Here is a 115,343-nt window from a genome sequence, read left to right on the forward strand (position 1 = left end):
GGGTGGCATAGTAGCCGCCGAGCGAACTGCCCACCAGCAATGGCGCGCCCAGTTCGGCGATGGCAGCTTCAAGCTGGGCGATGGCCTGCCGCGGGTGGTGATGCAAGGCGGGCACACGTAGCTGGGCCGACAGGCCCAGTTGCTGCATCACGGCTTCGAGCTGGCGCGCCTTGGTCGAAAGCGGCGAGCTGTTGAAGCCATGGATATAGAGGATGGAACCCGACATGCTGCCCCCGGAATCTGTGGCTTCGCGCCTGATGATGCGGGCGCAGGGACGCGCAGTGTAGCGCGTTCGCCGGGTTTTGACGCAGTGTCACGGGTTTCGCAACAATTTCTTCAAGAAAGCCGGGGCCGCTGCGCAGCCCATCGCCGGCAAGCCAGCTCCCACAGGTACTGCACATGGCTTGAAACCGATGGGGTCTATGGAAGCTGGCTTGCCGGCTCCCACAGGCACTGCACATGTCTTGAAACCGATGCGGTCTGTATGGGAGCTGGCTTGCCGGCTCTCTCAGATACTCACATGGCTTGAAACCGATGCGGTCGGTGTGGGAGCTGGCTTGCCGGCGATGGGGCGCGCAGCGGCCCCGGATTCTTCAATAACCCGGGCTATCGAAGTCGAGTTTCACCTCAAAGTCCGTGGCCCGCTCCACTCCGGTTTCCAACCGCCCGTCGGCGTGCAGGCGCAACCAGCGGTACCCGGGATGCTCTTCGCTCACCTTGAAGTCTTCGCTGCCGGCCGCGAACTGAATACAGGTCGAGGGCGTAGCCAGCAGGCGCCGGCCATCGCGCAGCTCGTCCCATTCCTGATGCACATGCCCCCACAGCAACGCCCGCACCTGTGGATAAGCCTCGACGATGTCGAACAGGGCCTGGGCATTGCGCAAGCCGATCGGCGCGATCCAGGCGCAGCCGATGTCCACCGGCTGATGGTGGAAACACACCAGGCAATGCCGTTCGCCCGCCTCTTTCAAGGCGGCTTCCAGCACTGCCAGCTGGTCACGCTCCAGCAGACCGTGTGTCGCGCCATGCACCGCCGTGTTGAGCATGACAATACGCCAGGCGCCAACATCGGTGACTGCTTGCACCAGCTCCGGGGCCACTTCGGCCATGACCCGGGCCTCGTCGTGGTTGCCCGGCAACCAGCGGGTGGGCACGGCAAACGGCGCAGTCAGATCCCGGAACGCTTCATAAGAAGCAACGCTGGCGTCCTGGGACAGATCACCCGTGCACAACAGCAAGTCGACAAGCGGTTGCTCGCGCCGCACCTGGGCCACCACATGGCGCAGGCTGTCACGGGTATTGAGGCCCAGCATGCTGCCGGCCGGGTCGGCGAAAAGATGTGCGTCGGTCAGTTGCACCACATGAACAGGGCGCGTGTTGTCTGGGTACATGTCAGCGAACGCTTGCCAGTTCGTGGCCACAAGCCAGGCAGTGGCTCAGCCATTCACCGAGGAACAGGTTGAGCTGGGCCTTTTCGTCCGGCTGGTGCATGGCCTCATTCGGATACGGGTAAATACTGCGCAGGCGCCGGGTATGTTCGGCGCTGACCACTTCGGCCATGCGTGCATCATGGTACACCTGCACTTCCAGGTGCGGCACCGGCAACCACGGCAGGCTGTGCTCCTGGCGTACATGCAGGGTGGTGGTGTACGGGCAGGCCAGCACCACGTCCAGTACCAGCACGCCGAGCATCTGGTCGCCCTGGGTCATGCCGATGCGGCGCGAGCTTTGGGTGGTACGCATGTCGGGCAACAGGCGCATCAGCCGGGCGTAGTTGGCCTCGCAGGCAGCCTGCAGCCCGACCAGGTCGACTCGATAGCGCTCGCGCAGCAGGTTCACTTCCACATACCTCGTACTTCGTCACGGTTCAGCGCCAGCCATTGCAAGCCGATGATAGTCGCCGCGTTGCAGATGCGCCCGTCGCGCACCGCCTGCAAGGCATCCTCGAACGACCACACGCGCACGCGGATGTCTTCGCCCTCTTCTTCCAGGCCATGCAGCCCGCCCGCCCCCTCGCTGCTGCAACGGCCAAGGAACAGGTGAACGTACTCGTCACTGCCGCCCGGCGACGGGAAGTAGCGGGTCATCGGCCACAAGGCGCTGAACGTCAGGCCGGCTTCTTCCTCGGCTTCGCGGTGGGCGACTTCCTCGGGTTGCTCATCCTTGTCGATCAGCCCGGCAACCATCTCGATCAGCCAGGGGTTGGCGACCTTGTCCAGTGCGCCGACGCGGAACTGCTCGATCAGCACCACTTCGTCGCGCAACGGGTCGTAAGGCAGCACACACACCGCATCATGGCGCACAAACAGTTCGCGGCTGATCTCGCGGCCCATACCCCCGGCAAACAGCTCGTGGCGCAGGTGCACCTTGTCGAGCTTGTAGAAGCCCTGGAAGCAGTTGGCCCGCTTGACGATCTCGACCGCCTTGGGCACCGAATTCAACGTGTCTGACATGGAAATCCTCGTTACCTCAATCACCGCATCGCGCCATCCTACTCTGCACGCTTTCGCGTTTCACCCCTTTCCGGCAACCGTTCGCACACTCGGGACAGCGCGTCTTCACTCTGTTAGCTTAGTGGCGAACTGAAGGCCGCGCAGACGGTCAAAGGCCGACTTTTCCCTGTTCTGCAAGGATCATCATGACACTTGTCAAACTGACTTCCGTGGCCGTGCTGGCACTCGCTCTGGGCGCCTGCCAGAGCCTGTTCACGCCCAACTACCGGACCCCGCTCGAGGTCAAGCGCGACGCCTGGGAGCATGTCAAACCCGGCTGCAGCGAAAGCGACTGCCCGCTGGTGAACATCGACATGGTCCACTTCCCGGCCCTGCCCGCGCTCGACGGCATCGTCGAAAAACGCCTGCTGCAACTGACCGAAGACAATGAGCATGGCACCGCGCCAAGCACCTTGCAGGCATACGAACAGCAATACCTGGCCAGTGCCGACAAACGTAACAGCAGTTATCTGCAAGCCAAGGTACGCGAGCAGCATGACGGGCTGGTGATCATCGAGTTGTCCAGCTACCTGGACAGCGGTGGCGCCCACGGCATGCCTGGGCGCGGCTTCATCAACTATTCGCGCAAGCTGGACAAGGTGTTGACCCTGCAGGACATGCTGGTGCCAGGCCAGGAGGACACCTTCTGGAAAACCGTCGAGGAGTCGCACCGCGCCTGGCTGATGAGCGTGGGCATGGACAAGGACGCCGAGTTCGTCAAAACCTGGCCGTTCAAGAAGTCGCCGCACATCGCCCTGACGTACGGCGCAGTAGTGGTCAAGTACGAGGTCTATGCCATCGCGCCCTATTCCATGGGCCACGTGGAACTGAAGATCCCCTACCCACGCCTGAACGGCGTACTCAAGCCTGAACTGTTTCCCGGCCGCGGCTAAGGCTCAGTAACCCATGCAGCACACCTGCCAGCAGCAATGCTGGCAGGGTAGCCCCCAGTTCCGGTGCCTGCGCGGCAATCAGGTGGTAGACCGCCACCCCCGCAAACCAGGCCACCAGCGCCTGCCAGTGCAAGCCGCCGACCTGTGCCGGCAAGCGGCGACGACGAACCACGTAGTGGTCCATCAAGACCACGCCGAACAGCGGCGCGAACACCGAACCGATCAGCAGCAGGAAGTTCTCGTACTGGGCCAGTGGCGCCAGCAGGGCGATCAGGGTGCACAGCACGCCGATGGCCAGCGCCAGGTGCTCGACCTTCACAGGCACCAGCACGCCGGTGGAAACCGCTGCCGAGTGGATGTCGGCGAAGGCCTTTTCCGACTCGTCCAGCAGAATGAGCAGCAACGGAATGCCCATGCCGGCGCCGGCCAGGGCCAGCAGCAGGGCATTGACCTCGCCACTGGCAGCGAAGGCCAGGGTGTAGGCCACGCCCAGGCTCATCAGCCAGGTGTTGCCGATGAAATAGCCGACGACCGTGCCGCCGAACACGTGCTTGCCGTTGCGGGCGAAGCGCGAGTAGTCGGCGATCAGCGGCAGCCAGGACAGCGGCATGGCGATGACGATGTCGAAGCCCACGGCCAGCGACATCGAACCGTCACCGGCGCGGCCCCACAGTTCAGCCAGGTCGGCCTTGGCGAACAGGTTCCAGGTCAGCCACAGGCAAGCCCCCAGCAGCACCCAGATACCCCAGGCGCGCAGCACCTTGCGCACGAAGGCCAGCGGCCCGCTGACGGCCAGCAAGGTGGCCAGGGCACCGAAACACAGGGTCCAGAGCATCGGGCTGTTCCAGACACTGTCTTCGCCGAATGCGCGCGCGCCCAGCAGGCTGGCGGCGTCGCGCATGACAATGATCTCGAATGCGCCCCAACCTACCAGTTGCAGCAGGTTGAGCACAGCCGGCAAGCGCGCACCATGGCTGCCCAGGCTGAGCTTCAGGGTGCCCATGGCCGAAAGACCGGTGTCGCTGCCGATGACACCGGCGGCGCCCAGCAACAGCACACCCACGCCGGTGCCCAGGGCGATGGCCAGCACCGCGCCGGCAAGGCCAAGGCCTGGGGCGAGCATGGCGCCGACTTGCAGCACCATCAGGCCGATGCCAAGGGAGAACCACAACGAGAACAGGTCGCGGGCGCCGAAGATGCGCTGGTGGGTGGGGACCGGGTGGTCGGGGGAGAACTGGCTGGGTGATGTCATGGTTGGCGCTCGCCGGCAATGTTGTTGGTGTTCTTGGCGAGGACTTCGTCCTCGAATCGCGACGCAAGGCCGCTCCCACAAGGGCCGCGCAGGCCTTGAACCTTGGGCGGTCCCTGTGGGAGCGGCCTTGTGTCGCGAAGGGGCCGCACAGCGGCCCCAGCGTTCTTACACTTTCTGGTACAGCTGGCTGCCTTCCTGGCGGAAACGCTCGGCCTGCTCGCGCATGCCTTGCTCGACCGTCACATCCACGGCCTCGATCTTGGCAGCGTACTCACGCACTTCCTGGGTGATTTTCATCGAGCAGAACTTCGGCCCGCACATCGAGCAGAAGTGCGCAACCTTGGCCGACTCCTTCGGCAGGGTCTCGTCGTGGAAGGCACGGGCGGTGTCCGGGTCCAGGCCGAGGTTGAACTGGTCTTCCCAGCGGAACTCGAAGCGTGCCTTGGACAGGGCGTTGTCGCGAATCTGCGCGCCCGGGTGGCCCTTTGCAAGGTCGGCGGCGTGGGCGGCGATCTTGTAGGTGATGATGCCGGTCTTGACGTCGTCCTTGTTCGGCAGGCCCAGGTGTTCCTTGGGCGTGACGTAGCAGAGCATGGCGCAACCGAACCAGCCGATCATCGCCGCACCAATGCCCGAGGTGATGTGGTCGTAGCCCGGTGCAATGTCGGTGGTCAGCGGGCCGAGGGTGTAGAACGGCGCCTCGTCGCAGCACTCCAGCTGCTTGTCCATGTTCTCCTTGATCAACTGCATCGGCACATGGCCCGGGCCTTCGATCATGCACTGCACGTCGTGCTTCCAGGCAATCTTGGTCAGCTCGCCGAGGGTTTCCAGCTCACCGAACTGCGCAGCGTCGTTGGCGTCGGCGATCGAGCCGGGGCGCAGGCCGTCACCCAGCGAGAAGCTGACGTCGTAGGCCTTCATGATTTCGCAGATCTCGTCGAAGTGCGTGTACAGGAAGTTTTCCTTGTGGTGCGCCAGGCACCACTTGGCCATGATCGAGCCACCGCGGCTGACGATGCCGGTGACGCGCTTGGCGGTCAGCGGCACATAGCGCAGCAGCACACCGGCGTGGATGGTGAAGTAGTCCACGCCCTGCTCGGCCTGCTCGATCAGGGTGTCGCGGAAAAGCTCCCAGGTCAGGTCTTCGGCCACGCCGTTGACCTTTTCCAGGGCCTGGTAGATCGGCACGGTGCCAATCGGCACCGGCGAGTTGCGGATGATCCACTCGCGGGTTTCATGAATGTGCTTGCCCGTGGACAGGTCCATGACCGTGTCCGAGCCCCAGCGGATGCCCCAGGTCAGCTTGGCCACTTCTTCCTCGATCGAGGAACCCAGGGCGCTGTTGCCGATGTTGCCGTTGATCTTCACCAGGAAGTTGCGGCCGATGATCATCGGCTCGACTTCAGGGTGGTTGATGTTGGCCGGAATGATCGCGCGGCCACGGGCGATTTCCTGGCGGACGAATTCGGGGGTGATTTCTTTCGGGATGTTGGCACCGAAGCTGTGGCCGGCGTGCTGCTCGTTCAGCAGGCCAGCAGCGCGGGCTTCTTGCAGCTTCATGTTCTCGCGGATGGCGACGTATTCCATCTCGGCGGTGATGATGCCCTGACGGGCATAGTGCATCTGCGAGACGTTGGCGCCAGCCTTGGCACGGCGCGGGTTGCGCACGTGGGCGAAACGCAGCTTGGCCAGTTCGGCGTCGTTCAGGCGCTGCTGGCCGAAGTCGGAGCTGAGCCCGCCCAGGCGCTCGGTGTCACCGCGCGCCTCGATCCACGCCGAACGCACGTCGGCCAGGCCCTTGCGCACATCAATGATCACATCGGGGTCGGTGTACGGGCCGGACGTGTCGTAGACCAGTACCGGCGCGTTGGTCTCGCCGCCGAAATCGGTCGGGGTATCGTCCAGGCTGATTTCACGCATGGGCACGCGGATGTCCGGGCGCGAGCCTTCGACATAGATCTTGCGCGAGCGCGGGAACGGTTGCACAGACTGCTGATCGACTTGTGCCGATTCGCTGAGGTTGATCGCTTTTTCTTGTTTGGTCATCACAGGCTCTCCAGACGGCTTCCTAGCAGTGGAATGTCGGGGAGAACCTGAACAGCGCGGACGCACCCATGGATGAGTGCAGTGCCGGATATGGGGGTGCCTGAAGCTGCATGCAGCTGCGACATTCCCGGACCTGGCACAAGAGGCTCCCCGGGAAGGCGAGCAATCTTGTTCCCTACGCAGGCGCTAACCTGATCAGGTTCAACGGGATCCGCACCTCTGCGATCTCAGCCTTTGCTTCAAGGCACCCCGACAAGAACATGCGCAGTCTAGACTGGAGTGGTCGGCAAAGCCAAGCGGGTAAATGCGCGGTTGATGAAAGGCATACCGGGCGATTGTTGCCAGGGGCGCATGGCACTACACTGGCCCGTCACTCGATACTCAACAGTTCAGTAATTAAATTTCGTACAAGGATTGCCTCTATGCTGCGCAAACTCTCACTGGCGATTGCCGTGTCTTGTGCGTCCAACGGAGTGGCCTGGGCAGTGGACGTGCCCTCGACAGTCAAGACCGACCTGGTCAGCGTTTATCAGGAAGCGGTAGACAACAACGCCGACCTGGCTGCGGCACGCGCCGATTATGGCGCCCGCCGCGAAGTGGTACCGCAGGCCCGCGCCGGGTTGCTGCCAAACCTCTCGGCCGATGCCGAGATGCTGAACACCCGCACCAAGCTGGACGAGCCTTCCATCACCTCCAACCGCAGCGGCAACTCATGGAGCGCGACCTTGGCCCAGCCAATCTTCCGCGCTGATCGCTGGTTCCAGCTGCAGGCGGCCGAAGCAGTCAACGAACAGGCCGCGCTGGAGCTGTCGGCCACTGAACAGAACCTGATCCTGCAAACCGCGCAAAACTACTTCGCCGTGCTGCGCGCGCAGGACAACCTGGCCGCCACCAAGGCCGAGGAATCCGCGTTCAAGCGCCAGCTGGACCAGTCCAACGAACGCTTCGATGTGGGCCTGTCGGACAAGACCGACGTGCTGCAATCCCAGGCCAGCTATGACACGGCCCGCGCCAACCGGATCATCGCCGAGCGCCAGGTACAGGATGCCTTTGAAGCGCTGGTCACCCTGACCAACCGTGAATACACCTCAATTCAAGGCGTGGTGCATACCCTGCCGGTGCAGGTACCTACGCCAAACGACGCCAAGGCCTGGGTCGAAACCGCCGGCCGCCAGAACCTCAACCTGCTGGCCACCAACTATGCGGTTTCCGCCGCCGAAGAGACCCTGCGCCAGCGCAAGGCCGGCCATGCGCCGACCCTGGATGCAGTGGCCAAGTACCAGAAGGGTGACAACGACAACCTGGGCTTTACCAACCCTTCGCAGTTGGGCGTGCGCTACAGCGGCGACGTGGAACAGACCAGTGTTGGCCTGCAGTTGAACATCCCGATCTACAGCGGCGGCCTGACCAGCTCGCAGGTACGCGAGGCCTACCAGCGCCTGAGCCAGAGCGAGCAGCAACGTGAAAGCCTGCGCCGCCAAGTGGTGGAAAACACCCGCAACCTGCACCGCGCGGTGAACACCGATGTGGAACAGGTGCAAGCACGCAAGCAGTCGATCATCTCCAACCAGAGCGCGCTGGAAGCCACCGAAATCGGCTACCAGGTGGGTACCCGCAACATCGTCGACGTGCTCGATGCCCAGCGCCAGCTGTACACCTCGGTGCGCGACTACAACAACAGCCGCTATGACTACATCCTCGACAACCTGAGCCTGAAGCAGGCGGCCGGCACCCTCAGCCCGCAAGACCTGCAGGACCTCAAGCGTTACCTGAAACCGGACTACAACCCGGACAAGGACTTCCTGCCGCCAGACCTGGCTGCAGCAGCGGCCAAGAACTTTGAGCGCCGCCCTTGAGTTAGGTGATGATTTCTTCGCGGGCTCGCCCGCTCCCACAGGGTTTGCACAGCCCTCGAACCCTGCATCAGGCCTGTGGGAGCGGGCGAGCCCGCGAGGAAGCCAGTGCAAAAGTCAGCGGATAAGCGCATCCAGGCCATCGAGCAAGCGCTGCAACGCGCCCTGATTGGCCCGCATCACCGCCCTGCCCGCCTCGCCCATGCGCTGGGCGTCCTGCGGCAGTTCCACCAGACGGCGCACCGCACCGGCCAGCCCGTCAGCATCATCAACCTGCTGCAACCCACCCGCCTCGCGCAGCATCGCGCTGATTTCGAGGAAGTTGAACACATGCGGCCCCATGAGCACCGGCAACGCCAGCGCCGCAGGCTCCAACGGATTGTGCCCACCGGTCGGCACCAGGCTGCCACCGACGAAGGCAATGTCGGCCAGGGCATACAGGAACAGCAGTTCGCCCATGGTGTCGCCCAGCAACACGCGGGTTTGCGCATCGACCGGCGCTGCCGAAGAACGGCGCACAGTGGTGAATTGCTCGCTGCACAGCGCATGCACCGCATTGAAGCGCTCGGGATGGCGCGGCACCAGGATAAGCAAGGCATCGCCATGCACCTGCAACAACTGCCGATGCGCCTGCAAAATCAGCGCATCCTCGCCGTCATGGGTACTGGCGGCAATCCACACCGGGCGCTGTTCGGCCCCCCACTGCTCACGCAATGCCCTGGCACGCGGCAGCAGTTGCTCATCGATCTTCAGGTCGAACTTGATCGAACCGGTGACCTGCACGCACTCAGGGCGCGCGCCCAGGGCACGGAAACGTTGCGCCTCGGTTTCGGTCTGCACGGCGACCAGGTTCATTTCCGCCAGCATCGGCCTTGTCAGCTTGGCAAAGCGCCCGTAGCCGCGTGCCGAGCGCTCGGACAATCGCGCGTTGGCCAGCGCCACCGGAATCCCGCGTTTGGCGCACTGGTGGATGTGGTTGGGCCACAGCTCGGTTTCCATGATGATGCCCAGCTTCGGCTGCACATGGTCGAGAAATCGCCCGGCCGCCCACGGCAGGTCATAGGGCAGGTAGCAATGCTGTACGCGCGGTTCGTCGGCGAACATGGCGCGAATACGCTCGGAACCTGTCGGCGTCATGCAGGTAAGCGTGATTGGCAGCTCGGGGTAGGCCTTGAGCAGGGCACGCACCATCGGCGCTGCCGCAATGCTCTCGCCCACCGACACTGCGTGCACCCAGATGCCACCCTGGCGCACGGCCGGCAGCTTGAAGGCAAAGCGCTCGCCGATACGTTGGCCATAGGCCGGCGCCTTGCGCGCACGCAGGTACAGGCGCAGCGCAACCAACGGCAGGCCCAGGTGAAACAGCAGGGTATAGAGTGTTCTGTTCATGGGTGCGGAGTGTACTAGGCTCTGTACGAAAAGAGATGTCGCAAACACCGCATGGAGCAAGCCAGTGAGACCATGGTGGCATAACTTTTCGCGAGCTTGTCGAAGCGGGTCACGATCCGGCGGTTCTCTTTCAGCCAGCCAAACATGCGCTCGATGATGTTGCGCTGCCGGTATTTGGGCCGGTCAAACAGTCTTGGTAAGCCAGGCTTGGGCTTGCGTTTCATCGAGCGCAAGGGGATGACGGGCTGCATTCGATATTGGTCGCAGTAGCGGCGCAGCGCTTCGGCGTTGTAGCCCTTGTCGGCGAGCAGCCATTTGCAGCGCTTGCGCGGGCGGCCACGTTGGCTCGATGGAATGCTGACCTCGTCCAACAGTGGTTGTGCGTAGCTGATGTCACTGGCTTGACCGCCAGAGAGAAGGAAGCGCAACGGTATCCCGTTGGCGTCGCAGAGCATGTGGATTTTGGTTGTCAGGCCACCGCGACTGCCGCCTAGAGCATGATCGGCAGGCCCCCTTTTTTCCCGGCGCCAGATGAGGCTCGGGTTGCGCGTACTGCGGTAGAGTCGATCATCCAGGTTTGCAGATCGATCAAGCCCTGCTCATTCAGTCGCAGGTGCAGACGTTTGAGCATCTGCTCGAAAGTCCCTTGGTTTCGCCAGCCCCGAAACCGTTGATACACCGTTGACCCTGGGCCGAAGCGCTCTGGCATATCTCGCCATGCAGCACCTGAGCAGAGCACCCACAGCACGCCATCGAGCATCAGCCGGTCGCTCAGTCGGGGCCGGCCTCGGCCATGGGTTTCGATGAAGAGATCGGAGACCACATCCCAGGCCTCGTCCGTGAGTTCGTAGCGCCTTACCATCACAGAATTCCTTTCCGTTAATGGCGCGTGACTCTACAAAATCTCAGCGCTAGAGGAGCGACGATTTGGTTTCTCGGGATTTCGTACAGAGCCTAGCTGACCGAAAACATCTATTTATTCACCCCGCCCTTGGACGCTTGCCTTGCTTCGTCACCCACAACCGTCCGGAGCGGCTCGCCTATCATTTCTGCCAGTGTCCGATTATTGGGGACTATGCTTCAATCTTAACGAGCCACACAATTCTGGTGCATGCCCGTGAGCATAATGACGAACAAAAGTGATCGAGCTATTACTCAAAGCGAGTGCGTTCCGCCCTCAATCCTGACCTACTCGCCCTACGGCCATTCCACTTCCCTTACCCCTTCGGCATTGATTCGCTATAACGCAGAGTATTGGAACCGCGAATTGCAAATTTATCATCTCGGTCTTGGCCATCGCCCGTACAAACCGTCTGTAATGAGATTTATTTCACCTGACCGATTGAGCCCATTTGAAAGAGGGGGGATCAACACCTACAGCTATTGCTCTGGAGACCCTATCAATTATTCTGACCCCAGTGGCAGAGCTAGACTATTCGTTAAAAAGATTCAAACCCCAGTTAGTCATATCGCTGCAGGCCCCAGTAAAATCGGTGAGATCTATAGAGCAAGGCAAAAAAATGAAACACCTATTATCCTTAAGCAACGACCCGCACTAGAAATAATTGCAAGCTACCTAAACGGGTCACAGATAGGGAGCCTCAAAACAGCTTATCCCAGCCTAAGCCGAGATTTATCAGTTTTTTCAAGCACAAAAGCCAAGGCATTAATAACGCATGATGCGGCCATTCTAAAACCTAATCATGTCTCGAATATATCTGACTTAACCGGTTATGACGGTGCAGACCTTGAGGCACTGAATAACTATAGATTTAATCAACTAACCCGGGACCAAGCCTTAGCTCTATTCGACTTGAAAATTCATGAAATCCGGCAAGGTTATCGCTTTGATATTTGGGACAGCCGAGGGTATACCCGCCGTGTGGTTTTCGAAACTCTGGAAAAGACTTCCAGCTCTGGTGAAATACGCACCTAACACGAACCAAGCGGTTGAGCCCAGATGAAACAGATGTCTTTCGCCGATGCCGAGTACGCCGGCAAACGTAAGCAGACCCGCCGCGAGCGCTTCCTGATCGAGATGGATCAGGTGGTGCCCTGGAAGGGTCTGATTGCCTTGACCGAGCCGCATTATCCGAAGGGTGAAGGCGGCCGTCCGGGGTATCCGTTGATGGCCATGTTGCGGGTTCATCTGATGCAGAACTGGTTCGGCTACAGCGATCCGGCGATGGAAGAAGCGCTCTACGATACGACGATTCTGCGCCAGTTTTCGGGGCTGCACCTGGATCGGATCCCCGATGAAACCACGATCCTCAACTTCCGGCGTCTGCTGGAAAAACATGAGTTGGCCGTCGGGATTTTGCAGGTCATCAACGGTTATCTGGGGGATCGGGGGTTGATGTTGCGTCAGGGCACGGTGGTCGATGCGACGATCATTCATGCGCCGAGTTCGACCAAGAACAAGGACGGCAAACGCGACCCCGAAATGCACCAGACGAAGAAAGGAAATATGTATTTCTTCGGGATGAAAGCGCACATCGGTGTCGATGCCGAGTCGGGGCTGGTGCATAGCCTGGTGGGGACGCCGGCGAATGTGGCGGACGTGACACAGGTTGATCGAGTGCGATCCACGAACCCCACATTCCAAGCCAATAGCTGACGACTGATGCTGTGCTCCCGATTCCCATCAGGAGCCCATCACCATGATGCGACCCAACGCCAGCGTTGAAAAAGTGTACCTCTATCCGAAACCTGTCGACTTCGAAAATCCATCAACGGTTTGGCGGCCCTTGTCGAACTGGACATCAAGGTCGCAGTGTTCGACCCCGTGCTTTTTGTTTTTCTAAATCGCCAGCGCAACCGTATCCGCGTGTTGTATCGGGAACGCAACGGTTTCTGTCTTTGGATCAAGCGTCTGGAGTCTGAGCGATGTCGGCTGAGCTGCCGCGCATCGAGGTGATTCACGACCTGCCCGAGCACGAGCTGACCTACGCTTGTGGCTGCCGCAAGCATGTCATTGGCGAAGAAACCAGCGAACAGCTGGACATCGTGCCGATGCAGATCCGCGTGATCAAACATGTGCGCAAGGTCTACGGTTGCCGTGGTTGCGAAACCACCCCCGTCACAGCTGACAAGCCGGCCCAGTTGCCAGTCGTGGATGTGGGTGCAGGCCAGTGGCCCGCCCGATCGACAAGTCGTGCTATTCGACTACACCACCAGCCGTGCGCAGGAAGTACCGCTGCGGCTACTGGAAGGTTATCGCGGCTATGTGATGACCGATGATTACGCCGGTTACAACGCCTTGGCATTACAACCTGGCGTCGAGCGTCTGGCGTGCATGGTGCATGCCCGGCGCACGTTCGTTGAGGCGCAGAAAGTGCAGCCCAAGGGCAAGACCGGACGCGCCGATATTGCACTGGCGATGATCAACAAGCTGTATGGCATCGAACGCGAACTCAAGGATGTCAGCGATGAACAGCGGTTCATCGGCCGCCAGGAAAGAAGCCTGCCGATCCTGGGCCAGTTGAAAAGCTGGCTGGACAAGACGCACGCTCAAGTCACGTCACAAAGTGTGCTGGGCAAGGCGGTGCACTATTTGGCGAACAACTGGAGCCGGTTGGAACGCTACGTCGAGCCCGGCCACTTGCCGATCGACAACAACCTGACGGAGCGTGCGATAAAGCCGTTTGTTATCGGACGTAAAGCCTGGCTGTTCAGTGACACGCCTAATGGCGCCACGGCCAGCGCACAGATCTACAGCTTGGTCGAGACTGCCAAGATCAACGGCCAGGAGCCCTATACGTGGCTGCGCCAAGTACTTGCGCGATTACCCCATGCGCAGTCGGTAGCGGACTACGGAGTGCTGCTGCCGTGGAACTGTTCGCCAGAGATGCCACGGTAACCCGCTCTGCAAGTGCTGGGTAGGTGGGGTTTATGGATCGCACTCGGTTGATCAGTTGTTGCACGGCGAGGAAACTTACGTGTGCGGCGATGCGGGTTACACTGGTGTGGACAAGCGTCCTGAGCATCAGGATCGCCAGATGATCTGGTCGATAGCCGCCCGGCCCAGCAGCTATAAAAAGCACGCGAAACAGAGTTTGATCGGCCGCCTGCGCCGCAAAACCCTGAAATAGCGCGACCCGAGAGAAGAACCATGAATTGAGGGCAAGAAAGGTCTGATTTTCGACCGACTTATGATTTTTTGGGTTTAGCTATGCACCCTATGGATATTTAAGAGACGACCTGCGCCCACTGCTTACTCTTTTCAACGGTGAGATTTTATCACGCCCTCTCCAAGCCTATTTGCTTGGGATGGGCTTCGAGCTTACATCCCGACCCTGATGAGATTTTCTTCACCTGACCGCCTGAGCCCGTTCGACATAGGGGGTATCAATACCTATAGTTACTGCTCGGGTGACCCCATCAATTTTCGCGATCCTAGCGGCCTAACGAAGCTGAGAGTAACTTCAACGGTGTTCGGGGAAATTTCAAGGACACCTGTAAAGCTAAAACGATACAACACACGTGACTCACCACTACAGATTTTTTTTCGACCAGGAAAAAATAGGACAGAAACCACCAAGCATTTGGATCTTGACGAGAGAGCGATTATTGATAATCTTTTCCCGAAATTTTCAGCACACAACTCAAAACAGCGTGCGTACAGACTGGAAAACCCTAAAGTCCCGCACCCACCAGAAACAAGCCGGGATTTCGCCATAACTCAAATCCGATCTATCCTAAAGATTCCACTACCAGACACCATAGCCACATTAAAAAGAAGGGCAGCAGCTACCCTTGCAGGCTACCAGTAGGGTTTCAAGCAATCAGAACTATCAGCTCACCGGACGCTTTCCAGAATGCGTAACGACAAACTTCAAGAGGACAGCTTTGCATTAGCATTCGAGCGCTTATTTTCTCATAGTAGTCGCTGATCAACCGATAGCACGCAGGTGTACTGCAAAGCGCTCGGCCAGCCACTGCGCGGCCGGCCCCAGGGGCGCATCACGGCGCCAGGCCAGTTCCGCCACCAGCGCCGGCGGGCGCCACTCGCTATCGAGCTCGACCATGTGCGCCTGGTAGGTCGGGTACTGCACCACGTGCCGCGGCAACCAGGCCCAGCCCAGGCCGCGCATCAGCAGTTCCGCCATGGCGTAGAAGCTGTCGGCACGCCATACCTGCGGGCTGATCGCCTCGCCGCCTGGGTAACCGCTTTGTTGTGGCGTGATCAGCAACTGCCGGTGGCGCGCCAGTTGCTGGCGGGTGACCCGGCCTTCGCCCGCCAGCGGGTGGCCGACTGCGCAAACCGTGACCATCTCAACACTGCCCAGCGCCCGCCGCTCCAGCGATGCCGGGATGCTTTCGTGGTGAAAGAACAGACCCAGATCGGCGCGCCGCTCCACCAGCTTGCGCGCCACATCGCCCTGGGCACCGCTGGCCAGTTGCACCTCCAGGAACGGGTAGCGGCTGGCCAGCTCGTCCAGGCTGTCGATCACCGGCTGGTAAGGCATGGCTTCGTCCTGGGCAACCCGCAGCAAGGCCTCCTGCCCGCGCATCAGGGCCAGGGCACGACCATCCAGGTGTTCGCATTGACGCAACAGTTCGCGGGCATCTTCCAACAACGCGCTGCCATTTTCGGTCAGCTTCGGTTGCCGGCCGCTGCTGCGCTCGAACAACGTGACACCCAGATCTGCTTCCAGCAGGGCGATGGCATTGCTGATGGCCGATTGAGCCTTGCGTTGTTCGCGGGCAACGGCAGAAAAGGAGCGCAACTCGGCGACGCGCAGAAAAATTCGCAGCTGCTCCAGGTTCCATTGCTCAGCCATCAACCTATCCCCATATCTGATAGGTAATGACTTTACCGCATCTGGGCAAGGTCTAGAATGCCCGACCAGTTACCAGAGGATCCCGCCATGAATGCCTACACCTATCTCGCCATCGCCATCTGCGCCGAAGTTATCGCCACTGCCTCCATGAAAGCAGTGAAAGGCCTGAGCACGCCACTGCCCCTGCTGCTGATGGTGGTTGGCTACGGCATTGCGTTCTGGATGCTGACCCTGGTGGTGCGCAGCATTCCAGTGGGAATCGCCTACGCCATCTGGTCGGGGCTGGGGATTGTGCTGATCAGTGTGGCGGCGCTGGTGATCTACGGGCAGAAGCTGGATGTGCCGGCGATGCTGGGCATGGCCATGATTGTGGGTGGGGTGGTGGTGATTCAGCTGTTTTCCAAGACAGCCGGGCATTGAGACAACCTGTGCGCGCCTCATCGCCGGCAAGCCAGCTCCCACAGGGATAGTGGAAGTTGCAGACTCTGCACTATCCCTTTGGGAGCTGGCTTGCCGGCGATAGGGCCCTCACAGGTATAGCCTGTATACTTGCCAGCTGTCCCAGTCTTCGAGGTACCGCCATGCCATCTGCCATTTCCACTGACGTGCTGATCGTCGGCGCCGGGGTCGCAGGCCTCTGGCTCAATGCCCGCCTGCGCCGCCAGGGCTACTCGACAGTGCTGGTGGAACGCGCCAGCCTTGGCGGTGAGCAGACGATAAAGTCGCAGGGTATTATCCACGGCGGCACCAAGTACGCCCTGCACGGTGCCCTTACCGGCGCCTCGGAAGCCATCGCCGACATGCCGCGCCGCTGGCGTGAGGCCTTGGCTGGCGACGGCGAACTCGACCTCGGCCGTACCCGCCTGCTCTCCGATGCCCACTACCTGTGGTCACCCGGCACCCTGGCCGGCAACCTCACCAGTTTCTTCGCCAGCAAGGCCGTACGCGGCCGGGTCGACCAGGTCAAGGGCGACCAGCTGCCGCCCGCGCTGCAGGACCGCGCCTTCAAGGGTAAGGTCTATCGCTTGGCAGAACTGGTGATTGATGTCCCGAGCCTGCTGGCCAACCTGGCCGAGCTGGCCGGCGACTCCTTGCTTGCAGGTGAGCGCATCGAACCGTTGCGTGAAGGTGATAACTTGGTTGGCCTGCGCGTGGATGACCGGGAAATCCGTGCCCAACGCATCGTGTTGAGCGCCGGTGCCGGCACCGAAGGTTTGCTGCAGGCGCTGGGCCTGGACCAGCCAGCCATGCAAACCCGCCCGCTGCACATGGTCATGGCCAAGGGCCCGAACCTCAAACCTTTGTACGCCCACTGCCTCGGTGGCGGGCCCAAGCCACGGGTGACGGTAACCACCCACCCGGCAGCCGATGGCCAGTGGGTGTGGTACCTCGGCGGCGACCTGGCGGAAGCCGATGGCGTAGCGCGCGAGCCTGCAGCGCAGATTGCTGCGGCACAGAAGGAAATCGCCAACCTGTTGCCATGGGTTGACCAGAGCCTGGTGCGCTGGGCCACCCTGCGCGTCGACCGCGCCGAACCTGCGCAATCCGGCCTGGTACGCCCGGACAACGCCTTCCTTGCCGACCAGCAGCGCCTGCTGGTGGGCTGGCCGACCAAGCTGGCACTGGCACCAGACTTCAGTGACCGGGTCATCGCCCATCTGGAGCGCGACGGCATCCGCCCGCAGGCACAAGCCGACCTGGCCGACCTGCCACGCCCCCCTCTGGGCGTGCCGGCCTGGGAGCAACTGCTGCCATGAGCCTGCCCACCCTGCACGACTTCCAACGCCCGCTGGGCAGCACCGGTTTCCAGGTTTCGCCACTGGGCCTGGGCACGGTCAAGCTGGGCCGCGACCAAGGTGTGAAGTACCCCACCGGTTTCACCATCCCCGACGATGACGAAGCCCGCATGCTACTGGCCCAGGCCCGCCAGCTGGGTATCAACCTGATCGACACCGCCCCCGCCTATGGCCGCAGTGAAGAACGCCTGGGCCCGCTGCTGCGCGGCCAACGCGATGAGTGGGTGATCGTCAGCAAGGTGGGCGAAGAATTCGACAACGGCCAGTCGCACTTCGACTTCAGTGCCACCCACACCCGTCTTTCGGTAGAGCGCAGCCTGCGCCGCCTGGAAACCGACCGCATCGAACTGGTGCTGGTGCATTCCGACGGCAACGACCTGGCGATCCTCGAACAGCAGGAGGTCTACCAGACCCTGGCAGAGCTCAAGCAAGAGGGCAAGATCCTCGGCTTCGGCCTGTCCGGCAAGACCGTGGCCGGTGGCCTGAAAGCACTGGAACAAGGCGACTGCGCCATGGTTACCTACAACCTCAACGAGCAGGCAGAACGCCCGGTGCTGGACTACGCTGCCGAACACGGCAAGGCCATCCTGGTAAAGAAGGCCCTGGCCAGCGGGCACGTCTGCCTGGCCCCGGGCGTTGACCCGGTGCAGGCAAGCTTCGAGCTGCTGTTCGCCCACCCGGGCGTCAGCAGTGCTATCGTCGGCACCATCAATCCGCTGCACCTGGCCCACAACGTGGCCACCGTCGCCCGCATCCTGGGCCAGCACTGAGTTGCCCCTGGCCCAACAAGGGCCAGGAGAATGACCCGACGCAAGGAGGAGCCTCGTGGCGCGAACGCTGATCCGCAAGAACCCGAGCAACTTCAAGACACTGCCACTGCATGTCGAAGCCACGCCCGAAGGCCTGATCTACCAGAGCATCGGCATGCCGCTGAACTTTGCCCAGACCCAACAGCGGCGCAAGGCCATCCAGCTGCCCGACACGCAGCGCTTCGTGGTCGAACTGGCCAACCTGGGTGTGTCGGTGCGCCTTACCCTGCATTGGCAAAACCGAGATTACTGGGTGTTGGTGCGCCAGCGCCGGCAAGACCGTGGCGATGTGGTGCTGAAACTGATTTCTGGGTATGTACCGGCGCAGGAGCTGAACCTGCCGTTGCACACGGCTGTTCAGGAAGTGGCTGAGGAATGCCTGCTGGAAACCCCGGAAGGCTGGTTAGGCGGGCGCTTCAACGATACCTGGCTGCCCGTCCCATACGCCGCTGCCCTGCACTACCGCGAAACACCGCACTTCCTGCTGGCCCCCGAGTCCGGTGCCGCGCGGCCCGTGCACTGCGGCAACCTGATGCTGCTGGAGCGGCCAAGGGCCTATGTGCACTTGCCCACCGCCTCGCTGCAGCTGATCTACGACATGCGCCTGCAGGTGCCTCGTGAAGCCAAGAAACTCAGCCTGTTCCACGTCGATGAGCGGCTGGAGGGCGGCCAACTGGTAGCGCGGCTCAACCGCAAACGGCCAGACCTGTACCTGATGCCGTTGAAGGACGGCCACCCGCTGGCGGAGCTGTATACGCTGAAGAAGGATGAGCTGGTGCCGGCGAGCACACGCGGACTGTACCTGGCTGAGAGTTTTGCCCGGCAGGAAGGCTGGGTAGTGACGGAAGAGCGGGTGCGCTGGAAGGACTGGGTGAAGCAGCAGGGGCTGGTGGAGAGCAAGCCGGCGCGGGCATCGCACATGCAGCGGTTTGGCGACAAGGCCCGGGCATTGCTGGAGCGGGCCCGCACCTCACTTCACAAGTGAATCCCTGGGGCTGCTTCGCAGCCAATCGCCGGCAAACCAGCTCCCACAAGGCCTTTGCAATTCTCAAGGCTTGCGCTGTACCTGTGGGAGCTGGCTTGCCGGCGATTGGGCTGCAAAGCGGCCCCCGGCTGTATCAGTTCTTGCGAATCTTCTCGACAATCGCGGTGGTCGAGCTGTTCTCGACCAGGCCCAGCACCTTCACAGTGCCGCCATACGCCTTGACGATATCAGCGCCCACTACCTGATCAATGCCATAGTCGCCACCCTTGACCAGCACATCCGGCTTGACCTGGCTCAGCAGGTTTTCCGGGGTGCCTTCAGGGAAGCTGATCACCCAGTCCACCGCGCCCAAACCGGCCAGCACGGCCATGCGCCGGTCGACGCTGTTGATCGGCCGGCCCGGCCCTTTCAAACGGCTGACCGAAGCGTCGTCGTTGACCGCGACGATCAGCCGATCACCCTGGGCCCGCGCCTGTTCCAGGTAGGTGACGTGCCCGGCATGCAGGATGTCGAAGCAGCCATTGGTGAAGACGATCTTCTCTTTGTGCGCCCGCGCGTCATCGATGGCCAGCAGCAGTTGCTCCAGGCCCAGCACGCCGCGCTCGGAACCTTCTTCACGCTGGATCGCCCGGCGCAGTTCCGGGGCACTGATCGCCGCCGTACCCAGCTTGCCGACCACGATGCCGGCCGCCAGGTTGGCCAGGGCCACCGCGTGGGGCAGGTCCTCGCCAGCCGCAATGGCCGCCGCGAGGGTGGAAATGACGGTATCACCGGCACCGGTCACATCGAACACTTCACGCGCCCGCGCCGGCAGGTGCAGCGCCGGCTGGCCAACGCGCAGCAGGGTCATGCCGTGCTCGCCACGGGTTACCAGCACGGCGCCCAGGTCCAGCTCCTGCAGCAGCTGCAAGCCTTTGGCCACCAGTTCGGCCTCATCGGCGCAACGGCCAACGATGGTCTCGAACTCGCTGAGGTTCGGTGTGATCAGGCTGGCGCCGCGGTAGATGGAAAAATCCTTGCCCTTGGGGTCGGCCAGCACCGGAATGCCCTTGGCCCGCGCTGCCTGGATCAGGCTTTGGTGATTCTTCAGTGCGCCCTTGCCGTAGTCCGACAAGACCAGCACCTTGACGCCTTCGAGCAGGCTGTCGACTTCGGCACCCAGCGACAGCGGGTCGGTGGCGAACGGCTCTTCGAAATCGATACGCAGCAGCTGCTGGTGACGGCTCATGACCCGCAGCTTGACGATGGTCGGCTGGTGCGCGATGCGCTGGAACACCGAACGCACGCCCGCAGCCTGAAGGCTGTTGGCCAGGCTGTCGGCGGCCTCGTCCTGGCCGGTAACGCCGATCAGCGACGCCGGTGCGCCCAGGGCGGCGATGTTCAAGGCAACGTTGGCCGCGCCGCCGGGGCGATCCTCGATCTGATCGACCTTGACCACCGGCACTGGCGCCTCAGGCGAAATACGCGAAGTACCGCCATGCCAGTAGCGGTCGAGCATGACATCGCCGACCACCAGAACCGGGGCTTGATCGAAACGCGGCATGGACAACTTCATGGGCAACCCATATGGAAATAATGAACAGGGGCAGGATATTAGCACAGGGTAGACGACGGCTTTATGGCCAGATCGTCCCCGGAAAATTCCCGTGACAATCGGGGCCGTTACGGCCCCGATCAGGGAGGACTCAGGTGATATCGGCCTTGGCCGGCTCATCCAGGCCCATGGCGTGCAGGCGGGCATAATGGCCATTGGCCGCGAGCAGTTCGGCATGGGTGCCGCGCTCTACCAGACGGCCCTGGTCCATGACCAGGATCTGGTCGGCCTTCTCGATGGTCGACAGCCGGTGGGCGATCACCAGCGTGGTACGGCCTTGCATCACGTGGTCCAGGGCAGCCTGGATGTGCCGCTCGGATTCGGTATCCAGGGCCGAAGTAGCCTCGTCGAGAATCAGCAGCGGCGCGTTCTTCAGCAGTGCCCGGGCAATGGCCAGGCGCTGGCGCTGGCCGCCAGAGAGCAGCACGCCGTTTTCACCCACCTCGGTGTCGAAGCCCTTCGGCAAGCGGTCGACGAACTCCTTGGCGTAGGCATCGGCCGCAGCGGCTTCGATGTCTGCGCGTGGGGCACCCGCCAGATCGCCATAGGCGATGTTGTTGGCCACGGTGTCGTTGAACAGTGTGACGTGCTGGGTCACCTGCGAAACGTGGCGGCGCAGGTTGCGCAAGCGGTAGTTCTCGATCTCCACGCCATCGAGCAGGATCTGCCCCTGGTCATGGTGATAGAAACGCGGGATCAGCGACGCAAGGGTCGACTTGCCGCTGCCAGAGCGGCCAACCAGAGCGATCATCTGCCCAGGCTCGGCGACAAAGCTGATGTCGCTCAGCACTTCACGTTCGGTACCCGGGTAGGTGAAGCTCAGGTTGCGCACTTCAAGGCGCCCTTCCACGCGGTCTTTCTCGACCGTACCGGTGTCCAGTTCAGGCTCTTCGTCCAGTTGCTCGAAGATGCTTTCTGCACCCGCCAGGCCCTTCTGGATGGTCGAGCTGACTTCCGACAACTGGCGAATCGGCTTGGGCAGCAAGCCGGCAGCGGTAATGTAGGCCACCAGGTCACCGGCGGTAGACTCACCGCGCAGGAACAGCACCAGGAACATCAGCGCGGCCATGGCGCTGTAGATCACCAGCTGCAGCATCGGCGTATACAGCGAGCCGGTCTTGGTCATGCGCAGCTGCTTGTCGGTGTTGCTCTGGCTAGCCCTGCTGAAGCGCTGCTCCTCGTAAGCCTCGCCGCCGAAGCTGCGCACCACGCGGTAACCCTGGATGGTTTCCGAGGCGACGTGAGTGACATCGCCCATGGCAACCTGGATCTTCTTGCTCTGCTTGCGGAATTTCTTGCTGGCAATGCTGACCATCACCGCGATCACCGGCAGGATGGCGACCATGACCAAGGTGAGGTGCCAGTTCATCCACAGCAGGTAGGCAAACAGGAACACCACGGTCAGGCCTTCGCGGATGACCACCTTGATTGCATCGGTGGCAGCACCGGTGACCATGGTCACGTTGAAGGTGATACGTGAAATCAGGTGCCCGGAGTTGTGGTTGTCGAAGTAGCGGTTGGGCAGTACCAGCAGCTTGTTGAACAACTCCACGCGCAGGTCGTGCACCAGGCACAGGGAAACCTTGGCCAGGAAATAGTTGCCAAGGAACGACCCCAGGCCCTGCCACGCGGCGATCAGGATGATCAGCAACGGCACCGCCTGCAGCAATTGCAGGTCGCGCAGGTAGGGGACGTTAGGGAACAACACCGCTTCAGGGTTGCTCAGCCCGTCGACAAAATACTTGAGGATCCCGGCCAGCATCGGCTGGGTCGAGGCAAAGATCACGAAACCGACAATGCTCAGCAGGAAAATGCCGACATAGGGTTTCACATAGCCCAACAGCCGGAAGTAGATCTTCAGGCTGGAGGTGTGCTCCGCCGGACGCGGTGTTTCGGCCATTATCGAGCTCGCTGTTCAGGTTGAACCGGAAATTTTACCACAGGCGTCATTTTCGGCACGCCCCCATGGCAGCATCATGGCAAGGCCGACAGGCAGCCAGCTGATGAACCATTCGGCACGTGGCGTACCGGTGAGGCTGGCGGCATCGAACTGCATGGCCAGGGTCGAATACACCCAGAAGCCCAGCAGGACCTTGCCAAACATCGTGCCGCGCGCGCGAATGATCTCACCCAGGGTGAACAACCACACCATGACCCAGAGCAGCATGCCCGGCAGGCCCATCTCTACGGCAACGTGGGTGAACATGTTGTGGGTGTGGTCAAAGTGTTTGCCCACCGCACTGACGTCGTAGGCAGCCCCCAGGCCCAGGCCGGTCCAGGGGTGGGCGGCAATCATGTCGACCACGGCATGGAAAATTTCCGGCCGGTAGGAGGAGCCGCGCTTGGCGATCAGGTCGTACACCACATAGAAAGCAACGCCGGTAGCAAAGACTGCCAGGATGGAAAACACCCGGCTGTGGCGGTCACGGAACCACAGCGGCGCCATGATGACGGTGAGCACCAGGGCCAAAAGCGCGCCACGGCTCTGGCTGAGCATGGCAAACGCCCCCAGGCAAGCCAGTGCCACAAGCCACAACAGCTGCAGGCCACGCTGCCGAGGCGGCTCGTAAAGCATGAAAAGCACCGCCGCACCGACGACATATGCCCCCAGGATGGGGTGCGATATTTCACCGATACCCTGCAGGCGGGCCCGCCAAGGCATGCCAAGCACGCCATAGAAATGAATGACCGAAACCAGAGCGGCAACAGCCAGCAAGGCACTACCGAGCAGCAACAGCTGGCGAATCCTCGCCAGGCCAAGCTGGGCCAGCAACGGAAACGCCATCAGGAACACCAGAATGTAGACCAGGCGCTTGATCTCACGCCCCGGGTCCTCTGCCGATGACCAGACCAGGCTCAGCCCACTCCAGGCCAACAGCAACAGCAAACTCATCCACAGTGCCGGCTGACGCTTGCAGGCCTGCACCAGCACCTCGCGGGCGGACCATGCCAGCACCAACGTCGGCAGCCACAGGAACAACACCAGCCCTTGCTGATAAATCTTGTTGCTAGGCGCCAAGGCAATCGCCGCCAGGAACCAGACCAGACCCAACCCCAACCAGACCCGTGCCCAGTTTTTTTGATACAACATCCTTTTCCCCCGATGAATCAAAGACACCATCCATGGTGCTACCGCATTATTTTCGGCATTATTGCCGGTCATTTTGCTCGCCAGACGACAAGGCTCTATTCATGCAATGCTCCCGGCTCACCCAGGTCGACTTCGATCAGCTGACACAAGGCGCACAGGTGCTTGAGGCAGACAGCCATGGCGCCAAAGTCTACCTGCTCGCGGATGGTAATTTCCTCAAGGTTTTTCGTAGGAAGCGGCTGATTTCATCTGCACTGCTGCGTCCTTACTCGCAGCGCTTCGTCGATAACGCCGCGCGCCTGGCGCAACTTGGCATCCCCACCCTCGAGGTGATCAGCCAGCACAAGCTCGACCTGCCAGGCCGCACCGCCGTGCTGTATCGCCCGCTACCCGGGCGCACCTTGCTGCAAATGTCGCGCGATGAAGGCTTCAGCTGGGACACTTACCTGCCGGAACTGATCCAGCTGGTCCGCCAGTTGCACCGCAGCGGCGTGTACTTCCGCTCGCTGCACCTGGGCAATGTGGTGGTCACCCCTGAGCAGCAGCTCGGCCTGATCGATGTTGCCGACATGCGTTTCCTGCGCCCGCCGCTGTCGGCACGCATGATTCGGCGCAATGTGCAGCACATGGTGCGCTATATCGAGCGGGAGAACCTGGGTGACCGGTTCCCCCTCGCCGCCTTCGAGGCAGCCCTGCTGGCGCGCTGACGGTCAGTTGCGCAACAGGCTCTGCGAGCCGTTGCAGAAGGCCTGCCAGGCCTGCTCCGGCGCCAGCGCCTGGCGCTGCCTGGCGGCTACCGCCGGGGCACCGAGTGCCGTACAGCGCTCGATCGCCTCAGCCCAGGCGCTTTCGTCGGCAATGGGCAGGTAGCCACCCGTATCGCGCAACTGCTCGCGGAACACCTGAAGGTCACTGCACACCACCGGCACATCGGCCATCACGGCCTCTTGCACCACCAGCCCGAGGCCTTCGGAACGCGAAGGCACCAATAGCCAGTCGAATGCCCGATACAGCTGCTGCAGGTCTTCACGGTGACCGCGCAAGTGAACACGCCCGGCCAGGCCCAGCGCGTCGATACGCGCCTGCAGCACGGCATGCTGCGGCCCCTCACCAATGATCGCCAACTGCAGGCCCGGTTGCCGTGCATTGGCCTTGGCGAATGCCTCGATCAGCATTTCGAAGCCTTTGCTCTCTACCAACCGCCCTACCGCGCCCAGCATCACCCCGTCGGTCTGAGGTAATTGCAGCGCCTGCCTGGCCTGGTCCCGGCTCAGCAACGGCTCGACGAACGCCAGCGGATCAAGCGCCATGCGCAGGGTCTGCACCGGCCGCCCCAGGTCATGCTCCAGCGATTCAGCCAGCGTATGCGACACGGCCGCGATGCTCAGCCGCTCGGCCGGGAGCATACGCAACAGGCGAATATCGCTGCTGTTCAGACGCGTCTTGCCATGGAACAGCACCTTGGCCCGCACCTGGGGAATGTTCTGCAACAGCGGCAGTACCAGCCGCGCGACACCAATACCGTCGAGCAGCACGATTTCTGCCTTGGCCTCGGTCAGCGCCTTGCGCAAACGCATGCGCAACCACGGCCGCAGCAGGCGCCACAGGTGTCGCCCTTTCAGCGCTCGTGGCGGCATGTGCCACTCCCGGGTCGAACCGAGCCCACAGCAGAGCCCGCTACCCAGCAGCAACCAGTTACTGATCCGGGCGTCGGTACCGGCGTGCGACAGCACTTGCCGATGCACCTTGTGGATGGACATGTACGGCGTTCCACCCGCCCACATCATATTGACGATGTTCATGGGCCCTCTCCCGCTCATGTCAGGTGGGACAGCGACTTCATTGAACAAAAAGGGTGATACCCATGCCGATCAAGGCACCTGTCACCAGCGTCAACGCCAGTTTGATCCGATCACGTTGGCGACGCTTGGCCTTGCGCTCCACTTCAATGGGCAAGGTCACGTGATTGCCAAATCCAGTGTGCAATACTGCATCACCCTCCAAGGTGACCGCTGTCAGATTTAACTCAGCGTAGCGCCGGGAAAGCGCCTTCTCTCCAGCATAGGCGGCAAATGGCGCACAGCGCTGGTAATCGCTCAATCGACGCAGGCCGGGGTTGAGCGAAAATGCCTGCCATTCGGCCTTGTCGGACAGCAGCGGGTAGCACGGCACACCGGCGATGATCTGGCGATCGCCCAGGTGGATGTACGGGCTGTGGACGGCCAGGTCATGGGCATGGCTGCGCAGCCACACCTGCAACAGGTTGGGGCTGACATCCAGGATGGCCCGCGAATCTTCGACAAAGCCCTGGCGGTAGAAATGCCAGTCGTCTTCGCAGTGGAAGATATACGGCGTCTTGACGTGGCTGTAGGCCAGGTCAATTGACGGCAACTGGCCGAGTTTGGGCCGGTTCACGAACACCTTGCAGTACGGTTTCCAGTGCTCTGGCACAGCGCCATGCACGGCATCGTCACCGGAATCTTCGGTGATGAACACTTCGCGAATGGGCGCGGTGTTGTAGCGATCGAAACTCTCAAGGGTATCTTTGAGCAGATCGAACCGCCCACAACTGGTCACGACAAGCGTGACGTCACTCTCTTCTGAAAAGCGCACCGGACTCCCTCCGCATTGCGACTATCGGCTTGCGACACCCGCTCCTGGGCGCGAAAGCTCTTGTTTAGATGCCCAGCTTCAGGCGCAGCCGCTGCCACGCAGACAATGGCGGATGGGGCCTGAGCGCCGGGCGCATATGGTCGACGATGCTACGTCCAACTGCGGCGAAACTGAAACGGGAAACCGCCAGATGGCGGCCATTTTCTGCAATCTGCCGAGCCAGCTCAGGGTCTGCACGCAAACGGCGGAGCTTTGCCTGAAGGGTCGGGATGTTGTCATAGAACACCACGTTGTGCATGTCCTGCAGGCCCAATGCGCGGTTTTCTTCCTCGCCCTGGTCGTACGCCAGCAACACGCAACCACAGGCCATGGCTTCGAAGTTCTTGATCATGTATTCGCCCATGCCAACGTCGGCACTGACGAAGAAGCGAATACGGTTCAGCGTGTTGCAATAGTCTTCACCCGACTTGGTACGGGTTACCAGCAGGTTCTCGACCTGCCCCAGCTCGTCCAGCAGCGCCTTGCGCCCGCTGTAGGCCACGCTGTTGACACTACCGACGAAGGCCAGTTCGATGTCGCGCTCACGCCCCTGGTCGGTCAGCAATTGCTCGTCGTAGCCCTTGGGCACGAACACCGCATCGAAACCTTCCTGGCGCAGGCGCTCGCTGACCATGTAGCCAGAGCTGATCACCCGTGCCCATGGCAATTGGCGGTAATGAGCGCTGAATTTGCCGGTGTACTTGCACGGAATGTAGTTCTGGTAGGCGTCGTGCTCGAGGATGACCAGGTTCGGTACGGTGCGGATGAAGGCCACTTGGCGGATTTCCTGCTTGAAGCGCAGGAAGAACACGATGCGGTCATAGCGCTCGATCTGCACTTCGCGCTTGAAATAGCGGCGCAGGTTGCGCTGGTCTTCGCTGGTCAGCCAACGCAGGTCGCACTCGCAGTTGGCCGCGACGCCATCGTACAGGCGGTCGAGAATCGCCCGCTGTTCCTTCTGCACCAGAAATAGGACTTTCATTGCTTTCCTTGGGCGCTCTGCGCCATCGCGGTCAACCATGGGGCGTGCTTACAGCTCGCGCCGCCAGAACAGCTCGTGTCGGCGCACGGCCTTGCGGAAGAACTCGTTCTCCCCGTAAGGCGAGGGCCGCCGCCCGGCCAGCCAGCGTTGCAGCAAGCGGCGCAGGCGGCGCTTGAACGGCGCGGGCGGCTGCAGGTCGTGCATCATGCCCAGGGCCATGGCCTTGTCATGCTGGGTAGCCAGGTCCAGCACCAGGCTGCAAGGTGCCCAGGCCTGCGCAGCACTCAACTGCGGAGGCAAGGCCACCCCATCGCCGCTGTCACCCATGGGCCAGCGGTCGTTGTCATGCAGGTGGTTGGCGTAGCACAGCAGGGTTTGTGGCTGCCAGGCCAGGCCTTGCAAGGCTTCAAGCACTGCTGCTTGTGCACAGATGTGATCAGGGTGCGGGTCGAGCTGCGGGTGCGGCATCACCAGGACTTCTGGCTTGGCCATTTCCAACAGGGCACGCAGGTCGGCCAGCAGGTTGTGCCAAGTTGGCGCGCCATCGCGATCGGCCGGCAGCGGGAACGGGTTGAACTGGCGGAACACGCGGATATCGGCGAGGTCGGCCTCACGGGAGGCTGCCGGCTGGTCGGGCGCTGCCTGCATGGCAGGCAGTTGCAGGCAGAAGTAACCCAGTTGCACGCAACGCGACTCCGGCACACCGGCCCAGCGCGGCACCGCGATGCTGTCCCAGGCGCGCAGGCGACCCTTCAGGCGCGCTGCCTCGGCCTTGTCCAGGCCCATCTGCTGGTAGTGCTCGGCCTCGATTTCACCGGCGGTCAGCGTCACTACCCAGGTTTCATCCGCCTGGCTGTAAAGGCCATAGGCAGCCAGCTCGGCGTCGTCGGCATGCGGTGCAATCACCATCACCCGGCGCCGCTGGAGTTCGACCGCCGGGGTTATCCACAGACGCGGCTCGCCCAGCAGCCGGCAATGACGACCACGCAGGCGCAACGTGCCGGCTTGCAGTGGCGCAGCCAGGCCGGTCAGGTTGAGGAATCGCACGCCATCGACGCCACGCTCGAAGGTTTGCCGGTCGGCCTGCTCAGCCGCCACCAGCACAACCTGCGGGTCGAAGAACCGCCCCAGCCAGCTGCCTTTTACCCGCAGCTCCAGCACAAGGGTTTCATCGCCCTGCAATGCGCAGTCAGCCTTGAGCAGCCCATCGTGCAGGCTGACAGGAACTGCCCGCGCCTGTTCACCGAAATCGTAGGTGTAGTCCTCGCCTGGCGCATAGAACAGGTGGTCGGCAAACCAGGCCTCGTGGGCGGCCCAGAGCAGCGGCAACAGCAACAGCGGCAGCCACCACCAGGCCAATACCCCGAGGGCGATCAGCGCTACCAGGCCGGTCAGCAAGCCCAGGCGCTTGTTGCGCCGATGGCGCTTGAGCAACTGCTGCTTGCGGCTCACGCCTGATACACCGGCACAGGGTTGCACCAACGGTCCTTGTATTCGCGGTCGGCACGGCCAAACGAGAAGCGCAATGGCTTGTTGCGCGCCCGGGCATCTTCCCAGGCGGCCTGGGTATTGAGGAAGCTCAATACGCTGCCTGGGCTGAAGGCCTTGGTTTCCGGGTCTACACCGCCATTGATGTACTCGACACTGACCCATCCCGGCGCTTCGACGCGGTACACCAGCTGAATGGCAATCGGCTTGCCGTCCAGCATCAGCACCGAGCCGATCAGCAGCTCGCGCAGGCGCTCCAGCACCTCGGCCATGCGCTCGGCACCGGTGGCCGGGAAGCCCCAGCGGCGCTGGAACAGGTCGCAGTACATGCTGGCGATTTCCTGCGCACTGAAGTCGCTTATCGGGCGTACCATGCCACCCGCCTCTTCCAGCAGGCGCAACTCGCGGCGCTGGTTGTAGCGGAATTTCTTCGACAGGTCTTCGTGCGCCCGCGCCATCGCCAGCTGTTCCTTCTGCGCCTTGAGGCCGCTGAAACGGCCCTGGCACAGTTCGGACAGGTAGCGTGCGGTATGGCGCAACGGTGCGGCGGCATCAGCCGCCGCTGGCAGGATGATTTCGGCATTGCCCAGGTCGAACAGGGCTTTTTTGCCGGCACGTTTGAGCACGTCCTTGGCCAGCGCCAGGTGGCGCCCCCAGGTCGGGATGGCGGCTTTCAGTTCGCCGGCCTGGTACCAGCCCAGGTAACGCACCGGGATCTGCGCCAGGTCAGCCAGTTGCTCGACCACCAGCGGATGGGTGGCGACACTGCCGCCAAAACGCGCCCACGCCTCGGCATAGGCCTGGGCGTCGATGGTTTGCCAACCGCGCTCGCGGAAGGCCTGGATACGATTGAGCATCAGGCCTGCCCCACCAGCGCACGTACTTGCGGCAGCTGCCAGAAGGCCTCGCGTACCGCTTGATCGGAGAAGCGTTCATGCAGGCGCTGCAGCATGTGCCCGGCACAGGCCTGACGCTGCTCAGCGTCCAGCGTGGCCATATGCTTCAGCCCGTGGGCCAACTGTGCGGCATCGCCTAGCGGGAACAGCACCCCCACACCCTCGACCACTTCGCGGGCCCCGCCACAGGCCGTGGCCAGCACCGGCACGCCGGCAACCATGGCTTCGAGCAGGACCATGCCGAACGGCTCATGGTCGGAGCTCAGGGCGAACACGTCGAAGGCCTGGAAGTAGCGGCGTGCATCCGGCACCTGGCCCAGGAAATCCACCTGCCCGGCAATGCCCAGCTCGGCGGCCAGGGCCTTGAGTTCCGCTTCCAGCCGGCCTTTGCCGAGGATCGCCAGACGCGCACCGGCCGGCAGCGCGGGCAGCGCCTGTGCAAAACCACGCAACAGCGTGGCCTGGTCCTTGTCCGGGTGCAGGCGCCCGACGTTGCCGACGACCCACGCCTGGGCATCCAGGCCCAGGGCCTGGCGTGCCTCGACGCGCGGCACCAGGGCTGTTTGCAGGGCGTCAATGTCGATGCGGTTGTACAGGGTCTGGATGCGCTCGGCCGGCCACTGCGGCAGGCAGCGGCGCATGTCGTCACGCACCGCGTCCGACACGCCCAGCAGGCTCAGGCGCTTGCTGAACAGGTTGGCGAACAGCCGACGGCCTTTGCGCTCATAGTCGCCAAAGGCATGGTGCACGCCAATGACCGGCAGGCCGGTACCCAGCAAGGCCACGTAGATGGGCTTGAAGCGGTGGGCAATGCAGAAGGCGAAGTTGCGCTCGGCCGCGATGCGCCGCAAGGCACGGATTGCACCGAGCTTCAGGCCACGCACAGCCTTGGAGCTGAACTCCAGAAACAGCACCTCGTCCGATGCGCAGCCGGCCGCTACCTGCGGGTCGGCTGCACCGGTGAGGAACACCGTGGTGACCTGGTAGCCACGCCCCTGGAACAGGCTGGCGTACTGACGGGCACAGTCGAGGAACGGCCCGTCATAGCCATGGCAGAACTGCAGGATGCGCGGTTCAGAGCGGCTGGTCATACGCGGCCGCGCCGTCCTTCACAACCAGGATGTCTTCCATGATGAGGTACTGCAGGTCCGAGCCGAAGAACATGTTCAGGGCGTCGGTCGGCGAGCAGATCATCGGTTCACCGCGGCGGTTCAGCGAGGTGTTCAGCGACACGCCATTGCCGGTCAGGTCTTCCAGCGCCTTCATCATGTCGTAGTAGCGCGGGTTGTACTCGCGCTTGAGTACCTGGGCACGCGAAGTACCGTCCTCGTGCACCACTTCCGGTACGCGGGTCTTCCACTCTTCAGCCACTTCGAAGGTGAAGGTCATGAACGGTGCCGGGTGGTCGACCTTGATCATCTGCGGGGCAACGGTGTCGAGCATCGACGGGCAGAAAGGTCTCCAGCGCTCGCGGAACTTGATCTGGTGGTTGATGCGGTCAGCCACGCCTTCGACGCTTGGGCAGCCAATGATCGAGCGGCCACCCAGGGCACGCGGGCCGAACTCCATGCGGCCCTGGAACCAGGCCACCGGGTTGCCATCGACCATGATCTGGGCGATCTGCTGCGGCATGTTGTCGAGCTTGCGCCACTTCGGCTGGTCCGGGTGACGGGCGCAGGCGGCGATGACGTCTTCGTTGGAGTACGACGGGCCGAGGTAGACGTGTTCCATTTTCTCGACCGGTACGCCACGGGCGTGGGAAACATAGGCGGCCGCGCCGACAGCAGTACCGGCGTCGCCAGAGGCCGGCTGCACAAACAGTTCTTTCACGTCCGGGCGGGCGATGATCTTCTGGTTGAGCTTGACGTTCAGCGCACAGCCGCCGGCGAAGGCCAGCTTGCCGGTTTCACGCAGGGTGTCGCCCAGGTAGTGGTCGATCATCTGCAGCGCCAGCTTTTCGAACAGCGCCTGCATGCTGGCCGCGTAGTGAATGTAAGGCTCGTCGGCGATATCGCCTTCGCGCTTGGGGCCCAGCCATTCGATCAGCTTTGGCGAGAAGTAGAACCCCTTGCCCTTCTCTTTATAGCGGCGCAGGCCGATGACGTTGGCATACTCGGTGTTGATCACCAGCTCGCCGTTTTCGAAGCTGGCCAGGCGCGAGAAGTCGTACTTGCTGGCGTCGCCATACGGCGCCATGCCCATGACCTTGAACTCGCCGTCAAGCATCTCGAAGCCGAGGAACTCGGTGATTGCGCCATACAAGCCGCCCAGGGAGTCCGGGTCGAAGAATTCCTTGATCTTGTGGATCTTGCCGTTTTCGCCGTAGCCAAAGAAGGTGGTGGCGTATTCGCCTTTACCGTCAATGCCGAGGATCGCGGTTTTTTCCTTGAAGCCCGAGCAGTGGTAGGCACTGGAGGCGTGGGCCAAGTGGTGCTCGACTGGCTCGATCTTGACTTTTTTCGGGTCGAAGCCCAGCTGCTCCAGGCACCAGACGATCTTCTTGCGGTAGCGCTTGTAGCGACGGTTGCCCATCAGGATGGCGTCGAGGGCGCGATCCGGGGCGTACCAGTAACGCTTGGCATAGTGCCAGCGCGCCTTGCCGAACAGGCTGATCGGGGCGAACGGGATGGCTACCACGTCGACGTCGGACGGCTTGATGCCTGCCTGCTCCAGGCAGAACTTCGCCGACTCGTAGGGCATGCGGTTCTTCGCATGCTTGTCACGCACGAAGCGCTCTTCTTCGGCGGCGGCAATCAGCTTGCCGTCAATGTACAGGGCCGCGGAAGGGTCATGGCTAAGGGCGCCGGACAGGCCAAGAATCGTCAATGCCAAGGGATTAGCCTCTTCATTCGGTAAAAATGCGCCAGCGGCCTCTTGGGCGGGTGGCGGCTAAAGGGCGGGATTATAACGCAAACATGCGCGCAACGCGGCAACCTGTACTGGCCTCATAGCCGGCAAGCCAGCTCCCACAAGTACTGCATCTCCCTTGAGGGCAGTGGTGTTCCTGTGGGAGCTGGCTTGCCGGCGATGAGGCCAGTACAGGCAAGCAATACTATTCGGCGATGAGCCAGTCCATGCGGTAGCTACCGTCCGTCTGGGCCAGCTCTTTGGCGAGCCACGGCAGCAGCTCCTTGAGCTCTTCCTCCAGGCCCCACGGCGGGTTGGCGATGGCCAGGCCCGAACCATTGAGGCCCTGCGGGCTATCCTGATGGTGCACATACAGCTCGACCCGCAGCAGCTTCGGCGCCCCGGTGCTGGTCAGGTCCTGGTAGTAACGCGTCAGCGAGCGCTGGTCCTTGATCGGGTACCAGATGGCCGCGACAGTCTGGCGCATGCGGCTGATCGCCTCTTTCATGGAATTGGTGCAGCGCTTGAGCTCATCGGCCTGCTCGAACGGCGGGTCGATCAGCATGATCGCGCGCTTTTCCTGCACCGGCAGCAGGGCCCTGGGCACATGCCAGCCTTCGCCCAGGTGCACGACCACACGCGGGTCTTTTTTCATGTTCTCTTTGAGCAGCGGCCCGTCTTCAGGGTGCTTCTCGTTGAGCAGCGCACGGTCTTGCTGGCGCATCAGGCGGCGAGCCAGTTCGGGCGAACCGGGGTAGTAACGCAGCTCACCGTCGGCGTTCAGGCGCTTGATGACACGCAGGTAATCGGCAGCCATGGCCGGCACATCATCGCGGCCCCACAGGCGGGCGACGCCTTCCAGGTACTCGCCGGTGCGGGTTGCCTGGTCGCCTTGCAGGTCGTACAGACCGAGCCCTGCGTGGGTATCGATGTAGGCGAACGGCTGCTCCTTGCGCGACATCAAGGCGATGAGGCGGGTCAGCACGATGTGTTTGAGGACGTCGGCGTGGTTGCCGGCGTGGAAGGCGTGACGATAGTTCATGGCAACTCCTGCGAAGGCGGCAAGTTTACCTTGCCTTGCAGGCGGAGTCAGGCCTGGCTGCTGATCGGCGGCGCCTGCTTGGCGGGTAAACCCGCACCACAGGGCCTGCACAGTTCTCAGAACCCTGCGCAGTACCTGTGGGAGCGGGCAAGCCCGCGAAGAAGGCAACGCCGATTCAACGGGTATTACTTGTCAGCGTGATACGCCGCATCAGCAGTCTCGAAGCGCTGCACCATCGCTTTCGACGGGCTGCCCAGCTTGCTCACCAGAACAATGGCGATGCTCGCCAGCAGGAAGCCCGGGATGATTTCGTACAGGCCCCAGGTATCGATCTGCTTCCACAGGATCACGGTCAGTGCACCAACCACGATACCGGCCAGCGCGCCGTTACGGGTCATGCCTTTCCACAGCACCGAAATCAGCACCACCGGACCGAAGGCCGCACCGAAGCCGGCCCAGGCATAAGCCACCAGGCCCAGCACGCGGTTTTCCGGGTTGGCAGCCATGGCGATGGCAATCAGTGCCACGGCCAGTACCATCAGGCGACCGACCCACACCAGCTCGACCTGCGAAGCGTTCTTGCGCAGGAAGGCCTTGTAGAAGTCTTCGGTCAATGCACTGGAACACACCAGCAGCTGGCAGCTCAGGGTGCTCATCACCGCCGCAAGAATGGCCGACAGCAGCACACCGGCGACCCATGGGTTGAACAGGATCTTGGCCAGCTCGATGAAGACACGCTCATGGTTCTCGGTGACCGGGCCTGCCAGGTCAGGGTTGGCCGAGAAGTAGGCGATGCCGAAGAAGCCCACGGCGCAGGTACCAGCCAGGCACAGGATCATCCAGGTCATGGAGATACGGCGAGCCTTGGCGATGGATTTCACCGAATCGGCGGCCATGAAGCGCGCCAGGATGTGCGGCTGGCCGAAGTAGCCCAGGCCCCAACCCATCAGCGAGATGATGCCGATAAAGGTGGCACCTTTGAACATGTCGAAGTTGGCCGGGTTCACCGCCTCGATGGCAGCAAAGGTGGTGTCGAAGCCGCCCGTGGAAATCAGCACGATCACCGGGGTCAGGATCAGCGCGAAGATCATCAGCGAAGCCTGCACCGTATCGGTCCAGCTCACCGCCAGGAAGCCACCCACGAAGGTGTAGGCGATGGTAGCCGCGGCGCCAGCCCACAGGGCAGTCTCGTACGGCATGCCAAAGGTGCTCTCGAACAGACGGGCACCGGCAACGATGCCAGAGGCACAGTAGATGGTGAAGAACACCAGGATGACGATCGCCGAAATGATACGCAGCAGGCCGCTATTGTCTTCGAAACGGCTGGCGAAGTAGTCCGGCAGGGTCAGCGCATCACCGTTGTGCTCGGTCTGCACGCGCAGCCGGCCGGCCACGAACAGCCAGTTGAGGTAAGCACCAACGGTCAGGCCGATGGCGATCCAGGCCTCGGACAGGCCCGAGAAGTAGATGGCGCCCGGTAGGCCCATCAGCAGCCAGCCGCTCATGTCGGATGCGCCGGCAGACAGCGCGGTGACCACGCTACCCAGGCTGCGACCGCCCAGAATGTAATCGGAAAGGTTGTTGGTGGCGCGATAGGCGGCGAAGCCGATCAGCACCATTGCTGCGATGTAGATCACGAAGGTGATCGTTAGTGGATTGCCCATGCGTGTGCCCTGGCGTTTGTTTTTATCATGCGCAACCACAGCGATGGCGGTTGCACCCAGGCGGCGAATGCTATGCAACAACGCAAAGAAGGTGCAACCATTTTTCTTTTGCAAGTTGCACCCGCTGGAGCATTTTTTGTAAAAGCCAATTTTTTGCTCCTTTTTGGCGCATCAAGCCAATTTTTCAGATCAAAACGAACCGGAAACGCCCCTTTTCAGGGTGTGGAAATGTCTGTCAGACGAGTTGCACCTTTTACACAAAAAATTCGGGTTGCACCTGGTTGCACCCGAATTGTCCTACAGCTACTCTTGGCGCCAGCTTAGGCCACAGCCGTGGCAATAACGAGGATAAGAAATGGCGACGACCACCCTTGGGGTCAAACTCGATGACCCAACCCGTGAGCGACTCAAGGCAGCTGCGCAGTCGATTGACCGCACGCCGCACTGGTTGATCAAGCAAGCGATCTTCAATTACCTGGAGAAGCTCGAGGGTGGTGCCACCCTGACCGAACTCAACGGCCACGCCACCAGCCTGGCTGATGATGCCGGTGATGTTCAGGCCGACCACAGCCACCAGTGCTTCCTCGAATTTGCCGAAAGCATCCTGCCACAGTCGGTACTACGTTCGGCGATCACCGCCGCCTACCGCCGCCCCGAGCAGGAAGTGGTACCAATGCTGCTGGAGCAGGCGCGCCTGAGCGCACCGCTGGCCGAGGCCACCAACAAGCTGGCCGCTGGCATCGCCGAAAAACTGCGCAACCAGAAGAGCGCTGGCGGTCGTGCCGGCATCGTCCAGGGCCTGCTGCAGGAGTTCTCGCTGTCGTCCCAGGAAGGCGTGGCGCTGATGTGCCTGGCCGAAGCCCTGCTGCGCATCCCCGACAAGGGCACTCGCGATGCGCTGATCCGCGACAAGATCAGCACCGGCAACTGGCAGCCGCACCTGGGCAACAGCCCCTCGCTGTTCGTCAACGCCGCCACCTGGGGCCTGCTGCTGACCGGCAAGCTGGTCAGCACCCACAATGAATCCGGCCTTACCTCCTCGCTCACGCGCATCATCGGCAAGAGCGGCGAGCCGATGATCCGCAAGGGCGTCGACATGGCCATGCGCCTGATGGGCGAGCAGTTCGTCACTGGCGAGACCATCGCCGAAGCACTGGCCAATGCCAGCCGCTTTGAGGCCAAGGGTTTCCGCTATTCCTACGACATGCTCGGCGAAGCCGCGCTTACCGAGCACGATGCGCAGAAGTACCTGGCGTCCTACGAGCAGGCCATCCACTCGATTGGCAAGGCCTCCCATGGCCGCGGCATCTATGAAGGCCCGGGCATCTCGATCAAGCTGTCGGCACTGCACCCGCGCTACAGCCGCGCCCAGTACGAACGCGTGATGGAAGAGCTGTACCCGCGCCTGCTGTCGCTGACCCTGCTGGCCAAGCAGTACGACATCGGCCTGAACATCGACGCCGAAGAAGCCGACCGGCTGGAGCTGTCGCTCGACCTGCTGGAGCGCCTGTGCTTCGAGCCGTCGCTGGCGGGCTGGAACGGGATCGGCTTTGTCATCCAGGCCTACCAGAAGCGCTGCCCGTACGTGATCGACTACGTCATCGACCTGGCCAAGCGCAGCCGCCACCGCCTGATGATCCGCCTGGTGAAAGGCGCCTACTGGGACAGCGAGATCAAGCGCGCCCAGGTCGAGGGCCTGGAAGGCTACCCGGTCTACACCCGCAAGGTGTACACCGACGTGTCCTACGTCGCCTGCGCCCGCAAGCTGCTGGCCGTGCCAGAAGCCATCTACCCGCAGTTCGCCACCCACAACGCCCACACCCTCTCGGCCATCTACCACATTGCCGGGCAGAACTACTACCCGGGCCAGTACGAGTTCCAGTGCCTGCACGGCATGGGCGAGCCGCTGTACGAGCAAGTGGTCGGCAAGATTGCCGATGGCAAGCTGAACCGTCCGTGCCGCGTCTATGCACCGGTCGGCACCCACGAAACGCTGCTGGCCTACCTGGTGCGTCGCCTGCTGGAAAACGGCGCCAACACCTCGTTCGTCAACCGCATCGCCGACCACTCGATTTCCATCCAGGAACTGGTCGCCGACCCGGTCGCCAGCATCGAGCGCATGGGCACCCAGGAAGGCAACATCGGCCTGCCACACCCGCGTATCCCGCTGCCGCGCGACCTGTATGGCACCGAGCGGGCCAACTCGGCCGGCATCGACATGGCCAACGAACACCGCCTGGCGTCGCTGTCCTGCGCCATGCTGGCCACCGCTCACAACGACTGGAAGGCCGCCCCGCTGCTGGCCTGCGCCGCCAGTGAAAGCACTGCCGCGCCGGTACTGAACCCGGCAGATCATCGCGACGTGGTCGGCCATGTGCAGGAAGCCACCGTTGCCGACGTCGACAACGCCATCCAGTGCGCACTGAACGCCGCGCCGATCTGGCAGGCAACCCCGCCCGCCGAGCGTGCTGCCATTCTGGAACGCACTGCCGACCTGATGGAGGCCGAAATCCAGCCGTTGATGGGCCTGCTCATCCGCGAGGCCGGCAAGACCTTCGCCAACGCCATCGCCGAAGTGCGTGAAGCCGTGGACTTCCTGCGCTACTACGCCGTGCAGGCACGCAACGACTTCAGCAACGACGCCCACCGCCCACTGGGCCCGGTGGTGTGCATCAGCCCGTGGAACTTCCCGCTGGCGATCTTCACCGGCCAGGTAGCTGCCGCCCTGGCTGCCGGCAACCCGGTGCTGGCCAAGCCAGCCGAGCAAACCCCGCTGATCGCTGCCCAGGCCGTGCGCCTGCTGCTGGAAGCCGGCATCCCAGAGGGCGTGCTGCAACTGCTGCCAGGCCGCGGCGAAACCGTCGGTGCCGGCCTGGTCGGTGACGAACGCGTCAAAGGCGTGATGTTCACCGGCTCCACCGAGGTTGCCCGCCTGCTGCAGCGCAACGTTGCCGGTCGCCTGGACAACCAGGGCCGCCCGATCCCGCTGATCGCCGAAACCGGTGGCCAGAACGCGATGATCGTCGACTCCTCGGCACTGACCGAGCAGGTGGTGATCGACGTGGTTTCCTCGGCCTTCGACAGTGCCGGCCAGCGTTGCTCGGCCCTGCGCGTGCTGTGCCTGCAGGAAGACTCCGCCGACCGCGTCATCGAAATGCTCAAGGGCGCCATGGCCGAAAGCCGCCTGGGCTGCCCGGACCGCCTGGCCGTGGACATTGGCCCGGTGATCGACGCCGAAGCCAAAGCCGGCATCGAGAAGCACATCCAGGGCATGCGTGAGAAAGGCCGTTCGGTCTATCAGGTCGCCATTGCCGATGCTGCCGAGGTCAAGCGCGGCACCTTCGTGATGCCGACCCTGATCGAGCTGGACAGCTTCGACGAACTGAAGCGCGAAATCTTCGGCCCGGTGCTGCACGTGGTGCGATACAACCGCCGCAACCTGGACCAGCTGATCGAGCAGATCAACGCCTCCGGCTACGGCCTGACCCTCGGCGTGCACACCCGCATCGACGAGACCATCGCCAAGGTGGTGGAAAACGCCAACGCCGGCAACATGTACGTCAACCGCAACATCGTCGGTGCAGTGGTAGGCGTGCAGCCGTTCGGTGGTGAAGGCCTGTCTGGCACCGGCCCGAAAGCCGGCGGCCCGCTGTACCTGTACCGCCTGCTGTCGACCCGCCCGGCCGACGCGATTGGCCGCCACTTCCAGCAGCAGGATGGCGAAGGCAAGCCAGACCGCACCCTGCACGAACAGCTGGTCAAGCCACTGCACGGCCTGAAGGCCTGGGCCGAGAACAACCAGCTGGCCGACCTGGCCGCGCTGTGCAGCCAGTTCGCCAGCCAGTCGCAGAGCGGCATCGCCCGCCTGCTGCCTGGCCCGACCGGCGAGCGCAACAGCTACACCATCCTGCCGCGTGAGCACGTGCTGTGCCTGGCCGACAACGAGGCTGACCTGCTGGCGCAACTGGCTGCAGTACTGGCCGTTGGTAGCTCGGCGGTGTGGGCTGACAGCGAACCGGGCAAGGCCCTGCGGGCCCGCCTGCCGCGTGAGCTGCAGGCCAAGGTCAAGCTGGTGGCGGACTGGAACAAGGATGACGTGGCGTTCGACGCCGTGATTCACCATGGCGACTCGGACCAGCTGCGCAGCGTGTGCCAGCAGGTGGCCAAGCGTGCTGGTGCGATCGTCGGTGTGCACGGGCTGTCCAGCGGGGATCACCAGATTGCGCTGGAGCGGTTGGTGATTGAGCGGGCGGTGAGTGTGAACACTGCGGCGGCGGGGGGGAATGCCAGCTTGATGACCATTGGCTGAGGCTGAGGGTTGTTGAAAGGAAAGGGAGAGCTTTGGCTCTCCCTTTTTTATGGGTGCTCGGCTTGAGATTGGGTTTTGGCTGGTAGGCGCTCGCCACAACATTTTTTGCGCCTGTGAGATCGAGCGCCGGGCGGGCGGCGCTCGATCTCACAGGCGCTGAAACTGCTGCGGCGAATACATTGGGGCCTTCATGCAGCCTGAAGCCAGGCCGTCACTGCTTCATCCCCAACTCAGCATCATCCATCAGTGCCTTGGCCATCGCACTCAAATAATGCGCAGCCCAGAGCATCATCGGTTTCTCATCCATCAACCCGGTAATGGTCAGTTCGCGCACATAGCCCATCAACTCCGAAGACTGCTCTCGGGCATCCCTGCACGGGATACCCGGCTCGATGCGAAACAGTGGATGTGTGCCATTCTCGCCCTGGTAGAACGTGGTCTTGCCGACGGTGAACTGGGTGTCTTCTGTTGTCATTGTTCAATCCCCTGATAATTCTCGACTGCCTGGCCTGGCCCTTTCGCGGGTGAACCCGCTCCCACAGGTTCATCACAAGCCCCAAGGCTTGCACAGTACCTGTGGGAGCGGGTTTACCCGCGAAGAGGCCAGCCCAGGCAACACATTACGCAGCCTCAATGCACAGGCCTGGCCTCAGCGGGCATCTGCACCTGAACCAATGCAGACTCAAGCAAAGCCCGCAGCGCCTCCAGTTCATGCATCGTGGTCATCATCAGGATCGAAGCCGGCGACCTGGGCTGCAGCTGTATGGCGTGGTGCACCACGGTTGCGGCACACAGCGCGTGATCCGTGGCCTGGATCAGGGTGTCTTCAAGGGAATGGGCGTTAAGGGGTGGATCGGGGACTATCTTCAGCATCATGGTTCACCTAGTGATAAAGGCCACTACACACCTGCTGTCAAACAAGAGGGTGGCAGCTGTACATGGGTTGACAGACCGGTAGGCAAACCAAAACCCGGCGCACACGAAGTGCCCCATGCACAGCTGCCATAAAGGCAAAGCGATGCGGTTTGACCTAAGCGGCCTGTCAAAGCCGGTCACTGATTTGGCAGCGACCACCCGAGACTAGGGCCCGATCCAGAGCACCGCAATGGCTTGAAGGGGGTTGGGAGTATGTTTGGGAAATGGACTACATGGAATAGGTGAAAACCTAAAATGATCTGCCGAAACCGGCCGGAATGCGGTGAGGCTGGAAGGTGTTCGCCTCACCTTTTGCAGCGCCTGTGAAATCGAGCGCCGCGCGGGCGGCGCTCGGTCTTGCAGGCGCAGAAAATGTTGTGACTAACACCTGGCCGCCTTCACGCAACCGGAAGGCAAGCCCTCACTGTCTTCTGTTGTTATTGTTCGATCCCCTGAAATTTCTGTAATCCCTGGGCCGGCCCTTTCGCGGGCACGCCCGCTCCCACAGGATCACCACAGGCTTCAAGACTTGCATAGTACCTGTGGGAGCGGGCGTGCCCGCGAAAGGGCCGGCACTCACAACACGTCAATCGACCTCGGCGCACACTGCGCGTAATCCCCGGCCTGGATAAAGGTGTCTTCGAGGGAAGGGGTGTTAGGAGGTGGATCGGGAACTATCTTCAGCACTGGATTTTCTCTCGTTAAGAACCACCACCATCTGCTGTCAAAAGACAAGCACCTTTATGCCTTAAGTCCTTCACGGGCGACTTCGCCAGAGCCACCAAAGACTCCAGACTTTAGCCCCTTCAGAGGCAACGACAAGGGTCAACCAAATCCACGTGCTGGTATCAGGCAATAGCAAAATCAAGGAAAACGATGGAATGATAAAGAAAATGCGAAAAGGGAATTGAACACTAGCCAAGTAGACTCCGGAGACCTTCCCCAAGCAAAGCAATATACTGCTGGCGACAAGGGATAACTGGACGGCCAGGGCCATCCAAATCATGAACTCGAGACCTCCGCCCCACTGTTCCATATTTGCAAGGGCCGAATTGAAGTCACTCACAAAGGGCGTCACACCTCTGTTCAAGCTATTGAATACCACGAAAGAAATGTAAAAAGCATCCATACCACCCCAAAGCAAACCGACCAACCGCGTTGACTTTGTCAAATCCATGCTCCAAGTCATTTTTGTTTTAGCTCATACTCTTCGTTTGCGATTACTGGCCGCCAATGCCATGAAGCCCCCGATACATCCCAGGCATCATCAGCCTCCACGTAAATTTGCGTGACTTTCCGCTCCATACCATATCTATAGTTTGCTGAAGACGATGCAACGTTGCGATCCTCAGTGCCCAGCGGCACCCACTCCTGAGTTACCGTTCGCGTCGTATTCGCAAAATCTTTCCCTGACGACAAAAAGCCTCGACCTTCATCGCCTCTCGATACCAGGAAATTCGCAACAAAGGCAACACTCGATGCAATTTTATTAACGCGCATAGACGTGATCTTCCATTTGCCGGGACCACTTACGTCAGAGACAGTGTTAATCAAAAAATCGCCGTCATTTTTCCTACTACAAATTCTCGCATTCCAATTCTCTTCGATACTTATTGGCTTGAATGGTTCATCTTTAATCAGCATCCACTCGCCTGACGCAACCGGCGTGAGCGCTTTATCAATTTGATCGCTCACAAGGCTAACCGAGCTCTAATAGAGACCACACTCCTTCAAGAGCTCGGTTACACCACATACCTCCCGAACATAACCTCGACTTTTCAAGTTATCTCTAATTATCGAGACCGCAAAGAATGGATCTTCGACCTTGCACAGATCCTCCTTCCTGACGTCCGTCCAGCGAGTGAGCTTTTCCATTGCCAATCCTCTATGCCAAAGACTGACATTTACATGGTTTAACTCAAGAAAGCCGCATGGCAACGTCCGAAAATGTTGTGGGAAATTTCTCTGCTTTGCATGGAAAACAAGATTTCAACGGATGCCAGACCGCTAGGTCTCATTGCACTTTCTAAACCCATATCACCCAAACCTATTAACCTCCCCCCACCCCACCCGATTCCCTACACTCGCAGCATCCCGCCTCAGGACCGCCACCATGCCCGAGACCCTGCTCAGCCCCCGCAACCTGGCCTTCGAACTCTACGAAGTCCTCGACGCCCAAGCCCTCACCCAGCGCCCGCGCTTCGCCGAGCACAGCCGCGAAACCTTCGACGCGGCACTGACTACCGCCCGCACCATCGCCAAAAAGTACTTCGCCCCGCACAACCGCAAGGCCGACGAAAACGAGCCGCGCTACGTGGACGGCCGCGCTGAACTGATCCCCGAGGTCAAGCCTGCCGTCGATGCCTTCCTCAAGGCCGGCTTCCTCAACGCCAACCGGGACTTCGAGGTCGGCGGCATGCAGCTGCCCAGCCTGGTTTCGCAGGCCTGCTTCGCACACTTCCAGGCTGCCAACGCCGGCACCACGGCCTACCCGTTCCTGACCATGGGCGCAGCCAACCTGATCGAGAATTTCGGCACAGAGGAACAGAAACGCCTGTTCCTCCAGCCCATGATTGATGGCCGCTTCTTCGGCACCATGGCACTGACCGAGCCCCACGCCGGCTCGTCTCTGGCCGACATCCGCACCCGTGCCGAACCTGCGGGCGATGGCAGCTACCGGCTCAAGGGCCACAAGATCTTCATCTCCGGGGGCGACCACGAACTGTCGGAAAACATCGTGCACATGGTGCTGGCCAAGCTGCCGGACGCACCGCCCGGGGTGAAAGGCATCTCGCTGTTCATCGTGCCCAAGTACCACGTAAACCCCGACGGCAGCCGTGGCCCGCGCAACGATGTACTGCTGGCCGGGCTGTTCCACAAGATGGGCTGGCGCGGCACTACCTCCACTGCGCTGAACTTCGGCGACAACGGCCAGTGCGTCGGGTACCTGGTCGGCCAGCCGCACCAGGGCCTGGCCTGCATGTTCCAGATGATGAACGAGGCACGCATCGGCGTTGGGATGGGCGCGGTGATGCTCGGATACGCCGGCTACCTGTATTCGCTGGAATATGCCCGCCAACGGCCGCAAGGCCGGCTGCCGGACAACAAAGACCCACTCAGCCCGGCGGTGCCGATCATCGCGCACACCGATGTGAAACGTATGCTGCTTACACAGAAGGCGTACGTGGAAGGCGCCTTCGACCTGGGCCTTTACGCCGCGCGCCTGTTCGACGATACCCACACCGCCGATGACGAAACGTCCCGCACACAAGCGCAGGCGCTGCTCGACCTGCTGACCCCGATCGTCAAATCCTGGCCCTCGACGTTCTGCCTCAAGGCCAACGAACTGGCGATCCAGATTCTCGGTGGCCACGGCTATACTCGCGAATACCCGGTGGAACAGTACTACCGCGACAATCGCCTGAACCCGATCCACGAGGGCACCGAAGGCATCCAGTCACTCGACTTGCTCGGCCGCAAGCTGGCACAGAACCATGGTGCCGGGCTCAAGCAACTGATCCGCCTGATCGCCACCACTGGCGAACGTGCAAGCCACCACCCCAAACTCGACCCACTGCGCCAGCCACTGGAGCAACTGGTCAACCGCCTGCAGGCCGTGACCCTGGCCCTGCTCGGCGACATGGCCCAAGGCGAAGTCGCTGGTGCCCTGGCAAACTCGGCCTTGTACCTAAAGGCCTTCGGCCATTGCGTGATCGGCTGGCGCTGGCTGGAACAGGCCATTCACGCCGAGCTTGGCCTGCAGAAAGGTCACCCTGCCGATCGCGACTTCTATCAGGGCAAGCTGCAGGCCGCGCGTTATTTCCTGACCTGGGAAGTACCGGGCTGCCATAATGAGCTGGCATTGCTAGAGGCGCGCGACGACACTTGCCTCACCATGCAGGACGAGTGGTTCTAAGGGGGAGCCACCGTGTACACGGAGGCTTTTGCATGTTCGATTCCAGCGCCCTGCTGCGCCAGCGCTTTGCCGCGCTGCGCAGTACGGCCGAGTTGTTTTCCCTGCGCCATGTGAAACAGTCGCACCAGGCGCTGTCGGTTCGCCGCAATGTCGCCGAGCCACCTTTCTTCAGCCAGGACGAAGGCGCCATGCTCACCGTGCGGGTCAATGGCGTGGAGGCCTATGCGGCCACCGCCGACCTCTCCCAGGCTGGCCTGCAACGCGCATTGGAACAAGCCGAGGCGCTGGCCCGGCAGATTGCCCGACACAGCCTGCTGGACCTGCGCAACCAGCCGGTGACCAGCGCACGCCACGACCATATCTCGCCCAACTTCGACCAGCCCGTCCCCTCCCTCGCCGACTGCCTTGGCCTGCTCGCCGCCGAATCGGCCAGCGTGCCCAAGGACAGCCGCCTGGTGGACTGGCAGGCCAGTCTGGGCCTGAGCCTGGTGGAGCAAACCTACCTGAACTCCGCGGGCGCCGAACTGCGGCACGCACAGCGTTTCCTGTTCCCGGGGCTGGGCGTAACCGCCAGCGATGGCCAGGACAGCCAGAGCCGCAGCCTGGGCCGCGACAACTTCGGCCAGCAGGGCGGTTTCGAGATCATCGAGCGCTGCGGGCTGGTCGGCGCCGCCCGGCAGGTGGCCGACGAGGCACTGCAACTGCTGCTGGCCCCCAACACCCCCAGCGGCCCGCGCGACCTGCTGCTGATGCCCGACCAGATGATGCTGCAGATCCACGAGTCCATCGGCCACCCGCTGGAGATGGACCGCATCCTCGGCGACGAGCGCAACTACGCGGGCACCAGCTTCGTCAAAGCCAGCGACTTCGGCCACCTGCAGTACGGCTCCAGCCTGTTGAACGTGACCTTCGACCCGACCATCGGCGAAGAACTGGCCAGCTACAGCTTTGATGATGACGGCACCCCGGCCAGCAAGCAGTTCCTGATCCGCGACGGCCTGCTGCTGCGCCCACTGGGCGGCGCGCTGTCGCAGTTCCGTTCTGGCCTGGACGGCGTGGCCAACAGCCGCGCCTGTGGCTGGAACCGTGCACCGATCGACCGCATGGCCAACCTCAACATCGAACCGGGTGATCAGAGCCTGGAGCAACTGGTGCAAGGCATCGAGCACGGCATCCTGATGCGTACCAACCGCTCGTGGTCCATCGATGATGCGCGCAACAAGTTCCAGTTCGGCTGTGAATATGGCCAGTTGATTGAAAACGGCGAGCTCAAGGGCATCGTCAAGAACCCCAACTACCGCGGCATCTCCGCGCAGTTCTGGCGCAACCTGTCGGCCGTCGGCGACCGCAGTACCTTCCAGGTACTGGGCACGCCCAACTGTGGCAAAGGCGAACCTAACCAGGTGGTGCGGGTCGGCCATGCCTCGCCGGCCTGCGTATTCCGCCAGATCGATGTATTCGGAGGAGACGCCTGATGAAGCACGCTTTCGAAACGCTTGTCGGGGATGTACGCGCTGCCCTGCAAGCAGGCGAGCAGTTCACCCTCGGCTACAGCGCAGAACAGTCGCAGTTCGTGCGGTTCAACCACGCCAAGGTGCGCCAGGCCGGTGAAGTGAGCCAGGCAAGCGCGCAACTGCGGCTGGTGCGCGATGGCCGCCAGGCGGAACAGCAAGTGACCTTGAGTGGCGACGTGCAACTGGACCGCCAGCGCCTGAGCGATGCCCTTGAGCAACTGCGCCACACCTTGCCGTTGCTGGCCCTCGACCCGTATCTGCGCCTGGACGAAAGCGCTTGGCACAGCCACAGCCTGCTGGACCATCCCCTGCCCGCACTGGACGAGGTACTGGCCCTGCTCGACCGTGAAGCTGGCGACCTGGACCTGGTCGGCATCTACGCCGCCGGCCCGATCTGCCGGGGCTTTGCCAGTTCGTTCGGGGCCTTTGGCTGGCACCAGGCCAACAGCTTCAACTTTGACTGGAGCCTGTTCCACGAAAACGGCCAGGCGGTGAAGGCCAACTATGCCGGCCAGCAGTGGAGCGCCGACGACTTCACCGAGCGCCTGCGCCAGGCACGTGAACAACTGGGCTTCCTCGGCCGCCCGGCAGTTACCCTCAAGCCTGGCAGCTACCGGGCCTACCTGGCGCCTGCGGCCATGGACGAAATCGCCGGCATGCTGTGCTGGGGCGGTTTTTCCGCACAGGCCCTCGCCACCGGCAACAGCGCCTTGCAGCGCCTGTACAACGGCGATGCACGGTTAAGCCCGCTGGTGAGCTTCACCGAGCAGGTCAGCGGCTCGCTGAGCCCGGCGTTTTCCGATGAAGGGGCGCCACGCCTTGATGTGCCGTTGATCCAGCAAGGCGCGGCGCAGCAACGCTTGATCTGCGCACGCAGCGCGGTCGAGTTCGAGCTGCTGGCCAATGGCGCCGACAGCTACGAGTCGCCCTGCGCGCTCAGCCTGGCGCCAGGCAACCTGGCCAATGAGCAGGTCCTTGAGCGGCTTGGCACCGGGCTGTACATCAGCAACCTGTGGTACCTGAACTACTCTGACCTGCCGGCAGCACGCATGACCGGGCTTACCCGCTTCGCCACCTTCTGGGTGGAAAACGGGCAGATCCAGGGGCCGGTAAGCACCATGCGCTTCGATGACAGCCTGTACAGTTTGCTGGGCAATCAGCTGGAGGACCTGACCCAGGAGCGCGAGATGATCTTGTCGACCAGTACCTATGGGCAGCGCAGTACCGGGTCGAGCCATTTGCCCGGGGCACTGGTCAAAGGCCTGACCCTGACATTGTGACTGGACTTGCCGGCCCTTTCGCGGCTTAAGCCGCTCCCACAGGATTTCCACTGCCCTCAAATGTAGTGATATCCCTGTGGGAGCGGCTTTAGCCGCGAAAGGGCCGGCACTGACAAACGAGGAAGTCATGCCTGAGCGCACCCCGCTGGACCCCGTCACCGCCCGCTGGATCCCCTGGGTGGTGGCCATCGCTTTCTTCATGCAGTCCCTGGACGGCACCATCCTCAACACCGCGCTGCCGGCCATGGCCCGCTCGCTGTCCGAAGACCCGCTGCGTATGCAAGGCGTGATCATCGCCTACATGCTCACCGTGGCCCTGCTGATCCCGGCTTCGGGCTGGATCGCCGACCGTTTTGGCACCAAGCGCATCTTCTTCAGCGCCATCCTGCTGTTCAGCTTCGGCTCGCTGCTGTGCGCCGCAGCCAACAGCCTCGGCTTCCTGATCTTCGCCCGCGTCGTCCAGGGCCTGGGCGGTGCACTGATGCTGCCGGTCGGGCGGCTGGTGGTGCTGCGCGCCTACCCGCGCAGCGAGCTGGTGCGGATCATGAGCTTCATCACCATCCCTGGCCTGCTCGGACCACTGCTGGGGCCAACCGTCGGCGGCTGGCTGGTGGAAATCCTCAGCTGGCACTGGATCTTCCTGCTCAACCTGCCAGTCGGCCTGATCGGCTGCATTGCCGTCTGGAAGTTCATCCCGGACCTGCGCGGTGCCGAACGAACCTCGTTCGACGGCCCGGGGTTCCTGTTGTTTGGCGCAGCGATGGTATTGATCACCATCGCCATGGAAGGCCTGGGCGAGTTGCACCTGCCGCACCTGCGGGTGATGTTGCTGCTGTTCGCCGGCATGGCCTGCCTGGCCGCCTACTGGCTGCGCGCGGGGCGCGACCCGGAGCCGCTGTTCTCGCCCAGCCTGTTCCGCGTGCGTACCTTCGCCATCGGCATCCTCGGCAACCTGTTCGCGCGCCTGGGCAGCGGCGCACTGCCGTTCCTGGTGCCGTTGCTGCTGCAGGTGGCACTGGGCTACTCACCCGCCCAGGCCGGTATGAGCATGATCCCGCTGGCGGCAGCGGCCATGCTGGCCAAGTCTGTCGCAAGGCCGCTGATCGAGCGCTTCGGCTACCGCATCATCCTCACCGGCAACACCTTGTTGCTGGGCCTGCTGCTGGCCAGCCTCGGCCTGGTCGATGAGCAGACACCCTACGCAGTGCTGCTGATCCAGCTGGGCCTGCTGGGCGCGGTCAACTCCATGCAGTTCACGGCCATGAACACGGTAACCCTGATCGACCTCGATGACGCCAGCGCCAGCAGCGGCAACAGCCTGCTGTCGGTGGTCGCACAATTGGCGCTGAGCCTGGGCGTGGCCTGTGCCGGCGCCTTGCTTGGAGGCTTTACCGCCGCCGGTAGCGCCGAGGGTGTGGAAAGCACCCTGGGCGCCTTCCAGTTGACGTTTGTCACCATCGGCGTGATGGCCATGCTGGCGGCAGCGATCTTCCTGCAACTGGCGCCGACGGACGGAAGGCGTGCCCGTCGTCCGGAACAACACATGGAACCGTAGGGCTAATGGCCACGAGGCTGGTAGACTGTGCGGCATTTTTTCGCTTCGCAACGCAGGCCCGCCTCGTGACCACCGAATCCACCGCCTTTGCCACTTTGCCGTTGTCCGCCGCCATGCTGGCGAACCTGGACGCCCTCGGCTATGCCTCGATGACGCCGATCCAGGCCCAGAGCCTGCCCGTCATCCTCAAGGGTCAGGACCTGATCGCCCAGGCCAAGACCGGCAGCGGCAAGACCGCCGCCTTCGGCATCGGCCTGCTGAACCCGATCAACCCGCGCTACTTCGGCTGCCAGGCGCTGGTGCTGTGCCCTACCCGCGAGCTCGCCGACCAGGTGGCCAAAGAGCTGCGCCGCCTGGCCCGCGCCGAGGACAACATCAAGATCCTCACCCTGTGCGGTGGCGTTTCGCTGGGCCCGCAGATCGCTTCGCTGGAGCACGGTGCGCACATCATCGTCGGTACCCCGGGGCGCATCCAGCAGCACCTGGACAAAGGCACCCTGGTGCTCGACGGCCTGAACACGCTGGTGCTGGACGAAGCCGACCGCATGCTCGACATGGGTTTCTTCGACGCCATCGCCAGCATCATCGGCAAGACCCCATCGCGCCGCCAGACCCTGCTGTTCTCGGCCACCTACCCGTCCGGCATCAAGCAGCTGGCCGCCGACTTCATGCGCAACCCGCAGCAGGTCAAGGTCGAGAGCCTTCACACCGACAACCAGATCGAACAGAGCTTCATCGAGATCGACCCACAGCACCGCCTTGAAGCCGTCACCCGTGTGCTCGGCCACTACCGCCCGCAATCCTGCGTGGCGTTCTGCTTCACCAAGCAGCAGTGCGAGGACGTGGTTGCCCACCTGACGGCCAAGGGCATCGTCGCCCAGGCCCTGCACGGTGACCTGGAGCAACGCGACCGTGACCAGGTACTGGCCATGTTCGCCAACCGCAGCAGCTCGGTGCTGGTGGCCACCGACGTGGCCGCGCGCGGCCTGGATATCGATGGCCTGGACATGGTCATCAACGTGGAGCTGGCGCGTGATGCGGAAATCCACGTGCACCGCGTGGGCCGTACCGGCCGTGCTGGCGAGAAAGGTGTGGCGGTAAGCCTGGTGGCACCGGCAGAAGGCCACCGCGCCCAGGCCATCGAAGACCTGCAGAAAAGCCCGCTGCGCTGGGACTCGCTGGACAGCTTGAAGAGCAAGGGCGGTGAACCGCTGCTGCCGGTGATGACCACGCTGTGCATTGCCGCAGGCCGCAAGGACAAACTGCGCCCTGGTGACATCCTGGGGGCACTGACCGGTGATGCCGGTATCCCCGGCAAGCAGGTGGGCAAGATCGCCATCTTCGACTTCCAGGCGTTTGTTGCGGTGGAGCGCGCGCTCGCCAAGCAGGCCATGCAGCGGCTGAACAGCGGCAAGATCAAGGGCCGCGCCCTGAAAGTCCGCATTCTCTGACATTTTTTGGGGCTGCTCTGCAGCCCATCGCCGGCAAGCCAGCTCCCACAGGATCACCACAGGCCTCAGGCTTGTGCACGGCCTGTGGGAGCTGGCTTGCCGGCGATGGGCCGCACAGCGGCCCCAAACTACCCATGAGGTAACACCGTGCACTCCACCGACGTGATCATCCTCGGCGCCGGCGCCGCCGGCCTGATGTGCGCCCAGCTCAGCGCCCGCCGTGGCCGCCGGGTGCTGCTGCTCGACCACGCCAACAAGCCGGGCAAGAAAATCCTCATGTCCGGCGGCGGGCGCTGCAACTTCACCAACATGTACACCGAGCCCGCCAACTTCCTGTCGCACAATGCGCACTTCTGCAAGTCGGCCCTGGCCCGCTATACCCAGTGGGACTTCATCGAGCTGGTGTGCAAGCACGGCGTGGCGTACCACGAGAAGAAGCTCGGCCAGCTGTTCTGCGACAACAAGGCCAGCGACATCCTCGACATGCTGCTGGCCGAATGCGACGAGGCCGGCGCCGAGATCCGCATGCACACCAGCATCGAACACATCGAGAAGACCGAAAGCGGCTACCTGCTGCAGACCAGCGGCGGCCAGTTCGCCTGCCAGTCGCTGGTGATCGCCACCGGCGGCCTGTCGATCCCGACCCTGGGCGCCACCGGCTTCGGCTACCAGGTGGCGCGCCAGTTTGGCCACACCCTGCTGCCAACCCGCGCCGGGCTGGTGCCGTTCACCATCACCGAGCCCCAGCTCAAGGCACTGTGCACCGAGTTGTCCGGTACCTCGCTGGACTGCACCGCCAGCTGCAACGGCACCAGCTTCCGCGAGAACCTGCTGTTCACCCACCGCGGGCTGAGCGGCCCGGCGATCCTGCAGATTTCGTCGTTCTGGGAAGCCGGTGACACGGTCGAAATCAACCTGCTGCCGGACCGCGATGCGCTCACCTGGCTGCAACAGATGCAGGCCGAACGTGCCAACGCCGAACTGAAGACCGTGCTGGGCGAGGTATTCACCCGCAAGCTGGCCAACCTGCTGGCCGAGCAATGGTTCGAGTCCAGGCCGATGAAGCAGTACACCCCGGCGGAACTGGCGCAAATCGCCGAAAAACTGGCGAACTGGCAAGTGGTGCCGGCCGGCACCGAAGGCTACCGCACCGCCGAAGTGACCTTGGGCGGCGTGGATACCCGCGAAGTGTCGTCCAAGACCATGGAATCGCTGAAAAGCCCCGGGCTGTACTTCATCGGGGAAGTGCTGGATGTCACTGGCCACCTGGGCGGTTTCAACTTCCAGTGGGCCTGGGCATCAGCCAACGCCGCGGCGCAGTTCGTGTAGAGTAGAATCCATTCAGCAGCACGGAACGCTTCTTGCTGGCCCGTGCTGCAATGCATTCTTCGCTCACTGCCTAGCAGGCCATCATGTCATCGAGCTCGTTCCGTCAGTCACTGCGTCGCCTGTGGGGCCAAGACAAGTTCAGCTACAGCATCCGGGTCACCATCGCCCTCACCGGCAGCCTGGCCCTGTGCTGGTACCAGAACGAGATGGCCCTGCTGATTCCGCTGTTCCTCGGCATCATCGCCAGCGCCCTGGCCGAAACCGACGACAGCTGGCAGGGCCGCCTCAGCGCCCTCGCCGTTACCTTGGTATGTTTCGCCATCGCTGCACTGGCGGTCGAGTTACTGTTCCCCTACCCCTGGATATTCGCCATCGCCCTGGCTTTGGCGGCGTTCGGCCTGACCATGCTCGGCGCCTTGGGCGAGCGCTATGGTGCGATTGCCTCGGCGACACTGATCACGGCGGTTTACACCATGATCGGTGTGGACCAGCGCGGTGGCCAAGTGACGGACTTCTGGCACGAGCCCCTGTTACTGGTGGCCGGTGCGGCCTGGTACGGGCTGCTTTCGGTACTGTGGCAGGCGCTGTTTTCCAACCAGCCGGTGCAACAGAGCCTGGCCAAGCTGTTCTTCGAACTGGGCAGCTACCTCAAGCTCAAGGCCAGCCTGTTCGAGCCCATCCGCACCCTCGACGTCGAGGCCCGGCGCCTGGAGTTGGCCCAGCAGAACGGCAAGGTGGTGGCAGCGCTCAACGCAGCCAAGGAGATCATCCTGCACCGGGTAGGCAACAGCCAGCCCAATTCCAAGGTCAGCCGCTACCTCAAACTGTACTTCCTGGCCCAGGACATTCACGAGCGGGTCAGTGCCTCGCACTACCCCTACAACGGCCTGACCGAAGCGTTTTTCCACAGCGACGTGATGTTCCGCTGCCAGCGCCTGCTGCGTAAACAAGGCTCGTCGTGCCAGGAGCTGGCCCGCTCGATCCGTCTGCGCCAGCCGTTTGTGCTGGCCAGTGGTTACCCAGAAGCCCTCGAAGACCTGAACGCCTCGCTGGAGCACCTGCGCCTCCAGAACAACCCGGCCTGGCGCAGCCTGTTGCGCTCGCTGCGGGCACTGGCCGCCAACCTGGCAACGCTGGACCGCCTGCTAAGCGCCGCCAGCAACCCGGACAGCCTGGCCGATACCAGCGACAGCAGCTTGCTCGACCGCTCGCCACGCTCGCTGAAGGACGTGTGGAAGCGCCTGCGCACCCAGCTCACACCGACTTCGCTGTTGTTCCGTCACGCCCTGCGCCTGCCGCTGGCGCTGTCGATCGGCTACGGCATGGTGCACCTGATCCACCCGACCCAGGGCTACTGGATCATCCTCACCACGCTGTTCGTGTGCCAGCCCAACTACGGTGCAACCCGGCGCAAGCTGGTGCAGCGAATCTTCGGCACCGCCGTCGGCCTGACAGTGGGCTGGGCATTGTTCGACCTGTTCCCCAACCCGGTCATCCAGTCGCTGTTCGCCGTGGTTGCCGGGGTAGTGTTCTTCGTCAACCGCACCACCCGCTACACCCTGGCCACGGCCGCGATCACCCTGATGGTGCTGTTCTGCTTCAACCAGATCGGCGATGGCTACGGCCTGTTCCTGCCGCGCCTGTTCGATACCCTGGTGGGCAGCCTGATCGCCATCCTGGCGGTGTTCCTGTTCCTGCCGGACTGGCAAGGGCGACGGCTGAACAAGGCGCTGGCCAATACCCTGGCCTGCGCCAGCGTGTACCTGCGCCAGATCATGCAGCAGTATGCCCACGGCAAGCGCGACGACCTGGCCTACCGCCTGGCCCGGCGCAACGCCCATAACGCCGACGCCGCGCTGTCCACGACCTTGGCCAACATGCTGATGGAGCCTGGGCACTTCCGTAAGGAAGCCGACGTCGGCTTCCGCTTCCTGGTGCTGTCGCACACCTTGCTCAGCTACCTCTCGGGGCTGGGCGCGCACCGTGACACGGCCTTGCCGGCAGAGGTGCAGGAGCAGTTGATCGAGGGCGCCGGGCAAAGCCTGGCCAGCAGCCTGGACGAGATTGCCAACGGCCTGGCCGCTCGGCTACCGGTGGCGATTCACAGCGATGCCGAAGAGGCGCTGGCCAATGCGCTGGAGCAGATGCCGGAAGAGCTGGATGAACATCAGCGGTTGGTGCAGACACAGTTGGCGTTGATTTGCCGACAGTTGGGGCCGTTGCGGACCTTGGCGGCACACCTGATCAAGGAAGGTGCCCCGGCCTGATTGCCTTGTTGCCTGTGCTGGCCTCTTCGCGGGCTCGCCCGCCCCCACAGAGACCCCACAGAACCTGAGGTGTATGGGGTACCTGTGGGAGCGGGCGAGCCCGCGAAGCGGCCGGCACAGGCGATACAGATCAGAAGCCATGCTGGCGCATCAGCCGGTCATAGCTGCCATCGGCCTTCATCGCCGCAATGGCCTGCTCGAAGCGCTCAACGATGCGCTTATGCTCCGGGTGCTTCAGGCTCACAAGGATATGCAGGGTGTTCTCCCCCAGCGGCGGCTCCACCAGCATTACCCCGTCACGCACCTCCTGCGGCTCACGCTGCAGGTTGTAGCGGGCCACATACTCGTCCTCCACCGCCAGGTTCACCCGCCCTGCCGCCAGCATGCGTACCGCCGACGAAAAGTTGCGCACCGGCACCTTGTGCAGGCGGGTATCAGCGTCGAATTCCGGTGAATAGGCGTAATCACGTACCACGGCGATGGTGTAGGGGTACAGATCCGACTGGCCTTTGTAGTGGAACGCCTCGCCCGTGCGTTGCAGCAGGCGAATGCGGTTAGTCAGGTAGGCGTTGGAAAATTGCCCGATGTTGGTGCGCGAGTCGTTGTACCAGGCATTGATCAGTATGTCGTAGCGCCCTTCACCTACCCCCAGCAGCGCCCGCGCCCAGGGCGCTTCTTCATAGCTGCTGCTGTAGCCGGCACGGGCCAGCGCCGTGGTGACGATGCTGGTCGCCAGGCCGCCGCCCGGCATGTTGGCATCCGTGAACGGTGGCCAGTTGTCAGCCACCAGGCGTAGCTTGTCGTGACCCGGGGCGGCCGTGGCCACCAGCATTGCCAGTAATCCCAGAACACAAAGCAGTGGCCGCATGCTCAAGTCCTTTCGCAATGGTGGGCACACACTGCCGAAGAGATTACACAAAGCTGTTACCAAGGGCAGCGGCCAATAGTGTCATTTAGCCTCTATTTTGGCCGAAGGCCATACACCATGCGATGATCGAAGACCCACTCAAGGAGTTCGCGCCAATGTCCGTCGACTGGATCTGCAAGCACCACACCGATCTCGGCAAGGACCAGCTCTACGCAATTCTGCAATTGCGCATGCAAGTGCTGGTGGTCGAGCAGCGCTACGCCTATCAGGACGTCGATGGCCAGGATCTGACTGACGATACCCTGCACCTCATGGCCTGGCAGGATGACCAGCTGGTGGCCTACCTGCGCCTGCTCGATCCGCAGTCCCAAGGCGGGGACGTGGTAATCGGGCGGATGGTGACATCACCTGAAGCGCGCGAATTGGCGCTTGAAGAACACTTGCTGCTCAAGGGGCTTGAGGCAGCGGAGCACTGCTGGCCGGGAGTACCGGTTTACCTGTCGGCGCAGGCGCATTTGCAGGGGTTTTATGCCCGCCATGGGTTTGCGGTGGTGGGCGAGGAACATCTTGAAGATGACATCCCGCACATCGGGATGCGCAAAGGCTGACATTGCCGGGGTGCTTTGCACCCCTTTCGCCGGCAAGCCAGCTCCCACAGGTTACGCACAGGCCTGAGCCCCAAATGCTTCAGGGGTAACCCAGCACTTCGCGGATCTGCCGCAGATGGCGGATGATCCACTGCTTGTCGATCGCCCCCCAGTCATGAATGCGGTAATGCCCGGCGTGGTTGCGTGCGCCTTCCTGCTGTTCGAACTCGCAGACGATGTCCAGGTCGGCCAGGGCGGCGATGGTGTCCTGGGCCGTGCGCCGCGGCATGCCGGTGGCCTCCATCAGGGCGGGCACGCTGGTCGCGGTCTGGCTGTCGATCAGCCACGCGACATACAGGCGACGGTAGAAGCTGCTCTTGGTCTTGCTCACTTCCATGCTGCGTAGTCCTTAACAGTTGCCCGGCAGCTCCCGATAGGTCAGGTAGACGCGCAGGTCGAATTCCAGTTGGTGGTAGTCCGGCTCCATATGCTGGCAGAGCTGGTAGAACGCCTTGTTATGGTCGCGCTCGCGCAGGTGCGCCAGTTCGTGCACCACGATCATGCGCAAGAACTGCGGCGCAGCCTCCTTGAACAGCGAGGCAATGCGGATTTCCTTCTTCGCCTTGAGCTTGCCGCCCTGCACCCGCGACACCGCCGTGTTCAGGCCCAGGGCCCGATGGGTCAGGTCGAGACGGTTGTCGAACAGCACCTTGTCCAGGTTCGGCGCACTGCGCAGGTATTGCTGGCGCAGGTCCTGGGCATAGCTGTACAGCGCCTTGTCGCTTTGCACGTCATGGCGGTCGGGGTAGCGGCGCTGCAGGTATTCGCCCAGGCGGTCGCTGTCGATCATCTGCCGCACCTGCTGTTGCAGGTGCGGGGGGTAGGCTTGCAAGTAACGTAATACGGTCATGGCGCTGCATTCGGCGTGACGAATGCCGATTCTAGCCAATCATGGCCCAGGCCAGGAGAAAATCGCCGGGAAGCCGCTGGCATCCGCCGCGGTCATCGGGTACGCCACCAGGAAGCCCTGCACGTATTCGCAACCATTGGCCTTCAGCCAAGCCGCCTGGGCCGGGGTTTCCACACCCTCGGCGATCACTGTGATGCCGTAGTCGGCGCACAGGCCGATGACACTGCGGACCAGGGCAGCATCTACTGCCGAATCGGGCAAGCGCGCCACCAGGTGGCGGTCGAGCTTCAAGGTGTCGATCGGCAAGTCACGCAGCATGCGCAACGAGCAGTCGCCGGCGCCAAAATCGTCCAGGGCCACCCGCACCCCCAGCTCGCGCAAGCGGTGTATCTGTTTGACCGCCGCATCGATGTTGTACATCAGCGAAGTTTCCGCGACTTCCACCTCCAGCTGCGCCGGGTCCAGCTGGTAAAGCTGGATCACCCGCTGCAACTCCTCGACCAGGCCGGGCATGACAAACTGCGCGCGGCTCAGGCTGATGCCAAGCACAAGGTCGGCGGGAAACCGGTCGTACCAAGCCTGGCGCTGGGCGGCCCCCTGGCGGTAGATCCAGCTGGCCAGGCGGTTGATCAGGCGGGCTTCTTCCAGCAATGGAATGAACAGCCCCGGCGGCACGTCGCCGACGCTGGGGTGCTGCCAGCGCAACAAGGCCTCGAAGCCACGCAGTCGGCCATCAATGAAGGACACCTGCGGCTGGTACACCAAGGTGAAGTCCTGCTGCTCGATGGCGGCGCGCACACTGTCTTCCAGCATCAGCCGCGAACGCGCCCGGCCGTTGAGCTCCTGGTCGTAGAAACGGTACTGCTGGCGCCCGGCCTGCTTGGCGGCGTACATCGCCGCATCGGCTGCGCGCAACAGGCCTTCCACATTGGCCCCGCAGTCCGGGTAGGTGGCGATGCCGATGCTGACCCCTAGGCATACATCAAGCCCTTCGATCTGGTGGCTGATCGAAATACGCTCAAGCAACTGCTCGGCATAGCGCCCGGCCTGTTCGGGATACGGCAGGCTGTCGAAAAGCGCTGTGAATTCGTCACCGCCCATGCGTGCCAGCAAGGCCTCGCTGCCCAGGCAATCCTTGAGTTGCTCGCCCACCCAGCGCAGTACACGGTCACCGGTGTCGTGCCCCAACGAGTCGTTGATGCGCTTGAAGCCATCCAGGTCCATGTATATCAATGCCTGCGCCTTGTCCGAGCGCTCGTTGCGCAGCAGCGCACCTTCGGCAGCCTGGTAGAAACCGCGGCGGTTGAGCAGGCCGGTGAGCGGGTCGGTTACAGCCTGGTATTCCAGCTGCTGGTGCAGGTTGCGCACCACCGACATGTCCAGCACGGTGACCACCATGGCCTGTTGGTCAGCCGGCAGCGGGGCGCTGGACAACGCCACCGGCACCAGTTCGCCGCCGGGGGTACGCAGCTGGGCATCATGCACCCGGAAGATACGCCGCCCCAGGTAGGCCTGGTAGAAGTCAGAATCACCCCACAGGCTGGCACTGGCCAGTTGCACAAGGTCGAGCAGGTGCACGCCCTGCAGTTGCTGCATCGGGGCAGACAGCAAGCGTGAAATGGCCGGGTTGGCAAAACTGATGATGCCCTGGGCATCCACCACCAGGATGCCTTCGGCGGCATTCTCCAGGATCGACGCATTGAACGCCCTGGCCGCTTCCAGCTCGCGCGTAAGGCGCTGCAGCATGCGCCGGTTGCGTTGCTGGTCGAGCAAGGCCTGGACCTTGGGCTTGAGAATCTGCGGGTCGAACGGTTTGAACATGTAGTCCACAGCGCCGCTGGCGTACCCTTTGAGCACGGCGGCTTCGGACTGTTCGTTGGCGGTAAGGAATATGATCGGTGTCAGCCGGGTGCGCTGGCTGCCACGCATCAGCCGGGCGACTTCGAAACCATCCATCTCCGGCATCTGTACATCCAGCAAGACCAGGTCGACATCGTGTTCGAGCAACGCACTCAAGGCTTCCGTCCCCGAGCTTGCCGTCAACACTTGCCAATCCTGCCGGGCCAGCAACGCCCGCATGCTGATGAGGTTCTCCGGGTAGTCATCTACCACCAGTAGAACCGAGCTGCCATCCAGTGGCTGTGGTTGAACTTGAGCTTGAGCGCCATCCATGCTGCTTCTCGATTATGTGACCGACTTCAAAATACGGTTGGATCCATTAGTACTCTAGACCTGAGGTGGTAACACGCAATGCAATCAGAACGCTATCAGCGGTTCAACTGTACGGTAGCCGACTAACGGTCGGTCTGCCGGATTTATGCTCCGGCTTTTTGTCGCCCATAAAAAAACCCGCATCACTGCGGGTTTTTTACGGCTGCCGGTCGATCAGTTGACCTTGGCGGCCAGCTCACCTTTCAGGTAGCGCTGGTACATGCCTTCCAGGGAGATCGGCTTGATCTTCGAGGCATTACCGGCAGTGCCGAAGGCTTCGTAACGGGCGATGCACACGTCACGCATGGCTTTGACGGTTTCACCGAAGAACTTGCGTGGGTCGAACTCGCTCGGGTTCTGCGCCATCAAGCGACGCATTGCACCGGTGGAAGCCAGACGCAGGTCGGTGTCGATGTTGACCTTGCGCACGCCGTGCTTGATGCCTTCAACGATCTCTTCGACCGGTACACCGTAGGTTTCCTTGATGTCGCCGCCGTACTGGTTGATGATCGCCAGCCATTCTTGCGGTACCGAGGAAGAACCGTGCATCACCAGGTGGGTGTTGGGGATGCGCTTGTGGATTTCCTTGATGCGGTCGATGGCCAGCACGTCACCGGTAGGTGGCTTGGTGAACTTGTAGGCACCGTGGCTGGTACCGATGGCGATCGCCAGGGCGTCGACCTGGGTCTTCTTGACGAAGTCGGCCGCTTCTTCCGGATCGGTCAGCATCTGGCTGTGGTCCAGCACGCCTTCAGCGCCGATGCCGTCTTCTTCACCGGCCATGCCGGTTTCCAGCGAACCCAGGCAGCCCAGCTCGCCTTCTACCGAAACGCCGCAGGCGTGCGCCATGGCAACGGTCTGCTGAGTAACGCGGACGTTGTACTCGTAGTCGGTCGGGGTCTTGCCGTCTTCGCCCAGCGAACCGTCCATCATCACCGAGCTGAAGCCCAGCTGGATGGAGCGCTGGCAGACGTCAGGGCTGGTGCCGTGGTCCTGGTGCATGCACACCGGGATGTGCGGGAATTCCTCGATCGCAGCCAGGATCAGGTGACGCAGGAACGGGGCACCGGCGTATTTGCGGGCGCCGGCCGAGGCCTGGACGATCACCGGGGAGTCGGTCTTGTCAGCCGCTTCCATGATGGCGCGCATCTGCTCAAGGTTGTTGACGTTGAAAGCTGGTACGCCGTAACCGAACTCGGCGGCGTGGTCCAGCATCTGGCGCATGCTAATGAGTGCCATTGTGTATCTCTCTCCCGACAAGCGTCGTTTGTTTCGTGCAAGCCTGCCGCAGGGGCGGTTGCTGTTCAAGTAGTGTGGGCCATTCACGCGGCCCGGCCAGTCACGGTGCCTTGCAGCCCCGCCCAATCAGGTCGTTGGTTGCCACCCAGTACACCAGGCCTTCTTCGCCCTTGGTGTGGAAGGCCAGCATGCCATCGCTGTACAGCGCACCCGAAGCACCCGGCTCGGACTTGAGCCGGTAGACCTGGTCACCGCCGCCAAGGCGTACGTCGACCTGCTCGCGTTGTGCATCGGCGAAGCGCCACAGCACTTCGGCCTGGGTGTCGCAGACCCAACGGGTCCAGTTGTCTGCCGGGGCGGGTTGCGCCGGCTGCAGCAGTGAGCATCCTGCCAGTGTCGCCAGGGCCGTTACGGCCAAAAGCGCTTTCATTCAGTTTCCTCGATTTGGGGCTGCCGTGCAGCCCTTCGCGGGCTTGCCCGCTCCCACAGAGACCGCACTGTACCTGTGGGAGCGGGCAAGCCCGCGAAGGGCCGCACAGCGGCCCCTTCTTCAAGACCACAAATCAACCTTCAGGTTGCCTATCACCCGATCAAGGGCAACCCGGCGCCTTGCGCTGGTGGTCTTCGTCGTACTTTTCCAGGCCTTCCGGGCCCACGCGCTTGCTGATGACCGGCACGGTTTCGGCCTGCCACTCGGACTGGTAGCAACCACCCTTGGGCGGATGCGCCGGGTCGCCATCCGAGGCCGGGCTGCCAGAGCAGGCGCTCAGCAGGCCAGCCAGCATCATCACAGGCAATTGCTTGACCATCAGGCCACTCCCTTTGCCAAGCGCCGACGTCATCAGGCCTTGGCCCGCTCTTCCAGGATTGCCACCGCTGGCAGGACCTTGCCCTCGACGAACTCGAGGAAAGCACCACCACCGGTAGAAATGTAGGAGATTTGCTCGCTGACGCCATATTTGTCGATGGCTGCCAGGGTGTCACCGCCACCGGCGATGGAGAACGCTGCGCTCTCGGCAATGGCTTTTGCCAGCACCTTGGTGCCGTTGCCGAACTGGTCGAACTCGAACACGCCGACCGGGCCGTTCCACAGGATAGTCTTCGACGACTTCAGCAGCTCGGCGAAGTTGGCTGCAGTTTGCGGGCCGATATCCAGGATCATGTCGTCGGCAGCAACGTCGGCGATGGCCTTGACGGTAGCTTCGGCGCTCTCGGCAAACTCCTTGGCAACCACCACGTCGACGGGCAGCGGCACGCTGACCTTGGCAGCGATGGCCTTGGCGGTGTCAACCAGGTCAGGCTCGTACAGGGACTTGCCAACCGGGTGACCAGCAGCGGCCAGGAAGGTGTTGGCAATGCCGCCACCAACGATCAGTTGGTCGCAGACCGAGCTCAGGCTGTTCAGTACGTCCAGCTTGGTCGATACCTTGGAACCGGCAACGATGGCTGCCATTGGCTTGGCCGGGGCCTTCAGGGCCTTGCCCAGAGCGTCCAGTTCAGCAGCCAGCAGCGGGCCTGCAGCAGCGACTTTGGCAAACTTGGCTACACCGTGAGTGGAACCTTCGGCGCGGTGGGCGGTGCCGAAGGCGTCCATGACGAACACGTCACACAGGGCAGCGTACTTCTGCGCCAGCTCGTCGGCGTTCTTTTTCTCGCCCTTGTTGAAGCGCACGTTCTCGAACAGCACCAGCTCGCCGGCCTGTACCGCGACACCGTCCAGGTAGTCGGCAACCAGTGGCACGTCACGGCCAAGGGCCTTGCTCAGGTAGTCGGCAACCGGCTTGAGGCTGTTCTCGGCAGAGAATTCGCCTTCGGTCGGGCGGCCCAGGTGCGAGCAGACCATTACCGCCGCGCCCTTCTCCAGGGCCAGCTTGATGGTCGGCAGCGCTGCCAGGATACGCGCGTCGCTGGTTACCACACCGTCCTTCACAGGCACGTTGAGGTCTTCGCGGATCAGTACGCGCTTACCTTGCAGGTCGAGGTCGGTCATCTTCAACACGGTCATGAATGCAGTCCTTCAGGGCTGTTTGTTGCGGGTTGGGTGAACGACGTGCAGAAAGTGTTCGGCAACGTCGAGCATACGGTTGGCAAAACCCCATTCGTTGTCGAACCAGGCCAGCAGGTTCACCAGGCGGGGGCCGGAAACGCGGGTCTGGCTGGCATCGACAATCGCCGAATGCGGGTCATGGTTGAAATCACAGCTGGCGTGCGGCAGCTCGGTGTAGGCCAGCAAGCCTTTCAGCGGGCCTTCCAGCGCGGCCTCGCGCAGCACCCGGTTGACCTCGGCCGCACTGGTGTCGCGGGCGGTCTGCAGGGTGATGTCCAGGCACGAGACGTTGACGGTCGGTACACGTACCGCTTTGGCCTGGATTCGCCCGGCAAGTTCCGGGAGCAGGCGTTCGATGCCACGTGCCAGACCAGTGGACACCGGGATCACCGACTGGAAGGCCGAACGCGTGCGGCGCAGGTCTTCGTGGTGGTAGGCGTCGATCACCGGCTGGTCGTTCATCGCCGAGTGGATGGTGGTGATCTGCACGTACTCGATGCCGAACGCCTGGTCCAGCACACGTAGCAGCGGCACGCCGCAGTTGGTGGTACACGAGGCATTGGACACCAGGCGTTCGCTGCCGGTCAGGCAGGCCTGATTGATACCGTAGACCACCGTGGCGTCAACGTCGGCCTCGCTGGCCATGGGCTGCGAGAACAGCACACGTGGCGCGCCGGCGTCGAGGAAACGCTGGCCATCGGCACGGGTGTTATAGGCACCCGAGCACTCCAGTACCAGGTCGATACCCAGCGAGGCCCAGTCGATGCCTTCGGGGGTGGCACTGCGCATTACCTTCACGCAGTCGCCATTGATATGCAGACAGTCGCCGTCGACTTTCACCTCGCCGGGGAAACGCCCGTGGGTGGAGTCGAAGCGTGTCAGGTATTCCAGGCTGGCCTGGTCGGCCAGGTCGTTCAGCGCGACGATCTCGAAACCGGCCTTCGCCCCCCGCTCGAACAGCGCGCGCAGGACACAGCGGCCGATGCGGCCATAACCGTTGAGTGCAACTTTGTAGGGACGCAGGTGGGACATAGGCAGCTCTTGAACTCCGGCAGTTGAACGGGGCCGCTGCGCGGCCCATTCGCGGCACAAGGCCGCTCCTACAGGGGACGGCGTATGCAATACCCTGTAGGAGCGGCCTTGTGCCGCGAACGAGGGCCAAAGGCCCTCGCCTTCCTTGTATCAGTCTTCCAGCAGCTCTTCGGCAGTACCCAGGATGTTCTCCAGGGTGAAACCGAATTCTTCGAACAGTGCAGAGGCCGGGGCCGACTCACCGTAGGTGGTCATGCCAATGATGCGACCTTCCAGGCCGACGTACTTGTACCAGAAGTCGGCATGGGCGGCTTCGATGGCGATGCGCGCACCCACTTCCAACGGCAGCACGGACTGCTTGTAGGCAGCGTCCTGGGCGTCGAACACGCTAGTGCTTGGCATCGACACGACGCGCACCTTGCGGCCTTGCTCGGTCAGTTTGTCGAACGCCTGAACGGCAAGGCCCACTTCGGAGCCGGTAGCGATCAGGATCAGCTCAGGCTCGCCAGCACAGTCTTTCAGCACGTAACCGCCACGGGCGATGTCAGCGATCTGCTGGGCGTCGCGGTCCTGGTGCTGCAGGTTCTGACGCGAGAAGATCAGCGCCGAAGGGCCATCCTTGCGCTCCAGGGCATGCTTCCAGGAAACCGCCGACTCAACGGCGTCAGCTGGGCGCCAGGTGTCCAGGTTCGGCGTGCTGCGCAGGCTGGCCAGCTGCTCGATCGGCTGGTGAGTCGGGCCGTCTTCGCCCAGGCCGATGGAGTCGTGGGTGTAGACGTGGATCACACGCTGCTTCATCAGGGCAGACATGCGCACGGCGTTGCGGGCGTATTCCATGAACATCAGGAAGGTCGCACCGTAAGGCACCAGGCCACCGTGCAGGGCAACGCCGTTCATGATGGCGGTCATGCCGAACTCGCGCACGCCGTAGTACATGTAGTTGCCATTGGCATCTTCATGGCTGACGCCCTTGCAACCTTTCCACAGGGTCAGGTTGGAGCCGGCCAGGTCGGCCGAGCCGCCCAGCAGTTCCGGCAGCAGCGGGCCGAAGGCGTTCAGGGTGTTCTGGCTGGCCTTGCGGCTGGCAATGGTCTCGCCCTTGGCCGCGACTTCAGCAATATAGGCAGCGGCTTTTTCCGCGAAGTCGGCTGGCAGCTCACCGCTCAGGCGGCGCTTGAGTTCGCCTGCCAGCTCAGGGAAGGCAGCGGCGTAGGCGTCGAAGCGCTTGTTCCACTCGGCTTCGACCTTGGCGCCAGCGTCCTTGGCATCCCACTCGGCATAGATGTCGGCAGGGACTTCGAACGGACCGTGGTTCCAGTTCAGTTCCTTGCGCGCCAGGGCGATTTCGTCGTTGCCCAGCGGAGCACCGTGGCAGTCTTCCTTGCCCTGCTTGTTCGGCGAACCGAAACCGATGATGGTCTTGCAGCAGATCAGGGTCGGGCGATCGCTCTTGCGGGCGGTGTCGATGGCGGTACGGATCTCGTCGGCGTCGTGGCCATTGACGTTGCGGATCACCAGCCAGTTGTAGGACTCGAAACGCTTCGGCGTGTCGTCGGTGAACCAGCCTTCCACTTCACCGTCGATGGAGATGCCGTTGTCGTCATAGAAGGCAACCAGCTTGTTCAGGCCCAGGGTGCCGGCCAGCGAGGCGACTTCGTGGGAGATGCCTTCCATCATGCAGCCGTCGCCCAGGAACACGTAGGTGTTGTGGTCGACGACGTTGTGGCCTTCACGGTTGAACTGGGCGCCCAGTACCTTCTCGGCCAGGGCGAAGCCCACGGCATTGGCCAGGCCTTGGCCCAGCGGGCCGGTGGTGGTCTCCACACCCGGGGTGTAGCCGAACTCCGGGTGGCCCGGGGTACGGCTGTGCAGCTGGCGGAACGATTTGAGGTCATCGATGGTGACGTCGTAGCCGGTCAGGTGCAGCAGCGAGTAGATCAGCATCGAGCCGTGGCCGTTGGACAGCACGAAGCGGTCACGGTCGGCGAAACTCGGGTTGCTCGGGTTGTGCTTCAGATAGTCGCGCCAAAGCACTTCGGCGATATCCGCCATGCCCATGGGGGCACCTGGATGGCCGCTGTTGGCCTTTTGCACGGCATCCATGCTGAGTGCACGAATGGCGTTGGCACGTTCACGACGGCTGGGCATCGCTGATCTCCTGGGGGCTTGAATAGGTAGTGTTACGAAAAAGGCGGCCATTTTCGCCCACTGGGGGGGCTTGGGGCAATGACGTATGGTCGCAGTCGGGGGATTTTCCTGTGATTGGCATTCAATTCGGGGCAAAACCGGGTTAACCGTCCCGCCCATCACCCAATATCAAAACTTTTTGATATTGGCCTTGCTAGGGCATCGATGCCTGTCTAGACTGCCGCCCCATGAACCTCCGTGCGCAATCGATACCCGAGCAACGCGAAGCATTGGCCGCCCTGTGCAAAGCCAGTGGCGATGCGCTGCGCCTGAATGTTTTGCGCGCACTGGCCAACGATTCGTTCGGCGTGCTGGAGCTGGCGCAGATCTTCGACATCGGCCAGTCGGGCATGAGCCACCACCTGAAGGTGCTGGCCCAGGCCGAGCTGGTGGCAACCCGCCGCGAAGGTAACGCCATCTTCTATCGCCGTGCCCTGCCCGACGGCCTGCGCCTGGGCGGTCGGCTGCATGCGGCGCTGCTCGATGAAGTCGACGACCTGGTCCTGCCGCCCGATGTGCAGGCGCGGATCGCCCAGGTGCAGCAGCGCCGTGCGGCCACCAGCCAGGACTTCTTCCTGCGCGTTGAAGAAAAGTTTCGCGCCCAGCAAGACCTGATCGCCGGCCTGCCGCAGTACCGCGAAAGCCTGCTTGCGCTACTCGACAAACTGCATTTCGACCCGGCGGCCAGCGCCCTGGAGGTCGGCCCCGGTGATGGCGGCTTCCTCCCCGACCTGGCCCGGCGCTTCGCCCAGGTGACCGCCCTGGACAACAGCCCGACCATGCTCGAACTGGCGCGCCAGGTGTGCCAGCGCGAGGGGCTCGACAACGTGAACCTGCAGTTGGCCGATGCACTGGGTGCAACGGATGTGGCCGCCGACTGCGTTGTGCTGAACATGGTGCTGCACCATTTCAGCGACCCGGCCCTGGCCTTGCGCCAGTTGGCCAAACGGGTGAAGGCAGGCGGTAGTCTGCTGGTCACCGAATTGTGCAGCCATGACCAGGGGTGGGCGCGGGACGCCTGCGGCGACCTGTGGCTTGGCTTTGAACAGGACGACCTGGCCCGCTGGGCCAACGCTGCCGGGCTGGCCCATGGGGACAGCCTGTACGTAGGCTTGCGTAACGGTTTCCAGATCCAGGTCCGCCATTTCCAGCGGACGGCTGGCGACATACACCATCGGTAAATTTCAGGAACCTTCGAGATGAGCGAATACTCCCTTTTCACCTCCGAGTCCGTGTCCGAAGGGCATCCGGACAAGATCGCCGACCAGATTTCGGACGCCGTCCTTGATGCCATCATCGCTCAGGACAAATACGCCCGCGTAGCGTGCGAAACCCTGGTCAAGACCGGTGTCGCCATCATCGCCGGCGAAGTCACCACTTCGGCCTGGGTCGATCTTGAAGACCTGGTGCGCAAGGTCATCATCGACATCGGCTACAACAGCTCGGACGTCGGTTTCGACGGCGCCACCTGCGCCGTGATGAACATCATCGGCAAGCAGTCGGTGGACATCGCCCAGGGCGTGGACCGCTCCAAGCCGGAAGACCAGGGCGCCGGTGACCAGGGCCTGATGTTCGGCTATGCCAGCAACGAAACCGAAGTGCTGATGCCGGCACCGATCTGCTTCTCGCACCGTCTGGTCGAGCGCCAGGCCGAAGCGCGCAAGTCCGGCCTGCTGCCGTGGCTGCGCCCGGATGCCAAATCGCAGGTCACCTGCCGCTACGAAAACGGCAAGGTAGTCGGTATCGACGCCGTGGTGCTGTCGACCCAGCACAACCCGGAAGTGTCGCAGAAAGACCTGCAAGAAGCCGTGATGGAGCTGATCGTCAAGCACACCCTGCCTGCCGAGCTGCTGCACAAGGGCACCCAGTACCACATCAACCCGACCGGCAACTTCATCATCGGTGGCCCGGTGGGTGACTGTGGCCTGACCGGCCGCAAGATCATCGTCGACTCCTACGGCGGCATGGCCCGCCACGGTGGTGGCGCGTTCTCCGGCAAGGACCCGTCCAAGGTCGACCGTTCCGCTGCCTACGCCGGCCGCTACGTAGCCAAGAACATCGTTGCCGCCGGCCTGGCCGAGCGCTGCGAGATCCAGGTGTCGTACGCCATTGGCGTGGCGCAGCCGACCTCCATCTCGATCAACACCTTCGGCACCGGCAAGGTCTCCGACGACAAGATCATCCAGCTGGTGCGTGAGTGCTTCGACCTGCGTCCGTACGCCATCACCACCATGCTCGACCTGCTGCACCCGATGTACCAGGAAACCGCTGCCTACGGCCACTTCGGCCGTACCCCGCAGCAGAAGACTGTCGGCGACGACACCTTCACCACCTTCACCTGGGAGCGCACCGACCGCGCCCAGTCGCTGCGTGACGCTGCCGGCCTGTAAGTTTCCTGCAGCGCCAGACGAAAGCCCCTGCCGAGCGATTGGCAGGGGCTTTTTTGTGACATATCGGCTGACAATCGCGCGGCGGCAAGCGCCTGCAAACCTGCCTAGGCTGGAGGACTCACCCGCCATGCAAGGATGCTGGCCATGCCTTACCTGCTGCTTGTCCTGCTGTTTGCGCTACACACCCCACTGGCCAGCGCCACCTCATGCCCCGACTGGACCCCGCAACAGGCCGAGGCGGAAGTTGCGCAACTGCGCGCCACGCTTGCCCGATGGGACGAGCACTACCATCGCCAGGGTGCTGCCCTGGTCGCCGATGAACTGTACGACCAAAGCCGCGAGCGGCTGAATCACCTGCAGCAGTGCTTCGCGGTTGGCAGCAGCCCCTCCCCCTTGGCCAGCGCTCGCGGCGCGGTCCCCCACCCCGTGCCGCATACCGGCGTCGACAAGCTGGCAGACCGCCAGGCCGTGGCGCGATGGATGGCCGGCAAGACCGGTGTGTGGGTACAGCCCAAGGTCGACGGTGTTGCAGTTTCCCTCACTTACCAGCAGGGCCGATTGGTACAGCTGACCAGCCGGGGTGACGGTGTACACGGCCATGACTGGAGCCGACACATTCCACAACTCGGCGCAATCACCCGAGAGTTGCCCATGCCGGTAGACCTGCACTTGCAAGGTGAGCTGTATCTGCGCCTGAACGAACACGTACAAGCCAAGGCAGGCAGTGCCAACGCCCGCGGCACCGTGGCCGGGCTGCTCGCACGCAAGCAACTGACCGCCGAGCAAGGGGACACGATCGGCCTGTTTGTGTGGAGCTGGCCGCAGGGCCCCGGGCAACAGGCAGAACGCCTCGCACAGCTGGCACAACTGGGGTTCCCGGACAGCCTGCGTTACAGCATCGCCATCGACACGGCGGAGGACGCAGCACACTGGCGTGAGCACTGGTACCGCTCCCCCCTGCCCTTTGCCACCGACGGTGTGATCCTGCGCCAGGGCAGCCGGCCGCCCGCGCAGCGCTGGCAAGCCAAGGCGCCGTACTGGATCGCGGCCTGGAAATACCCCTATGTGCAAGCCTTGGCCGAGGTGCGCGACGTGCGCTTTAGGGTTGGCCGCACCGGCAGGGTCACGCCCATTGTGCATATGCAGCCGGTAACCCTCGATGACCGGCGTATTTCCCAGGTAAGCCTTGGCTCGCTGGGGCGCTGGCAAGCCTTGGATATCCGCCCCGGCGACCAGGTGGCCATCAGCCTGGCCGGGCTGACCATTCCACGCCTGGACCACGTCGTGCACCGCGCTGTCGAGCGCCAGCCACTGGCCGTGCCTGCACCCGACCAGCATCATGCCCACAGCTGCTGGCAGGCCAGCGAAGGCTGTGAAGAGCAATTCATTGCCCGGCTTGCCTGGCTTGGCGGAAAACAAGGCCTGGCCTTGCCCCGTATCGGGCCCGGCACATGGCGCCGGCTGGTCGAAGCGGGCCTGGTAACGTCGATGACCGACTGGCTGCATCTCGATGCCGAGCGCCTGCAGCAAGTACCCGGCATAAGCAGCCTGACGGCGGCACAGCTGCTAAGCAGCTTCGACCAAGCGCGCTCACGCCCTTTCGATCAGTGGCTGCGCGGCATTGGCGCGCCCGTCAGCAAGCATCTACAACTGACAGGCGACTGGGCAGAGCTGGCTTCACGCAGTACCGGGCAATGGCAAACCGTGCCCGGCATCGGCGCAAAACGCTCGCGCCAACTTGTGGATTTCTTCGCGGCTCCTGAGGTGCAAGCCGTTGCTGACCGGTTGGCAAAAACCGGCATAGAGGGGTTCCCGGGTACGCCCCAGCGCATTGAGCAATGATTTTTTACCATTTATCTCGTAGGAAAAACCCGAGATTAAAGCCGAACACCTCACCAAGGGTTCCTAAATGGGCAAAACCAAGGCAGGATTTCCACCAACTTTTGCTGCCCCGCCCCGTTCAGGAGGCTTTTCATGAAACGCATTTCGACTCTTTTCCTGCTCGCATCACTGGGTTTGGCTGCGGGAGCTGTACAAGCGGCCCAGCCGGACCCAGGCCTGACCGGTTGCGCCGCCAAGCGCAGCGCCATCGAGAACCAGTTGAAAATCGCCCGCGACCACGGCAACAGCGACCAGGTCGCCGGGCTGGAGGAAGCACTGCGTGGCGTGGACAACTGCACCGACGCGAGCCTGCGCAAAGAGCGTGAGCAGAAGGTGCTGGATGCACGTCACGAAGTGGCGCAGCGCGAAAAAGACCTGAAGAAAGCCGAGAAAAAAGGCGACGCGGAGAAGATCAACAAGCGCAAGGACAAACTTGCCGAATCGCGTAAAGAGTTGCAGGAAGCCGTGGACGATCTGGATCGCTGACAGCGATTTGCGTTGCCCTTACTGGCCTCATCGCCGGCAAGCCAGCTCCAACAGGTATCACACTGCCTTCAATTACTGCGCAGTACCTGTGTGAACTGGCTTGCCGGCGATGAGGCCACAGCAGGCCATCAATGATTACGAAACTCGGTATGGCACGCCTTGCACGCCGCTTCGACCTTATCCATCGGCGCTTTCAGCTGTGCAGCGTCCAGCGGCTGGCTGCGGCTGACATCGACCAGTTCGCCCGTGACGCTTTCCAGCTGCCGGGCCAGGTCATGAAAACGCGCCTGACGCTCCCATACCTCTGCGCGCGCGGCACTGTCACCGCCATCGCGCACCTGCGGAAAGTGCTGCCAGGGTTGATGCGACAGGCTGTCCAGCTTCAGCGCACCGTCGGCAAACTTCAGCCCGTCGAACGGCAACCGGCCACGCAGCATGCCGCCCAGATCTTCACTGGTCTTGAGCATGTCCTTGAATATCACCTTGCGTTTGCCCAGTGGCGAGTCCGGGTCAACCCGGTCACAACCACTCAGGGCCAGGGCGGCCAGCAGAACAACGGTCAATCGCTTCAACATCACGCTCACTTCGGCCTACGCAAATGGGCGGCCAGTATCGCTGCCCAAGGGCCAAACACCAATAGCCACATAAAAAACAGGGGCGAATTTTCATGTTCGCCCATGACAGGAATGCACACATGACATCTGCCCTGCGCCACCTGGCCTGGACACTCCCGGTGCTGGCTTTGCTGGCCGGCTGCAACGGCGGCGAAAGCGCCAAGCCCGAGCCCCACGCCATCGCCACCTACGCCCCGGCCACCTGGAAAGACCTGCCCGCAGTCAGCGACGAAGACCTGCTGGCCGGTTTCTACGCCTGGCGCAGCGGCTGTGAGAAGCTCAAGCGCGACCCGGTGTGGGCCGCCACCTGCGAAGCCGCCGGCAGCGACACGGCGAGCGCTGCCCAGGTGCGTACCTTCCTTGAGCAGAATCTGCAGGTTTATGGCCTGCGCTCCGCCGAGAACAATGCCAACGGCCTGATTACCGGTTACTACGAGCCGGTCTACCCCGGCAGCCTGAGCCAATCAGCCACCAACCATGTGGCGGTTTACGGCCCCCCGGATGACATGATCGTGGTCGACCTGGCCAGCGTCTACCCCGAGCTGAAGGGCAAGCGCCTGCGTGGTCGGCTCGATGGCCGGGTACTCAAACCATACGACACTGCCGAAGTGATCAACCGTAACGGCGTCAAGGCACCGGTGCTGGCCTGGCTGACCGACCCGATGGACCTGCAATTCCTGCAGATCCAGGGTTCGGGCCGGGTACAACTGGAAGACGGCCGTCAGCTGCGCCTGGGCTACGCCGACCAGAACGGCCACCCCTACAGGCCGATCGGCCGCTGGCTGGTGGAACAGGGCCAGCTGAAAAAAGAAGAAGTGAGCATGGGTGCGATTCATGCCTGGGCCCAGGCCAACCCACAGCGCGTACCAGAACTGCTGGCCAGCAACCCCAGCTACGTGTTCTTCAGCACCCGCCCGGACAGCAACGAAGGCCCGCGCGGTTCGTTGAACGTACCGCTGACAGCGGGCTACAGCGTGGCCATCGACCGCAAGGTGATTCCGCTGGGCAGCCTGTTGTGGCTTTCCACCACGCGCCCGGACGGCTCGCCAGTGGTGCGCCCGGTGGGTGCGCAGGACACTGGTGGCGCGATTGCGGGTGAAGTGCGTGCCGACCTGTTCTGGGGCACCGGGCCGGAAGCCGGCGAGCTGGCGGGGAACATGAAGCAGCAGGGGCAGATCTGGATGCTCTGGCCTAAAGGCCAGCCACTACCTGAGGTACCTAAGGTACCTTGATCGGGGGTGGATTCTTCGCGGGCTTGCCCGCTCCCACAGATACACCACAGCCCTTGAATACTGTGGTGTACCTGTGGGAGCGGGCAAGCCCGCGAAGAAGGCAACGCGGTTTCAGATGGAAACCACGAAGAACGACACGATAATTGCCAACCCGGCAAACCACACCAGCGAGCGCAAGGCCGCCCAATCGGCCAGGTAGCAGATGATGTAAAGCAAGCGGCTGGTGATGTACATCACCCCCAGCACATCCTGCGTCACCTGCTCGGCATTACCGACGATATCCGCCACCAGCACCGCAGCCGCAAACGCCGGGAATGCCTCGTAGCCATTCTGCTGCGCCGCATGGGCACGCCGTGGCAAGCCCGACAAGGTATCAAGGAAGGCTCGCGGGTCGTGATTGTCCTTGAGGCCGAACCGGCCGCTGGCCACCTTGGCGATCAAGGCACAAAGCGGGTTAAGCAGCAGCGCGATCAGGATGCACCACAGGGCAACGGTCATGCTCAGACTCCTTGTTCGATAATGGGTTAGAGCTTCATCACCAGCATGCCTGCCAGGACCAGCCCGCAAGCTAGGAGTCTCGGCCCGCCAAAAGGTTCTTTGAGGTAGCGCATACCCAGCAGCACCACCAGAATCACGCTCAACTCCCGCAATGCGGCCGCCTCGGCCACTGACCCCAGGTGCATGGCCCACAACACCAGGGCATAACTGAACAATACGCAGAACCCCACCGCCAGCCCCAGGCGCCATTGCGTTCGCCAGAACAGGACGAACGGTGCCCGCCGCGCCACGCTGGCCAGCAGCGGGAATTGCCAGGCACTGAGCAATGTCAGCCATACCAGGTAATCCCACGGTTTACCCCACAAGCGCACGGCCTGGCCGTCGAACCAGGTGTAGCAGCCGATGCACAGGCCGATCAGGGCCACCACCGGCAGCATCGACCAGGGCAGCCGGTCACCGCCGCCGCCCTGCCACAACAGGCAGGCCATGCCACATGGGATCAGCAGGATGCCGATGATCTGCTGCTGGCTCAGCGACTCCCCGGCAAAGGCCAGCGTCAGCCCCAGCACCACCAGCGGCGACAGCCCGCGCATCAGAGGATAGACCAGCCCCAGGTCGCCCACGCGGTAGGCCTTGATCAGCAGGTAGCGGTACAACTGCTCGGCCAGCGCCGAGGCTATCAGCCAAGGCCATATCTCAGCCGGCGGCACATCGACGAAGGCCACAGCCAGCACTGCGAACACCAGCGCCACCGTGTCCATGCTGGCGATCACCAGCAAGCGCTCGCCGCTGAATTTGATCAGGGTATTCCAGGTCGCATGCAGCAGGGCGGCGACCAGCACCAGGGATGTTGCCAACACGCCTTCTTGTCCTTATGGCTGATTATGGCTGTGAATATATAGCGTTCAGGGGGGCTTTGTGGGAGCGGGCATGCCCGCGAAGAATGCAACTCGGTGTATGGCACCGGCTGTGCCGGTGTTCGCGGGCACGCCCGCTCCCACAGGGTATCCCGTGCAGACTGTTACGGGAACGATTTGGACTAATTGGGTCAAACTCTGTGTCCCGAACCCCGCGCCAGGTCATCAAAGAACTGCCCGAGCCATTCGGGTAACGACTTGGAAGCCACTGTCACAGGATTCGGGATGCTTGAATTAGTTGCCGCGTTTATCTGCCTCACCACCCTCCTCACCTATGTAAATTACCGCTTCATCGGCCTGCCCCCCGCCATTGGCGTGATGGTCACGGCGTTGCTGTTCTCCCTGATGCTGCAGGGCCTGAGCCTGATCGGCTTCCCTGGCCTGGAAGAACGCGTCGAAGGGCTGATGAACCAGATCGATTTCAACGACCTGCTGATGCACTGGATGCTGGCGTTCCTGCTGTTTGCCGGCGCACTGCACGTGAACCTCAGCGATCTGCGCAGTTACCGCTGGCCGATCGGTTTGCTCGCGACAATCGGGGTGCTGATTGCCACCGTGGTCATCGGTTACCTGTCGCACTGGGTATTCGCGATGTTCGGCTGGCAAGTGCCACTGATCTACTGCCTGCTGTTCGGTGCGCTGATCTCGCCTACCGACCCGATTGCCGTGCTGGGCGCGCTGCGTACCGCCAACGCCTCCAAACCGCTGAAAACCACCATCGTCGGCGAGTCACTGTTCAACGATGGCACCGCGGTGGTGGTGTTCACCGTATTGCTGGGCATCATCCAGCTGGGTGAAACGCCGAGCATGACCGACACGGCGATCCTGTTCGCCCGCGAGGCCATCGGCGGCGTGGTGTTTGGTGGCCTGATCGGCTACGCCACCTACCGCATGATCAAGAGCATCGAGCAGTACCAGGTGGAAGTCATGCTGACGCTGGCGCTGGTCATCGGCGGCTCGGCCATGTGCTACGAGCTGCACGTCTCGGCGCCGATCGCCATGGTGGTGGCCGGCCTGATCATCGGCAACCTGGGGCGCAACCTGGCGATGAACGACATGACCCGTCGCTACATGGACGGTTTCTGGGAGCTGATCGATGACATGCTCAACGCCCTGCTGTTCGCGCTGATCGGCCTTGAGCTGCTGCTGTTGCCGTTCAACTGGATGCACCTGGCGGCCGGCAGTGTGCTGGCGCTGGCGGTGCTGCTGTCGAGGCTGCTGACCGTGGCCCCGGCCATTGTGTTGCTGCGCCGCTGGCGCCCGGTGCCCAAAGGCACGGTGCGGGTGCTGACCTGGGGCGGCCTGCGTGGCGGGGTGTCGGTGGCACTGGCGCTGTCGCTGCCACTGGGCGCGGAGCGTGACCTGCTGCTGTCGATCACCTACATCGTGGTGTTGTCGTCGATCCTGGTGCAGGGCTTGAGCATCGGGCGGGTGGTGCGCAAGGTCAGCGCCCAGCCGTAAGATTTTCGGGGCCGCTTTGCGGCCCCAAAAAATCGTCACTCGACTGCCGAATCCGGGAACTGGTCCTGGACATACTTGATCTCGGTGCGCCCGTGCGCTGCCGGCAAGCCGTCTTCACCGAGATTGACGAACACCATCTTGTCGACGGTCAGAATGCTCTTGCGGGTGATCTTGTTGCGCACTTCGCACTTGAGGGTGATCGAGGTGCGGCCGAACTCTGTGGCAGTGATGCCCAGCTCGATGATGTCACCCTGGCGCGAAGCGCTGACGAAGTTGATTTCCGATATGTATTTGGTCACGACGCGCTGGTTGCCCAGCTGGACGATGGCGTAAATGGCCGCCTCTTCGTCGATCCAGCGCAACAGGCTGCCACCGAACAGGGTGCCATTGGGGTTGAGGTCTTCGGGTTTAACCCACTTGCGGGTGTGAAAGTTCATCTGTACTCCTGACCTGCTTGGCTAACGTGTAGCAATGATGGCAGAGCGGCCGCCATCGCTCCATTGAACATCGACTATCGTCTCGATTAATCGACAGAAAACCTTGGGCAAGTGGCCGCGCGCGGCTATAATCTGCGCCGTTTCACATGGTCGCCCACTGCGGCGCCATGCCCGCCACCTGTCCGAGGGGCGCTGCAGCAGGCTAGGCCTGTCAGGCTCGGATGGGGCGTTGCTCGCTCTCGCGGGCGCTTAACGCACAACGGCGCCCATTCGCACACTACGAATGGAGGCTCTCATGAGCGCTGTAAACACGCCTGCTGGTTTTACCGATTTCAAAGTCGCTGACATCTCCCTGGCCGCTTGGGGCCGTCGCGAAACCATCATCGCCGAATCGGAAATGCCAGCCCTGATGGGCCTGCGTCGCAAGTACCTGACCGAGCAACCGCTCAAGGGTGCGAAGATCCTGGGCTGCATCCACATGACCATCCAGACCGCCGTGCTGATCGAAACCCTGGTAGCCCTGGGTGCCGAAGTGCGCTGGTCGTCCTGCAATATCTTCTCGACTCAAGACCAGGCTGCCGCGTCCATCGCCGCCGCCGGCATCCCGGTATTCGCCTGGAAAGGTGAAACCGAAGAAGAGTACGAGTGGTGCCTGGAGCAGACCATCCTGAAAGATGGCCAGCCATGGGACGCCAACATGATCCTCGACGACGGCGGCGACCTGACCGAGCTGCTGCACCAGAAGTACCCGCAGGTACTGGACCGCGTGCACGGTGTAACCGAAGAGACCACCACTGGCGTACACCGCCTGCTGGACATGCTGGCCAAAGGCGAGCTGAAAGTCCCGGCGATCAACGTCAACGACTCGGTCACCAAGAGCAAGAACGACAACAAGTACGGCTGCCGTCACAGCCTGAACGACGCCATCAAGCGTGGTACCGACCACCTGCTGTCGGGCAAGCAAGCCCTGGTGATCGGCTACGGTGACGTGGGCAAGGGCTCGGCCCAGTCCCTGCGTCAGGAAGGCATGATCGTCAAGGTCACCGAAGTTGACCCGATCTGCGCCATGCAGGCCTGCATGGACGGCTTCGAGCTGGTCTCGCCGTTCATCGACGGTATCAACGACGGCACCGAAGCCAGCATCGACAAGGCCCTGCTGGGCAAGATCGACCTGATCGTCACCACCACCGGTAACGTCAACGTCTGCGATGCCAACATGCTCAAGGCCCTGAAGAAGCGTGCCGTGGTCTGCAACATCGGCCACTTCGACAATGAGATCGACACCGCCTTCATGCGCAAGAACTGGGCCTGGGAAGAGGTCAAGCCGCAGGTACACAAGATCCACCGTACCGGCGCTGGCAGCTTCGACCCGCAGAACGACGACTACCTGATCCTGCTGGCCGAAGGCCGCCTGGTCAACCTGGGTAACGCCACTGGCCACCCAAGCCGCATCATGGACGGTTCGTTCGCCAACCAGGTGCTGGCACAGATCTTCCTGTTCGAGCAGAAGTACGCCGACCTGTCGGCCGAGAAGAAAGCCGAGCGCCTGACTGTTGAAGTACTGCCGAAGAAACTCGACGAAGAAGTGGCCCTGGAAATGGTCCGCGGCTTCGGCGGCGTGGTTACCAAGCTGACCAAGCAGCAAGCCGACTACATCGGCGTGACCGTCGAAGGCCCGTTCAAGCCGCACGCCTACCGCTACTAAGTAGTCGCAGGCAACGCTTCGCAACGATGCCCAAGCCAGGCCGGCCCACACCGCCCTGGCTTTTACTTGCAGCCTGCCGCTTGAAGCAGGCTGCTTGAGGAACGAGTAATGTCACAAGAACGCCGCTACAGTTTCGAGTTCTTCCCGACCAAGACCGACGCCGGTCACGAAAAGCTGATGGGCGTCGCCCGCCAGCTGGCCACCTACAACCCGGACTTCTTCTCCTGCACCTACGGTGCCGGTGGCTCGACCCGCGACCGCACGCTGAACACCGTGCTGCAGCTGGAAAGCGAAGTGAAGGTACCGGCCGCACCGCACCTGTCGTGCGTGGGCGACTCCAAGGACGACTTGCGCGCCCTGCTGGCGGAATACAAGGCTGCCGGCATCAAGCGCATCGTCGCCCTGCGTGGCGACCTGCCATCGGGCATGGGCATGGCCAGTGGCGAACTGCGCTACGCCAGCGACCTGGTCGAGTTCATCCGCCAGGAAACCGCTGACCACTTCCACCTGGAAGTGGCCGCCTACCCGGAAATGCACCCACAGGCGCGCAATTTCGAAACCGACCTGGCCAACTTCGTGCACAAGGTCAAGGCTGGCGCCGACAGCGCCATCACCCAGTACTTCTTCAACGCCGACAGCTACTTCTACTTCGTCGAGCGCGCACAGAAGCTGGGCGTGGACATCCCGGTGGTACCCGGCATCATGCCGATCACCAACTACAGCAAGCTGGCGCGCTTCTCCGACGCCTGTGGCGCCGAGATCCCGCGCTGGATCCGCAAGCAGCTGGAAGCCTATGCCGACGACACCACCAGCATCCAGGCATTTGGCGAAGAAGTGATTACCCGCATGTGCGAACAGCTGCTGCAAGGCGGCGCACCGGGCCTGCACTTCTACACCTTGAACCAGGCCGAGCCAAGCCTGGCGATCTGGAACAACCTGAAGCTGCCGCGCTGAAACTTTTTGGCAAAGTCTGCTTAAGAAATGATTAAGGCTTTGGTCATAGACTAAAGCCTTATTCATTTCCGGGTTACAGGTCTTGCCAGCCATGCAGCATCCCCAGCCATCGCGCCCACAACTTGTCTACCTGGCTTTTGGTCCGGCAACCTACCATCAGGAAGCCTGCTTCAGCATCGTCAGCGCCCTCGCCCACCTGGGCCCGGCAGCAGGCGAAGCCATGGACATCCAGGTATACACCGACAACCCGCAGCCCTACGCCAGGCTGCCCGTCACGGTCCACTTGCTGGACGAAGCCACGCGCCAGGCATGGAACGCCCCACACGGTTATCATTTTCGCAGCAAGCATGTGCTGCTGCGCCAAGTGCTGCAGCAACACCCGCTGGCCGTGCTGATCGACACCGACACCTTCTTCCGCACATCGCCGCTGCAGCTGTTCGCCCGGGTGGCCCCTGGCAAGCTGCTGTGCAATGCCATCGGCCCACGCTATGGTGCGAACCAGAAGTGCCTGCTGTACAAGAACCTGCTGTCCATACTGCAAGCCCGGGGCCTGGCCGACTGCCAGATGCCACTGGTCAATTCTGGGGTAATCGGCCTCACAGCCGCGGACGCCAGCACCCTGGACCGTTCCATCGACCTGATGGACGAGTTCCACCCGCTGGCGCGCGAGGCGTACACACTCGAAGAGTTCTGCCTGGCGGTGGCGGCCTACCGCAAACTGGAGCTGGCCGAGTGCACCGATGTCATTCACCACTACTGGAGCCGCAAGGCGCAGTTCCGCGCCAAGATCCAGGCCTGGTTGCGCAAACACGGCCATGACCCGCTGAGCCAGGCGGCGCTGGCCGACGTCGCCTTGGTCAATGACCAGCTACCACGGCCGCCAGCCCTGCACCGCCTGGGCTACAAGGCGCTGAGCCTGACCCTGCCGCGCCACGAGCGCCAGTTTGCCCGCGAGCTGCTGTATGGGTGCTACCCCTACCCCAACGAATTCGACCTCGCCTGCGCGCCGGCCTGGTGGGACAAAGCCCTGGAAAACCTCAATGCCCGTCATGGCCAGGTGCAGCCCGAGCAACTGCGCCAGTGCTTGCGCCACCCGGGGTTGCGCCTGTCGTTGGGCGAACGGCGCAAAGAGATCGAGGTGCATCTGCTGAGGTCTGGAAAGTAGCGGTAATCCTGTGGGAGCGGGTTTACCCGCGAAGGGGCCAGCACAGGAGAACACTCCCGCCTCTGGCCTTGATTCGGCCGAGCGCGTAATCTCCGGCCATGCCACTCGTCGCCCGCCTGTTCTGGATCCTGCTGCTCGCCTGCCTGAGCCCGTTGGCCCTGGGCGAGCGCCTGCGCCTGGTATCCGATGACTGGGCGCCCTACATTTATCAGCACGATGGCCAACCACGCGGTATCGACTACGAAGTCACCACCGAGGTATTAAAACGCCTGGGTGTCGAAGTGGAATGGCAGTTCCTGCCGTGGAAGCGCTGCCTGGCAATGATCGAGCAAGGCATGGCCGACGGCATTCTGGACATCTTCCAGAGCGAAACCCGGCGCCCCTATCTGGTGTACGCCCCCGAGCCCTTGTCGGAGGTCGAGTTCGTGCTGTTCCAGGCCCGTGCACGCCGCCATGCCGTGGCCGGGCCCGAAGACCTCACAGGCCTCACCGTAGGCACCTCGCCCGGCTATGCCTATGGCGCTGCGTTCAACCAGGCCACACATTTTCGACGTGAAGCAGCGCCGACCCAGGAAGCCAACTTCGGCAAACTGCTGCTGGGCCGTATCGACCTGGCAATCACCGACCGCGTGGTCGGGCATTACCTGATCCGGCAGCTGGGCATGGAACAGCAAGTCGAGGAACTGCCGCCGGTGATCAACCGCCAGGCCCAGTACCTGGGGCTGGTGCGCAAGCCGGGGCGCGAAACACTGGCCCTGGCCTTTGCCGAAGAACTGCAGCGCTTCAAGCAGGAACCGGCCTTTGCCGCCATCAGCCACCGGTACACAGGCGACATCGGAAACATTCTCAACGCCGTTGAGCAGCAGGAAAGCAGCACAGCGCGATAGCTCTGTTATACTCGGGCCTTCCCGCCCGGCTCACGCCCGGACGCTCGGCCTCGCAACAGGCATCCCGATCGGCACCGACGCCCCCTGGCGTTCCCCTCCGTTTCCCGGATGTGCAGTGAAAGCCCAGCTGGACCGGACGCGATCGCATCCCACCGATGCCCGTCGCGCCAGGCAGAACATCCCAACGGGCCCAGCCCACACGAGAACAGGATCGCCCATGTCCTTTGCTTCCCTCGGTCTCTCCGAGGCTCTTGTCCGCGCTATCGAGGCTGCGGGCTATACCCAGCCGACCCCCGTGCAACAGCGGGCGATTCCCGCCGTGTTGCAAGGCCGCGACCTGATGGTTGCCGCACAGACAGGTACTGGTAAAACCGGCGGCTTCGCCCTGCCGATTCTCGAGCGCCTGTTCCCGGCCGGCCACCCCGACAAGTCGCAGCGTCACGGCCCGCGCCAGCCGCGCGTGCTGGTGCTGACCCCGACCCGCGAGCTGGCAGCCCAGGTGCACGACAGCTTCAAGGTTTATGCCCGTGACCTGCCACTGGTCAGCGCCTGCATCTTCGGCGGCGTTGGCATGAACCCGCAAGTCCAGGCGATTGCCAAAGGCGTTGACGTGCTGGTTGCCTGCCCGGGCCGCCTGCTCGACCTGGCCGGCCAAGGCAAGGTCGACCTTGCCCATGTGGAAATCCTGGTGCTCGACGAAGCCGACCGCATGCTCGACATGGGCTTCATCCACGACGTCAAGAAGGTACTGGCACGCCTGCCATCCAAGCGCCAGAACCTGCTGTTCTCGGCCACCTTCTCCAAGGACATCACCGACCTCGCCGACAAGCTCCTGCACAACCCGGAGCGTATCGAGGTCACGCCGCCGAACACCACCGTCGAGCGTATCGAGCAGCGCGTCTACCGCCTGCCCGCCAGCCACAAGCGTGCGCTGCTGGCACACCTGATCACCCTGGGTGCCTGGGAACAGGTATTGGTGTTCACCCGTACCAAGCACGGCGCCAACCGCTTGGCCGAGTACCTTGAAAAACAAGGCCTGACCGCCGCCGCGATTCACGGCAACAAGAGCCAGAACGCCCGCACCAAGGCCCTGGCCGACTTCAAGGCCAACAGCGTGCGTGTACTGGTCGCCACCGACATCGCCGCCCGCGGCCTGGACATCGATCAGTTGCCCCACGTGGTCAACTTCGAGCTGCCGAATGTCGAGGAAGATTACGTACACCGTATCGGTCGTACTGGTCGCGCCGGTCGTTCGGGCGAGGCCATTTCGCTGGTCGCACCAGATGAAGAAAAGCTGCTCAAGAGCATCGAGCGGGTAACCCGGCAGAAGATCGCGGACGGCGACCTGATGGGCTTTGACGCCAGCCAGGTGGAAGCCGAGAAACCCGAAGTACGCGAGCGCCCGCAGGGCAACGGCCGTGGCGGTCGCAACCAGCAGGCCCGTGGCGAAGGGGGTAAAGACTCCAACGGCGGCCGCAAGGACAAAGGCAAGGATAAAGGCAGGGCCAAGCCACAGGCTGCCGACAAGCCGGCCGACAAGGAAAAGAGCGGCGACAAGCAACAGCAGCCGCGTAAACCGCGTGACAAAAAGCCGCGCCAGCCACAGCAGCAGGCCAGCAGCAACAGCGAGCCTAAAGCACAGGTTAACCGCGACCCGGAAGTATTCCTGGACGACGACGTCGACAACTTCGGCAACCGTGCCGACTATGTCAGCCCGTACCAAGGCAAGAACCAGGGCCGCAATCGCCGCCCAGGCGGTGGTGCTGGCCAAGCCCAGGGTACCGGCCAACGTAGCAACACCGGGGGCCAGGGCCAGGCTCGCAGTGGCGGCCAGCAACGCAATGGTGGCAGTGCCGGCGGCGAAAAACGCCCGCCCCGCGCCAACAACGGTGGGGGTGCCCGTCGTGATGGCGGCGGTGGCCGTGGTCGCCCGAACCGTGACGATGCTGCCCGGCAAGAGCCGGCCGTGAGCAACCAGCGCCAGCCGGAAAAACAGCCGGTGATCATCCGCAAGGAATCCAAACTCGACCGTTTCCCAACGCCTGAGCAACTGGATGACCTGCCAAGCCGCCCGCGTGGCGAGAAGCCTGCGCTGCTCACCCGCAAAGGCTGATAGAAAGCATGAGGGGGCTGCTTCGCAGCCCCCTCGGTCTTTCACTTAAAGCAGATTACTTCTGCTTCACACCTTCAACACTGATATCCAGGTCCAGGGTCTGCGAAGTCGCGCCTGGGCCCTTGATGCCGAAGTCGTTCAGGTTAAGGGTAGTGGTGGCGTTGAAACCAGCGCGCTCACCGCCCCATGGGTCCTTGCCTTCACCGTTGAAGGTGGCCTTGAAGGTGACTGGCTTGGTCACGCCGTGCAGGGTCAGGTCGCCGGTCACGTCAGCAGTCTTGGCACCCGTCGACTTGACGGCAGTAGAGACGAACTTGGCTTCAGGGTACTTCTTCACGTCGAGGAAATCGGCGCTGGCAATGTGCTTGTCACGCTCGGCGTGGTTCGACCACAGGCTGGCGGTTTTCAGGTCGACGCTGATCTTGCTGGCTTCTGGCTTGGCGCTGTCCCAAGTGAAGTTGCCGTCGAAGTCCTTGAAGGTACCGTGGATGAAGCTGTAGCCCAGGTGGCTGATTTTCCAGTCGACGAACGCGTGCTGGCCTTCCTTGTCGATCTTGTACTCGGCAGCCATTACCTGGCCGGCGGAAAGCAGAGCGGTACCGAGCGCCAGAGCGGCAAAAGTCTTTTTCAACATCCTTATTTCCTTCCTATGCAATTGAGGTTGAGAGTCAAGCTTTGCGGCCCAACATGCGAGTCAGGGTCGCGTCACGGTCGATGAAATGGTGCTTGAGCGCTGCCAGGGCATGCAGCACGGCAAAAATCACCAGGCCCCAGGCCAGCCAGAGATGAATCACACCCGCAACATCTGCCTGGTCAGGCAGGTCGCTGATCAGTGCCGGCACTTCGAACAGGCCAAACACCGGAATGCCGACGCCGTCGGCGGTAGAAATCAGGTATCCGGCAGCCATTACCGCAAACAGACCCAGGTACAGGGCCAGATGGCCAAGCTTGGCCGCCAGGCGCGTGACTGCGCCATGGTTGGCGGGGGCAGGTGGTGGCGGGCTGATGAAACGCCAGACTACCCGCAGCAGCATCACCGCCAGCAACACCAGGCCGATGCTTTTGTGCAGGTCCGGGCCGGCTTTGCGCCAAGGGCTGTAATAGTCGAGGCCGACCATCCACAGGCCCAGGCCGAACAGGCCGAAGACTGCCAGCGCCACGCCCCAGTGCAGGATGATGCTGACCACGCCGTAGCGAGAAGGTGAATTGCGCAGTTGCATGTTGGCGTGTATCCCCGTGAAAGCTGTGCACAGACTAACGCGTAACGTATCGAATAAAAGCGGAAAAAGTTGCTTCGGTTTATCGAGAAATCCGATATGTATTCTGTAAGCTTGCCATTAAGGAAACATTAACGATAGTCGGGGAAGTTGAGGTTGCCAGTACAGGCCTCTTCGCAGCACAAGGCTGCTCCTACAGGGGTATGCGGTGCCTGTAGGAGCAGCCTTGTGCTGCGAAGGGGCCGGCACTGTCGATCAATCAGCCAGCCTTGGCCTGGGTATTGGCCACAGGTTTCTTGGTCGGCTCGGATTTGGCAGTTGCCTTCCTGGTTTCGGCAGGCTTGTGCGCCGGCGCATGCTTGATCGGGGCGGCCTTGGTTGCCGCAGGCTTGGCAGCCGCTTCCTTGATGACAGGTGCAGGTGCTGCCGGAGCCGGCGCGGCCTGGGGAGCAGGCGCAGGTGCCGGCGCCACTTCCTCTGCCTTGGCGATTGGCTCAGCCTTCACCTCTGGCGTATCCGCCCCGCCAAACAGGCGTTTGAAGAAACCTGGCTTGTCCTGCCTGGCCTCTTCGGCCTGCTTCGGCTCAGCCTTGACCGGCGGTTTGTCAGCCTTGTCGGCCTTGTCGGACGAACCACCGAACATATTGGAGAAGAACCCGCCCTTGCTATCCTTGGCTGCCGCGGCCCCTGCCGCCGCAACCGGCACCGCCTTGGCGGGGTCGAACGACTTCCCGGCCAACAGGTCCTGTGCCTGGCTGGCCGCACGCTGGCCACTGCGCAGGGCGCCTTCCAGGGTGCCCGGGTACAGGGCATCGGTGTGTTCACCGGCAAAGGTGATGCGCTGCACCGGGCGCTCCCACAGGCGCCAGTATTTGCTGATCTGCCCCGGGCCGTAGGCCAGGTAAGCGCCGCCGGTACCGGCGTCAGTGCTGTAGCGCTTGACCTCGTAACCGGTGAAGGCACCACGGGCCTGCGGGTAGAACGCATGCAGGCGGATCAACACCTGATCGACCATCTGCTTGTCGCCGAACGCCTGCAGCAGGCGGGCGTTGTCCCCGGAAAGGTTGATCACCACGTTGGCGCCGCCCTTGAGCGCTGGCTCGATCCACAGCATGCCGAGGCCGGCGTTGCTGAAGATTTCGCCCGACATGCGCGCGCGGCTTTCCCACACAGGCTTCTTGAACTTGAGCATCAGCTGGTCGCGCCAGCCATAGTTGGTGCCTCTGAGCGCTGCCACGTGCTGGGTGTCCAGGCCCGGGGTCATCTGGATCTTGGCCAGGGCACGCAGCGGCACGGCCATGACCAGGTAATCCGCCTGGTAGCCAACGCTACCGACTTTTACCGTTACGCCATCCTTGTCCTGGACGATGGCGGTGACCGGCGAGCTGGTCTTGATGGTCTTCAGCTGCTTGACGAAGGCCTGGGCCAGCACCGGGCTGCCACCGGGCAGGCGCGCGGCACGCAGGTCACGGTCGCTGACACCGCGGTACACACGGTTCTGCTGGGCGAAATACAGCAGCGACAGGCGCGACGGTTCATCGTAACGGGTACGGATCTGCTGGTTGACCAACTGACGGGCGGTGGCCGGCAGTTGAAGTTTGTCCAGCCAGGTGGAGACGTTGATCTGGTCGAGGGCGAACAGCGTGCTGGTTGCCTGCGGGTTCAGCGGGTCATCGATCGAACGGGCCAGGTCATCAAGGGTTTTCTCGTAGCGCTTGAGCGCTTCGGCGGTAGCCGGTTGCTTGGTGGCCAGGTCGGTGGCGCTGAAGTACTCACCGTCGATCAGGTAACCGGGGGTACGCACGAACTCCGGAGCTGGCAGTGTTTCTAGCTTGAAACGGTCAAGGTACTGGTTGAGCACCGGCTGCGCCTTGGCATTGCCGATCCACTCGCTGGTGGCCAGGCCCGAACGCCCGCCCATGCCCGACTTGGCCTCCAGCAGGGTCACCTGCCAGCCTTTGTTCTGCAGCTCGTAGGCTGCCGTCAGGCCCGCCAGGCCGCCACCCACGACAATCGCCGTGGGCGTCTTGTCCTTAGCCAGCGCGGCGCCGCTGGAGACACCAATCAATACCAACGCGCACAGGCGCACCCAAGCAGCAGCCATGTCGGCGGACTCCGAGTCAGAGGTTACAGAAACGGGGAGAGGCAGGAATGCCCCGGGAAGATGCGTTAAGAATACGTCAGGTCCGACCACCCTGCCAGCGCAGTGACATCAAGTCCTTTTGGCAACTGACATTTTTGCCAGTAGCCATGTCACACGGCGGCAGAGGAAGCTGGCGAAACTGGCCAGAAGCCCCGCCAGGAGGGCATGCGCATGATCTTCGAGGAGCACTTCCAACACGTCGAACGGCAGTTTCTATGGCACAAGCAGACACTTCATACAGCCTCCGGCCTGAGTATCCGCTCCAACAGCACCTCGTGGACCGGCTTTCATGAAGCGTTCAAGGGTGAAGACGGCACCGAGCTGGTCATCGGGGAACACAGCGACGTGGAAATCGTCTTCGCCCAGGAAGTCGAGTGCCTGCGCCTGGAATACTACGTGGTCAGCGACTTTCTCTGCGACGACCTGCACATGCTGTTCGATGCTGAAAGAGTAGATTGCGACCTGGCCACCCCGATACCGCGCAACTTCTACTGGCTCACAGTGGAAGGCAGCGGGTTTCGCGACCTGCGCCCTGGCCCCATCGCCACGAACCCCTACCACCAGGTGATCGACGGCCCCTTCCGCCGCCTGACCATCTCCACTTCGCAGGCCGGTACCGTGCACATCCGGCGGCTCGAATGGACCGGCACCCACCGCCATTGAAAGGCAGCGGTTGTCCTGCCTTGCGGCATTGCTTAGGCTTACGCGGTCGAACCACGCCGCAAAGCCAGGAGAAGTGCCCATGGGCCTCAACGATCAGTGGATGCAACGCGACCTCAAGGTCCTGTGGCACCCCTGCACCCAGATGAAAGACCACGAGCAGCTGCCGCTGATCCCGATCAAGCGCGGCGAAGGCGTGTGGCTGGAGGACTTCGAAGGCAAACGCTACCTGGACGCGGTGAGCAGTTGGTGGGTCAATGTGTTCGGCCACGCCAACCCGCGCATCAACCAGCGCATCAAGGACCAGGTCGACCAACTGGAGCACGTGATCCTGGCCGGTTTCAGCCATCAGCCGGTCATCGAGCTGTCTGAACGCCTGGTGGCCATGACCCCGGCCGGTCTCGACCGGGTGTTCTACGCCGACAACGGCTCGTCCTGCATCGAAGTGGCGCTGAAGATGAGCTTCCACTACTGGCAGAACGTCGGCAAACCGGACAAGAAGCGCTTCGTCACCCTGACCAACAGCTACCACGGCGAAACCATCGCCGCGATGTCGGTAGGTGATGTGCCGCTGTTCACCGAAACCTACAAGGCGTTGCTGCTGGACACGATCAAGGTGCCCAGCCCCGACTGCTACCTGCGCCCAGAGGGCATGAGCTGGGAAGAGCACTCTCGCAACATGTTCGCCGCCATGGAGCAGACCCTGGCCGAGCACCACGCCTCGATCAGCGCCGTGATCGTCGAGCCGCTGATCCAGGGTGCCGGCGGCATGCGCATGTACCACCCGGTGTACCTCAAGCTGCTGCGTGAGGCCTGCGACCGCTACGACGTGCACCTGATCCACGATGAAATTGCCGTGGGCTTTGGCCGTACCGGCACGATGTTCGCCTGCGAACAGGCCGGCATCCGGCCAGATTTCCTGTGCCTGTCCAAGGCCCTGACTGGTGGATACCTGCCGCTGGCCGCCTGCCTGACCACCGACAAGGTCTACCAGGCGTTCTATGACGACTACCCGACCCTGCGCGCGTTCCTGCACTCGCACAGCTACACTGGCAACCCGCTGGCGTGCGCTGCGGCGCTGGCGACCCTGGACATCTTCGAACAGGACAACGTGATCGAGACCAACAAGGCCTTGGCCACGCGCATGGCCACTGCCACTGCGCACCTTGCCGATCATGCACACGTTGCCGAAATCCGCCAGACCGGCATGGCCCTGGCCATCGAGATGGTCAAGGACAAAGCTGGCAAGGTGGCGTACCCCTGGCAAGAGCGACGTGGCCTGAAGGTGTTCGAACACGCCCTGACCCGCGGCGCCCTGCTACGCCCGCTGGGTAGCGTGGTGTATTTCCTGCCGCCGTACGTGATCACCCCGGAGCAAATCGACTTCCTTGCAGAAGTTGCCAGCGAAGGCATCGACATCGCCACCCGCGACAGCGTCAGTGTTGCCGTACCGGCCAACTTCCACCCCGACTTCCGCGACCCGGGCTAGGCCCGGCAATTCGCCACACCACTTTTCCTGTGGGAGCGGGCGTGCCCGCGAACAAGGGCGAAGCCCTTGCCAGGCACCGCAGCGCCTGATTCGCGGCGGTTCGACGCATCGACACGCCCGCTCCCACAGGGAATCTGTGTCTCTCTATTTACCGAGCAAACCCATGAGACTGTCCCGCTTCTTCATCGACGCCCCCCTGAGCCTTGGCGAGCATGACCTGCCCGAAGCCCAGGCCCACTACATCGGCCGCGTACTGCGCATGGCCCCCGGCGACGCCGTGCAGCTGTTCGACGGCAGCGGCCAGGAATACCTCGGCCAGTTGCTTGAAGTGGGCAAGAAAACCGTACGCGTCAGCCTCGACCGGGCCCTCGCCGGCCAGGCCGATTCACCGTTGCACGTGCACCTCGGCCAGGGCCTGTCCCGTGGCGAGCGCATGGACTGGGCTATCCAGAAAGCCACCGAGCTTGGCGCCAACGAGATCACCCCGATCGTCAGCGAACGCTGCGAAGTGCGGTTGAAAGACGAGCGCGCCGACAAGCGCCTGGCCCACTGGCGCCAAGTGGCGATCAGCGCCTGCGAACAATGCGGCCGCTCTACCTTGCCGATCATCCATCCACCCGTGACCCTGGCCGAATGGCTGGGCAGCACCCAGGCGGACCTGAAACTGGTCCTGCACCCGGTGGCCGAGCCGCTTACCAGCCACGAAAAACCTGCGACCCTGGCGTTTCTGATCGGCCCCGAAGGCGGCCTGAGCGAGGCCGAAGTCGAGCAGGCCAAAGCGTCCGGCTTCCACGCCGCCCGCCTTGGGCCACGGGTGCTGCGCACCGAAACTGCGCCAGTGGTGGCGCTATCGGTAGCACAGCAATTGTGGGGGGATTTTTAACTAGAGCACGTAGAACGACACCGCCACGAAGTGCAGCAGGCTGCCGGTAATCACGAACAGGTGCCAGATGCCGTGCGCGTGGCGCAAACGGCTGTCGAGCGCGAAGAAGATGATGCCCACGGTGTAGAACACCCCGCCGGCGGCCAGCCAGGCAAAGCCGGCGCCGCCCAGCGAGTGCAGCAACGGCTTCACTGCCACCAGCACGATCCAGCCCATCACGGCATAAATGATGATAGACAGGACCCGCGCTTCGGAGCGCGGCTTGATCTCCTGCAACATGCCGATCACCGCCAGCCCCCAGACCACGCCGAACAGGCTCCAGCCCCAGGGGCCACGCAGACTGACCAGGCAGAATGGCGTGTAGCTACCGGCGATCAGCAGGTAGATCGACAGGTGATCGAGCTTGCGCATGATCACCTTCGCCCGCCCGCGGGTGCTGTGGTACAGGGTGGAGATGCTGTACAGCAACAGCAGCGTGCCGCCGTAGATGGAGAAACTGACGATCTTCCACGGGTCGCCTTGCAGGCCCGCGAGCACGATCAGCCAGATGGCACCGAAACTGGCCAGGACAGCACCGACCAGGTGGGTCCAGGCGTTGAAGCGTTCACCGTAATACATGCAAACACAGACCTCTTCAGGTGGGCTGGGTTCCTGATGTGATGCTGATGGCCTCTTCGCGGGCATGCCCGCTCCCACAGGGAATGCACAGGACTCAAGGTCAGTGGTGTACCTGTGGGAGCGGGCATGCCCGCGAAGAGGCCCGCACAAGCATCATCCTACCCAATGTCAGGTTGCAGATCCGCGTCACGCACCAGCCTTTCCAGTGCAACCAGGTCCGGTACCCGAGCCACCTGCTCGCCCACCTGCACCGCCGCCAGTTCCAGCCTGCCCAGCGCCACATCCACGTAGTTCAACTGGCTGTCGAGCTTGCACGAGCGCGGTATGTCTTGCAGCAACAGCGCAAGGTAGCGCAGGCCGGTATCACCCAGGGCATTGAGCACCACCACTCGAGCCCGCTCACCGCACGGTGTTTCACCACCGCACGCCGCCTCGAAGCCGATCAGCGGCAGGCGCTGCTGCCGCCAGTCGATCCAGCCCAAGTGCCAGGCGGGGTCGCCGGGCTGGCACACCAGGTTGCGCTGGCCGCTCAGCTCGGCCACCGCCACGTTGGGCAGCACCAGGGTACGGTCACCCAACGGCAGCAACAGCCCGGTCAGGCTGCTGCGCTGGCCGGAGATCAGTTCAAGCATGGGTTTGGCTCCAGTGGGCAATGCTCTGCAACAGCAGCGACTCCTGATACGGCTTGCCCAGGTATTCGTTGACGCCGATGGCCATGGCACGGTCGCGGTGCTTCTGCCCGGTGCGTGAAGTAATCATGATGATCGGCAGGTCCTTCAACCGCTCGTCACGGCGAATGCGCGTGGCCACCTCGAAGCCGTCCATGCGTGGCATTTCAATGTCCAGCAGCAATACGTCGGGACGGTGCTCTGCCAGCAGGGCCATGGCATCGACCCCGTCCTTGGCCGTCAGCACGCTCATGCCGTGGCGCTCCAGCAGGCGGCTGGTAACTTTGCGCACGGTCACCGAATCGTCCACCACCATCACCAGTAACGCGCGCCGCGGCGCCGGGCCGAGCAACTGGCGCTGGGTGCCACCACCGGGCAAGCGGGCCAGGCGCCGCTGCTGGCCGCGCAACTGGCCAAGCAGGTCGAGAATCAGCACGACCCGGCCATCGCCCAGCAACGTCGCCCCCGACAATCCGGCAACCGCAGCAAACTGTGGCCCCAGGCTCTTCACCACAATCTCGCGGCTGGGCGACAGGCTGTCGGCCTGGATGGCGAACGACTGCTCCTTGGAATGCACCAGCAGCACCGGCAACGGCACGCTCTGCCCCAGCAGCGCGGGGCGCGGCAGGCCTTGCAGCAACTCGCCCAGGTAGCGCAGCTCGTATTCGTGGCCGGCGTAGACATAGCGGGGCGTGTCCAGCTGATAACAAGCCGCCAGCTCTGCCGGCGGTACGCGGACGATGCCCTCGATGGTGTTGAGCGGGATCGCGTATTGCTCTTCGCCCAAGTGCACCATCAGCACACGGTTGATCGATACGGTGAACGGCAGCCGGATCAAGAAGCGCGCACCCTTGCCCTGGGCCGACTCAATGCTCATCGAGCCACCCAGCTGCTTGACCTCCTCGTGCACCACGTCCATGCCCAGGCCCCGCCCGGATATCTGGGTGATCTTCTCGGCGGTGGAAAAACCCGGGCGGAGGATGAACTGTAGGATCTCGTGATCGCTCAAGTCCGCCTGCGGGTCCAGCAGGCCGCGCTTGATGGCCTTGCGCCGCACCGCATCCAGGGGTACACCGGCACCGTCGTCAATCATTTCGATAACGATATCGGCGCCTTCGTGCAGCAAATTCAAATGGATGGTGCCCTGCTCCGGCTTGCCAGCAGCCAGCCGCGCTTCGCGGCTTTCCAGGCCATGGTCGACTGCGTTGCGCAGCATGTGCTCCAGCGGCGCCACCATGCGTTCGAGCACACTGCGGTCCAGTTCGCCTTCGGCGTTGCCGACCACCAGTTCCACCTGTTTGCCCAGCTCGCTGGCCACTTGCCGCACCACACGTTGCAGGCGTGGCACCAGGCGTTCGAAGGGCACCATCAGGGTGGCGGTCAGGCCTTCCTGCAACTGGCTGTTCACCCGCGCCTGCTGCTGCAGCAGGCTGTAGGCCTCCTGGGCACGCTGGGCCAGGGTTTCCTTCAGGTCAAGCAAGTCCGAGGCAGACTCGAACAAGGCCCGCGACAGTTGCTGCAATTGCGAGTGGCGGTCCATTTCCAGGGGGTCGAAGTCATCATAGGCATCGCTTTCGAACGGCTGGCGGCTGGAGATCCGCCCCTGGGTCTCGATATCCAGGCGCAGCAACTGGTCGCGCATGCGCTCCAGGGTGGTTTCCATCTCGTTGAGGGTGAACTGCGCATCGTTGACCTGCTGCTCGATGCGCCCACGGATGATCGAGTGTTCGCCGGCCAGGTTGCCCAGGTCATCGAGCAACTCGGCGTCAACCTTGACCATGTCGCCTGGCGCCCGCTCTGGCGCTGTCGCCGGCACCTCGCTGGTGGCGGCTTCGACCGGCCCTTGGCCAGCTGCACTGTCGGTCAGGGCTGCGCTGCTGAAGTTACGGATATAGTCGATCAGCGCCGTGGCAGCATGCAATGGCTGCCCCAGGCGCACGGCATCAAGCATGTGCGCCAGGCGGTCATGGCAGTTCTGCAGCAACGCGAACAGTGGCGGGCTCGGCGGCAAACGCCCGGCCGCCAGCAGCTCGTAGAGAAACTCCAGTTCGTGGGCCAAATCTCCGATCGGGGCAATTTCGACCATGCGCGCCACGCCCTTGAGGGTGTGCAGATCGCGCATCAGGTTGTCCACCTCGACGCTGCTGCGCGGGTCGGCCTGCCAGCGTGCCAGGGATGCGGCGGCGCTCTCGACGATGTCCGAGCTTTCTTCGAGGAACACTTCCAGCAGCTCTTCGCCGGGGCTTTCCGGCTCTTCAGGCAGTGGCTCGGCCACCTCTGGCTGCAAAGGGGTATGCGACAGCCCCAGGGTATCCGTCAGGTCCATGTCCGGGTGCAGCGGGGTGACCGTGTCGATGCCCACCAGGCCGGTGGCATCCGGGGCCAGGGCCTGGTCCAGCAGGTTGCGCAGGCTGTCGACAAGCTCTGGCCGTGACGCGATATCCTGCCCGGCCGCCACTTCGTCGAGCATGTCCAGCAGGGCTTCATGGCCGTGCTGCGCCTGGGCGAAAAAGCGTGCATCGGCGGGCAGGCTGCCCTCTTCTACCGCGCCATACAGGTCCAGCAAGGCCTCGCACACCTCATCCATCTGCCACAGGTCGGCCAGGTGCGCGGCGTGGCCCAGGGTGGTCATCTGGTCGAGCAGTGTATCCAGTGCGTCACGCTGGCCAGGCTGTTGCTGCCAGCGCGACAGCAACGACTCGGCATCGAGCAGAATGTCCATGGCCTGGGCGAGGAAACTGGCAACCAACTGCGGGTCGCGCTTGCTGCGCCGGGCATGCTGCGGTTCGTCATGCACGCTGGCCAGGCGGTTATCTACTGCCTGGCCAACTGTTTCGATCAGCTCCGCTGCGCCTGGGATGGCTGCCAGCGGCGTGCTGTCCAGTTGCGCCAGGCCCAGATGGAACAGCGAGCGCGCGGTTTCCAGCCATTCGATCTCGGCCATTTGCAGGGGCAGTTGATGGCCCTTGTATTCACGGGCCAGGCGGTCGAAGGCGGTGGCCAGCTCGGCGACCGGCATCACCCCGGCCATGGCGGCGCTGCCCTTGAGCGTGTGCAGGGCACGTTGCAGGCCATCGCTGACCGGCGTGTCATGGCCGTCGGCGCCCTGCAGGAAGGCATCGAGGCTGGCCAGATGGCCCAGCGCCTCACTGCGGAAGATATCCAGCAATTGCGGATCGAGGCCATCGATATGGGCCGCCGCGGGTGCGTCGTTTTCAGCCAAGGCATGCAGGTGCCCCGCCAGTTGTTCGATTTCGGTCAGTTGCGGCAGCTGGCCGGCGGCAAAGTCGGCCAGCAGATCGGGCAGATGGACGAACACCTGTTGCAGGGCCACCACGCCTTCAGGGCTGAGCACACTCCGGCCCTCCAGCACCCGGTTCAGCAGGTGCTCGGCGCCCCAGGCCAGTTCGGCCACCGCCTCGGCATGCACCATGCGTCCACTGCCCTTGAGTGTATGCAGCGCGCGGCGCACTTCCCCCAGTGCTCCGCGCTGCTGGTTGTCCGCACGCCAGCGCAACCAGTGGCGCTCGATTTCCGGCAGCAACTCGCCCGCTTCTTCGAGGAACACCTCGCGCAGCTCGTCATCAATGCCATCGCCCTCGGCATCCAGGCCCGCGCGGGCGTCCGCCTGCGCACAGTGCACGCCCAACGCCGCCAGGCTGGCGCGCGCCATGTCGATGAACGGCTGGCCATCCGCCAGCGGGTCGGCCACCCGCCACTGCAGGTAGCACTCAGCGGCGCTCAGGGCCTCGGCCAGGTGGGTCAGCTCGTCAGCGGGTGGCTCATCCTCAAGGTGCTGCAACCAACGCTGCACATAGCTTGCGCAGCCGGCGATCAGCTCGGCCACGGCGGGCAGCATCAACATGGCCAACGCCCCGCGAACCTGCTGCAACAGCCCCGGCAAGGGTTGCAGGCGCTGCCGGGGCCAGTCGGACTCCAGGTAATCGCCGATCAGGTCTTTGCCCTGCTGCAATACGTTCAGCGATTCGTTCAGCACCAACTGGCGTATCTCGGCCAGGTCCGAACCTGGCAGCCCGCCTTGGCCGTTTTCCTCCAGCGGGCCGACCATGCCGTTCAGGGAGGCTTCCACATACAAGAGGGCGCCCGCTACATCCATCAACACCGCGTCGTCTACCGCCCGTTCGCCCTGGGCCAGGGCCTGCAGCGCCAGCACCTGGTCGATGATCACCCGCCGTGGTTGCTGGAAGCCCAGCACAGCCAAGGTGTCGGCTACGTGGCGCAGGGGCGCCAGCAGGGCATCGAGCTGCTCGCTGTGCTGACGGTCGCTGCGCACGAACTGGTCGAGGCGCTCCTTTATGCGCATGAGGTCGTCGCACAGCGCGGTCACCACCGACCGCAGCGCATCGCGGCCTGGCCCGGCCTGTAATTGATCGCGCCAGTTGCCCAGCGACAGGTCGAGGTTGGCCAGGTCATCGGAGCCGGCAAAGCGCTGCGCAGCACCGCTGATCAGGCTGGCCTGGGCCAGCGGCTCGATGCCACGGCAGGCGCGCAGCTGGTTGAGCAGCGGCAGCATCACCAAGGGCAGGTCGTGGCGCGCACCACGCAAGCGCTCAAGGTATGAGGGCAATTGCTCCAGGCCGCGGAACAACGCCCCCAGGCAATCACCCCGCGGGCTCACCTGGCCTTCGGCCAGAGCCTTGGCGAACAGTTCCAGCTCTTCGGCCAGGCGCGTCGCACCTCGCAGTTCGAGCATGCGCAGGCAGCCGTGCACCTGGTGCAGGTTGTCGACCACGAAGGCCAATATCGACAGGTCGCCGGGCTCGCCGGCAAAACGCTCCAGCGCCTGGCGCGCCTGGCCCAGGCAGTCGAGAATGGCAGCCTTGGTCCAGGCCAGCGCCACCGTGTCGTGGCGCTCGGGGCTTACAGCAGCAGATGCCATGGTCACTTCCTCGGCGCGGCGCCTCACTTGGGCTCGGCAGGTGGTGGCAGGGTGAAACCGGACACCGAACGGCGCATCTCGCTGGCCATGCGGGCCAGGTGGCGAATGCTGTCGGCAGTGGCACCGGAGCCGGCGGAGGTCTGCGCGGTAATCTGCTGGATGACCGCCATGGTGTGGGAGATCTGCCCGGCCGACGAAGTTTGCAGCTGGGCAGCGTCGGAGATGCTGTGGATAAGGTCGGCCAGGTTCTGCGATACCCCTTCGATCTCGGCCAGCGCCACCCCGGCATCCTGGGCCAGGCGGGCGCCGCGCACCACCTCGGCGGTGGTCTGTTCCATGGAGATCACCGCCTCGTTGGTGTCGGCCTGGATGGTGCGCACCAGCGCCTCGATCTGGCGGGTAGCCGAGGACGAGCGTTCGGCGAGGCGCTGCACTTCGTCGGCGACCACGGCAAAACCACGGCCGGCCTCACCGGCCAGCGAGGCCTGGATCGCCGCGTTGAGGGCCAGGATGTTGGTCTGGTCGGCAATGTCGTCGATCAGGCTGACGATGTCGCCGATTTCCTGGGAGGACTCACCCAGGCGCTTGATCCGCTTGGCGGTGTCCTGGATCTGCTCGCGAATGTTGTCCATGCCATTGATGGTGTTATGCACCACCTCGTTACCCTTGTTGGCGATGGCCACCGAGCGTTCGGCTACCTTGGCCGATTCGTAGGCATGCGCGGACACCCGGTCGATCGACTCGACCATGTCGCCGACGGCCTCGGAGGCCTCGCTGATCTGCTCGGCCTGGTGCTCGGACGCCTTGGCCAGCTGGCGAGCGGTGTTTTGCGTGTCCTGCACGGCCGCAGCCACCTGCACGGCGCTGTGGTTGATGGTGGCCACAAGGTCGCGCAGCTGGTCCACGGAATAGTTGATCGAGTCGGCAATGGCGCCGGTAAAGTCTTCGGTTACCGATACGGTCACGGTCAGGTCGCCATCGGCCAGCTCCTCGATTTCGTCGAGCAGGCGCATGATCGCCTGCTGGTTGCATTCGTTCTTTTCCGCCGTTTCGCGCAGCTGGCGGTTGGTGGTGCGCACCATGACCAGGCCGATGAGAATGATCGAGGCCAGCGCCAGCACGCCCAGGGCATAGCCGCCCACAGTATCGAGGGTGCGGCCGCCGGCCAGGTTCTCGAAACCGTTGGCCAGGTGCGACGCTTCGTCGAGCAGGGTTTGCGACAGGCTGAAGATGTTGCCGGCAGCTTCGCGCACGCGGAACAGTTCGGGCGAGGTTTCGAGGATTTCATCCACAGAACCGGCGACGAACTGGAACAGTTCGGCGATTTCCGCCAGCCGCGCGCGGGCGTCGGCGTCTTCGACGCGGGTTATCTGGATTGCCGCGTTGCCGCTGAGCATGCCCTCAAGCACCTGGCCAAAGCGCCCGGCATCGCGGCCAAAAGCGTCGGCCGCCTGGGCTGCGGCATCGTCACCGGCCAGCACAGTGTTGACCGAACCAAGGATGCGCTCGGCCAGCAACAGTTGGCGCTGGGCCACCGCCACCTGGTTGGCCGGGGCGCCGCTTTGCAGCAGGATCTCGACCACCTTCTCGTATTCCACCTGCAACTGCGGCACGGTTTCGGCCAGGGTCGCCGCTACCTGGTGCAGCGACAGCACAGTCTGCTCGCTGGCCAGGATGGTGTCGGTGTTCTTGCGCAGGTTTTCCCAGTCGCGGCGTACCGATTCCATCTCGTCACGCACCGTGGGCGGCGCGGGCGGCAGGCCGGTGGACTTGTCACCCTGGCGCAGGTAGCCCCAGCGCCGCTCAAAATCGTTGCGGGCATCCGACAGCAGCTTGAAGGCCAGGGCCTTGCCGGTCGCGGCTTCAGTGGCGTTCTTGGCGATACGTTGCGACAGCACTCGCAGTTCCCCGGCATGGCCGATGTACTGCTTGTCGTAATTGGACTGGGTGTTCAGGTACGCGAAGTTGGCGAACAACAGGATGATCGACAGGATCAGGATCAAAAACAGCACAGTGATCTGCGCGATGCTGCGGGTACGCGGGCTCACGGTGGTTGCGGTAACGGAGGTGGCAGGCTTGTTCACGTTCGCAGGTCCTATAACGCCACATCGAGAAAGCCCGGCGCCTGGGCCAGGGCGAAGGGGCTGAAGATCGCCCAATTGCGTTCACGCGGGAAATGCCCCTGCACAAAACGTGCAGCGGCGCGCAGCAGTGGCTGGGGCGGCGAGAGCTGCAGGCTGTCCAGGTCAAAGTGCTGCAAGCCCAGTACCTCGTCCACCAGCAGGCCGACGAACAGGGCCTCGTGGTCCAGCACCAGCACCCGCCGTTGCTTGCCCGGGGCGGCGTGGCCCAGGCCGAAGAAGCTGCTCAGGTCCATCACCGGCAACAACCGGCCGCGCAGGTTGGCTACCCCGCACACCCACGGCTGCACACCGGGGACGCGGCTGCTGCGCGGTTCACGCAGCACCTCGGCCACCTCGCCCATGGGCGCGACAAACCACTGCCCGGCAATGCGAAAACCGATACCGCTCCACTGTTGCAGGCGGTTGTCTTGCGGCGGTTGGTCGGCGACCAGCAGGCGACAGCGCCGGTCAATGTCCAGCAACAGCTCGAAGGCGGTCAACGACGCGCCTTGCGGGCGGGTGGTCAAGCGCCTAGCACTTCTTTGAGCTTGGCGATCAGGTCGTCTTCTTCCACGGGCTTGGTCACGAACCCCCTCGCGCCCTGGCGCTTTGCCCAGATGCGATCGGTTTCCTGGTCTTTGGTGGTAACGACCAATACTGGAATGGCGCTGGTCTCGGGGTCCTTGCTCAGTTGCCGGGTCGCCTGGAAGCCGTTGAGAACAGGCATGACGATATCCATCAACACTGCATCGGGCTTTGCCTGACGCGCCAGCGCCACGCCATCGGCACCGTTGCTGGCTTTGAGCACCTCATGGCCGTGCTTTTCAAGCCATCCGGCCAATTTGTACATCTCTGTCGGCGAGTCGTCGACAATCAGAACTCGGGCCATGCTGTTTCCCCATCAGGAAAGTAAGGCCGTGCCATGGCGGGGCGCGGTCAGGGTGCGTGTTGTGGAGGCGCGGTAAACCCGGGCACGTGGGCGCGGATCGCGTCGAGCAGCTCTTCCTTGCTGAACGGTTTGGTCAGGAACTGATCAGAGCCGACCACCCGGCCGCGGGCCTTGTCGAACAGGCCATCGCGCGACGACAGCAGGATCACCGGGGTGTCCTTGAAAGCACTGTTGTGCTTGATCACGGCGCAGGTCTGGTAGCCGTCCAGGCGCGGCATCAGCACATCAACGAAGATGATGCTGGGCTGGTGGTCGACGATCTTGGCCAGGGCATCGAAGCCGTCGCTGGCGGTGATCACCTCGCAGCCCGCTTCACCGAGCAGCATCTGCGCGGTGCGGCGGATCGTGCGGGAATCGTCGATCACCATCACCTTCAGGGGTTGTTCCATAGACGCCTACCAATGGAAATTAGCTGCACTTTTAGCATACTCCGGGTGGCCATTCCATCTGCGCCGCCCCTTGACCGGCGGCGTTCGCGGCGCCACCCTGAGCCACTTTTCTTTCGCCATCGCGGCCACCTGCCGCCAAGAGGAACCACCCCATGAGCGTTCGCCTCGGCATTGTCATGGACCCCATCGCGTCCATCTCCTACAAGAAGGACAGTTCGCTGGCCATGCTGCTGGCCGCCCAGGCACGCGGCTGGAGCCTGTTCTACATGGAACAGCAAGACCTGTACCAGGGCGAAAGCAAGGCCCGCGCCCGCATGCGCCCGCTGAAGGTGTTTGCCGACCCGGCGCACTGGTTCGAGCTGGGCGAGGAGCAAGACACCCCACTGGCCGAGCTGGACGTGATCCTGATGCGCAAGGATCCACCCTTCGACATGGAGTTCGTCTACAGCACCTACCTGCTGGAGCAGGCCGAGAATGATGGCGTGCTGGTGGTCAACCGCCCGCAGAGCCTGCGCGACTGCAACGAAAAGATGTTCGCCACGCTGTTCCCGCAGTGCACCACCCCAACCCTGGTCAGCCGCCGCCCGGACATCATTCGCGAATTCGCGGCCAAGCATGTTGACGTGATCCTCAAGCCGCTGGATGGCATGGGCGGTACGTCGATCTTCCGTCACCGCGCTGGCGACCCCAACCTGTCGGTGATCCTCGAAACCCTGACCGCACTGGGCACCCAGCAGATCATGGCCCAGGCTTACCTGCCAGCGATCAAGGACGGCGACAAACGCATCCTGATGATCGACGGCGAGCCAGTGGACTACTGCCTGGCGCGTATTCCGGCCAGCGGCGAAACCCGTGGCAACCTGGCCGCTGGCGGGCGTGGCGAAGCGCGCCCGCTGACCGAGCGCGACCGCTGGATTGCCGCCCAGGTCGGCCCGACCCTGCGCGAGAAGGGCTTGTTGTTCGTGGGCCTGGACGTGATCGGCGACTACCTCACCGAAATCAACGTCACCAGCCCCACGTGCATCCGCGAGATCGATGCTGCCTACAACACCGATATCGGTGGCAAATTGATGGATGCCATTGATCGCCAGCTCAAGGCGCGCTGACAGCCAACGCGAAGCAAAGCCGCAGAGTGGGGTATGATGCCGGTCCTATTCGACTGAGCTGCTGCCCCGCCCAGCAGTTGCTGGATACCTGATGACGCTGCCCGCTGACATCCCCTCCGACCTGCTGCCGCCCCGTGTTCGCCCCGTGGACCGGCTCGGCTTTACCCTGTTCCTGGCTGCCCTGGTGCACCTGGCGCTGATTCTTGGCGTCGGCTTCACCGTGGTCAAGCCTGCCGAAATCCGCCACACCATGGACATCACCCTGGCCACCTTCAAGAGCGAGAAAGCGCCCGAGAAGGCCGACTTCCAGGCTCAGGACAACCAGCAGGGCAGCGGCACACTGGACAAGAAAGCGGTGCCCACTACCACCGAACTGGCGCCGTTCCAGGACAGCAAGATCAACAAGATCACCCCGCCACCCGCCGCCAGGCCCGAGGTGGTACCACCCCCTACCCCACAAAAGTCGGCGGTAGTGACGACTGCGCCCAAGCCGCAGAAGGTCGAACCCAAGCCCAAGGAAAGCAAGGCCCAGCCCAAGCCGGCGGCGCCAGCGCCCGACTTCGACAGCTCGCAGCTGTCCAGCCAGATCGCCAGCCTGGAGGCGGAGCTGTCCAACGAGCAGCAGATGTACGCCAAGCGCCCGCGCATCCATCGCCTGAATGCCGCCTCGACCATGCGCGACAAGGGCGCCTGGTACAAGGAAGAGTGGCGCAAGAAGGTCGAGCGGGTGGGCAACCTGAACTACCCAGACGAAGCGCGTCGGCAACAGATTTACGGCAACTTGCGGATGATGGTGTCGATCAACCGCGACGGTTCGCTGTACGAAGTGCTGGTACTGGAATCGTCCGGGCAGCAGGTGCTGGACCAGGCGGCGCAACGCATCGTGCGGCTGGCAGCGCCGTTTGCACCGTTTACCGGGGATCTGGCCGAGTTTGACCGGCTGGAGATCATCCGCACCTGGCGCTTTGCCCGTGGGGACCGTTTGTCCAGCAACTGATTTACTGCCTGTAGTGGCCCATTCGCGGGCACGCCCGCTCCCACAGGATCTTCATTGAATCTGAAGCCTGCGGGGTACCTGTGGAAACGGGCATGCCCGCGAAGAGGCCCCTACAATCGACACAAATCCGCACCTTGTCAGCCTCGCCGCCTGGCGCCACACTATCCCCCATGAAAACCCTCGCCCCGAGCTACCTCAAGCACCAGTTCCTGATCGCCATGCCGCACATGGCCGATCCGAACTTTGCCCAGACCCTCACGTACATTGTCGAGCACAATGAACATGGCGCCATGGGCCTGGTGGTCAACCGGCCGCAGGAACTGAGCCTGGCCGACATCCTCGAGCAGCTGCGCCCGGACGAAACGCCGCCGGCCAGCACCTTGCAGGTGCCGATCTACCAGGGTGGCCCAGTACAGACCGACCGCGGCTTCGTGCTGCACAGCAGCGAATGCAGCTTCCAGGCCACCGTGGCCCTCGAAGGCCTGTCGCTGACCACATCCCAGGATGTGCTGCTGGCCATCGCCGCCGGGGTGGGCCCGAAACAGAGCCTGATCACACTCGGTTATGCCGGCTGGGAAGCGGGCCAACTGGAGGCGGAGCTGGCCGACAACGCCTGGCTCAACTGCCCGTTCGACCCGGAAATCATCTTTGACCGGGCCAGCGACCTGCGCCTGGAAGCAGCGGCCGCCAGCCTGGGCATCAACCTGCACCTGCTGACCAGCCAGGCGGGCCACGCCTGATGGCCGAACTACGCCTCTTGCTGGGTTTCGACTACGGCAGCAAACAGATCGGCGTGGCCGTCGGCCAGGTGATCACCGGGCAGGCACGCGAGCTGTGCACCCTGAAGGCGCAGAACGGCGTGCCGGACTGGGCCCAGGTGGAAAAGCTCATCAATGAGTGGAAACCCGATGCCATTGTCGTCGGCCTGCCGTTGAACATGGACGGCACGGCCAGCGAGATGAGCGCCCGCGCCGAAAAGTTCGCCCGCCGCCTGAACGGCCGCTTCAACCTGCCCGTGCATACCCACGACGAACGCCTGACCACCTTCGAGGCCAAGGGCGAGCGCATGGCCCGTGGCGGCCAGCGCGGCAGCTACCGCGACAACCCGGTCGATGCCATCGCCGCCGCCCTGTTGCTGCAAGGCTGGCTGGAGGCCAATACCTGATCATCTTTGCCGCCGGGCCCGCCCGGCGCACCCTTCCGAGGAGCCCGCAATGAGCCTACCCAATCCCGCCGACCTGATTCGGCAGATGGCTGTCGACCTTCGTGCCCACCTGGCGCGCCGGGCAATCACCGAGCCCCGTTACATCGGTATCCGCACCGGCGGTGTATGGGTTGCCCAGGCCCTGCAGGAAGCCATGGGCGACAGCAGCCCCATGGGCACCCTGGACGTCTCGTTCTACCGCGACGACTTCAGCCAGAACGGCCTGCACCCGCAAGTTCGCCCGTCCGAGCTGCCTTTCGAGGTCGAGGGCCAGCACCTGGTGCTGGTGGATGACGTACTGATGAGCGGTCGCACCATCCGCGCGGCGCTCAACGAACTGTTCGATTACGGCCGCCCGGCCAGCGTCACCCTGGTCTGCCTGCTGGACCTGGATGCCGGCGAATTGCCGATCCGTCCGAATGTGCTCGGTGCCACCCTGTCGCTGGCCGCCCATGAACGGGTAAAATTGACCGGACCCGCACCGCTCGCCCTCGAGCGCCAGGACCTCGCCTCCGCTTCCGCCCTTTAAGAGTCCCCCGCGATGACGCCAATCGACGCCAAGCGCCCGCTGCAGCTCAATGATCAGGGCCAGCTGCGCCACTTCCTCTCGCTCGACGGTTTGCCCCGCGAACTGCTCACCGAGATCCTCGACACCGCCGACTCCTTCCTGGAAGTCGGTGCCCGGGCCGTGAAGAAAGTCCCGTTGCTGCGCGGCAAGACCGTGTGCAACGTGTTCTTCGAGAACTCGACCCGTACCCGCACCACCTTCGAACTGGCGGCCCAGCGCCTGTCGGCCGACGTGATCAGCCTGAACGTGTCGACCTCCTCGACCAGCAAGGGCGAGACCCTGTTCGACACCCTGCGCAACCTCGAAGCCATGGCGGCCGACATGTTTGTGGTACGCCATTCCGACTCCGGCGCGGCGCACTTCATCGCCGAGCACGTGTGCCCGGACGTCGCCGTGATCAACGGTGGTGACGGCCGCCACGCGCACCCGACCCAGGGCATGCTCGACATGCTCACCATTCGCCGCCACAAGGGCAGCTTCGAGAACCTCTCGGTAGCCATCGTCGGCGACATCCTGCACTCGCGCGTGGCCCGCTCCGACATGCTGGCGCTCAAAGCGCTGGGCTGCCCGGACATCCGGGTGATCGGCCCGAAAACCCTGATCCCGATCGGCATCGAGCAGTACGGCGTAAAGGTCTACACCGACCTCGCCGAAGGCCTGAAGGATGTCGACGTGGTGATCATGCTGCGCCTGCAACGCGAGCGCATGGCCGGCGGCCTGCTGCCCAGCGAGGGCGAGTTCTACCGCCTGTTCGGCCTGACCACCGCGCGCCTGGCCTGCGCCAAGCCTGACGCCATCGTCATGCACCCGGGCCCGATCAACCGTGGTGTGGAAATCGAGTCGGCGGTGGCCGACGGCAAGCACTCGGTGATCCTCAACCAGGTCACCTACGGCATCGCCGTGCGCATGGCCGTGCTGTCCATGGCCATGAGCGGGCAGAACGCGCAACGTCAATTCGACCAGGAGAACGCCCAGTGACCATCAGTATTCTTGGCGCCCGGGTCATCGATCCCAAAACCGGCCTGGACCAGGTCACCGACCTGCACCTGGACGGTGGCCGCATTGCCGCCATCGGCGCCGCGCCAGCCGGCTTCAGCGCCAGCCGCACGATCCAGGCCGATGGCCTGGTTGCCGCACCGGGCCTGGTCGACCTGGGCGTGTCCCTGCGCGAGCCGGGTTACAGCCGCAAAGGCAACATCGCGAGTGAAACCCGCGCAGCCGTGGCCGGCGGTGTCACCAGCCTGTGCTGCCCGCCGCAGACCAAGCCGGTGCTGGACACCTCGGCGGTGGCCGAGCTGATCCTGGACCGCGCCCGTGAGGCTGCCAACAGCAAGGTGTACCCGATCGGCGCCCTGACCAAAGGCCTTGAAGGCGAGCAACTGGCCGAGCTGGTGGCCCTGCGCGACACCGGTTGCGTGGCCTTCGGCAACGGCCTGAAACAAATCCCCAACAACCGTACCCTGGCCCGCGCCCTGGAATATGCCGCCACCTTCGACCTGACCGTGGTGTTCCACTCCCAGGACCGCGACCTGGCCGAGGGCGGCCTGGCCCACGAAGGTGCCATGGCCAGTTTCCTCGGCCTGCCGGGCATCCCGGAAAGCGCCGAAACCGTGGCACTGGCGCGCAACCTGCTGCTGGTGGAACAAAGCGGCGTGCGTGCGCACTTCAGCCAGATCACCAGCGCCCGTGGCGCACAGCTGATTGCCCAGGCGCAGGAACTCGGCCTGCCGGTGACCGCCGATGTGGCGCTGTACCAGCTGATACTCACCGATGAGTCGCTGCGCGAGTTTTCCAGCCTGTACCACGTGCAGCCGCCGCTGCGCACTGCCAAAGACCGGGATGGTCTGCGCGCTGCGGTCAAATCGGGCGTGATCCAGGCGATTTCCAGCCACCACCAGCCCCATGAGCGCGACGCCAAGCTGGCCCCGTTCGGCGCCACCGAGCCGGGTATCAGCAGCGTCGAGTTGCTGCTGCCATTGGCCATGACCCTGGTACAGGACGGCCTGCTCGACCTGCCGACCTTGCTCGCCCGCCTGAGCAGCGGCCCGGCTGCCGCCCTGCGCCTGCCGGCCGGTGAGCTGAAAGTGGGTGGTGCGGCCGACCTGGTACTGTTCGACCCGCAAGCCTCAACCGTTGCCGGCGAGCAGTGGTTCTCGCGTGGCGAGAACTGCCCGTTCATCGGCCACTGCCTGCCGGGTGCGGTGCGTTATACCTTGGTCGATGGCCACGTCTGCCACGAGGCCTGTGCAGGAGAGCACCAACCATTCATCCCCCACGGTTGAAATCCTTCCCCCCACCCCCATATGAGTCTGCATCAGGCACTTTCGCCCCGCTGCGTGGAGACTCTCCCCTTGACCACCATCGTTTCTGTCCGCCGTAACGGCAAAGTCGTCATGGGCGGCGACGGCCAGGTATCTCTCGGCAACACCGTGATGAAAGGCAACGCCAAGAAAGTGCGCCGCCTGTACCACGGCCAGGTCATCGCCGGCTTCGCGGGTGCCACCGCCGATGCCTTCACCCTGTTCGAGCGCTTCGAAGGCCAGCTGGAAAAACACCAGGGCCACCTGGTTCGCGCCGCCGTCGAGCTGGCCAAGGAATGGCGTACCGACCGTTCCCTGAGCCGCCTGGAAGCCATGCTGGCCGTGGCCAACAAGGATGCCTCGCTGATCATCACCGGCAACGGTGACGTGGTCGAACCCGAAGACGGCCTGATCGCCATGGGTTCCGGTGGTGCCTACGCCCAGGCCGCAGCCCGCGCCCTGCTGAACAAGACCGACCTTTCGGCCCGTGAAATCGCTGAAACTGCCCTGAACATCGCCGGCGACATCTGCGTGTTCACCAACCACAACCTGACCATCGAGGAGCAGGACCTGGCCGACTGATTCAGTTGCTTTGGCGCCTCTTCCCGGTGAAGGGGCTTTTCCACGCTGACTCACCTGCCCAAGGACCCTATTGATCATGTCCATGACCCCCCGCGAGATCGTCCACGAACTCAACCGCCACATCATCGGCCAGGACGACGCCAAGCGCGCCGTGGCCATTGCCCTGCGCAACCGCTGGCGCCGGATGCAGCTGCCTGCCGAGCTGCGTGCCGAAGTGACCCCGAAGAACATCCTGATGATCGGCCCTACCGGCGTCGGCAAGACCGAAATCGCCCGTCGCCTGGCCAAGCTGGCCAACGCGCCGTTCCTCAAGGTCGAAGCCACCAAGTTCACCGAAGTGGGCTACGTGGGCCGCGACGTCGAGTCGATCATCCGTGACCTGGCCGACGCCGCGCTGAAGATGCTGCGCGAGCAGGAGATCATCCGCGTGCGCCACCGCGCCGAGGACGCCGCTGAAGACCGTATCCTCGATGCCCTGCTGCCGCAGGCACGCGTCACCAGCTTCAGCGAAGAAGCCGCGCAGACCAGCAGCGATTCCAACACCCGCCAGCTGTTCCGCAAGCGCCTGCGTGAAGGCCAGCTGGACGACAAGGAAATCGAAATCGAAGTGGCCGATGCCGTGGGCGTCGAAATTGCCGCGCCGCCTGGCATGGAAGAGATGACCAACCAGCTGCAGAGCCTGTTTGCCAACATGGGCAAAGGCAAGCGCAAGGCGCGCAAGCTGAAGGTGAAAGAAGCGCTGAAGATGGTTCGCGACGAAGAAGCGGGCCGCCTGGTCAACGAGGAAGAACTCAAGGCCAAGGCCCTGGAAGCGGTCGAGCAGCACGGCATCGTGTTCATCGACGAAATCGACAAGGTTGCCAAGCGCGGCAACGTGGGCGGTGCCGATGTGTCCCGTGAAGGCGTGCAGCGCGACCTGCTGCCACTGATCGAAGGCTGCACCGTCAACACCAAGCTGGGCATGGTCAAGACCGACCACATCCTGTTCATCGCCTCGGGTGCGTTCCACCTGAGCAAGCCAAGCGACCTGGTACCCGAGCTGCAAGGCCGCCTGCCGATCCGTGTCGAGCTGAAGGCACTGACCCCTGAAGACTTCGAACGCATCCTGCAAGAGCCGCACGCGTCGCTGACCGAGCAGTACCAGGCCCTGCTGAAGACCGAAGGCCTGAACATCGAGTTCATCGGCGATGGCATCAAGCGCCTGGCCGAGATTGCCTACCAGGTAAACGAAAAGACCGAGAACATCGGTGCCCGCCGCCTGCACACCCTGCTTGAGCGTTTGCTCGAAGAGGTGTCGTTCAGCGCTGGCGACCTGGCCAGTGCCCATGACGAAACGCCGATCCAGATCGACGCTGCGTACGTGAACAGCCACCTGGGTGAACTGGCGCAGAACGAAGACCTGTCGCGTTACATCCTGTAAGACCGCAGGGGGCCGCTTCGCGGCCCTTTCGCCGGCAAGCCGGCTCCCACAGGATTATCACAATCCTGAATGCTGTGGAGCACCTGTGGGAGCTGGCTTGCCGGCGATTGGGCTGCAAAGCAGCCCCCCTTGCGCAATCCCCAGAATGTCCCGAAGCTGTGCATCATCAGCTCCCGAGAGATTCCAGCCATGGCCCGCATGCCCACCGCCATAAATCTGCACAAAGCCTCGAAAACCCTCACCCTCACCTACGCCCCCGGCGAGGTCTACCACCTGCCCGCCGAACTCCTGCGCGTGCACTCCCCCTCCGCCGAGGTCCAGGGCCACGGCAACCCTATCCTGCAGTTCGGCAAGATCAACGTCGGCCTGGTCGGCCTGGAGCCTGCCGGCCAATATGCACTGAAACTGACCTTCGACGACGGCCATGACAGCGGCCTGTTCACCTGGGAATACCTGGAACAGCTGTGCCTGCGCCAGGAACAGCTGTGGGCCGACTACCTCGACGAGCTGCACAAGGCCGGAAAATCCCGCGACCCGGCCGAATCGGTTGTGAAACTCATGCTCTAGCGCAAGGCCTGCAGGGTTTAGAGCGCATTTTCTAAATTCATCTGTTTGAATGACTTGCAGACAGCCCAGTGAAGGGCTGTCTTGCGCATTACATGAAAGTCGGGTAACCAATGGGTGTGGCAAGTTCCCTGCATCACTTTGCAGGCAGTCAGAACCCCCGCAGCACCGCTGTTCCTTATCACTGGTCACCCGAGTAGCAGTACCGGGCTCAGGGCTGTGCGCTTGTCACAGCAACCGGTACTCGTCTCAGGACAACGGAGCGTCGTAGATGAGTAACAAGAACAACGATGAGCTGCAGCGGCAGGCCTCGGAAAACACCCTGGGGCTGAACCCGGTCATCGGCATTCGCCGCAAGGACCTGTTGAGCTCGGCACGCACCGTGCTGCGCCAGGCCGTGCGCCAACCGCTGCACAGCGCAAAGCATGTGGCCCACTTTGGCCTGGAGCTGAAAAACGTGCTGCTGGGCAAATCCAGCCTGGCCCCGGAAAGCGACGACCGCCGCTTCAACGACCCGGCCTGGAGCAACAACCCGCTGTACCGCCGCTACCTGCAAACCTACCTGGCCTGGCGCAACGAGTTGCAGGACTGGATCGGCAACAGCGACCTGCCACCCCAGGACATCAGCCGCGGCCAGTTCGTCATCAACCTGATGACTGAAGCCATGGCGCCGACCAATACCTTGTCCAACCCGGCAGCGGTCAAACGCTTCTTCGAAACCGGCGGCAAGAGCCTGCTCGACGGCCTGTCCAACCTCGCCAAGGACATGGTCAATAACGGCGGCATGCCCAGCCAGGTGAACATGGACGCCTTCGAAGTGGGCAAGAACCTGGGCACCAGCGAAGGCGCGGTGGTGTACCGCAACGATGTACTGGAGCTTATCCAGTACAGCCCCATCACCGAGCAGGTGCATGCCCGCCCGCTGCTGGTGGTGCCACCGCAGATCAACAAGTTCTACGTGTTCGACCTGAGCCCGGAAAAGAGCCTGGCACGCTACTGCCTGCGCTCGCAGCAGCAAACCTTCATCATCAGCTGGCGCAACCCGACCAAGGCCCAGCGTGAATGGGGCCTGTCCACCTACATCGATGCGCTGAAAGAAGCCGTCGACGCGGTGCTGGCGATTACCGGCAGCAAAGACCTGAACATGCTCGGTGCCTGCTCCGGTGGCATTACCTGCACTGCGCTGGTGGGCCACTATGCCGCCATTGGCGAAAACAAGGTTAATGCCCTGACCCTGCTGGTCAGCGTGCTGGACACCACCATGGACAACCAGGTCGCCTTGTTCGTCGATGAACAAACCCTGGAAAGTGCCAAGCGCCACTCCTACCAGGCTGGCGTGCTGGAAGGCAGCGAAATGGCCAAGGTGTTCGCCTGGATGCGCCCCAACGACCTGATCTGGAACTACTGGGTCAACAACTACCTGCTCGGCAACGAGCCGCCTGTGTTCGACATCCTGTTCTGGAACAACGACACCACGCGCCTGCCGGCCGCCTTCCACGGCGACCTGATCGAAATGTTCAAGAGCAACCCACTGATCCGCCCGGATGCACTGGAAGTGTGCGGCACCCCGATCAACCTGAAAAATGTGCAGTGCGACATTTTCAGCGTTGCCGGCACTGCAGACCACATCACCCCGTGGCAATCTTGCTACCGCTCGGCGCACTTGTTCGGCGGCAAGATCGAGTTCGTGCTGTCCAACAGCGGCCACATCCAGAGCATCCTCAACCCGCCAGGCAACCCCAAGGCGCGCTTCATGACTGGCGCTGACCGCCCGGGTGACCCGCTGGCCTGGCAGGAAAACGCCACCAAGCATGCCGACTCCTGGTGGCTGCACTGGCAGAGCTGGCTGAGCGAACGTGCCGGGGAGCTGAAAAAAGCGCCAACCCGCCTGGGCAACCGCGCTTATGCCGCTGGCGAAGCCGCACCAGGCACCTACGTTCACGAGCGCTGAGTTGCATTGCCGTGGCCGCGATGAGCGCGCCACGGCGCTTTTTTCACGACAGAGTCGAACGCATGCCGGAACCCTACATCTTCAGGACCGTCGAACTGGACGACCAGTCCATTCGCACCGCCGTCCGCCCGGGCAAGCCACACCTGACACCGTTGCTGATCTTCAACGGCATCGGCGCCAACCTGGAGCTGGTGTTCCCGTTCATCGAGGCGCTGGACCCGGACCTGGAGGTCATCGCCTTCGACGTGCCCGGTGTGGGTGGTTCATCCACCCCGCGTCACCCCTATCGCTTTCCAGGGCTGGCCAAGCTCACGGCGCGCATGCTCGATTACCTGGACTACGGCCAGGTCAGCGCCATCGGCGTGTCCTGGGGCGGCGCCCTGGCCCAGCAGTTTGCCCACGACTACCCGGAGCGCTGCAAGAAACTGGTACTGGCCGCCACTGCCGCCGGCGCAGTGATGGTGCCGGGCAAACCTAAAGTCTTGTGGATGATGGCGAGCCCCAGGCGCTACGTGCAGCCCTCCCATGTGATCCGCATCGCACCGCTGATCTACGGCGGCGCCTTCCGCCGCGACCCGGACCTGGCCATGCACCATGCGTCCAAGGTGCGCTCCGGGGGCAAGCTGGGCTATTACTGGCAGCTGTTCGCCGGCCTGGGCTGGACCAGCATCCACTGGCTGCACAAGATCCACCAGCCAACGCTGGTGCTGGCCGGTGACGACGACCCGCTGATCCCGCTGATCAACATGCGCCTGCTGGCCTGGCGGATTCCCAATGCCCAGCTACACATAATCGACGACGGCCACCTGTTCCTGATTACCCGGGCCGAGGCCGTCGCACCGATCATCATGAAGTTTCTCCAGGAAGAACGTCAGCGCGCGGTCATGCATCCGCGCCCCGCCTCTGGCGGTTGATTGTCGCTGCCCAAGCATCGGGTAAGACGAGGGAGTGTTGCCATGACAGACAAACCGGGCAAAGGAACGAAAACGCTTCCCGCCACCAGCATGAACGTGCAGAACGCCATACTCGGCCTACGCGGTCGCGACCTGGTGTCGACCCTGCGCAGGGTTGGCCGCCATGGCTTGACCAACCCGCTGCACACGGCACGGCACCTTTTGGCGTTCGGCAGCCAGCTGGGCCGCGTGATGCTGGGCGACACGCCCTACCAGCCCAACCCTCGCGATGGCCGCTTCAGCGACCCGACCTGGAGCCAGAACCCGTTTTATCGCCGCGGCCTGCAGGCCTATCTGGCATGGCAGAAGCAGACGCGCCAGTGGATCGACGAAAGTCACCTGGACGACGATGACCGCGCCCGTGCGCACTTTCTGTTTGGCATGATCAATGACGCCCTGGCACCGAGCAACTCGCTGCTCAACCCGCTGGCGGTCAAAGAACTGCTGAACACCGGCGGGCAAAGCCTGGTGCGTGGCGTAGCCCACTTGCTCGACGACCTGCGCCACAACGACGGCCTGCCGCGCCAGGTGGACGAACGTGCCTTCGAGGTGGGTGGCAGCCTGGCGGCAACGCCGGGCGCGGTGGTGTTTCGCAACGAGCTGTTGGAGCTGATCCAGTACAAGCCGATGAGCGAAAAACAGCACGCCAGGCCCTTGCTGGTGGTGCCGCCGCAAATCAACAAGTTCTACATCTTCGACATGCAGGCGCACAACAGCTTCGTCCAGTACATGCTCAAGAACGGCCTGCAGGTGTTCATGATCAGTTGGCGCAACCCCGACCCGCGCCACCGCGAATGGGGCCTGTCCTCCTACGTACAGGCCCTGGAAGAAGCGCTGAACGCCTGCCGCAGCATCAGCGGCAACCGCGACCCCAACCTGATGGGTGCCTGCGCCGGCGGCCTGACCATGGCCGCACTGCAGGGCCACCTGCAGGCCAAGCATCAGTTGCGCAAGATCCGCAGCGCCACTTACCTGGTGAGCCTGCTCGACAGCAAGTTCGACAGCCCGGCCAGCCTGTTCGCCGACGAGCAGACGGTAGAGGCCGCCAAGCGCCGTTCCTATCAACGGGGCGTGCTGGACGGCGGCGAAGTCGCCAGGATTTTCGCCTGGATGCGCCCCAACGACCTGATCTGGAACTACTGGGTCAACAACTACCTGTTGGGCAAAGCCCCACCCGCGTTCGACATCCTGTACTGGAACGCCGACAACACACGCCTGCCTGCGGCACTGCACGGGGACTTGCTGGACTTTTTCAAGCACAACCCGCTCACCCACCCGGCAGGCCTCGAAGTGTGCGGCACGCCCATCGACCTCAAGCAGGTCGACCTGGACAGCTTTACCGTGGCCGGCAGCAACGACCACATCACGCCATGGGACGCCGTGTACCGCTCGGCCTTGCTGCTCGGTGGCGACCGGCGTTTCGTGCTGGCCAACAGCGGGCACATCCAGAGCATCATCAACCCGCCGGGCAACCCCAAGGCCTACTACCTGGAAAACCCCAAACTGTCCGGCGACCCGCGCGCCTGGTTCTACGAGGCCAAGCGCAGCGACGGCAGTTGGTGGCCCTTGTGGCTGGAATGGATCACACCGCGCTCCGGCCCGCTCAAGGCTCCCCGTACCGAGCTGGGCAACAGTACCTATCCACCGCTCGGCCCGGCGCCAGGCACCTATGTCCTGACCCGATGAGCCCTACGACTGGATGAAGACCCGCGACCGTATCCTCGAATGCGCCCTGCAACTGTTCAACCAGCAGGGCGAACCGAACGTATCCACCCTGGAGATTGCCAACGAACTGGGTATCAGTCCGGGCAACCTGTACTACCACTTCCATGGCAAGGAGCCCTTGGTGCTGGGCCTTTTCGAGCGCTTCGAAGAAGCGCTGATGCCCCTGCTCGACCCGCCCCTGGACGTGCGCCTGGACGCCGAGGACTACTGGCTGTTCCTGCACCTTATCGTCGAGCACATGGCCCAGTACCGCTTTCTGTTCCAGGACCTGTCCAACCTCACCGGCCGCCTGCCCAAGCTGGCGCGCGGCATGCGCAGCCTGATCAATGCACTCAAGCGTACGCTGGCGGCGTTGCTCGCCAGCCTCAAGGGCCAGGGGTTGGTAGAGAGTGAAACCCAGGCGCTGGGGCAACTGGTGGAGCAGATCACAATGACGCTGCTGTTCTCGCTGGATTACCAGCGGGTGCTGGGACGCGAGGCGGATGTGGGAATTGTGGTGTATCAGGTGATGATGCTGGTGGCGCCGCATCTGCAGCCACAGGCGCGGGCGGCGGCGGAGCAGTTGGCGGTGCGCTATCTGGAGGGGTAGGCCCGCGCTGTCGGCGCCGGGGCCTTCGCGGGCATGCCCGCTCCCACAGGGCCTGCGCTGACCTGCTGATCGGCGCTGTACCTGTGGGAGCGGGTAAGCCCGCGAAGAAGGCGACGCGGTATCAGATCAGGGTACCGGTGCCGTTTGGTGCCGACGGTGCGCTGCTGGCCGGGGCGGCTACAGGTGCCGGTGCTGCGGTAGCGGCCGGGGCGGCACTGGCCGCTGGCGCTGCAGGTTTGGCGGCCGCCGGTTTGGCCGGTGCTTTCTTCACCGCAGGTTTCTTCGCTGCCGCTGGCTTGGGCGCTGCCGGTTTTGCTGCCGGTTTTGCCGCCGGCTTGGCAGCTGCAGGTTTGGCCGCAGGCTTTGCTGCAGGTTTGGCCGCTGCCGTTTTAGCTGCAGGTTTGGCCGCCGCCGTTTTAGCAGCAGGCTTGGCCGCCGCTGCCTTGGCCAGTGGCTTGGCCGCTGCCTTGCTCGCAGCCGGCTTGGACGCCGCAGCGCGCGACGAAATCGGCGTAACCGAAGCACCGGTCAGCTTCTCGATCTGCTTGGTCAGGCTGTCCACCTGCTGGTGCAGGGCCTTGATCTCGTTGCGGCTCGGCACGCCCAGGCGCGAGATGGCGCTGTTCAGGCGCTTGTCGAAGGCCTCTTCGAGTTCGCTCCACTTGCCCATCGCAAGGTCCTTCACGCCAGACACGCGCGAAGTGGTCGACGACTTGGCGGTTTCGGCTACATCTTCAGCCGTCTTCTTCGCCTGCTTCTCGGCCTTCTCGCCATCTTTCACCAACGAGTCGAACAGCTTCGGGCCGTCCTGGTCGACTTTCGAATAGATACCCAGCCCCGCCAGCCAGATCTTGCGGGAGTACTTCTCGATCCCGCCGACCCAGGAGCTGCCTTCTTTTTCGGTGTTCTTCTTGCCAGCCATCCTGCTCTCCTTATGGTTTGTGCGCGACGCGCTCAAGCAGCTCATGCAACTGTTCAAGCTTGACCGACAACGCCTCAACGTCATGTTTAGACGGAATACCCAGGCGATTCAAGGCGCGACCGACCCGTGCGTCGAAAGCTTTTTCGATCTTGTCGAGTTGAATTTCTACCTTCCCGCGTACGCGGCTCACTTCTTCAGCGGCTTCGTCAAGCTGGTGGTTGGCGGCATCGAGCTCTTTGTCGATGCGTTTCTTGCCGCGCTTCTCGACGCCTTCGCCGGCCTTGATCAGCTCCTGGAAGTAGTCAGAGCCTTCCTGACCGACGCGGGCGTAGGCGCCGATACCGGCCAGCCAGATCTTGCGCGCATAGCCGCGCACCTCGCCAAGCGTGCCCAGGGCTTCGTCTTTTTTCTTCACAATCACTTTGGCCATGCTGTGTACCTCATGCTCATGAGTGGTGGAAAACCGCCCATGGAGGCTGGGCTTGAGCATTAAGGTAGGGAAGAAAATTAGAAACCTCACCCTAAGGTCGTCGTTGTCGCATCTATATACCGCAAGCACCGTTGGCCATAGCGCTAGCGTCGCAGGCTTCACCTCACGGACATCGACGCCATGACTGCTGTAGCAAACCCACCGAGGCTGACGTTCAAGCAAAGCGTGGCAGCCTGTTTCTCCAAACGACCCAGCCTGCGGGACGTTCTATCAAAAGAAGCATTCCAGACTTTCAGCGACCGGTATCCGTGGTTGCAACGCAACCACCCTCACATCACATCGCTCGATCCTTTCGTCATCCTGCATGCACCGGCCAGCACAGGGGATCTCCCACGTCAGAGCGGGCTGCTGGACGACCTTCTCAGGCATTTTCTGGCCAAGGAACGTGTGCAACCAAGCGCCCCAGACAAGCTGAGCATCAGCCCACCCCATGTGTTTCAAATTCAGGAGCAAGGCCCGGACAACATCCGCCAACCCGAAATCATCCCGGACCTGACGAAGCTCAGCGATGACTTCGATACAGTGCTTGGTGCGTTGATACCTGCCTTCCAGCAAGCCCAGATCGGCTTCTGGAACGGGCTCGACGAAGACAGCCAAGCCTCGCGCATGCTCTGGCTGGAACACACCATCAAGGCCGCATTGCTCGAGAACCTCCCTCGCCAAGGCCTGGCAGATGATGAAAAAGCTGCAATGTACGCCTTGCTCGACGGGGCATTCGACAGCCTGGCTGTCGAGGCGATACAAGTCACGCTCGGAACGGATGGCGAAGCACGCACCGTCACCCTGCCGGATCTGTTGCTCATCACCACAAGTGGTACCCGCAACCTGGTTCTGCAATGCAAACCCTGCGGTTCGGTTCACCGCCATGTCGACCTGCCCAGCTTTGCCACCGCGCTGCAACGGCAGCTAGCACAAAGCTATCGCTTCGAAGCTTTGTCCTGGGCGCACACACCGGTGATCGGACGCCCTTTCGCCTTCCAGGCCAGGCAACTGCTGAACGGTATCCTGGACGACATCGGGCGCTTGCGTATTGGTGGCCTGGCAACCGTCGACGAGCTGGAGCGACAACTGCGTCAGGTGAGCGACCCGTCAGCTCACTTCTTCGACCTGCCTTCGCAGGAACGAACTGCACCCGCTGTCCGCCCACCGCGATGGCTGCTAAATGCCAGCGCTGAGGACCGCTACGCCTATCACACTGCACTGCTCGATCTGGCGGCGAACCAAGGTCGGTCGAAGGGCTTCACATCGCTGAGCGATGTCGAAGATATCCGTGATTACGCCGCTCGCCGCTTGCGTGAGACCCTGCAGGCCCGCTACCCAGACAAGGCGGTACACGACCCGAACGAGGTGCACATCCGCATTTCCCAGGCCATCATCGGCGCCGGCACACAAGGGCAGTCACTGTTCTTGCGCACGGTGCCCCTGACCGATCTAGCGATCTCCCGCCTGCGCCTTGAGGCTGGCGAGGTGATGACCGGGCTCAGTTTCGAGGATGGCTCGCCCGTAAAGGACTGGCTGAGCATCGAGCAGATCAGGGCGCTGATTCATCAGGTCGATATCGGCGCTCACTACCCCACCTACCTGCAGGATCAAGTCAGAACCGAACCGCGCAGGTCCGAACGAATCAGGCAACATGCCAGGGAGTGGCGTTACGCCCTTCGGTTCAGCACCCTGAAGGCCAAGATCGAGCGACAGCTTGGCGAAACGGCGAGCCAGGCAATGCTCAGGTTCTGCCAGGGCATGGACAATGGCGCGGACCTTCTGCGCATCGCCCCTCTGGCGTTCCTTTGCGCGCCTGGCGCTTCGGCGAGCGATGTGGCACACGGGATGTTCATCATCGAAATTCCGGCAAGCGGCAGTTGGGTCTTGTACCGCCCGTTCTATGCCGACAGGGCGTTGCAGGAATTTCCGACCCTCGAATTGCTGATGGAGGCAGTCCGCAGCAGGGGCGCACTGCAAGAGAGCGTACTGGCCTGGCTCGACGATGACGCGCGTCCGATTTACCAGAACGACGGGTTCAAG

The 115,343-nt window shown here is 63.0% G+C and carries 98 protein-coding genes, 4 pseudogenes and 2 riboswitches (2 of these 104 cut by a window edge); of the genes and pseudogenes, 51 read left to right on the forward strand and 51 right to left on the reverse strand.

All coding sequences use genetic code 11. The features are described 5' to 3' along the window. From WF331_RS02800 to WF331_RS02815, 4 genes are all read right to left on the reverse strand, one after another. Positions 1–226 carry the beginning of a YqiA/YcfP family alpha/beta fold hydrolase gene (locus WF331_RS02800; RefSeq protein WP_012274480.1) on the reverse strand. 383 nt of this gene lie to the left of the window's left edge, so only the first 226 of its 609 coding nucleotides appear in the window; it begins with the start codon at positions 224–226; its stop codon lies off the left edge, out of view. Between the two features lie 367 nt (positions 227–593). Beyond that, positions 594–1,391, reverse strand: a complete 798-nt coding sequence (gene cpdA / locus WF331_RS02805; RefSeq protein WP_340622640.1) for a 3',5'-cyclic-AMP phosphodiesterase — start codon at positions 1,389–1,391, stop codon at positions 594–596. A gap of 1 nt (position 1,392) precedes the next feature. Further along, positions 1,393–1,845, reverse strand: a complete 453-nt coding sequence (locus tag WF331_RS02810) for a DUF1249 domain-containing protein (protein ID WP_016501905.1) — start codon at positions 1,843–1,845, stop codon at positions 1,393–1,395. Next, a complete protein-coding gene (locus tag WF331_RS02815) occupies positions 1,836–2,453 on the reverse strand; it encodes an NUDIX domain-containing protein (protein WP_016501906.1) in 618 nt (205 codons plus the stop codon). Before WF331_RS02815 ends, WF331_RS02810 begins: the two co-directional genes overlap by 10 nt. A 185-nt stretch (positions 2,454–2,638) precedes the next feature. Between WF331_RS02815 and WF331_RS02820 the strand changes: the two genes are divergently transcribed. Further along, positions 2,639–3,385, forward strand: a complete 747-nt coding sequence (locus WF331_RS02820; protein ID WP_284358832.1) for an RsiV family protein — start codon at positions 2,639–2,641, stop codon at positions 3,383–3,385. On the opposite strand, the gene cytX is transcribed toward WF331_RS02820, so the two are convergent. Both cytX and thiC read right to left on the reverse strand, forming a co-directional pair. Continuing rightward, a complete protein-coding gene (cytX, locus tag WF331_RS02825; RefSeq protein WP_174370322.1) occupies positions 3,354–4,637 on the reverse strand; it encodes a putative hydroxymethylpyrimidine transporter CytX in 1,284 nt (427 codons plus the stop codon). The two genes, WF331_RS02820 and cytX, sit on opposite strands and share 32 nt — an antisense overlap. A 165-nt stretch (positions 4,638–4,802) precedes the next feature. Then, positions 4,803–6,683: a phosphomethylpyrimidine synthase ThiC gene (thiC, locus tag WF331_RS02830; RefSeq protein ID WP_016501909.1), complete on the reverse strand. Its 1,881-nt coding sequence runs from the start codon at positions 6,681–6,683 to the stop codon at positions 4,803–4,805. 155 nt (positions 6,684–6,838) lie between these two features. Further along, positions 6,839–6,945: riboswitch (TPP riboswitch) on the reverse strand. Between the two features lie 160 nt (positions 6,946–7,105). On the opposite strand from thiC, the gene WF331_RS02835 reads away from it, so the two are divergent. Beyond that, positions 7,106–8,539 carry a TolC family outer membrane protein gene (locus tag WF331_RS02835; protein ID WP_016501910.1) on the forward strand — a complete coding sequence of 478 codons (1,434 nt, stop codon included), beginning with the start codon at positions 7,106–7,108 and terminating at the stop codon, positions 8,537–8,539. A 114-nt stretch (positions 8,540–8,653) separates the two neighbouring features. Here the strand turns inward: WF331_RS02835 and waaA are convergent, their stop codons facing one another. Further along, complete coding sequence (gene waaA / locus WF331_RS02840; protein ID WP_284358837.1) at positions 8,654–9,925, reverse strand: lipid IV(A) 3-deoxy-D-manno-octulosonic acid transferase; 1,272 nt, start codon at positions 9,923–9,925, stop codon at positions 8,654–8,656. 14 nt (positions 9,926–9,939) lie between these two features. Continuing rightward, positions 9,940–10,787, reverse strand: a pseudogene (locus tag WF331_RS02845) (IS5 family transposase). Between the two features lie 264 nt (positions 10,788–11,051). On the opposite strand from WF331_RS02845, the gene WF331_RS02850 reads away from it, so the two are divergent. The 6 genes and pseudogenes from WF331_RS02850 to WF331_RS29210 all read left to right on the forward strand — a co-directional run bounded on the left by WF331_RS02850 (position 11,052) and on the right by WF331_RS29210 (position 14,697). Next, positions 11,052–11,861, forward strand: coding sequence for an RHS repeat-associated core domain-containing protein (locus WF331_RS02850; RefSeq protein ID WP_284359457.1), 810 nt, complete (start codon positions 11,052–11,054; stop codon positions 11,859–11,861). 24 nt (positions 11,862–11,885) lie between these two features. After that, positions 11,886–12,506 (forward strand): annotated as a pseudogene (locus tag WF331_RS02855) (IS5 family transposase); the annotation flags it as partial. A gap of 156 nt (positions 12,507–12,662) precedes the next feature. Beyond that, positions 12,663–12,842: an IS66 family insertion sequence element accessory protein TnpB gene (gene tnpB / locus WF331_RS02860; RefSeq protein WP_232251920.1), complete on the forward strand. Its 180-nt coding sequence runs from the start codon at positions 12,663–12,665 to the stop codon at positions 12,840–12,842. Continuing rightward, a pseudogene (gene tnpC, locus WF331_RS02865) lies at positions 12,812–13,784 on the forward strand (IS66 family transposase); the annotation flags it as partial. The gene tnpB and the pseudogene tnpC, both read left to right, overlap by 31 nt. Positions 13,785–13,830: 46 nt before the next feature. After that, positions 13,831–14,004 (forward strand): annotated as a pseudogene (locus WF331_RS02870) (transposase); the annotation flags it as partial. 219 nt (positions 14,005–14,223) lie between these two features. Beyond that, complete coding sequence (locus tag WF331_RS29210; protein WP_445324369.1) at positions 14,224–14,697, forward strand: RHS repeat-associated core domain-containing protein; 474 nt, start codon at positions 14,224–14,226, stop codon at positions 14,695–14,697. Between the two features lie 120 nt (positions 14,698–14,817). On the opposite strand, the gene WF331_RS02880 is transcribed toward WF331_RS29210, so the two are convergent. Continuing rightward, a complete protein-coding gene (locus tag WF331_RS02880) occupies positions 14,818–15,708 on the reverse strand; it encodes a LysR family transcriptional regulator (protein WP_043198168.1) in 891 nt (296 codons plus the stop codon). Between the two features lie 87 nt (positions 15,709–15,795). Here WF331_RS02880 and WF331_RS02885 point away from each other — a divergent pair, with 87 nt between their 5' ends. The 4 genes from WF331_RS02885 to WF331_RS02900 all read left to right on the forward strand — a co-directional run bounded on the left by WF331_RS02885 (position 15,796) and on the right by WF331_RS02900 (position 19,298). Then, complete coding sequence (locus WF331_RS02885) at positions 15,796–16,128, forward strand: DMT family transporter (protein ID WP_008095055.1); 333 nt, start codon at positions 15,796–15,798, stop codon at positions 16,126–16,128. A gap of 161 nt (positions 16,129–16,289) precedes the next feature. Next, the gene (locus tag WF331_RS02890; RefSeq protein ID WP_059394440.1) at positions 16,290–17,465 is read left to right on the forward strand and encodes an NAD(P)/FAD-dependent oxidoreductase; all 1,176 of its coding nucleotides are present in this window, start codon (positions 16,290–16,292) and stop codon (positions 17,463–17,465) included. Next, positions 17,462–18,274, forward strand: a complete 813-nt coding sequence (locus WF331_RS02895) for an aldo/keto reductase (RefSeq protein ID WP_340622642.1) — start codon at positions 17,462–17,464, stop codon at positions 18,272–18,274. Before WF331_RS02890 ends, WF331_RS02895 begins: the two co-directional genes overlap by 4 nt. Positions 18,275–18,329: 55 nt before the next feature. Beyond that, positions 18,330–19,298, forward strand: a complete 969-nt coding sequence (locus tag WF331_RS02900; protein ID WP_197899139.1) for a metal ABC transporter ATPase — start codon at positions 18,330–18,332, stop codon at positions 19,296–19,298. A gap of 133 nt (positions 19,299–19,431) precedes the next feature. On the opposite strand, the gene hldE is transcribed toward WF331_RS02900, so the two are convergent. The 3 genes from hldE to WF331_RS02915 all read right to left on the reverse strand — a co-directional run bounded on the left by hldE (position 19,432) and on the right by WF331_RS02915 (position 23,983). Then, entirely contained in the window at positions 19,432–20,853 is a 1,422-nt protein-coding gene (hldE, locus tag WF331_RS02905) for a bifunctional D-glycero-beta-D-manno-heptose-7-phosphate kinase/D-glycero-beta-D-manno-heptose 1-phosphate adenylyltransferase HldE (protein ID WP_041167914.1), read from the reverse strand. A gap of 130 nt (positions 20,854–20,983) precedes the next feature. Then, positions 20,984–22,792, reverse strand: a complete 1,809-nt coding sequence (gene msbA / locus WF331_RS02910) for a lipid A export permease/ATP-binding protein MsbA (RefSeq protein ID WP_016501919.1) — start codon at positions 22,790–22,792, stop codon at positions 20,984–20,986. A gap of 15 nt (positions 22,793–22,807) precedes the next feature. Beyond that, entirely contained in the window at positions 22,808–23,983 is a 1,176-nt protein-coding gene (locus WF331_RS02915) for an O-antigen ligase family protein (RefSeq protein ID WP_340622643.1), read from the reverse strand. A gap of 101 nt (positions 23,984–24,084) precedes the next feature. Between WF331_RS02915 and WF331_RS02920 the strand changes: the two genes are divergently transcribed. Next, positions 24,085–24,690, forward strand: coding sequence for a toluene tolerance protein (locus WF331_RS02920; protein WP_174370328.1), 606 nt, complete (start codon positions 24,085–24,087; stop codon positions 24,688–24,690). 3 nt (positions 24,691–24,693) lie between these two features. On the opposite strand, the gene WF331_RS02925 is transcribed toward WF331_RS02920, so the two are convergent. The 9 genes from WF331_RS02925 to putP form a co-directional block, all read right to left on the reverse strand. Next, a complete protein-coding gene (locus WF331_RS02925) occupies positions 24,694–25,785 on the reverse strand; it encodes a glycosyltransferase (protein WP_016501922.1) in 1,092 nt (363 codons plus the stop codon). 37 nt (positions 25,786–25,822) lie between these two features. Beyond that, positions 25,823–26,596, reverse strand: coding sequence for a glycosyltransferase family 2 protein (locus WF331_RS02930; RefSeq protein WP_016501923.1), 774 nt, complete (start codon positions 26,594–26,596; stop codon positions 25,823–25,825). A gap of 64 nt (positions 26,597–26,660) precedes the next feature. Next, the gene (locus WF331_RS02935) at positions 26,661–27,617 is read right to left on the reverse strand and encodes a glycosyltransferase family protein (protein WP_197899138.1); all 957 of its coding nucleotides are present in this window, start codon (positions 27,615–27,617) and stop codon (positions 26,661–26,663) included. Between the two features lie 48 nt (positions 27,618–27,665). After that, positions 27,666–29,069, reverse strand: a complete 1,404-nt coding sequence (locus WF331_RS02940) for a PIG-L deacetylase family protein (RefSeq protein ID WP_340622644.1) — start codon at positions 29,067–29,069, stop codon at positions 27,666–27,668. Further along, positions 29,066–29,962 (reverse strand): antimicrobial resistance protein Mig-14, encoded by an 897-nt coding sequence (locus WF331_RS02945; RefSeq protein ID WP_197863265.1) that lies wholly within the window; start codon positions 29,960–29,962, stop codon positions 29,066–29,068. Before WF331_RS02945 ends, WF331_RS02940 begins: the two co-directional genes overlap by 4 nt. Then, the gene (locus tag WF331_RS02950) at positions 29,962–31,092 is read right to left on the reverse strand and encodes a glycosyltransferase (RefSeq protein ID WP_084966639.1); all 1,131 of its coding nucleotides are present in this window, start codon (positions 31,090–31,092) and stop codon (positions 29,962–29,964) included. The genes WF331_RS02945 and WF331_RS02950 overlap by 1 nt, the downstream gene beginning before the upstream one ends. Then, positions 31,076–32,833, reverse strand: coding sequence for a carbamoyltransferase family protein (locus tag WF331_RS02955; RefSeq protein WP_016501928.1), 1,758 nt, complete (start codon positions 32,831–32,833; stop codon positions 31,076–31,078). Before WF331_RS02955 ends, WF331_RS02950 begins: the two co-directional genes overlap by 17 nt. A gap of 220 nt (positions 32,834–33,053) precedes the next feature. Then, a complete protein-coding gene (locus WF331_RS02960) occupies positions 33,054–33,890 on the reverse strand; it encodes a 23S rRNA (adenine(2030)-N(6))-methyltransferase RlmJ (RefSeq protein WP_016501929.1) in 837 nt (278 codons plus the stop codon). 185 nt (positions 33,891–34,075) lie between these two features. Further along, complete coding sequence (gene putP, locus WF331_RS02965; RefSeq protein WP_041168145.1) at positions 34,076–35,554, reverse strand: sodium/proline symporter PutP; 1,479 nt, start codon at positions 35,552–35,554, stop codon at positions 34,076–34,078. Positions 35,555–35,909: 355 nt separating this feature from the next. Between putP and putA the strand changes: the two genes are divergently transcribed. Beyond that, positions 35,910–39,863, forward strand: coding sequence for a trifunctional transcriptional regulator/proline dehydrogenase/L-glutamate gamma-semialdehyde dehydrogenase (putA, locus tag WF331_RS02970; RefSeq protein ID WP_016501931.1), 3,954 nt, complete (start codon positions 35,910–35,912; stop codon positions 39,861–39,863). A gap of 211 nt (positions 39,864–40,074) precedes the next feature. Here the strand turns inward: putA and WF331_RS02975 are convergent, their stop codons facing one another. From WF331_RS02975 to WF331_RS02990, 4 genes are all read right to left on the reverse strand, one after another. Next, positions 40,075–40,338: a DUF3077 domain-containing protein gene (locus tag WF331_RS02975; RefSeq protein ID WP_012312461.1), complete on the reverse strand. Its 264-nt coding sequence runs from the start codon at positions 40,336–40,338 to the stop codon at positions 40,075–40,077. Positions 40,339–40,493: 155 nt separating this feature from the next. After that, positions 40,494–40,736 (reverse strand): hypothetical protein, encoded by a 243-nt coding sequence (locus tag WF331_RS02980; protein WP_096426996.1) that lies wholly within the window; start codon positions 40,734–40,736, stop codon positions 40,494–40,496. 799 nt (positions 40,737–41,535) lie between these two features. Then, complete coding sequence (locus WF331_RS02985) at positions 41,536–41,955, reverse strand: hypothetical protein (protein WP_340622645.1); 420 nt, start codon at positions 41,953–41,955, stop codon at positions 41,536–41,538. Positions 41,956–41,963: 8 nt separating this feature from the next. Next, a complete protein-coding gene (locus WF331_RS02990) occupies positions 41,964–42,473 on the reverse strand; it encodes a hypothetical protein (protein ID WP_340622646.1) in 510 nt (169 codons plus the stop codon). Positions 42,474–42,891: 418 nt separating this feature from the next. Here WF331_RS02990 and WF331_RS02995 point away from each other — a divergent pair, with 418 nt between their 5' ends. The 7 genes from WF331_RS02995 (at position 42,892) to yccS (ending at position 54,090) form a co-directional block, all read left to right on the forward strand. Beyond that, entirely contained in the window at positions 42,892–44,694 is a 1,803-nt protein-coding gene (locus WF331_RS02995; protein ID WP_340622647.1) for an acyl-CoA dehydrogenase, read from the forward strand. A 32-nt stretch (positions 44,695–44,726) separates the two neighbouring features. Next, positions 44,727–46,169 (forward strand): TldD/PmbA family protein, encoded by a 1,443-nt coding sequence (locus WF331_RS03000; protein WP_016501934.1) that lies wholly within the window; start codon positions 44,727–44,729, stop codon positions 46,167–46,169. Beyond that, positions 46,169–47,488, forward strand: a complete 1,320-nt coding sequence (locus WF331_RS03005) for a TldD/PmbA family protein (protein WP_174370344.1) — start codon at positions 46,169–46,171, stop codon at positions 47,486–47,488. Before WF331_RS03000 ends, WF331_RS03005 begins: the two co-directional genes overlap by 1 nt. A 127-nt stretch (positions 47,489–47,615) precedes the next feature. After that, a complete protein-coding gene (mdtD, locus tag WF331_RS03010) occupies positions 47,616–49,043 on the forward strand; it encodes a multidrug transporter subunit MdtD (protein ID WP_016501936.1) in 1,428 nt (475 codons plus the stop codon). A 113-nt stretch (positions 49,044–49,156) separates the two neighbouring features. Further along, positions 49,157–50,494 (forward strand): ATP-dependent RNA helicase DbpA, encoded by a 1,338-nt coding sequence (gene dbpA, locus WF331_RS03015; protein WP_231859037.1) that lies wholly within the window; start codon positions 49,157–49,159, stop codon positions 50,492–50,494. Positions 50,495–50,641: 147 nt separating this feature from the next. Beyond that, the gene (locus WF331_RS03020) at positions 50,642–51,823 is read left to right on the forward strand and encodes a BaiN/RdsA family NAD(P)/FAD-dependent oxidoreductase (RefSeq protein ID WP_016489502.1); all 1,182 of its coding nucleotides are present in this window, start codon (positions 50,642–50,644) and stop codon (positions 51,821–51,823) included. A gap of 83 nt (positions 51,824–51,906) precedes the next feature. Continuing rightward, positions 51,907–54,090: a YccS family putative transporter gene (yccS, locus tag WF331_RS03025; protein WP_016501938.1), complete on the forward strand. Its 2,184-nt coding sequence runs from the start codon at positions 51,907–51,909 to the stop codon at positions 54,088–54,090. Between the two features lie 130 nt (positions 54,091–54,220). Here the strand turns inward: yccS and WF331_RS03030 are convergent, their stop codons facing one another. After that, on the reverse strand, positions 54,221–54,958 hold the full coding sequence (locus WF331_RS03030; protein ID WP_041167917.1) for a substrate-binding periplasmic protein: 738 nt from the start codon (positions 54,956–54,958) through the stop codon (positions 54,221–54,223). Positions 54,959–55,113: 155 nt separating this feature from the next. On the opposite strand from WF331_RS03030, the gene WF331_RS03035 reads away from it, so the two are divergent. Further along, on the forward strand, positions 55,114–55,566 hold the full coding sequence (locus WF331_RS03035; protein ID WP_016501940.1) for a GNAT family N-acetyltransferase: 453 nt from the start codon (positions 55,114–55,116) through the stop codon (positions 55,564–55,566). A gap of 79 nt (positions 55,567–55,645) precedes the next feature. On the opposite strand, the gene WF331_RS03040 is transcribed toward WF331_RS03035, so the two are convergent. The 9 genes from WF331_RS03040 to tkt form a co-directional block, all read right to left on the reverse strand. After that, positions 55,646–55,942, reverse strand: coding sequence for a winged helix-turn-helix domain-containing protein (locus WF331_RS03040; protein ID WP_003249396.1), 297 nt, complete (start codon positions 55,940–55,942; stop codon positions 55,646–55,648). Between the two features lie 12 nt (positions 55,943–55,954). Then, positions 55,955–56,455 carry a M48 metallopeptidase family protein gene (locus WF331_RS03045; RefSeq protein ID WP_016501941.1) on the reverse strand — a complete coding sequence of 167 codons (501 nt, stop codon included), beginning with the start codon at positions 56,453–56,455 and terminating at the stop codon, positions 55,955–55,957. 39 nt (positions 56,456–56,494) lie between these two features. After that, entirely contained in the window at positions 56,495–58,627 is a 2,133-nt protein-coding gene (locus tag WF331_RS03050) for a putative bifunctional diguanylate cyclase/phosphodiesterase (protein WP_016501942.1), read from the reverse strand. 213 nt (positions 58,628–58,840) lie between these two features. Next, on the reverse strand, positions 58,841–59,905 hold the full coding sequence (gene fba, locus WF331_RS03055) for a class II fructose-bisphosphate aldolase (protein ID WP_016501943.1): 1,065 nt from the start codon (positions 59,903–59,905) through the stop codon (positions 58,841–58,843). A gap of 100 nt (positions 59,906–60,005) precedes the next feature. Beyond that, complete coding sequence (locus WF331_RS03060) at positions 60,006–60,335, reverse strand: MliC family protein (RefSeq protein ID WP_016501944.1); 330 nt, start codon at positions 60,333–60,335, stop codon at positions 60,006–60,008. Between the two features lie 160 nt (positions 60,336–60,495). After that, positions 60,496–60,747, reverse strand: a complete 252-nt coding sequence (locus WF331_RS03065) for a hypothetical protein (RefSeq protein WP_016489511.1) — start codon at positions 60,745–60,747, stop codon at positions 60,496–60,498. After that, complete coding sequence (locus WF331_RS03070) at positions 60,747–61,910, reverse strand: phosphoglycerate kinase (RefSeq protein ID WP_016501945.1); 1,164 nt, start codon at positions 61,908–61,910, stop codon at positions 60,747–60,749. The genes WF331_RS03065 and WF331_RS03070 overlap by 1 nt, the downstream gene beginning before the upstream one ends. Positions 61,911–61,922: 12 nt before the next feature. Further along, on the reverse strand, positions 61,923–62,984 hold the full coding sequence (gene epd / locus WF331_RS03075; protein ID WP_049272988.1) for an erythrose-4-phosphate dehydrogenase: 1,062 nt from the start codon (positions 62,982–62,984) through the stop codon (positions 61,923–61,925). Positions 62,985–63,134: 150 nt separating this feature from the next. After that, complete coding sequence (gene tkt / locus WF331_RS03080) at positions 63,135–65,132, reverse strand: transketolase (protein ID WP_016501947.1); 1,998 nt, start codon at positions 65,130–65,132, stop codon at positions 63,135–63,137. 227 nt (positions 65,133–65,359) lie between these two features. Between tkt and WF331_RS03085 the strand changes: the two genes are divergently transcribed. From WF331_RS03085 to WF331_RS03100, 4 genes are all read left to right on the forward strand, one after another. Further along, the gene (locus tag WF331_RS03085; protein ID WP_016501948.1) at positions 65,360–66,352 is read left to right on the forward strand and encodes an ArsR/SmtB family transcription factor; all 993 of its coding nucleotides are present in this window, start codon (positions 65,360–65,362) and stop codon (positions 66,350–66,352) included. Positions 66,353–66,370: 18 nt separating this feature from the next. Next, positions 66,371–67,561, forward strand: a complete 1,191-nt coding sequence (gene metK / locus WF331_RS03090) for a methionine adenosyltransferase (RefSeq protein ID WP_003249375.1) — start codon at positions 66,371–66,373, stop codon at positions 67,559–67,561. 144 nt (positions 67,562–67,705) lie between these two features. Continuing rightward, on the forward strand, positions 67,706–69,403 hold the full coding sequence (gene ligB / locus WF331_RS03095) for an NAD-dependent DNA ligase LigB (RefSeq protein WP_284358892.1): 1,698 nt from the start codon (positions 67,706–67,708) through the stop codon (positions 69,401–69,403). A 132-nt stretch (positions 69,404–69,535) separates the two neighbouring features. Continuing rightward, positions 69,536–69,928 carry a DUF1090 domain-containing protein gene (locus WF331_RS03100; RefSeq protein ID WP_012274528.1) on the forward strand — a complete coding sequence of 131 codons (393 nt, stop codon included), beginning with the start codon at positions 69,536–69,538 and terminating at the stop codon, positions 69,926–69,928. A gap of 128 nt (positions 69,929–70,056) precedes the next feature. On the opposite strand, the gene WF331_RS03105 is transcribed toward WF331_RS03100, so the two are convergent. Then, entirely contained in the window at positions 70,057–70,503 is a 447-nt protein-coding gene (locus WF331_RS03105; protein ID WP_229609087.1) for a c-type cytochrome, read from the reverse strand. A 119-nt stretch (positions 70,504–70,622) separates the two neighbouring features. Between WF331_RS03105 and mltA the strand changes: the two genes are divergently transcribed. Further along, positions 70,623–71,774, forward strand: coding sequence for a murein transglycosylase A (gene mltA, locus WF331_RS03110; protein ID WP_016501952.1), 1,152 nt, complete (start codon positions 70,623–70,625; stop codon positions 71,772–71,774). 111 nt (positions 71,775–71,885) lie between these two features. On the opposite strand, the gene WF331_RS03115 is transcribed toward mltA, so the two are convergent. Further along, positions 71,886–72,272, reverse strand: a complete 387-nt coding sequence (locus WF331_RS03115; protein ID WP_016501953.1) for an MAPEG family protein — start codon at positions 72,270–72,272, stop codon at positions 71,886–71,888. 26 nt (positions 72,273–72,298) lie between these two features. Further along, on the reverse strand, positions 72,299–73,132 hold the full coding sequence (locus tag WF331_RS03120) for a DMT family transporter (protein WP_016501954.1): 834 nt from the start codon (positions 73,130–73,132) through the stop codon (positions 72,299–72,301). A 282-nt stretch (positions 73,133–73,414) separates the two neighbouring features. Between WF331_RS03120 and WF331_RS03125 the strand changes: the two genes are divergently transcribed. Continuing rightward, positions 73,415–74,650, forward strand: a complete 1,236-nt coding sequence (locus WF331_RS03125) for a cation:proton antiporter (protein ID WP_049272981.1) — start codon at positions 73,415–73,417, stop codon at positions 74,648–74,650. A 35-nt stretch (positions 74,651–74,685) separates the two neighbouring features. On the opposite strand, the gene WF331_RS03130 is transcribed toward WF331_RS03125, so the two are convergent. Beyond that, complete coding sequence (locus tag WF331_RS03130; protein ID WP_016501956.1) at positions 74,686–75,087, reverse strand: acyl-CoA thioesterase; 402 nt, start codon at positions 75,085–75,087, stop codon at positions 74,686–74,688. A 178-nt stretch (positions 75,088–75,265) separates the two neighbouring features. After that, positions 75,266–75,362, forward strand: a riboswitch (S-adenosyl-L-homocysteine riboswitch). Between the two features lie 20 nt (positions 75,363–75,382). Here WF331_RS03130 and ahcY point away from each other — a divergent pair. The 5 genes from ahcY (at position 75,383) to WF331_RS03155 (ending at position 81,911) form a co-directional block, all read left to right on the forward strand. Continuing rightward, on the forward strand, positions 75,383–76,792 hold the full coding sequence (gene ahcY, locus WF331_RS03135; RefSeq protein WP_340622648.1) for an adenosylhomocysteinase: 1,410 nt from the start codon (positions 75,383–75,385) through the stop codon (positions 76,790–76,792). Between the two features lie 108 nt (positions 76,793–76,900). Next, positions 76,901–77,746 (forward strand): methylenetetrahydrofolate reductase [NAD(P)H], encoded by an 846-nt coding sequence (gene metF / locus WF331_RS03140; protein WP_229609085.1) that lies wholly within the window; start codon positions 76,901–76,903, stop codon positions 77,744–77,746. A 91-nt stretch (positions 77,747–77,837) separates the two neighbouring features. Next, entirely contained in the window at positions 77,838–78,911 is a 1,074-nt protein-coding gene (locus tag WF331_RS03145) for a hypothetical protein (RefSeq protein WP_174370672.1), read from the forward strand. A 98-nt stretch (positions 78,912–79,009) separates the two neighbouring features. Beyond that, complete coding sequence (locus tag WF331_RS03150; protein WP_340622649.1) at positions 79,010–79,798, forward strand: substrate-binding periplasmic protein; 789 nt, start codon at positions 79,010–79,012, stop codon at positions 79,796–79,798. Between the two features lie 217 nt (positions 79,799–80,015). After that, positions 80,016–81,911: a DEAD/DEAH box helicase gene (locus tag WF331_RS03155; protein ID WP_016501961.1), complete on the forward strand. Its 1,896-nt coding sequence runs from the start codon at positions 80,016–80,018 to the stop codon at positions 81,909–81,911. Between the two features lie 55 nt (positions 81,912–81,966). Here WF331_RS03155 and WF331_RS03160 read toward each other — a convergent pair whose 3' ends face one another. The 3 genes from WF331_RS03160 to WF331_RS03170 form a co-directional block, all read right to left on the reverse strand. Then, positions 81,967–82,545 carry a YceI family protein gene (locus WF331_RS03160; RefSeq protein ID WP_016501962.1) on the reverse strand — a complete coding sequence of 193 codons (579 nt, stop codon included), beginning with the start codon at positions 82,543–82,545 and terminating at the stop codon, positions 81,967–81,969. A gap of 34 nt (positions 82,546–82,579) precedes the next feature. Continuing rightward, the gene (locus WF331_RS03165) at positions 82,580–83,131 is read right to left on the reverse strand and encodes a cytochrome b (protein ID WP_019471547.1); all 552 of its coding nucleotides are present in this window, start codon (positions 83,129–83,131) and stop codon (positions 82,580–82,582) included. 256 nt (positions 83,132–83,387) lie between these two features. Continuing rightward, positions 83,388–85,232: a flavin monoamine oxidase family protein gene (locus tag WF331_RS03170; protein WP_340622650.1), complete on the reverse strand. Its 1,845-nt coding sequence runs from the start codon at positions 85,230–85,232 to the stop codon at positions 83,388–83,390. Between the two features lie 210 nt (positions 85,233–85,442). On the opposite strand from WF331_RS03170, the gene WF331_RS03175 reads away from it, so the two are divergent. From WF331_RS03175 to WF331_RS03185, 3 genes are all read left to right on the forward strand, one after another. Further along, positions 85,443–85,934 (forward strand): hypothetical protein, encoded by a 492-nt coding sequence (locus WF331_RS03175; RefSeq protein WP_041167919.1) that lies wholly within the window; start codon positions 85,443–85,445, stop codon positions 85,932–85,934. A 79-nt stretch (positions 85,935–86,013) separates the two neighbouring features. Next, positions 86,014–87,420 carry an adenosylmethionine--8-amino-7-oxononanoate transaminase gene (locus WF331_RS03180; RefSeq protein WP_340622651.1) on the forward strand — a complete coding sequence of 469 codons (1,407 nt, stop codon included), beginning with the start codon at positions 86,014–86,016 and terminating at the stop codon, positions 87,418–87,420. A 163-nt stretch (positions 87,421–87,583) separates the two neighbouring features. Further along, a complete protein-coding gene (locus tag WF331_RS03185; RefSeq protein ID WP_340622652.1) occupies positions 87,584–88,303 on the forward strand; it encodes a 16S rRNA (uracil(1498)-N(3))-methyltransferase in 720 nt (239 codons plus the stop codon). Here the strand turns inward: WF331_RS03185 and trhA are convergent, their stop codons facing one another. The 7 genes from trhA to WF331_RS03220 form a co-directional block, all read right to left on the reverse strand. Then, positions 88,304–88,921 carry a PAQR family membrane homeostasis protein TrhA gene (gene trhA / locus WF331_RS03190; RefSeq protein WP_016501968.1) on the reverse strand — a complete coding sequence of 206 codons (618 nt, stop codon included), beginning with the start codon at positions 88,919–88,921 and terminating at the stop codon, positions 88,304–88,306. 158 nt (positions 88,922–89,079) lie between these two features. After that, the gene (locus WF331_RS03195; RefSeq protein ID WP_049272963.1) at positions 89,080–89,553 is read right to left on the reverse strand and encodes a chemotaxis protein CheW; all 474 of its coding nucleotides are present in this window, start codon (positions 89,551–89,553) and stop codon (positions 89,080–89,082) included. Beyond that, positions 89,546–94,489, reverse strand: a complete 4,944-nt coding sequence (locus tag WF331_RS03200) for a hybrid sensor histidine kinase/response regulator (RefSeq protein ID WP_340622653.1) — start codon at positions 94,487–94,489, stop codon at positions 89,546–89,548. The genes WF331_RS03195 and WF331_RS03200 overlap by 8 nt, the downstream gene beginning before the upstream one ends. Before the next feature lie 23 nt (positions 94,490–94,512). Then, positions 94,513–96,537 carry a methyl-accepting chemotaxis protein gene (locus tag WF331_RS03205; RefSeq protein ID WP_340622667.1) on the reverse strand — a complete coding sequence of 675 codons (2,025 nt, stop codon included), beginning with the start codon at positions 96,535–96,537 and terminating at the stop codon, positions 94,513–94,515. Between the two features lie 47 nt (positions 96,538–96,584). Then, positions 96,585–97,139, reverse strand: coding sequence for a chemotaxis protein CheW (locus tag WF331_RS03210; RefSeq protein WP_016489540.1), 555 nt, complete (start codon positions 97,137–97,139; stop codon positions 96,585–96,587). Then, the gene (pilH, locus tag WF331_RS03215) at positions 97,136–97,501 is read right to left on the reverse strand and encodes a twitching motility response regulator PilH (protein ID WP_016489541.1); all 366 of its coding nucleotides are present in this window, start codon (positions 97,499–97,501) and stop codon (positions 97,136–97,138) included. The genes WF331_RS03210 and pilH overlap by 4 nt, the downstream gene beginning before the upstream one ends. 47 nt (positions 97,502–97,548) lie before the next feature. Then, positions 97,549–97,950, reverse strand: a complete 402-nt coding sequence (locus WF331_RS03220; RefSeq protein WP_016501972.1) for a response regulator — start codon at positions 97,948–97,950, stop codon at positions 97,549–97,551. A 152-nt stretch (positions 97,951–98,102) separates the two neighbouring features. On the opposite strand from WF331_RS03220, the gene gshB reads away from it, so the two are divergent. From gshB to WF331_RS03290, 14 genes are all read left to right on the forward strand, one after another. Continuing rightward, positions 98,103–99,056: a glutathione synthase gene (gshB, locus tag WF331_RS03225; protein ID WP_016501973.1), complete on the forward strand. Its 954-nt coding sequence runs from the start codon at positions 98,103–98,105 to the stop codon at positions 99,054–99,056. Positions 99,057–99,147: 91 nt separating this feature from the next. Continuing rightward, entirely contained in the window at positions 99,148–100,053 is a 906-nt protein-coding gene (locus tag WF331_RS03230; protein ID WP_016501974.1) for an energy transducer TonB, read from the forward strand. Between the two features lie 170 nt (positions 100,054–100,223). Continuing rightward, positions 100,224–100,793, forward strand: a complete 570-nt coding sequence (locus WF331_RS03235) for a YqgE/AlgH family protein (RefSeq protein ID WP_016501975.1) — start codon at positions 100,224–100,226, stop codon at positions 100,791–100,793. Further along, the gene (ruvX, locus tag WF331_RS03240; protein WP_174370678.1) at positions 100,793–101,218 is read left to right on the forward strand and encodes a Holliday junction resolvase RuvX; all 426 of its coding nucleotides are present in this window, start codon (positions 100,793–100,795) and stop codon (positions 101,216–101,218) included. The genes WF331_RS03235 and ruvX overlap by 1 nt, the downstream gene beginning before the upstream one ends. A gap of 49 nt (positions 101,219–101,267) precedes the next feature. Continuing rightward, positions 101,268–101,786, forward strand: a complete 519-nt coding sequence (pyrR, locus tag WF331_RS03245; RefSeq protein WP_016489547.1) for a bifunctional pyr operon transcriptional regulator/uracil phosphoribosyltransferase PyrR — start codon at positions 101,268–101,270, stop codon at positions 101,784–101,786. 12 nt (positions 101,787–101,798) lie between these two features. After that, positions 101,799–102,803, forward strand: a complete 1,005-nt coding sequence (locus WF331_RS03250; protein WP_016501977.1) for an aspartate carbamoyltransferase catalytic subunit — start codon at positions 101,799–101,801, stop codon at positions 102,801–102,803. Continuing rightward, the gene (locus tag WF331_RS03255; RefSeq protein ID WP_197864277.1) at positions 102,800–104,107 is read left to right on the forward strand and encodes a dihydroorotase; all 1,308 of its coding nucleotides are present in this window, start codon (positions 102,800–102,802) and stop codon (positions 104,105–104,107) included. The genes WF331_RS03250 and WF331_RS03255 overlap by 4 nt, the downstream gene beginning before the upstream one ends. Positions 104,108–104,176: 69 nt before the next feature. Continuing rightward, a complete protein-coding gene (hslV, locus tag WF331_RS03260) occupies positions 104,177–104,707 on the forward strand; it encodes an ATP-dependent protease subunit HslV (RefSeq protein WP_003249309.1) in 531 nt (176 codons plus the stop codon). Positions 104,708–104,783: 76 nt separating this feature from the next. After that, positions 104,784–106,127 carry an ATP-dependent protease ATPase subunit HslU gene (gene hslU / locus WF331_RS03265; protein ID WP_016501979.1) on the forward strand — a complete coding sequence of 448 codons (1,344 nt, stop codon included), beginning with the start codon at positions 104,784–104,786 and terminating at the stop codon, positions 106,125–106,127. Between the two features lie 189 nt (positions 106,128–106,316). Next, the gene (locus WF331_RS03270; RefSeq protein ID WP_049275547.1) at positions 106,317–106,694 is read left to right on the forward strand and encodes a gamma-butyrobetaine hydroxylase-like domain-containing protein; all 378 of its coding nucleotides are present in this window, start codon (positions 106,317–106,319) and stop codon (positions 106,692–106,694) included. A gap of 268 nt (positions 106,695–106,962) precedes the next feature. Beyond that, complete coding sequence (gene phaC, locus WF331_RS03275; RefSeq protein ID WP_016501981.1) at positions 106,963–108,642, forward strand: class II poly(R)-hydroxyalkanoic acid synthase; 1,680 nt, start codon at positions 106,963–106,965, stop codon at positions 108,640–108,642. A gap of 62 nt (positions 108,643–108,704) precedes the next feature. Beyond that, positions 108,705–109,556, forward strand: a complete 852-nt coding sequence (phaZ, locus tag WF331_RS03280) for a poly(3-hydroxyalkanoate) depolymerase (protein ID WP_016501982.1) — start codon at positions 108,705–108,707, stop codon at positions 109,554–109,556. A 42-nt stretch (positions 109,557–109,598) separates the two neighbouring features. After that, positions 109,599–111,281, forward strand: a complete 1,683-nt coding sequence (gene phaC, locus WF331_RS03285) for a class II poly(R)-hydroxyalkanoic acid synthase (RefSeq protein WP_174370681.1) — start codon at positions 109,599–109,601, stop codon at positions 111,279–111,281. 13 nt (positions 111,282–111,294) lie between these two features. Beyond that, positions 111,295–111,909 (forward strand): TetR/AcrR family transcriptional regulator, encoded by a 615-nt coding sequence (locus tag WF331_RS03290; protein ID WP_016501984.1) that lies wholly within the window; start codon positions 111,295–111,297, stop codon positions 111,907–111,909. Between the two features lie 121 nt (positions 111,910–112,030). Here WF331_RS03290 and WF331_RS03295 read toward each other — a convergent pair whose 3' ends face one another. Next, complete coding sequence (locus tag WF331_RS03295) at positions 112,031–112,831, reverse strand: phasin family protein (protein WP_059394462.1); 801 nt, start codon at positions 112,829–112,831, stop codon at positions 112,031–112,033. A gap of 10 nt (positions 112,832–112,841) precedes the next feature. After that, positions 112,842–113,261, reverse strand: coding sequence for a phasin family protein (locus tag WF331_RS03300; protein WP_284358936.1), 420 nt, complete (start codon positions 113,259–113,261; stop codon positions 112,842–112,844). 180 nt (positions 113,262–113,441) lie between these two features. Between WF331_RS03300 and WF331_RS03305 the strand changes: the two genes are divergently transcribed. Next, positions 113,442–115,343, forward strand: partial view of a hypothetical protein gene (locus WF331_RS03305; RefSeq protein WP_340622654.1) — the 5' portion only. It continues 2,859 nt past the right edge of the window; the window shows 1,902 of its 4,761 coding nt (coding positions 1–1,902); its start codon is at positions 113,442–113,444; the stop codon falls past the right edge of the window.

It is taken from the genome of Pseudomonas sp. YNh (genome assembly GCF_037993085.1).
GTDB lineage: Bacteria > Pseudomonadota > Gammaproteobacteria > Pseudomonadales > Pseudomonadaceae > Aquipseudomonas > Aquipseudomonas putida.

What these genes read in the sequence shown, in the direction of transcription:
- cpdA (WP_340622640.1), bottom strand. Translation starts at nt 1,391, where the DNA reads ATGTACCCAGACAACACGCGCCCTGTTCATGTGGTGCAACTGACCGAC.
- WF331_RS02815 (WP_016501906.1), bottom strand. Translation starts at nt 2,453, where the DNA reads ATGTCAGACACGTTGAATTCGGTGCCCAAGGCGGTCGAGATCGTCAAG.
- WF331_RS02820 (WP_284358832.1), top strand. Translation starts at nt 2,639, where the DNA reads ATGACACTTGTCAAACTGACTTCCGTGGCCGTGCTGGCACTCGCTCTG.
- cytX (WP_174370322.1), bottom strand. Translation starts at nt 4,637, where the DNA reads ATGACATCACCCAGCCAGTTCTCCCCCGACCACCCGGTCCCCACCCAC.
- thiC (WP_016501909.1), bottom strand. Translation starts at nt 6,683, where the DNA reads ATGACCAAACAAGAAAAAGCGATCAACCTCAGCGAATCGGCACAAGTC.
- WF331_RS02835 (WP_016501910.1), top strand. Translation starts at nt 7,106, where the DNA reads ATGCTGCGCAAACTCTCACTGGCGATTGCCGTGTCTTGTGCGTCCAAC.
- waaA (WP_284358837.1), bottom strand. Translation starts at nt 9,925, where the DNA reads ATGAACAGAACACTCTATACCCTGCTGTTTCACCTGGGCCTGCCGTTG.
- WF331_RS02850 (WP_284359457.1), top strand. Translation starts at nt 11,052, where the DNA reads ATGACGAACAAAAGTGATCGAGCTATTACTCAAAGCGAGTGCGTTCCG.
- WF331_RS29210 (WP_445324369.1), top strand. Translation starts at nt 14,224, where the DNA reads ATGAGATTTTCTTCACCTGACCGCCTGAGCCCGTTCGACATAGGGGGT.
- WF331_RS02880 (WP_043198168.1), bottom strand. Translation starts at nt 15,708, where the DNA reads ATGGCTGAGCAATGGAACCTGGAGCAGCTGCGAATTTTTCTGCGCGTC.
- WF331_RS02885 (WP_008095055.1), top strand. Translation starts at nt 15,796, where the DNA reads ATGAATGCCTACACCTATCTCGCCATCGCCATCTGCGCCGAAGTTATC.
- WF331_RS02890 (WP_059394440.1), top strand. Translation starts at nt 16,290, where the DNA reads ATGCCATCTGCCATTTCCACTGACGTGCTGATCGTCGGCGCCGGGGTC.
- WF331_RS02895 (WP_340622642.1), top strand. Translation starts at nt 17,462, where the DNA reads ATGAGCCTGCCCACCCTGCACGACTTCCAACGCCCGCTGGGCAGCACC.
- hldE (WP_041167914.1), bottom strand. Translation starts at nt 20,853, where the DNA reads ATGAAGTTGTCCATGCCGCGTTTCGATCAAGCCCCGGTTCTGGTGGTC.
- msbA (WP_016501919.1), bottom strand. Translation starts at nt 22,792, where the DNA reads ATGGCCGAAACACCGCGTCCGGCGGAGCACACCTCCAGCCTGAAGATC.
- WF331_RS02915 (WP_340622643.1), bottom strand. Translation starts at nt 23,983, where the DNA reads ATGTTGTATCAAAAAAACTGGGCACGGGTCTGGTTGGGGTTGGGTCTG.
- WF331_RS02920 (WP_174370328.1), top strand. Translation starts at nt 24,085, where the DNA reads ATGCAATGCTCCCGGCTCACCCAGGTCGACTTCGATCAGCTGACACAA.
- WF331_RS02925 (WP_016501922.1), bottom strand. Translation starts at nt 25,785, where the DNA reads ATGAACATCGTCAATATGATGTGGGCGGGTGGAACGCCGTACATGTCC.
- WF331_RS02935 (WP_197899138.1), bottom strand. Translation starts at nt 27,617, where the DNA reads ATGAAAGTCCTATTTCTGGTGCAGAAGGAACAGCGGGCGATTCTCGAC.
- WF331_RS02945 (WP_197863265.1), bottom strand. Translation starts at nt 29,962, where the DNA reads ATGCTCAATCGTATCCAGGCCTTCCGCGAGCGCGGTTGGCAAACCATC.
- WF331_RS02950 (WP_084966639.1), bottom strand. Translation starts at nt 31,092, where the DNA reads ATGACCAGCCGCTCTGAACCGCGCATCCTGCAGTTCTGCCATGGCTAT.
- WF331_RS02960 (WP_016501929.1), bottom strand. Translation starts at nt 33,890, where the DNA reads ATGAACTATCGTCACGCCTTCCACGCCGGCAACCACGCCGACGTCCTC.
- putP (WP_041168145.1), bottom strand. Translation starts at nt 35,554, where the DNA reads ATGGGCAATCCACTAACGATCACCTTCGTGATCTACATCGCAGCAATG.
- putA (WP_016501931.1), top strand. Translation starts at nt 35,910, where the DNA reads ATGGCGACGACCACCCTTGGGGTCAAACTCGATGACCCAACCCGTGAG.
- WF331_RS02975 (WP_012312461.1), bottom strand. Translation starts at nt 40,338, where the DNA reads ATGACAACAGAAGACACCCAGTTCACCGTCGGCAAGACCACGTTCTAC.
- WF331_RS02980 (WP_096426996.1), bottom strand. Translation starts at nt 40,736, where the DNA reads ATGCTGAAGATAGTCCCCGATCCACCCCTTAACGCCCATTCCCTTGAA.
- WF331_RS02985 (WP_340622645.1), bottom strand. Translation starts at nt 41,955, where the DNA reads ATGGATTTGACAAAGTCAACGCGGTTGGTCGGTTTGCTTTGGGGTGGT.
- WF331_RS02995 (WP_340622647.1), top strand. Translation starts at nt 42,892, where the DNA reads ATGCCCGAGACCCTGCTCAGCCCCCGCAACCTGGCCTTCGAACTCTAC.
- WF331_RS03000 (WP_016501934.1), top strand. Translation starts at nt 44,727, where the DNA reads ATGTTCGATTCCAGCGCCCTGCTGCGCCAGCGCTTTGCCGCGCTGCGC.
- WF331_RS03005 (WP_174370344.1), top strand. Translation starts at nt 46,169, where the DNA reads ATGAAGCACGCTTTCGAAACGCTTGTCGGGGATGTACGCGCTGCCCTG.
- mdtD (WP_016501936.1), top strand. Translation starts at nt 47,616, where the DNA reads ATGCCTGAGCGCACCCCGCTGGACCCCGTCACCGCCCGCTGGATCCCC.
- dbpA (WP_231859037.1), top strand. Translation starts at nt 49,157, where the DNA reads ATGCTGGCGAACCTGGACGCCCTCGGCTATGCCTCGATGACGCCGATC.
- yccS (WP_016501938.1), top strand. Translation starts at nt 51,907, where the DNA reads ATGTCATCGAGCTCGTTCCGTCAGTCACTGCGTCGCCTGTGGGGCCAA.
- WF331_RS03030 (WP_041167917.1), bottom strand. Translation starts at nt 54,958, where the DNA reads ATGCGGCCACTGCTTTGTGTTCTGGGATTACTGGCAATGCTGGTGGCC.
- WF331_RS03035 (WP_016501940.1), top strand. Translation starts at nt 55,114, where the DNA reads ATGTCCGTCGACTGGATCTGCAAGCACCACACCGATCTCGGCAAGGAC.
- WF331_RS03040 (WP_003249396.1), bottom strand. Translation starts at nt 55,942, where the DNA reads ATGGAAGTGAGCAAGACCAAGAGCAGCTTCTACCGTCGCCTGTATGTC.
- WF331_RS03045 (WP_016501941.1), bottom strand. Translation starts at nt 56,455, where the DNA reads ATGACCGTATTACGTTACTTGCAAGCCTACCCCCCGCACCTGCAACAG.
- WF331_RS03050 (WP_016501942.1), bottom strand. Translation starts at nt 58,627, where the DNA reads ATGGATGGCGCTCAAGCTCAAGTTCAACCACAGCCACTGGATGGCAGC.
- fba (WP_016501943.1), bottom strand. Translation starts at nt 59,905, where the DNA reads ATGGCACTCATTAGCATGCGCCAGATGCTGGACCACGCCGCCGAGTTC.
- WF331_RS03060 (WP_016501944.1), bottom strand. Translation starts at nt 60,335, where the DNA reads ATGAAAGCGCTTTTGGCCGTAACGGCCCTGGCGACACTGGCAGGATGC.
- WF331_RS03065 (WP_016489511.1), bottom strand. Translation starts at nt 60,747, where the DNA reads ATGACGTCGGCGCTTGGCAAAGGGAGTGGCCTGATGGTCAAGCAATTG.
- WF331_RS03070 (WP_016501945.1), bottom strand. Translation starts at nt 61,910, where the DNA reads ATGACCGTGTTGAAGATGACCGACCTCGACCTGCAAGGTAAGCGCGTA.
- epd (WP_049272988.1), bottom strand. Translation starts at nt 62,984, where the DNA reads ATGTCCCACCTGCGTCCCTACAAAGTTGCACTCAACGGTTATGGCCGC.
- tkt (WP_016501947.1), bottom strand. Translation starts at nt 65,132, where the DNA reads ATGCCCAGCCGTCGTGAACGTGCCAACGCCATTCGTGCACTCAGCATG.
- WF331_RS03085 (WP_016501948.1), top strand. Translation starts at nt 65,360, where the DNA reads ATGAACCTCCGTGCGCAATCGATACCCGAGCAACGCGAAGCATTGGCC.
- metK (WP_003249375.1), top strand. Translation starts at nt 66,371, where the DNA reads ATGAGCGAATACTCCCTTTTCACCTCCGAGTCCGTGTCCGAAGGGCAT.
- ligB (WP_284358892.1), top strand. Translation starts at nt 67,706, where the DNA reads ATGCCTTACCTGCTGCTTGTCCTGCTGTTTGCGCTACACACCCCACTG.
- WF331_RS03100 (WP_012274528.1), top strand. Translation starts at nt 69,536, where the DNA reads ATGAAACGCATTTCGACTCTTTTCCTGCTCGCATCACTGGGTTTGGCT.
- WF331_RS03105 (WP_229609087.1), bottom strand. Translation starts at nt 70,503, where the DNA reads ATGTTGAAGCGATTGACCGTTGTTCTGCTGGCCGCCCTGGCCCTGAGT.
- mltA (WP_016501952.1), top strand. Translation starts at nt 70,623, where the DNA reads ATGACATCTGCCCTGCGCCACCTGGCCTGGACACTCCCGGTGCTGGCT.
- WF331_RS03115 (WP_016501953.1), bottom strand. Translation starts at nt 72,272, where the DNA reads ATGACCGTTGCCCTGTGGTGCATCCTGATCGCGCTGCTGCTTAACCCG.
- WF331_RS03125 (WP_049272981.1), top strand. Translation starts at nt 73,415, where the DNA reads ATGCTTGAATTAGTTGCCGCGTTTATCTGCCTCACCACCCTCCTCACC.
- WF331_RS03130 (WP_016501956.1), bottom strand. Translation starts at nt 75,087, where the DNA reads ATGAACTTTCACACCCGCAAGTGGGTTAAACCCGAAGACCTCAACCCC.
- ahcY (WP_340622648.1), top strand. Translation starts at nt 75,383, where the DNA reads ATGAGCGCTGTAAACACGCCTGCTGGTTTTACCGATTTCAAAGTCGCT.
- metF (WP_229609085.1), top strand. Translation starts at nt 76,901, where the DNA reads ATGTCACAAGAACGCCGCTACAGTTTCGAGTTCTTCCCGACCAAGACC.
- WF331_RS03145 (WP_174370672.1), top strand. Translation starts at nt 77,838, where the DNA reads ATGCAGCATCCCCAGCCATCGCGCCCACAACTTGTCTACCTGGCTTTT.
- WF331_RS03150 (WP_340622649.1), top strand. Translation starts at nt 79,010, where the DNA reads ATGCCACTCGTCGCCCGCCTGTTCTGGATCCTGCTGCTCGCCTGCCTG.
- WF331_RS03155 (WP_016501961.1), top strand. Translation starts at nt 80,016, where the DNA reads ATGTCCTTTGCTTCCCTCGGTCTCTCCGAGGCTCTTGTCCGCGCTATC.
- WF331_RS03160 (WP_016501962.1), bottom strand. Translation starts at nt 82,545, where the DNA reads ATGTTGAAAAAGACTTTTGCCGCTCTGGCGCTCGGTACCGCTCTGCTT.
- WF331_RS03165 (WP_019471547.1), bottom strand. Translation starts at nt 83,131, where the DNA reads ATGCAACTGCGCAATTCACCTTCTCGCTACGGCGTGGTCAGCATCATC.
- WF331_RS03170 (WP_340622650.1), bottom strand. Translation starts at nt 85,232, where the DNA reads ATGGCTGCTGCTTGGGTGCGCCTGTGCGCGTTGGTATTGATTGGTGTC.
- WF331_RS03175 (WP_041167919.1), top strand. Translation starts at nt 85,443, where the DNA reads ATGATCTTCGAGGAGCACTTCCAACACGTCGAACGGCAGTTTCTATGG.
- WF331_RS03180 (WP_340622651.1), top strand. Translation starts at nt 86,014, where the DNA reads ATGGGCCTCAACGATCAGTGGATGCAACGCGACCTCAAGGTCCTGTGG.
- WF331_RS03185 (WP_340622652.1), top strand. Translation starts at nt 87,584, where the DNA reads ATGAGACTGTCCCGCTTCTTCATCGACGCCCCCCTGAGCCTTGGCGAG.
- trhA (WP_016501968.1), bottom strand. Translation starts at nt 88,921, where the DNA reads ATGTATTACGGTGAACGCTTCAACGCCTGGACCCACCTGGTCGGTGCT.
- WF331_RS03195 (WP_049272963.1), bottom strand. Translation starts at nt 89,553, where the DNA reads ATGCTTGAACTGATCTCCGGCCAGCGCAGCAGCCTGACCGGGCTGTTG.
- WF331_RS03200 (WP_340622653.1), bottom strand. Translation starts at nt 94,489, where the DNA reads ATGGCATCTGCTGCTGTAAGCCCCGAGCGCCACGACACGGTGGCGCTG.
- pilH (WP_016489541.1), bottom strand. Translation starts at nt 97,501, where the DNA reads ATGGCCCGAGTTCTGATTGTCGACGACTCGCCGACAGAGATGTACAAA.
- WF331_RS03220 (WP_016501972.1), bottom strand. Translation starts at nt 97,950, where the DNA reads ATGGAACAACCCCTGAAGGTGATGGTGATCGACGATTCCCGCACGATC.
- gshB (WP_016501973.1), top strand. Translation starts at nt 98,103, where the DNA reads ATGAGCGTTCGCCTCGGCATTGTCATGGACCCCATCGCGTCCATCTCC.
- WF331_RS03230 (WP_016501974.1), top strand. Translation starts at nt 99,148, where the DNA reads ATGACGCTGCCCGCTGACATCCCCTCCGACCTGCTGCCGCCCCGTGTT.
- WF331_RS03235 (WP_016501975.1), top strand. Translation starts at nt 100,224, where the DNA reads ATGAAAACCCTCGCCCCGAGCTACCTCAAGCACCAGTTCCTGATCGCC.
- ruvX (WP_174370678.1), top strand. Translation starts at nt 100,793, where the DNA reads ATGGCCGAACTACGCCTCTTGCTGGGTTTCGACTACGGCAGCAAACAG.
- pyrR (WP_016489547.1), top strand. Translation starts at nt 101,268, where the DNA reads ATGAGCCTACCCAATCCCGCCGACCTGATTCGGCAGATGGCTGTCGAC.
- WF331_RS03250 (WP_016501977.1), top strand. Translation starts at nt 101,799, where the DNA reads ATGACGCCAATCGACGCCAAGCGCCCGCTGCAGCTCAATGATCAGGGC.
- hslU (WP_016501979.1), top strand. Translation starts at nt 104,784, where the DNA reads ATGTCCATGACCCCCCGCGAGATCGTCCACGAACTCAACCGCCACATC.
- WF331_RS03270 (WP_049275547.1), top strand. Translation starts at nt 106,317, where the DNA reads ATGGCCCGCATGCCCACCGCCATAAATCTGCACAAAGCCTCGAAAACC.
- phaC (WP_016501981.1), top strand. Translation starts at nt 106,963, where the DNA reads ATGAGTAACAAGAACAACGATGAGCTGCAGCGGCAGGCCTCGGAAAAC.
- phaZ (WP_016501982.1), top strand. Translation starts at nt 108,705, where the DNA reads ATGCCGGAACCCTACATCTTCAGGACCGTCGAACTGGACGACCAGTCC.
- phaC (WP_174370681.1), top strand. Translation starts at nt 109,599, where the DNA reads ATGACAGACAAACCGGGCAAAGGAACGAAAACGCTTCCCGCCACCAGC.
- WF331_RS03290 (WP_016501984.1), top strand. Translation starts at nt 111,295, where the DNA reads ATGAAGACCCGCGACCGTATCCTCGAATGCGCCCTGCAACTGTTCAAC.
- WF331_RS03295 (WP_059394462.1), bottom strand. Translation starts at nt 112,831, where the DNA reads ATGGCTGGCAAGAAGAACACCGAAAAAGAAGGCAGCTCCTGGGTCGGC.
- WF331_RS03300 (WP_284358936.1), bottom strand. Translation starts at nt 113,261, where the DNA reads ATGGCCAAAGTGATTGTGAAGAAAAAAGACGAAGCCCTGGGCACGCTT.